At 70.9% G+C, this 83,955-nt stretch carries 53 protein-coding genes and 1 pseudogene; 11 read left to right on the forward strand and 43 right to left on the reverse strand.

Going from position 1 to position 83,955, the window contains the following annotated elements; all coding sequences use genetic code 11:
• The first annotated feature begins 254 nt into the window (after positions 1–254).
• Complete coding sequence (locus ACFU6I_RS16570) at positions 255–1,622, forward strand: dihydrolipoyl dehydrogenase family protein (RefSeq protein ID WP_384366583.1); 1,368 nt, start codon at positions 255–257, stop codon at positions 1,620–1,622.
• Between the two features lie 50 nt (positions 1,623–1,672).
• A pseudogene (locus tag ACFU6I_RS16575) lies at positions 1,673–2,798 on the forward strand (low temperature requirement protein A).
• Positions 2,799–2,941: 143 nt separating this feature from the next.
• Here the strand turns inward: ACFU6I_RS16575 and ACFU6I_RS16580 are convergent.
• The 4 genes from ACFU6I_RS16580 to ACFU6I_RS16595 form a co-directional block, all read right to left on the reverse strand.
• A complete protein-coding gene (locus ACFU6I_RS16580; RefSeq protein ID WP_384366587.1) occupies positions 2,942–3,973 on the reverse strand; it encodes a helix-turn-helix domain-containing protein in 1,032 nt (343 codons plus the stop codon).
• Between the two features lies 1 nt (position 3,974).
• Positions 3,975–4,904 (reverse strand): helix-turn-helix domain-containing protein, encoded by a 930-nt coding sequence (locus tag ACFU6I_RS16585; protein WP_384366590.1) that lies wholly within the window; start codon positions 4,902–4,904, stop codon positions 3,975–3,977.
• Positions 4,905–5,117: 213 nt separating this feature from the next.
• Positions 5,118–6,104, reverse strand: a complete 987-nt coding sequence (locus ACFU6I_RS16590; RefSeq protein WP_384366593.1) for an alpha/beta hydrolase — start codon at positions 6,102–6,104, stop codon at positions 5,118–5,120.
• A gap of 47 nt (positions 6,105–6,151) precedes the next feature.
• A complete protein-coding gene (locus ACFU6I_RS16595) occupies positions 6,152–9,010 on the reverse strand; it encodes an AAA family ATPase (RefSeq protein WP_384366596.1) in 2,859 nt (952 codons plus the stop codon).
• Between the two features lie 245 nt (positions 9,011–9,255).
• On the opposite strand from ACFU6I_RS16595, the gene ACFU6I_RS16600 reads away from it, so the two are divergent.
• Positions 9,256–12,036, forward strand: coding sequence for a helix-turn-helix transcriptional regulator (locus ACFU6I_RS16600; RefSeq protein ID WP_384366599.1), 2,781 nt, complete (start codon positions 9,256–9,258; stop codon positions 12,034–12,036).
• Here the strand turns inward: ACFU6I_RS16600 and ACFU6I_RS16605 are convergent.
• The gene (locus tag ACFU6I_RS16605) at positions 12,030–12,518 is read right to left on the reverse strand and encodes a carboxymuconolactone decarboxylase family protein (RefSeq protein WP_384366602.1); all 489 of its coding nucleotides are present in this window, start codon (positions 12,516–12,518) and stop codon (positions 12,030–12,032) included. The two genes, ACFU6I_RS16600 and ACFU6I_RS16605, sit on opposite strands and share 7 nt — an antisense overlap.
• A 123-nt stretch (positions 12,519–12,641) precedes the next feature.
• Here ACFU6I_RS16605 and ACFU6I_RS16610 point away from each other — a divergent pair, with 123 nt between their 5' ends.
• The 3 genes from ACFU6I_RS16610 to ACFU6I_RS16620 all read left to right on the forward strand — a co-directional run bounded on the left by ACFU6I_RS16610 (position 12,642) and on the right by ACFU6I_RS16620 (position 16,135).
• On the forward strand, positions 12,642–13,625 hold the full coding sequence (locus ACFU6I_RS16610; RefSeq protein WP_384366605.1) for a pirin family protein: 984 nt from the start codon (positions 12,642–12,644) through the stop codon (positions 13,623–13,625).
• Positions 13,626–13,653: 28 nt separating this feature from the next.
• Positions 13,654–13,995, forward strand: coding sequence for a GNAT family N-acetyltransferase (locus ACFU6I_RS16615; protein WP_384366608.1), 342 nt, complete (start codon positions 13,654–13,656; stop codon positions 13,993–13,995).
• A gap of 340 nt (positions 13,996–14,335) precedes the next feature.
• Positions 14,336–16,135 (forward strand): BTAD domain-containing putative transcriptional regulator, encoded by a 1,800-nt coding sequence (locus tag ACFU6I_RS16620; RefSeq protein ID WP_384366611.1) that lies wholly within the window; start codon positions 14,336–14,338, stop codon positions 16,133–16,135.
• Between the two features lie 148 nt (positions 16,136–16,283).
• Here the strand turns inward: ACFU6I_RS16620 and ACFU6I_RS16625 are convergent, their stop codons facing one another.
• The 24 genes from ACFU6I_RS16625 to ACFU6I_RS16740 all read right to left on the reverse strand — a co-directional run bounded on the left by ACFU6I_RS16625 (position 16,284) and on the right by ACFU6I_RS16740 (position 56,611).
• The gene (locus ACFU6I_RS16625; RefSeq protein ID WP_384366614.1) at positions 16,284–17,666 is read right to left on the reverse strand and encodes an alkaline phosphatase family protein; all 1,383 of its coding nucleotides are present in this window, start codon (positions 17,664–17,666) and stop codon (positions 16,284–16,286) included.
• Positions 17,663–18,850 (reverse strand): metabolite traffic protein EboE, encoded by a 1,188-nt coding sequence (eboE, locus tag ACFU6I_RS16630; protein ID WP_384366617.1) that lies wholly within the window; start codon positions 18,848–18,850, stop codon positions 17,663–17,665. Before eboE ends, ACFU6I_RS16625 begins: the two co-directional genes overlap by 4 nt.
• Positions 18,851–18,863: 13 nt before the next feature.
• Positions 18,864–19,754: a TatD family hydrolase gene (locus tag ACFU6I_RS16635; protein WP_384366620.1), complete on the reverse strand. Its 891-nt coding sequence runs from the start codon at positions 19,752–19,754 to the stop codon at positions 18,864–18,866.
• Between the two features lie 27 nt (positions 19,755–19,781).
• Entirely contained in the window at positions 19,782–20,456 is a 675-nt protein-coding gene (locus ACFU6I_RS16640; protein ID WP_384366623.1) for an EboA domain-containing protein, read from the reverse strand.
• A complete protein-coding gene (locus tag ACFU6I_RS16645) occupies positions 20,453–21,376 on the reverse strand; it encodes a sugar phosphate isomerase/epimerase family protein (protein ID WP_384366626.1) in 924 nt (307 codons plus the stop codon). Before ACFU6I_RS16645 ends, ACFU6I_RS16640 begins: the two co-directional genes overlap by 4 nt.
• A complete protein-coding gene (locus ACFU6I_RS16650) occupies positions 21,373–22,266 on the reverse strand; it encodes an SCO3242 family prenyltransferase (protein ID WP_384366629.1) in 894 nt (297 codons plus the stop codon). The genes ACFU6I_RS16645 and ACFU6I_RS16650 overlap by 4 nt, the downstream gene beginning before the upstream one ends.
• Positions 22,263–23,453 (reverse strand): inositol-3-phosphate synthase, encoded by a 1,191-nt coding sequence (locus ACFU6I_RS16655; protein ID WP_384366632.1) that lies wholly within the window; start codon positions 23,451–23,453, stop codon positions 22,263–22,265. Before ACFU6I_RS16655 ends, ACFU6I_RS16650 begins: the two co-directional genes overlap by 4 nt.
• 31 nt (positions 23,454–23,484) lie before the next feature.
• Positions 23,485–24,279: a hypothetical protein gene (locus tag ACFU6I_RS16660; protein ID WP_384366635.1), complete on the reverse strand. Its 795-nt coding sequence runs from the start codon at positions 24,277–24,279 to the stop codon at positions 23,485–23,487.
• 66 nt (positions 24,280–24,345) lie between these two features.
• A complete protein-coding gene (locus ACFU6I_RS16665; protein ID WP_384366638.1) occupies positions 24,346–25,626 on the reverse strand; it encodes an MFS transporter in 1,281 nt (426 codons plus the stop codon).
• Positions 25,623–26,621 (reverse strand): ornithine carbamoyltransferase, encoded by a 999-nt coding sequence (locus ACFU6I_RS16670; protein WP_384366640.1) that lies wholly within the window; start codon positions 26,619–26,621, stop codon positions 25,623–25,625. Before ACFU6I_RS16670 ends, ACFU6I_RS16665 begins: the two co-directional genes overlap by 4 nt.
• Positions 26,622–26,683: 62 nt before the next feature.
• Positions 26,684–37,414 (reverse strand): amino acid adenylation domain-containing protein, encoded by a 10,731-nt coding sequence (locus ACFU6I_RS16675; protein WP_384366643.1) that lies wholly within the window; start codon positions 37,412–37,414, stop codon positions 26,684–26,686.
• Positions 37,411–42,465 (reverse strand): amino acid adenylation domain-containing protein, encoded by a 5,055-nt coding sequence (locus ACFU6I_RS16680; protein WP_384366646.1) that lies wholly within the window; start codon positions 42,463–42,465, stop codon positions 37,411–37,413. The genes ACFU6I_RS16675 and ACFU6I_RS16680 overlap by 4 nt, the downstream gene beginning before the upstream one ends.
• Before the next feature lie 113 nt (positions 42,466–42,578).
• Positions 42,579–42,800 (reverse strand): MbtH family NRPS accessory protein, encoded by a 222-nt coding sequence (locus tag ACFU6I_RS16685; RefSeq protein ID WP_266980505.1) that lies wholly within the window; start codon positions 42,798–42,800, stop codon positions 42,579–42,581.
• Between the two features lie 32 nt (positions 42,801–42,832).
• The gene (gene sbnB / locus ACFU6I_RS16690; RefSeq protein ID WP_384366649.1) at positions 42,833–43,873 is read right to left on the reverse strand and encodes a 2,3-diaminopropionate biosynthesis protein SbnB; all 1,041 of its coding nucleotides are present in this window, start codon (positions 43,871–43,873) and stop codon (positions 42,833–42,835) included.
• Positions 43,867–44,883: a 2,3-diaminopropionate biosynthesis protein SbnA gene (gene sbnA, locus ACFU6I_RS16695; protein ID WP_384366652.1), complete on the reverse strand. Its 1,017-nt coding sequence runs from the start codon at positions 44,881–44,883 to the stop codon at positions 43,867–43,869. The genes sbnB and sbnA overlap by 7 nt, the downstream gene beginning before the upstream one ends.
• 65 nt (positions 44,884–44,948) lie before the next feature.
• Positions 44,949–46,379, reverse strand: coding sequence for a condensation domain-containing protein (locus tag ACFU6I_RS16700; RefSeq protein WP_384366655.1), 1,431 nt, complete (start codon positions 46,377–46,379; stop codon positions 44,949–44,951).
• Between the two features lie 140 nt (positions 46,380–46,519).
• Positions 46,520–48,664: an MMPL family transporter gene (locus ACFU6I_RS16705; protein ID WP_384366658.1), complete on the reverse strand. Its 2,145-nt coding sequence runs from the start codon at positions 48,662–48,664 to the stop codon at positions 46,520–46,522.
• Between the two features lie 64 nt (positions 48,665–48,728).
• Complete coding sequence (locus ACFU6I_RS16710; RefSeq protein WP_384366661.1) at positions 48,729–49,952, reverse strand: FAD-dependent monooxygenase; 1,224 nt, start codon at positions 49,950–49,952, stop codon at positions 48,729–48,731.
• Between the two features lie 17 nt (positions 49,953–49,969).
• Positions 49,970–50,287 carry an acyl carrier protein gene (locus tag ACFU6I_RS16715; RefSeq protein WP_384366664.1) on the reverse strand — a complete coding sequence of 106 codons (318 nt, stop codon included), beginning with the start codon at positions 50,285–50,287 and terminating at the stop codon, positions 49,970–49,972.
• The gene (locus ACFU6I_RS16720) at positions 50,284–52,026 is read right to left on the reverse strand and encodes a fatty acyl-AMP ligase (RefSeq protein ID WP_384366667.1); all 1,743 of its coding nucleotides are present in this window, start codon (positions 52,024–52,026) and stop codon (positions 50,284–50,286) included. The genes ACFU6I_RS16715 and ACFU6I_RS16720 overlap by 4 nt, the downstream gene beginning before the upstream one ends.
• 138 nt (positions 52,027–52,164) lie before the next feature.
• Positions 52,165–52,809, reverse strand: a complete 645-nt coding sequence (locus ACFU6I_RS16725; protein ID WP_327243882.1) for a response regulator transcription factor — start codon at positions 52,807–52,809, stop codon at positions 52,165–52,167.
• Positions 52,773–54,062 carry a sensor histidine kinase gene (locus ACFU6I_RS16730; RefSeq protein ID WP_384366670.1) on the reverse strand — a complete coding sequence of 430 codons (1,290 nt, stop codon included), beginning with the start codon at positions 54,060–54,062 and terminating at the stop codon, positions 52,773–52,775. The genes ACFU6I_RS16725 and ACFU6I_RS16730 overlap by 37 nt, the downstream gene beginning before the upstream one ends.
• Positions 54,063–54,233: 171 nt before the next feature.
• Positions 54,234–55,238, reverse strand: coding sequence for a methyltransferase (locus ACFU6I_RS16735; protein WP_384366673.1), 1,005 nt, complete (start codon positions 55,236–55,238; stop codon positions 54,234–54,236).
• On the reverse strand, positions 55,238–56,611 hold the full coding sequence (locus ACFU6I_RS16740; RefSeq protein WP_384366675.1) for a hypothetical protein: 1,374 nt from the start codon (positions 56,609–56,611) through the stop codon (positions 55,238–55,240). Before ACFU6I_RS16740 ends, ACFU6I_RS16735 begins: the two co-directional genes overlap by 1 nt.
• Before the next feature lie 165 nt (positions 56,612–56,776).
• Here ACFU6I_RS16740 and ACFU6I_RS16745 point away from each other — a divergent pair, with 165 nt between their 5' ends.
• Both ACFU6I_RS16745 and ACFU6I_RS16750 read left to right on the forward strand, forming a co-directional pair.
• The gene (locus ACFU6I_RS16745; RefSeq protein WP_384366678.1) at positions 56,777–57,541 is read left to right on the forward strand and encodes a thioesterase II family protein; all 765 of its coding nucleotides are present in this window, start codon (positions 56,777–56,779) and stop codon (positions 57,539–57,541) included.
• A 75-nt stretch (positions 57,542–57,616) separates the two neighbouring features.
• Complete coding sequence (locus tag ACFU6I_RS16750) at positions 57,617–57,811, forward strand: hypothetical protein (protein ID WP_384366681.1); 195 nt, start codon at positions 57,617–57,619, stop codon at positions 57,809–57,811.
• Between the two features lie 154 nt (positions 57,812–57,965).
• Here ACFU6I_RS16750 and ACFU6I_RS16755 read toward each other — a convergent pair whose 3' ends face one another.
• The 6 genes from ACFU6I_RS16755 to ACFU6I_RS16780 all read right to left on the reverse strand — a co-directional run bounded on the left by ACFU6I_RS16755 (position 57,966) and on the right by ACFU6I_RS16780 (position 69,927).
• Complete coding sequence (locus ACFU6I_RS16755) at positions 57,966–60,935, reverse strand: BTAD domain-containing putative transcriptional regulator (protein ID WP_384366728.1); 2,970 nt, start codon at positions 60,933–60,935, stop codon at positions 57,966–57,968.
• A gap of 370 nt (positions 60,936–61,305) precedes the next feature.
• Positions 61,306–62,490 (reverse strand): cytochrome P450, encoded by a 1,185-nt coding sequence (locus ACFU6I_RS16760; RefSeq protein WP_384366684.1) that lies wholly within the window; start codon positions 62,488–62,490, stop codon positions 61,306–61,308.
• Positions 62,491–62,521: 31 nt separating this feature from the next.
• Entirely contained in the window at positions 62,522–63,895 is a 1,374-nt protein-coding gene (locus ACFU6I_RS16765) for an NAD(P)/FAD-dependent oxidoreductase (protein ID WP_384366686.1), read from the reverse strand.
• Positions 63,885–64,094, reverse strand: a complete 210-nt coding sequence (locus tag ACFU6I_RS16770; protein ID WP_384366689.1) for a ferredoxin — start codon at positions 64,092–64,094, stop codon at positions 63,885–63,887. The genes ACFU6I_RS16765 and ACFU6I_RS16770 overlap by 11 nt, the downstream gene beginning before the upstream one ends.
• A gap of 540 nt (positions 64,095–64,634) precedes the next feature.
• Positions 64,635–65,831, reverse strand: coding sequence for a HupE/UreJ family protein (locus tag ACFU6I_RS16775; RefSeq protein ID WP_384366692.1), 1,197 nt, complete (start codon positions 65,829–65,831; stop codon positions 64,635–64,637).
• Between the two features lie 118 nt (positions 65,832–65,949).
• The gene (locus ACFU6I_RS16780; protein WP_384366695.1) at positions 65,950–69,927 is read right to left on the reverse strand and encodes a metallophosphoesterase; all 3,978 of its coding nucleotides are present in this window, start codon (positions 69,925–69,927) and stop codon (positions 65,950–65,952) included.
• 389 nt (positions 69,928–70,316) lie between these two features.
• Between ACFU6I_RS16780 and mptB the strand changes: the two genes are divergently transcribed.
• Both mptB and ACFU6I_RS16790 read left to right on the forward strand, forming a co-directional pair.
• The gene (gene mptB, locus ACFU6I_RS16785) at positions 70,317–71,783 is read left to right on the forward strand and encodes a polyprenol phosphomannose-dependent alpha 1,6 mannosyltransferase MptB (RefSeq protein WP_384366698.1); all 1,467 of its coding nucleotides are present in this window, start codon (positions 70,317–70,319) and stop codon (positions 71,781–71,783) included.
• 96 nt (positions 71,784–71,879) lie between these two features.
• On the forward strand, positions 71,880–73,217 hold the full coding sequence (locus tag ACFU6I_RS16790; RefSeq protein ID WP_384366701.1) for a glycosyltransferase 87 family protein: 1,338 nt from the start codon (positions 71,880–71,882) through the stop codon (positions 73,215–73,217).
• A 279-nt stretch (positions 73,218–73,496) separates the two neighbouring features.
• On the opposite strand, the gene ACFU6I_RS16795 is transcribed toward ACFU6I_RS16790, so the two are convergent.
• The 3 genes from ACFU6I_RS16795 to ACFU6I_RS16805 all read right to left on the reverse strand — a co-directional run bounded on the left by ACFU6I_RS16795 (position 73,497) and on the right by ACFU6I_RS16805 (position 76,654).
• Entirely contained in the window at positions 73,497–74,825 is a 1,329-nt protein-coding gene (locus tag ACFU6I_RS16795; RefSeq protein WP_384366704.1) for an enolase C-terminal domain-like protein, read from the reverse strand.
• 49 nt (positions 74,826–74,874) lie between these two features.
• Positions 74,875–76,212, reverse strand: coding sequence for a gluconate:H+ symporter (locus ACFU6I_RS16800; protein ID WP_384366707.1), 1,338 nt, complete (start codon positions 76,210–76,212; stop codon positions 74,875–74,877).
• A gap of 115 nt (positions 76,213–76,327) precedes the next feature.
• Positions 76,328–76,654: a hypothetical protein gene (locus ACFU6I_RS16805; protein ID WP_384366710.1), complete on the reverse strand. Its 327-nt coding sequence runs from the start codon at positions 76,652–76,654 to the stop codon at positions 76,328–76,330.
• Positions 76,655–76,760: 106 nt separating this feature from the next.
• On the opposite strand from ACFU6I_RS16805, the gene ACFU6I_RS16810 reads away from it, so the two are divergent.
• A complete protein-coding gene (locus ACFU6I_RS16810) occupies positions 76,761–77,549 on the forward strand; it encodes an IclR family transcriptional regulator (RefSeq protein WP_384366713.1) in 789 nt (262 codons plus the stop codon).
• Between the two features lie 341 nt (positions 77,550–77,890).
• Here the strand turns inward: ACFU6I_RS16810 and ACFU6I_RS16815 are convergent, their stop codons facing one another.
• The 5 genes from ACFU6I_RS16815 to ACFU6I_RS16835 form a co-directional block, all read right to left on the reverse strand.
• Positions 77,891–78,949 carry a VWA domain-containing protein gene (locus tag ACFU6I_RS16815; RefSeq protein ID WP_384366716.1) on the reverse strand — a complete coding sequence of 353 codons (1,059 nt, stop codon included), beginning with the start codon at positions 78,947–78,949 and terminating at the stop codon, positions 77,891–77,893.
• Positions 78,950–79,068: 119 nt separating this feature from the next.
• Positions 79,069–80,805: a CocE/NonD family hydrolase gene (locus ACFU6I_RS16820; protein ID WP_384366719.1), complete on the reverse strand. Its 1,737-nt coding sequence runs from the start codon at positions 80,803–80,805 to the stop codon at positions 79,069–79,071.
• Positions 80,802–81,797, reverse strand: a complete 996-nt coding sequence (locus ACFU6I_RS16825) for an MBL fold metallo-hydrolase (RefSeq protein ID WP_384366722.1) — start codon at positions 81,795–81,797, stop codon at positions 80,802–80,804. Before ACFU6I_RS16825 ends, ACFU6I_RS16820 begins: the two co-directional genes overlap by 4 nt.
• 36 nt (positions 81,798–81,833) lie before the next feature.
• Positions 81,834–82,757, reverse strand: a complete 924-nt coding sequence (locus ACFU6I_RS16830; RefSeq protein WP_384366725.1) for an alpha/beta hydrolase — start codon at positions 82,755–82,757, stop codon at positions 81,834–81,836.
• 4 nt (positions 82,758–82,761) lie between these two features.
• Complete coding sequence (locus tag ACFU6I_RS16835; RefSeq protein WP_384366731.1) at positions 82,762–83,874, reverse strand: FAD-dependent monooxygenase; 1,113 nt, start codon at positions 83,872–83,874, stop codon at positions 82,762–82,764.
• Positions 83,875–83,955 lie beyond the last annotated feature (81 nt).

Raw genomic sequence — 83,955 nt, forward strand, 5'->3', positions numbered from 1 at the left:
TGGGACTTGCTGGTCATGATCCGCCTCCTGCGGTGCCGTGCTGTGCGTACCCGGGCGACGCTAGGCGCCCGGACGGGGCAGGGGTTGCCCGCAAGTGCATGCGGTCATGCCTGCCCGCGCACTGTGTCCGTCCCATGTGCGAGGCGTTCGCTCTCGGTCGAGACCCCGTGCGCTGGCAGGCATGGACGGTTGCGCTGCCGCTCTAGCCTCGGCCGGGCGACCCACCCCCGGTGGGCCGGGGAACGAGGAGAGACGTGAGTACGAACGAGCAGGTGGATGTAGTGGTCGTCGGTCTGGGGCCGGGCGGCGAACACGTCGCGGGCACGCTGGCCGAGGCCGGACTCGACGTGGTGGGGGTCGAGGCGGAACTCGTCGGCGGCGAGTGTCCGTACTGGGCGTGCGTGCCCAGCAAGATGATGATCCGGGCCGGGAATCTGCTCGCCGAGGCGGGCCGGATCCCTGCTCTCGCCGGTGAGGTGGTCGTGACTCCGGACTGGGGCCGCGTCGCCGGACGTATTCGCAACGACGCGACCGACGACTGGAACGACCAGGTGGCGGTCGACCGGCTCGCGGCCAGGGGCGGTCGACTCGTCCGGGGAGCAGGTCGCCTCGCAGGGCCGCGCCGGGTGGCGGTCGGCGATCGCACCTTCGAAGCCGGGCGCGGTGTCGTGCTGGCCACCGGCACGAGGCCCCGGATCCCTCCGGTGCCGGGCCTCGAGGGAACGCCGTACTGGACCAACCGGGATGCCATGGCGGCCAAGGAGCTGCCGGAGTCGATGGTCGTGCTCGGAGGAGGCGCCATCGGCGTCGAACTCGCGCAGGTCTTCGCCCGCTTCACGTGTGTGGTCACGGTGATCGAGGGGCAGGAACGGCTGCTGTCGCAGGAGGAGCCGGAGGCGGGGGATCTGGCGGCGCAGGCTCTGCGGGCGGACGGGGTCACCGTCCTGACAGGCGCTCGGGTGCGGCAGGTCGGCCATGACGGCACGGCGTTCACCGTACGGCTGGAAGGGGGCGGGGAGCCGCTGCGTGCCGAGAGACTGCTGGTCGCCGCCGGGCGTCACGCCGACCTCGCTCCGCTGGCGGTCGACTCGGTGGGGCTCGACCCGACCGCAGGAGTCGTGCACACGGACGGGCAGATGCGGGCCGGGGACGGGCTGTGGGCGGTCGGTGACATCACCGGCCGGGGTGCCTTCACCCACGTGTCGATGTACCAGGCCGAGATCGCGGTTCGGGACATACTCCGCCGGCCCGGTCCCGACGCCGACTACCGGGCGCTGCCCCGTGTCACCTTCACCGACCCGGAGATCGGCGCCGTGGGGCTGACGGAGCGTCAGGCGAGGGAGCAGGGGCTGCGGGTGCGCACCAGCATGCTGCCCCTTTCCTCCTCCACGCGGGGGTGGATACACGGGCCGGGCAATGAGGGCTTCATCAAGCTCGTCGAGGACACCGACCGGGGCGTACTGGTCGGTGCGACGTCGGCGGGACCTGCGGGAGGAGAGGTGCTCTACGGGCTGAACGTGGCCGTCCACGCCGAAATACCCGTCGACCGCCTCCAGCACATGATTTACACGTATCCCACCTTCCACCGGACGGTGGAGGCCGCGCTCGGAGCCCTCCGCTGAACCGCCCACCGATCGCTCGCACCGACCCGGCACCCGGGCGATGGCGCACCATGCCGGGCCGCGACCCCGGCGAGCCGCACAGGTCCGCCACCCCGCTGGAACTCCTCTTCGACCTGTGCTTCGTCATCGCGGTGGCGCAGGCGTCCGGGAGTCTGCACGAGGCGCTGACCGACGGGGAGTACGCCACCGGTGTCCTGCGCTTCGCGCTGATCTTCTTCACCATCTGGTGGGCGTGGATGAACTTCACCTGGTTCGCATCCGCCTACGACCCGGACGACCTCCTGTACCGGCTGACCGTGCTGGTCCAGATCACCGGGTCGCTCGTGCTCGCCGCCGGTGTTCCCAGCGCGTTCGAGAAGGGCGATCTGCGCGTCATCACGGTCGGATACGTCGTGCTGCGCACGGCGCTGGCCGCCCTGTGGCTGCGTGCCGCGTGGTCCGATCCCGCTCGGCGGCCGACCACTCTGCGCTTCGCCGCCGGAGTGTCGCTGCCAGATCGGGTGGGTCGGGCTGCTCGGTCTCCCGGTCTCGGCGCGGCTGCCGGGCATGCTCGTGATGATCGTCGCCGAGGTCTGCGTCCCGGTGTGGGCGCAGTCCGCCGGGATGACCCCATGGCATCCGCGCCACATTGCCGAGCGCTACGAACTCTTCACCCTGATCGTCCTCGGGGAGTCCGTCGCGGCGGCCACCGTCGCCGTCCGGGGCGCCTTCGACCGGCACCAAGGCACCGGTTCGCTGTACGCGGTGGCGGCCGGTGGTCTGTTCATGGCCTACGCCATGTGGTGGCTGTACTTCGCCAGACCCGCGCACACCCTGCTCGCCACGACGCACCGGGCCCACCGCAGGAGATTCATCTGGGCCTACGGCCACTACCTGATCTTCGCTTCGGCGACCGCCGAGGGAGCCGGCCTGGCCGCGTACGCCGATCACGTCACAGGTCGCACGGATGCCTCGCCGTTGGCCGCCGGCGCGGCGGTCACCGTCCCCGCGGCCGTCTTCCTGATCACTGTCTGGGCGGTACACCTGCGGCCCCACCAAAGAACCGTGTCCGAGTGGATTCCGTATCCCGTCGCCGCGGTCGGCATCCTGCTGGCCGCTTGCTCCCCGGCCCCGGCCCTCGCCGCCGGCGCGCTGCTGGCGGCCCTGGTCGTGGTGGTCACGGTGCGGCGCCGGTGAAGAAGCCCGCAGCGGGATCTCACGCTGCGCCAGGACCGAAGGCCTCGAACGCCGCCGGACCAGGCCGCAGCCGTGAAGGGGCGCGGGGTCCGCACCCGGATCGTGGCGCGGGGCCCGCGCTCCCTTCCCCGGGGTCGTACGCCTCAGACCGAACGGGCCCGCTCGGCCGTTCGCCGCTGCTGCGTGCCGGCGGTCGCGCGCCACTGGGTCGGGGACACCCCGTAGGCCCGGCGGAAGGCACGGCTGAAGTGGGCCGGGTTGATGAAACCCCAGCGGGCGGCCACGGCCGAGATCGCCAGGTCGGCCGCGCCGGGACGGGCCAGTTCGGCCCTGCACGCATCGAGTCGCTGTTGGCGTACCCAGCCGCTGACCGTGGTGCCCTGCGCGTGGAAAAGCTTGTGCAGGTAGCGCAGGGAGATGCGGTGCTCGTCGGCGAGCATCCGGGGAGACAGCTCGGGCTCGCCGAGGCGGGACTCGGCCGAGGCCTTGATCCTGTCCAGCACCGTGACCGGCCCCGCCCCGGCCGCGGGCCGCCCGTCCGCGTCCACCAGGTCTTCGGCCAGTGTGGAGAGCAGACCCGTAACGGTGCGCGCGAGTCGCTCGCGTACCTGGGGCGAGGCGGAGCCGATCTCCTGCGCCAGCCCGGACAGCAGCGGCAGAATCAGTTCCGACGGTCGGTCGGCCGTGCCGCCGACGGCCCTCGCGGTGACCCGGCGCATCCCCGCCTCGTCCAGCCTCAGCATCGCGCGGGGAACCATCAGGACACAGGCCCGGTGCGGCTCCGGCAGGACAAGGGTGAACGGTCGGCTCGCGTCGTAGAAGGCCAGGACTCCCGGGTGCAGCTGCGCGGCGCGGCCGTCCTGGGACAGCAGCGCCGAACCCTCCAGCTGGACGCGGGCGAACATGTACGCGCGGCCGTCCCCCGCCGCGCCCTCCGGGGTCCGAAGGACCTTCACGGGGTCCGACTCCTCGGTGGCGACCTGAAGCGATCCCAGCCGGTCCGCCCTGAGGGACGCCTTCCAGGACCGCGGGTCTTCCCGGACGACCAGGTCCAGATCGACGTAGGTCCGCGAAAGGGCCCGCTTCCAGGCCGGGACCCTGTCCGCGGGCCCGACGGTCTCCGTGGACAGGTCCATCGGCGGCACACCGCCCGTCAGCGGCGTTCGGACCGGCATGTCACTCGCCCCCCTCGACGGAGCGTCGGCCCTGCTCGTGTCGCAGCCACTCGGTCGGCGACGTCCCGTATTGCCGGCGAAAGGCGCGTCCGAAATGGGACGTGCTGGTGAATCCCCAGCGGCGGGCGACGCTTCCCACGCCGACGCCCTGCGCGGCGGTGGCCGTCAGCTCCCGGCGGCACTCCTGCATGCGCAGCTCACGGATCCAACGGCTGACCGTCGTACCCTCCCCCTCGAACAGCCGGTGCAGATACCGCACCGAGATGTGATGGGCCCGCGCGACGGCCTCGGGGGTGAGGTCCGGTTCCGCCAGATGCCAGCGGATGAACCGGTGAATACGCAACAGCAGGACGCGGTCGGCGCCGGGCAGACTCGTCGGCTCCGCGCCGAGTTGCTGCGCCGCCGCCGCGGCCAGCAGGTCCACCGCGCTGCCGGCCAGTTGCTCGGCGGCGGACGGGGAGTACGACTCGGACGTGTCCGCCAGGCGCGACATGAACGGCGAGAGCAGGGCCGCCAGCCCGGTCTCCGGGCGCATGGACCTCGCCGTGATCCGTCCGAGGTCCGCCTCCGCCAGGCCCAGAAGGTTTCGCGGCACGCCGAAGATCTTCAACTGGAACCGTTGGGGAAACCGGATACGGAAGGGGCGAATGGTCTCGAAGAACGCGACATCGCCCGGTTGCAGCTCCGTGGCGCGGTCATCCTGCTCGACCTGGGCGACGCCCCTGGTGAGTACGGCGACGAACACCTCGTGGCCGTCGCCACCGGCGATGAAGCGCGGGGCCCGGTGGACCACTCCGGGATCGCACTCGATCGTGCTGATCTGAAGGTCGCCGAGGTGGTCCGTACGCATGGTGGCGTCGTATGTTCCCCCTTCCGCGGAGATGTCCATCCCCACGAGCTGCGCGAGGACGGCGTCTTGCCAGAAGTCCATACTCTCGCTGAGGGGCACGGTGCTCGTGCACAGCACCTGACGCGGGCGTCGCCGCGTCGCGGGGTCATGGACGTGGGCACCGTCTCCCGGGAGGGCACCGAAACTCGTTCGCATACAGGCCAGCGTGCCTTCGCCGGGTGTCGGACGCATCAGTCGGCCGACTGGTCCGGTCCCACCTGCCCCGTCCCGGCCGGGCACAGCGGGCGGCCGCCCTCATCTCAGGTGGCCGCGAAGGAAGAACCCTCCCAGAAGCACGGCCGCCCGCGTGGGCGGGCTGTCGCGCAACGCGGTCAGCGACACGAAGTCGTGGACCGTGCCCAGGAATCTGGCTGAGGTCACCTCGACTCCGGCACGACGTAGCCGGTCCGCGTACCGCTCTCCCTCGTCCCGTGTCACATCGGCCTCCGCCGTGATCACCAGCGCCGGCGGCAGCTCGGCGAGCTCCGCGACGCTCGCACGCACGGGGGACGCGGCCGGCTCGTCCCGCTGCCCGGGAGCGTCGGCGTACTGCCGCCAGTACGAGCGCAGCGCTTCCCGGGTGAGCAGATAGCCCGTGGCGAACTGCCGCTGGGAGGGGCTGTCGCAGCGGGAGTCGGTGAGGGGGTAGTACAGCAGTTGGGCGCGGACCCTCGGGCCGCCGCGCGACTTCGCCATCAGAGTGAGCGCCGTGGCCACGGTGGCGCCGGCGCAGTCCCCGGCGACGGCCAGCCGGTCGGCATCGAGCCCGAGTGCCCCGGCCTGCCGGACCACCCAGGTCATCAGCGCGTAGCACTCCTCGAGGGCCACGGGGTAGCGGGCCTCGGGAGTACGGCTGTACTCGGGGACGACAGCGGCCACGCCCGCGCCCCGCACGAGCTCGCTGACGAGCCGTGCGTGGGTCTGTGCGTCTCCCAGCATCCACCGGCCCCCGTGGACGTAGAGCACGGTGGGAAGCGGGCCGGTGAGGTCCAACGGCCTGAAGATCCAGAAGCCGACCAGGCCGGAGGGCCCCACGGGCGCCACGTGGAAGGTGGCATCCACCTCGAAGTCGTCGACCACGTGGTTCTGAGACTCCCGCAACGCCTGCCGGCCGTCCACCGGTCCCAGCTCATGCAGAAAGGGGGGTGCCGCGGACGCGTCGACGAGCCGCTGCACCAGCGGATCGAGGATCACGGCCGACAGGGGTTCTCCGCCCACTGCCCCCTCGGGGTCCGACTGCATCCGGTTCGCCTCTCGCACGGCCCCTCGGGGTTCTGGTTCGTTGCCCGTCACCTGTCGTACAGGAGGTCCCGCAGTTGATGGCGGCTGCTGACGCCGAGCTTCGGATAGACGTTGTACAGGTGCGAGCCCACGGTACGCGGCGAAAGGAAGAGCCGTTCGCCGATCTCGCGGTTCGACAGTCCGTTCGCGGCCAGCCTCGCGATCTGCTGTTGCTGAGCCGTCAGCTCGGCCAGACGATCGGCCGACGCGGGAGCCTGGGCCACCCCGGTCGCGCGCAGCTCGCCGCGGGCCGACGCGGCAAGGTGCCGGGCGTCCAGCCGGGCCGCGACCTCCAGCACCGCGGTCAGCTGCACTCGGGCCTCCAGGGGCCTTCTGCGCCTGCGCAGCCAGATCGCGTAGTGCAGACGGGCTCGGGCCCGCTCCAGGGGCCACTTCTCCGCCTCCGGATTGACCAGGGCCAGCCGGAAGTGGTGCTCGGGGTCGGCATCCTCGTTCACGAGGGCCGCCGCATGATGCATCAGGAGCGTCATCCGCGTCGTCGGTCGCGCACCCTGGCGTTCCCGTACGTCCCCGAGGATGCGTGCCGCCTCCTGCTGCCGGCCGATGCGCTGCGCGGCAGCGGCCAGTTCGCTGATGGAGCGCGGTGAAAGGAAGGGATCAAGGGGCGAACCGTCCTCCCCGAACAACGCCCGCAAGTGCCGGAAGGCCCGGTCGCCGTCCCCGAGGACCATCGCGGTCAGACCGCACGCCCGCAGCATTCTGGCGTGTGTGGACCGGTTCTCGTCCAGACTGACGGAGCGCCAGTGGGGTCCGGTGAACGGGATGTCCGGCATCGTCTCGCCGCGAAGCGCGCGGAGGGTCACCTCCAGGGCTTCGAGGTCCATGTCGACACGGGTCAACCGGTGGACCGCGGCGGCGGACCGGCCCTCCTCGATCACAGCCTCGGCCTCGGCCCACCGTCCGATGCTCACGAGGGTGTCCACCTCGGCCGCGAGCGTCCATGCGCGCGGCCCCAGCGTTCCCCGCGTGCCACGGAGCGCTCCTGCCTGCCGGTAACTCTCCGCGCAGAGCTCCGACTCGTCGACGTGGTGGGCGACCGAGGCGGTCGCCAGCAGACGGGTCAGCCGGCGCGCACCGTCGAGGGGTTCGGAGGGAGGGGCGGTCAACCGTCGCAGCGCGTCGCTGCCGCCCCGTACGGCAGGATCGATCCCCACCGACACGGCGGCCTCCAGGGAGGCGAGGACCTCGGGCCCGGAGAGCTCGTGGAAGAACCCGTCCTGCTGTGCGCACCGGTCCTTCTCGGCCTGCGCTGCCCGGACCGCGTGGTCGAGCAGTCGTGGCAGTGGCAGCCGGTGTTCGGGCAGCCCGGACCGGCGGGAGATCCCCATGGCGACCGCGGCCAGTGCGAAGGAGGTCGTTGCACGGCTCGGCGGCGTGCGCTGCCACACATCGAGCAGGAGGTCGAAGGCCTCCCGCTGGAACGAGAGCAGTGACAGCGCGCCACTCATGGCGCAGGCCGCGATGCACAGCAGTTCCGGGTCGCGGTTCACCCGGGTGAATCGTTCGTACAGGTCGCGCACCCATTCCGGGTCCCCGACGTCGCTCGCGGCGGCCAGCGCTCCGGCCAGACGCCGAGCCCGGTCGTGGACGCCGGCGCTGAAGCGCGCGGCTTGTTCCAGTGCCTTCGCCGAGGCGAACCAGTCTCCGGTCTGCGCGGCCTGGATGGCGGCTTCCTCCAGGGCCGTGGCCACCGCCTCGTCCGGGCCGATGGCTGCTGCGGCCAGGTGCCAGGCCCGACGTGCGGGGACCTGGCCTCGTGCGGCGGCGAGATCCCGGTGGACCTGCTGCCGCAGCTTCGCGGCGTACCGGTGGAATGCCGCGGTGCGGATCAGCGGGTTGCGGAACGCGAGACGGCCCTCGGCAATGGTGATCAGGTCGGCTTCCTCCGCCCGGACCCAGACGGTGAGGTCGTGGGAGCCCAATGCGGCCATGACGGTGACGAGTTCGTCCTCCTGCGAGGAGGCCGCGGCGTACAGCAGGGCGCGCTGTGTTTCCTCGGGGAGCTCGCCCAGCCGTTCGGCGAACATCTGCTGGATCCGCGCGGTCTGCCGCGGGTCCGCACCGGCCGTTGCCGGCCCGCTTGCGCCGTACGCCGCCCGGCTCAGCTCGACGACCGCCAGAGGGTTCCCCTCCGCCTGTCGGAGCAGGTCCAGCCTGACCCTTCCCTCGGGTGCGCCTGGCTGCGCATCCAGAAGCAGGGCCGACGCCCGCTCCGACAGCGGGCCGAGCGACAGGACGGGAAGATCCGCGGGGACCCCGGCCGGGGGAGCCTCGCCGCGTGCGGTGAACAGCACGGTCACGGCCTGGTTCGTCAGGCGTCGCGTCACGAAGAAGAGAACACGCATGGACGCGCGATCGCAGTCCTGCAGATCGTCCACGGTCAGCAGGACCGGGCATGCCTGCGCGAGGTGCCCCAGGAGTGTCAGGACCGCGGCGCCCAGTGCGCGGATCTCCGGCGGTCCGGCCTCCGGGGCCGGACCGAAAGCGGTGCGCAGCGCCCGCCGCTGGTGCTCCGGCAGAGCGTCGATCGCGCCGAGCACCGGCAGGAGCAGCTGGTGCAGGGTGGAGAACGCCTGCGGCTCCTCGGAGCCCCAGCCCTGCGCCGACAGGACTCGGGTGCGGCGTCGTTCGGCTGTCTCCGCGGCAACCCGGAGCAGCCGGGACTTGCCGGTTCCGGCCTCGCCGAGCAGGAGAAGAGCCTGGGGAAGGCCATCGCGTACATCGAGGGACCGCAGGATCCGGTCGACCTCCGCCTCCCGGCCGATCACCGCTGCGGCCGGCTCGGAGCCGCCGGGGTCGATTTCCTCACCGGCGGCTGCCGCGCCCCTCACGTCGAATTCCGTCATCGCACTCCGCTTCCCCGAACCATGGACGAGATCGCCACGGCCTACCGACTTCACTGGACGAAAGGTCGGCAAGTCTCGCGTCCGACGCCCATGAGTGGATGCTGTCAGAGCGCCGGAAGAGGCGCTTCTGTCATGTGACCAGTCATGCCGGAATCGGACCTGGCAGGATTCCTTCAGAGCGATGAGCAGGAAATTTGCTTCCGCACCGGTTCGGCAGGCGGACGGTTGGACGGACAAGGGAGAGCATGGACTTCGGCACCGACCCGGCACGCACGCGGGAGATCCTGGGCAGGGATCGTGAACTGGCGCGGATCGCGCAACTGATCGACGCCGAGGACGACCGCGGCCCGAAGGTGCTCGTGCTGACCGGCGAGCCGGGAGCGGGCAAGAGCGCCCTGGTGGAATGGGCGGCCTCGCACGCCGTGGCCGGCGGCCGACGCGTGCTCCGGGTACGAGGCAGCGAAGGCGAGAAGGACCTCGGTTTCGCGGGGGTGCACCAGCTGCTGCGCCCGGTACTCTCCGGCGTCGACCGGCTTCCCCCGCGGCAGCGTGATGCCCTGCGCCGCGCATTGGGTTCGGACGACACCGACGAGTCCCAGGCACCCGACCCGCTGTTGATCATGGTCGGCGTGCTGACGCTGCTCTCGGACGCGGCGACGGAACGCCCGTTGCTGATCGCCGTCGACGACGCACAGTGGCTGGACGTCGGCTCGCTGGACGTACTCGCGTTCATCGCCCGGCGCCTCGAAGGCGAACACATCACCCTGCTGCTCGCCGCACGGGATGAAGCGGTGCCGGCGCGCTTCGACCGCGACTTCCCGCATCTGGCCGCAGGCCCTCTGGACCGAGCCGCGGCGGGGCTCCTGCTGGACGCGCAGCCGCATCCGCCACGGGATCGCGTCCGGTCCCGGATTCTCCGGCAGGCGGCCGGGAACCCGCTGGCCCTCATCGAGCTCACACGAGCCTTCGCCAGGGACCTGGACAGCCGCGGAGCCGGCTCGATCGACTCGCTCCCCCTCACCGCCCGGCTGGAGCATCTGTTCGCCGCCGACCTGCCCGCTCTGCCGCACGACACACGCCGGGTCCTGCTCCTGACGGCGGCAGCCGGCAGCGCCGAGCTCTCGGACGTTCTCCACTCCGTGCCCGGCCTGGACGGGCCGGAGGTGTGGGGACCCGCCGAGCGGGCGGGGCTGGTGCGCGTCGAGGGCGGTCACGTGCGTCTGCGTCATCCGCTGGTCCGCTCCGCGATCTACCAGGCCGCTTCGTTCGCCGAGCGCCGCGAGGCCCACCTGGCGCTCGCCGCCGCGCTCGCGCGGGAACCCGATCGCCGTGCCTGGCACCTCGCCGCAGCCGCACTCGGCCCGGACGAACAGGTCGCCGGCGCTCTCGCGGAGAGCGCGGAACGCTCCCGGCGTCGCGGCGGATACGCGGCCGCGGCCACGGCGCTGGAACGCGCCGCGGAACTCACGTCGGAGCCGGATCAGCGTGCCAGACGCCTGCTCGCCGCTGCCGCGTCGGCCATGTATGCCGGGTATCCGCAGTGGGTCGGTGAGATCGCGGCCCGAGTCGGCACCCTGACGGACGACGCCCAGCTCCTCGCCGAGGCTTCCCTGCGCGGCGGGTGGTCCCTGGCCGTGACGCTCCGGCACGACGACTCCCTGGCCTTCCTGCTGCCCGTGGCGGAGTCCATGGCCACACAGGCACCTGCCCTGGCTCTGGACGCGCTGGGAACGGCATCGACCCCGGCGTACAACTCCGGCGCCCCGTTCTACCGGACCGAACTCCAGCGGATCGGCGGCCTCATCACGCCGCCGTCGAACAGGATCGACTGCCTCTGGCCACAGGTGGTCAGCCACCCGTTCACGGACCGGGAGGAGACTCTCAAGAGCCTCACCCACGCAGTGGACACACTGCAGGACGGTTCCCTGACCGACTTCGTCATGCTCGGCGGCACAGCCTGGATCCTGGACGAGACCGACCAGGCCGTGCGTCTGCTCGGCCAGGCCCTGGACCATCTGCGACGGGCCGCGACCGCCGGCACCAACTGCACCGTCGCGCAGGCCCTCGCCCTCGCACTGTTCGAGAGCGGAGCCTGGACCGCGGCCCGATCCGCCGCCGAGGACGCCTTCTGGATGGCGACAGAGGCAGGCGCGGACAACGTCACCGTGGGATCGTCCATCCTGCGGGCCACGCTGCGCGCCGCCCGCGGAGACCACGAGGCCGCGCGTGCGCAGGCCGGTGATGCCGTCCGCGGCATCGACCTGCTCGATTCCCGCAGCCTGTATGTGCGCTACTGCCACGCGCTCGGCATGGCAGCCCTGGCGGAGGGCGATCACAAGGCGGCGTACGAGCACTTCCGGCGCGTGTTCACCCAGGACTTCCACCCTGCACCCGTGCACTATCACGCTTCCCTGTACTACCTGGCCGATCTTGCCGCCGCAGGCGTCCGCGCCGGCCAGGCGGACGATGCCCGCTCCGTGCTCCGGGCCGCAGAGAAGACCCTGGGCACGGCCCGATCCGCCCGCCTGGACGCGATCATGCATCGTGCCTCGGCCCTGCTGAGCGATCCCGAGGACGCGGAGCCCCATTTCCGTGCGGCGCTCGCCGACCCGGCCTGCCCCCGATGGCCTTTCGAGCACGCCCTCGCACAGCTGGACTTCGGCGAGTGGCTGCGGCGGCGCCGACGGGCCGCGGAGGCGCGGACCGTTCTCGGCACCGCCCTCGAGTTCTTCGAACGGCTCGACGCACGCCCCTGGATCGAGCGCACCACGGCCGAACTCCGCGCAACGGGCGTGGCCGTGGCGGATTCCGCAACGCCCGAAGCGGTGGCCGACCTGACGCCGCAGGAGCTGCAGATCGCCCAGCTGGCCGCGGAGGGCCTGACCAACCGGGACATCGGCGCCCGGCTCTATCTGTCTCCGCGTACCATCGGCTTTCATCTGCACAAGATCTTTCCCAAGCTCGGCATCACGGGCCGCACCCAACTGCGCGATGTCCTCAGCCCGGCGCGCCCGCCGGATCACTGAGGGGGGATTCCCCGCACGGGATGCTTGCTCAGGATGGAGACCCGGTTGAAGGCGTTGATGGTGATGGCCACCCAGATCACTGCGGAGATCTCCTCCTCGGTGAGGACCTGGCGTGCCGCGGCGTAGGCTTTCTCCTGCTCGACGGCGTTCGCGGGGGCGGTGGTCGCCTCCGCGAGGGCGAGTGCCGCGCGTTCCCGGGCCGTGAAGAGTTCGGTGTCGCGCCAGGCGGCCAGCACGCCCAGGCGCTGCGTCGTCTCACCGGCGCGCAGCGCGGCCCCGGTGTGCACGCTCAGGCAGTACGCGCAGCCGTTGATCTGCGACACACGGAGGTTGATCAGCTCCACCAGGCTTCGGTCGATTCCCGCCTCGGCCGCGGCCGTGCGGACCGCGTCGGCCGTCCCGACGAGGGCGCGGTAGGCCTTGGGGCTCTGCTTGTCGATGTAGACCCGTCGGCTTGCCAGGTCTGCTGTCGTGTCACTCAACGTGGACTCCTCCGGGGGCCGCTTCCGGCCCGCGCTCCTCTGCCGTGCATGTGCGGGGACATGGACTTAGTATCAGGCATAATAGTTGAAAGTGAAATCATTCTCCGATGAGAGGGGCGTACGGTGAGTGACCTCGAAGTGGACCCGGTCGAACGGCGCCGGGGTGGGGCAGACCACGGCGAGTCTGCCGTGCAGCGTGTCGATGTGCTGTCCGCGCGCGACGTCCCGTTGGGCGGGCCGCGCGCGATGACGGTACGGCGCACGCTGCCGCAGCGGGCGCGGACACTGATCGGAGCCTGGTGTTTCGTCGACCACTACGGCCCCGACGACGTCGCCGACACGGGTGGCATGGACGTGGCTCCTCATCCACACATCGGTCTGCAGACCGTGAGCTGGCTGTTCAGCGGAGAGATCGAGCACCGCGACAGCCTCGGCAGCCACGCGCTCGTCCGGCCCGGCGAACTCAACCTCATGACCAGCGGGTACGGCATCAGCCACTCGGAGGTCTCCACCACCCGCACCACCGTGCTGCACGGCGTCCAGTTGTGGGTGGCCCTGCCCGAAGAACACCGGCACACCGGACGCGACTTCCAGCACTACGTCCCGCGACGGGTCCGGGTGGACGGAGCCGACATCAGGGTGTTCCTGGGGTCGTTGGCGGGTGACACCTCTCCGGTGCCGACCTTCACGCCCCTGCTGGGCGCCGAACTCGTTCTCGACCCGCGCTCGACGACCAACCTCCGCGTGGATCCCGGCTTCGAGCACGGACTGCTCGTCGACGAAGGGACCGTCCGTGTCGACGGAACACTTCTGCAACCGGCCGAGTTGGGATACATCGGCACCGGAGGCGACTCCCTGACTCTGACGAACGAGACGGATCGCCCGGCCCGCGTGGTGCTGTTGGGCGGCACACCGTTCCAGGAGCAGATCGTCATGTGGTGGAACTTCATCGGTCGCAGCCACGAGGACATCGTCGAAGCGCGGGCCGCATGGGAGAACGCCTCCGATCGCTTCGGCAGTGTCGACGGTTACGACGGCGGCCGCCTTCCCGCGCCCGGCCTTCCGAACGCCCGCATCACCCCACGCGAAAATCCTGCACACCACTGAAGTGACGTACGACACCGAAAGGCCCGTCATGACCCAGCACGCATCCGAGCCGACCGTTCAGAGAGTCGACGCCAGGCATCGCTACGAGATTCTGGTCGACGGCAAACGCGCGGGCCTCACCGCCTACCGCGACCGCGACGGACAGCGCGTCTTCTTTCACACCGAGATAGACGACGCCTTCGCAGGCCAGGGCCTGGCCTCCATCCTTGTGGAGCAGGCCCTGACCGACGTACGCGCCTCCGGGAAGCGCATCGTGCCGGTCTGCCCGTACGTGGCGAAGTTCCTCAAGAAGCACGACGAGTTCGCGGACATCACCGACCCGGTGACGCCCGAGGTCCTGGAGTGGCTGGAGACCGCCCTGAAGCGGTGACCTCCCCGGAGCCGGCCCGTGCGTGCACCACTTCGATCGAGCACGTCCGGTTCCCGCTGCCCGTCGGAACGGCGTGACGGATCCTCGGGCCGGCAGACCGCCGTGGTGCCCGTCCTCGGCGAGCATCCGTCACGCCCGCCCGGGCGTCCGTGGTGACGGCGGCCCGGACCGAAGGCTGCGGGCGAGTCGGGAGCGGGCACCGTCGTCGGCCGAGAAGGGCCGTTCCACTCGCCGCCACAGGCCGCGAAATCGAAACGATAATCCGTGAACACCACCCCCTTCTAGCGTCCCCCACAACAGCCGTCGCGCTTCCGCGCGCGGCTCGGAACGGGGGAAACACATGAAGTTCAGCATCCTCGGCCCGGTTGAGGCGTCCGTCGACGGTGCCGACATCCCGCTCGACGGCACCAAACAACGCACGACCCTCGCCGCCCTGCTGTTGGCTCGCGGGCATATGGTCACCGACGACCGGCTCAGCACCCTTCTGTGGGGCTGGGAGCCGCCCGCGACGATGAGCGCGCAGATCTACACGTACATCTCCCGGCTGCGCAAGCGCCTCGGTCCCGGGATCCGGCTGGAACGACGCGGTCCCGGCTACTGGCTGGACATCGGCCCCGCGGGTTTCGACTGGGCGGAGTTCGAGCGGCTGGCCGGCATCGGGACCCGGGCGCTGAGCGGCGGACGGTTCGAGCAGGCCGCCCGGGACCTGCGGGACGCGCTGAGTCTGTGGAGCGCGCCGGCCCTCTCCAACACCACCGACTTCCTCGGTGAGATCGAGCTGCCCCGGCTGGAGGAGGCCTACATGGCCGCCCTGGAGAGCCGCATCGAGGCCGACCTCGCCATGGGCTCGCACGCCGCGCTGATCGCGGAGCTGACGCCGCTGGTGGCCCGCCATCCGCTGCGGGAAGGGCTGCGCGCCCAGCTGATGACCGCCCTCTACCGCAGCGAGCGGCAGGCGGAGGCGCTCGCCGTCTACCGCGCCGGACGGCACACGCTGCGCGAGGAGCTCGGGATCGACCCGGGGCAGGCGCTGCGTACGGTGCACGAAGCGATCCTCACCGGGGACCTGGGCGGGCCCGCCGCGGGAGCCGCCGTCCTGTCGGCGTCGTCCCACAGCTGGAACGGACTCGTGCCCGCGATGCTGCCGTCGGACACCACCGACTTCCACGGGCGCGAGAAACAGCTCGCCGAAGTGACCGCCCTGCTCCGGCCGCACGCGGCGCACCCGCACCGGGCCGTGATCACCGGCATGCCGGGCATCGGGAAGTCGGCGCTCGCCGTGCATGCCGCCCAGCTGAGCCGTGAGCACTTCCCCGACGGACAGCTCTACGTCGACCTGCGCGACGCCCAGGGGCGGGCCAAGGACCCGTATGAGGTGCTGGGCTGGTTCCTGCACGCGCTCGGCACCCCCGAGGGGGATCTGCCGGTCTCGCTGGACGAGCGCAGCCAGCTGTACCGGAGCCGGCTGGCGGGGCGCCGTGTGCTCGTCGTCCTCGACAACACGGAGGACGACCGGCAGACCCGCCCCTTGCTGCCGGGCGGGCAGCTGTGCCGGACCATCATCACCGGGCGCAGTCCGCTGAGCGGTCTGGAGGGCATCCGTCTGGTCCACCTCGGGCTGCCGGACCCGGACGAGGCGACCGGGCTGCTCGCCCGGCTCGTGGGCGCCGACCGGGTGGCGGCGGAGCCGGAGGCGGCGGCCCGGCTGGTCGAGCTCTGCGACCGGCTTCCGCTCGCGCTGCGCATCGCCGCGACCCGGCTGACCGCCAACCCCCGGTGGCGGCTCTCCCGGCTGGTGGCCAGACTCGCATCCGAAGAGCACCGGCTGAGCGAGCTGCGGCTCGGCGGCCACGACCTGCGGGCCTCTCTGCGCCTCGGACATGCCGCGCTCGACGCCGAATCACGCCGGGCGTTCAGGGAGTTGGCACGTGGCTGCGCGGCCGGACTCAGCGCGCGGGAGGCCGCCGAGGTGCTGGGGGTGTGCGAGGAGCGGGCCGAATGGGTTCTCGAGGCGCTGGCCGACGCCCGGCTGATCGAGGTCAGCGGTGTCTGCACCGACGAGCGACTGCACTACCGCTTCCTGTCGCTGGTCCGGCTGTTCGCCCAGGAGCAGCCCGCATCGGAGCCCGCCGCCTCCTAGGGCGTGTGTCGGAAGTCCCGCCTGCCCCTCCCCGCCCCGAGGGCTGTCCCGTAGGGCTTTTCGTCGAACCGCCGTCTGCCGCGCACACGCGGGTGCGGTGCGGACACTTCGCCGACACCCCTGTGGCAGCAGGGGTGTCGGTGACGCGTCAGGACCAGCCGTGCAGGCGCAGGATCAGCCGCTTGACCTCGGTGGCGTGGTAGCGCTGCTGAGCCTCTGCGGGCTCCGAGCACAGCAGCATCGGGGCGTCCCGGTCGTCGTCGGGGAGCCGGCCGTGGCTCCCCCGTACACAGTGCGGATCGATCGGCACGACGGTCATCGGGGCCCGCATGCCCGCCTTCTTGCGCAGCAGCGTCAGCGCCGCCTTGGCCTTGATCATCGGATCGGCCGGGTCGAAGAACAGCTCGGCCGGGTCGTAGCCGGGCTTGCGGTGGATCTCGACGCCCCGGGCGAAGTCGGGGGCGCGGTCGTCGTCCAGCCAGTAGTAGTACGTGAACCAGGCGTCCGGTTCCGCGACCGTCACGAGCTCGCCCGCGTTCGGGTGGTCGATGCCGAAGTCGGCCTGCTGGATGCGGTCGAGGACCGTGTCGACACCCGCGGTGGCCTTGAGCGTGTCCCGTACCCGCGGCAGGTCGGAGGGGTCGGCGACATACACATGGGCGACCTGGTGGTCGGCGACGGCGAAGGCCCGGGAGGTGTGTGGGTCGAGATACTCCATGCCGCGTTGCACATAGACGGAGAGCAGCCCTTCGCGGCGCAGCGCCCGGTTGATGTCGACGGGTCGGCGCACCGGGGCAATCCCGTACTCGCTCAGCGCGATCACGGTGGTGCCGCGGTCCCGCAGGTCGTCCAGGAGCGGTCCGAGCGCGGCGTCCGCCTCCCGGGCCGCACGGACGGCCTGCGGGCTGTCGGGGCCGTAGCGCTGGAGGTCGTAGTCGAGGTGCGGGACATAGATGAAGGTCAGGTCGGGGCTGCGGCGGTCCAGGACGTAGCGGGACGCCTGGGCGATCCAGCTGGTCGAGGCGATTCCGGCGGTCGGGCCCCAGTAGTTGAACAGGGGGAAGTCACCGTGCAGCGCGGTCAGTTCGTCGCGCAGGCCCGCCGGGACGGTGTAGCAGTCGGGCTGCTTGCGGCCGTCGTAGTGGTAGACGGGGCGTGGGGTGAGGACGGTGTCGACCTCGGCGCCCATCGCCCACCACCAGCAGAGGTACGCGGTGGTGTGGTCCGGGTCCTTCTCCCGGGCGGCGTGCCACACCTTTTCGCCGTGGACGAGGGCGTTGTGCTGACGCCACATGAGCACCTCGCCCTGGTCACGGTGGTACCAGCCGTTGGCCACCGCGCCGTGGTCGTTGGGCAGGCTGCCGGTGGTCAGGGACGCCTGGACGGTGGCGGTGACGGCCGGGAAGACCGTGTCCAGCGCGGCGACGAAGCCCTGTTCGCCGATGGCCCGGAGATGGGGCATGTGCGGCAGCAGCCGCGGGGTGAGGCCGACCGTGCACAGCACGGCGACCTTTCTGCGTCGGTCGGTCATGAGTGGTGCTCCTCAGCACTCTTGAGGCCGAGTGCGTTCAGCTCGGCTTTCGTCCATGCCAGTTCGGCGGCTATCCCGTCGACCAGGCCGTCCCGTCCGGCGGGGCGCCGGCCTTCCGGCAGCACGGTCCAGGTGTAGGTCTCCACCTCGACATGGCCGGTGAGCGCCCGCTCCCCCGCGAACAGCGTGCGGAGGGTGGCGCGGAGCTCGGGCCGGGTGCTGCTGAGCGGCGGCGCCGGCTCGGTGTGCAGGGGGATGTGGTAGTGGACCCGCCAGGGCCGGTGGCCGGGCAGTCCACCGTCCTCGGCGAGAGCCTCGTCGAGGTCGTCGCGGCCCAGCACGGATCCGTCGGGCGCCTGCTCCCTGGTCTGGTGCAGGAAGCGGGGTTCGACGAACTCCGCCAGGGCGGACCGGACCGAGGGATCGTGAGGCCGGTCGGCGCACAGGGCGGCGGACGCCTGGAGCTTGACCACCGGGACCTCGTGGACGGCCAGGGCGCGGAGGGCTTCGTCGGGGTCCTCGTGGGCCACGGCGAGGTGGCAGGCGTCGAGGCACACCCCGATCCGCCCGGGATCCGTGGCGGCGAGGGCGGCGGCCGTGTGCCGCACGGTCTCGGTCACACAACCGGGTTCGGGTTCGACGGCGACCCGGATGACGCGGCCGGTGTCGGCCTCGATCTGCTTCAGCCCTGCGGCCAGCAGGTCGAGTTGGCGCAGGGCGGCGTCATGGCGTTCCGTCGGCCAGGGGGTGCGCCAGGCGAAGGGGAGCGTGGAGACGCTGCCGTGGGTGGCGGTGTCGGGAAGCAGGGCGGCGAGGATACGGGCCAGGCGCAGGGTGTGATCGAGTCTGCGCGGGTCGGACCAGTCGGGGGTGTACACGGCGTGCTTGACGACCGGATCGTGGAAGCCGCGGTACGGGAAGCCGTTGAAGGTGACCGTCTCCAGGCCGCGGGCAACCAGGTCGGCGCCGAGGCGGGCAAGGGCGGCCGGGTCGGTGTCGAGTGCGGCGGCGGTGGCGTCGGACAGCCAGAGGCCCAGTCCGAGGGTGGCGGCGCCGAGGCGTTCCCGTACCGGAAGGGCGTACTGGTCGAACTGTGCGGTGATACCCGCCAGATCCTCCGCCGGGTGCACATTGGTGCAGTAGGCGAGATGGACGTCGGTCCCGTCGCGATGGCGCAGTCTCACGGTCCCGGTGCCCTCAGCTGCCGCCCCGGGCAACGGAGTTGCCCGCATACAGGACCGCCGCCGGGGACGTCGGGTTCGCCGGGGCACCGCCGCTCTCCGCGGACCCGGTGGCGTCGACGTCGAGCCGGCCGCTCTGTGCGTAGAAGGCGGTCGGGTTCTGCCACAGGACGCGGTCCACGTCCGCCTCGTCGAAACCGGCGGCGAGCATCGCCTCGCCGGTGGCGCGGGTGAGCAGCGGATCGCTGTGTCCCCAGTCCGCCGCGGAGTTCACCAGCATCCGTTCGGTGCCGTACCGCTGGAGGATCTCGACCATGCGGGAGGGGGTCATCTTGGTGTCGGGGTAGATGGAGAAGCCCATCCAGCACCCGGTTTCGACAACGTGACCGACGGTCAGTTCGTTGAGGTGGTCCAGCACGACGAAGCCCGGGTCGATGCCGGATTCCGCCACGACGGCCAGCGACCGGGCGGTGCCGCCCGCCTTGTCGCGGTGCGGGGTGTGCACGAGTGCGGGCAGCCGGTGCTCGACGGCGAGGGCGAGCTGCGCGGCGAAGGCGTGCTCCTCGGCGGGGGTGACGGTGTCGAAGCCGATCTCACCGACGGCGACGACGCCGTCCTTGGCGAGGAAGCGGGGCAGCAGGTCGAGCACGGGGGTGCAGCGGGGGTCGTTGGCCTCCTTCGGGTTGAGGCCGATGGTGCAGTGGTGCCTGATCCCGTACTGGGCGGCGCGGTAGGGCTCCCAGCCGAGGAGTCCGTCGAAGTAGTCGCTGAAACTCGCCGGGGCGGTACGGGGCTGGCCGAGCCAGAACGCGGGTTCGACCAAGGCGCGGACACCCGCGTCGTACATCGCCCGGTAGTCGTCGGTGGTCCGTGAGGTCATATGGATGTGCGGGTCGAAAATCCGCATGTGCGGGCTCCTGCGAGTAGGGGGTGACTACCGGTCGCGACCGCGGTCCGGGACGAGAAGGACGAGATCGGCCGGCACGGGGCGACCCGCGGCGCGGCGCTCGTCGGCGAACGCCCGGGCCATCCGGGTGAGTTCGACGTCCTTGCGCTCGTGGAGCCCGGCGACGACGGACAGCGGTATCTCGGTGAACAGGCACTTGAGTACGGCGTGGCGCCAGCGGTGCTGATCGAGATGTGCGCGGGCGTACGGGCCTAGTGCGGCGATGATCAGCCGGGTGTCGTTGCTGCGCAGGGCGTCGTCGGTGAGGGAGGCCGCGGCGCCGCCGAGCGGCAGATACGGCAGGGACAGCAGCACCCCGCGCCGTTCGGCGGCATCGCCCTGCGCATACCGGGCGGCGGTCTCGGTGGCGGTGCGGTCGGGGGCGACGGCGAGCAGCAGTGCGGCACGCACGGCGTCCTCGACGGCCCAGCCCGCGCGGTCGGGCAGCGCCCGGTCCGGCAGCGGGATCCGCCCGTAGACGCGGCCGGCCGAGGGGAACCGGGTGTCCAGCGCGGCCGGGTCGGCGGCGACGGCCGCGGTGTCCCGTGCCAGCCGCTCCCGGCGGTCCGCGTCGAGGGCGGCGTCCAGCGCACCGAGCAGGGCCCGGACGGTGCGCTCGTCGTGGACGGCTCCGGTGGGTGTGGTGGTGTCCGAGAGCGTCATGGGCGTACCGCGCCCTTCATGAGTCGGGGTTCGGGGGTGGGGGTGGACACGAGCTCCGGCGGGCGTACGGTGCTCGCGGCGACCGCCGCCTCCCGCAGGAACGCGATGCTGCGGCGCGCCTGAAGAGTCGCTGCGTGGCTGTGCCGGGGCAGTTCCACCGACACCAGGCCGCGGTAGCCCACATCGGCGAGTGCGGCCAGAACCGGCGGGAAGTCGATCTCGCCGTCCCCGAACGGAAGATGCTCGTGCACCGCGCGCCGCATGTCCTCGATCTGGACATGGGCGAGCCGGTCGGCCGAACGGTGCACGCACTCCACGACGGGGTGCGGTTCCAGGCAGCGGCAGTGCCCGATGTCGAGGGTGAGCCGGAATCGGTCGTGCCCGCCCAGCAGGTCCACCAGCCGGCGGTAGTCCTGCAACGTGGCGACCAGCATGCCCGGTTCGGGTTCGAAAGCCAGGTCGACTCCCGCGCGTCCGGCGTGCTCCAGCACGGTGGCGCACCCATGGGCGAGCCGCTTCCACGCCTCGTCGGCCGGGACGTCGTCGGGGGCGGCGCCGCTCCACAGGTGGACGGTGGTGGCGCCGAGAGCGGATGCGATCTCGGTCGCCCTGCGCAGCAGATCGGCGCGGTGGGCGCGGCCCCCGGTGGAGACCAGGGTCGGCTGGTGCTTGCGCATCGGGTCGAGCAGGTACCGGGCGCCGGTCTCGACGACCACGTCGAGACCGGTACGGTCGAGCACCTTCCTGACCCGGGCGGTCCGCGCGGCCACGTCCGGTGCGTACGGGTCGAGGTGGTGGTGGTCGAGGGTCAACGAGACCCCGTCGTAGCCGAGGTCCGCGAGGACCCGCAGGGCGTCGCCGATCCGGTGGTCGCCGAAGCCGTTGGTTCCGTAAGCGAAGCGCAGCGCGGTCCTCGTCATGTCGGCGACACCTTCCGGGCCAGTCGTCGGGCGAGCGGCAGTGCCGCTGCCACCGGCAGGGCCACGGCCGTGGAGCCGGCCGCCGCGGTCAGCGCGGCCTGGAGCGGCATCATGGCGTGGATCCCGGCGCCCACGGCCCGGCGTACGCTCGCGGCAGTCGGGGTGCGGGCGGCGCTGTACTGGGCGAGCCCGCAGGTACTGAGGTAGGCGGCGGCCAGTGTGCGGCTGACCGCCCGGTGTGCCGGTGCGGCCCGGTTGCCGTACGCCACGGCCGCCGCCGTGACCGCCCCGCTCGCGGCGAGCGTCGCGGCGGGAACGGCCCTGCTCGCACCGCTGACTTCGCGCCGGCTGAGCACGGTGACGGCGAAGGTGTGCGCGGCCACGGTGAGGGCCGCCGGGAGTGCGGCCCGGGTGCGTCCGCTGCCCGCGCCGCCGAGGAGCACGTCGAGCCCCCGGGCGGTCGCCATCGCGGCGGGCCCGGCCGGGGTGGACTTCAGGGCGAGGTCGTAAGCCCAGACGACCCCGGCGAGCGATACGGCGGTGGGCAGTGCGGCGCGTCCCCCGCCGAGCGCGGCAAGTCCGATCCCGGCGGCGGTGAGACCGGTGGCGAGGGCAAGGGCCTGTTTGGGCGAGACCTCTCCGGAAGGGATCGGGCGCTCGGGGCGTTCCACGGCGTCGAGGCCGCGGTCGGCGTAGTCGTTGAGCGCCATACCCGCCCAGTAGAGGCAGACGGAGGAGGCGGCAAGCCCCACTGCGCGTGGCCCGCGCCGCACTCCCGCGGCCGCGGCCCCCGCCAGCACATCGCCGGGGACGGTGAGCGCGGCGGGAGCCCGTACCAGCCGGGCGACGGCACCAGCGGAGGGCAGGCGCCGCCTCGCGTACCCGCTCACACCCGCACCGCTGCGGCGGCCCGAGCCCAGTCCACCAGGGCCGTGAACTGTTCCTCCAGGCCGTGGACCGTGGAGCCGACCGGGTCCTTGAAGAAGAAGCCGAGGGCGGGCACAGGCCCGCTCTCCCCGGCGCGGTGGGCGAGAGCCATGAACCGGGCCAGGTCGAGGACGAGCGGCGCCGCGAGCGCCGAGTCGCAGCCCTCCCAGGTGAACTGCATCGTCATCCGCACGTCGAGGAACCCGTCGAAGACGATGTGGTCCCAGGCCGTCTTCCAGTCGCCGAGCGCGGCGATGTCGTGGATGTGCACCCCGCCCTCGACCGGGTGGCCGAGCCCCTCGTCGAGCACGCGCCGCTTGGACTCGACCTTGCTGCGGGCGCGGGAGGGTTCGGCGAGTGCCGCTCCGTCGCCGCCGCCGAGCAGGTTGGTGCCGGACCAGGAGCGCACGGCGAGGGCCCGTCGCGCGAACATCGGCATCAGGGCGGACTTGACGAGGGTCTCCCCCGTCTTGCCGTCGCTGCCCGCGTACGGCAGCCCGGCAGCGACGGCGTACGCGTGGAGTGCCGGCAGCCGCGCCCCCGCCGAGGGTGTGAAGTCGACATACGCGCAGCCGGACTTCAGTGCGGCGTAGGCGTACACCGCGCTGTAGGGCAACGGTGACTCCCCCGCCGCGAGCGCCGCGTCCAGTGCCTCCGTCGAGGCGCAGGCCGGGTCGGGTTCCGCGAGGGGTTCGGTCGTGGCGACGTTGACGACCACGACCCGGTCGAGTCCGGCGCGGCGCCGGAAGGAGTCGATGTCCGCAGCGAGCGTCTCGATCAGCAGGTCCTGCCGCGCGGCACCACCACCGTCGACCGGCCTGATCTCGGCGTCGGCCTCGGCGAGGTCCGCCGCCAGCGGGCCGAGGAGCGCCTGCGGCAGAACTCCCGCGCCCGCCAGCTGCTCGGCCCGCTTGACCAGCGGGGTCTCGTCGATGTCGTGACCGCCGAAGACCAGCCGGCCGAAGTCGGGCAGGCCGAGCTCCGCGAAGGGGGGCAGGGCGGCGACACAGCCGGTCTGCCGGGCCAGTCCGGCCCGGATCGCCGCGGCTCCGACGACCGCGGTCGTCGCCACCGAACCGCGGGCGCCGATGAGCCAGACTCCGGTCCTCTCCTCAGGTGCTGCGGTCGGTTCCGTCTGTGCCGTTCGCATGATTCTGCCTCTCGGAGCGCGGTCGGGTGGGTCAGCTGACGCCCTGCGGGTACGGGAAGGTCTCGAAGGCGGTGTCGCACTCGCCGGGGCTGCGGCCGAGCCACTTCGCGGTCAGCCGGCGGAGCACCTTGGCGTCGAGCGGCGGGTAGATGACGTCGGGCTTCGGCTTGACGATCGACTGGATCTCCCAGGACAGCCCGATCAGCGGGTCGATCACGGCCCAGCGGCGGGAGTCGATGCCGAGGAGCTGCATGGCGCGCAGGTAGCAGTGCCAGGCGTGGAAGCCGACCGGCGGGTTGCCGTTCATGGTGTGGCTGCGCTGGCCCTCGGACAGCCGCGGGTCGTAGAGGACGCCCTGCCCGAAGTCGGCGAACGCCTTGGTGAGACCGGCCAGGTCGGTGTGCGGGTAGTAGCGGTCGATGACGCTCCACTGGGCGTCCGAGAGGACGGTCAGCGCTTCCTTGAGGGGGGTGACGAGCGTGCGGAACCCGCTGGGGTAGGTGCCCGCGCTGCGGTGGGCGAGGTACGCCTGGATGATGGCGACCTCGGGGTCCTCGCCGAGCACCTCGCCGAGCTTCTCGTTGGCGGCGATGACCTCGGGCGTGCGGTGGTACCAGAGTTCCTGGTCGAAGACGTACCAGAACTCGTTGGATCGGGGGTCCCCGTTCATGCCCGGGACGTTCGGGATCTCCGGGTAGTCCGCGGACTTCGGCCGGACGGGGGCGGCGGACGCGGTGGTGGCCGTTCCCACGGTGGCGAGGCCGGCCACCAGGAGGGCCCCGGCGGAGGTGCGGAGGGCCTGACGGCGGTCGATGGGCGGAGTCATGGGAAATTCCCTTTCGCCGGGAGGAGGTTGATGGTCCAGAAACTAGGAAGAGGCGCTATACCGGGCCTATACCGCCGAGTTGTCCTCGCCCGGTGCCGGGTCGGGGTTCCGAAGTGCCGGAGTGACCAGCGCTGTTGTGGCGAGGAGCACCATGCAGCCCGCGATCCCGGCGAGGGTGCCGGTCACCCCGAGCCCGTCGAGCAGGAAGCCGCTGCCGAGCGCGCCGAGCGCGCCGGCGCCGGAGGCGATGAGGGTAAGGACGCTGCTGACGCGCCCCTGCATCTCGTCGGGGGTGACGGACACCTGGTAGACGCCGCCCACCACATTGACGAGTCCGCCCGCGTACGCCATGACGGCGAGGAGGGCACCGATCACGACCGGTGCGCGCACCACGATCAGCAGGGGAATGACGGCGGCCCAGACGGTGATGCTGCCGATGACCACGGTGCGCAGGGGCGCCCGCCGGGTCCACCAGGTCGCGCCGAGTGCGCCGAGCATCCCGCCGATCCCGCCGACGGCGGTGATCGTTCCCAGGAGCGCGGCCGAGCCTCCGCCGTCGCGCACGATGAGGATCACGGCGAGGCTGATGCCCTGGAAGAGCAGATTGGTGGCGGCGATCAGCCCGACCAGCGTGGTGAGGAACCGACGCCGCCAGGTCCAGGTGAACCCTTCGGCGACTTCGACGGCGAGCCGACGACGCGGTTCGGTCTCGCGCGGGCCCTGGAACGGCTTTCCGATCAGCAGGAGCGAGACCAGCGACAGCAGATGGGCCGCGGCCGCGAAGAGGAAGGGTGACCAGCGCGCCACGGTGTACAGCGCCCCGCCGACGGGCTGCCCCAGCAGTCCGGCGGCCCGCCAGCGCGCCTCGTTCTGGGTGAGGGCGACGGGCAGTTGTCCGGGTGGTACGAGGTGGCGTACCGCAGCCCGTTCGGCGAGCTGGTGGAAGACGGCCAGGCTGCCGCCGACGAAGGCGGCGGCCACCAGGTGGCCGAGGTTGATCCGGCCGGTGGCCACCGCGACGGCGACCGATGCGGTGGCCACCAGGGAGCCCAGATCGCAGAGGATCATCAGCCGCCTGCGGTCCCAGCGGTCCACGAGCGCCCCCGCGGGCAGCTGCACCAGCAGATTGGGCAGGAGCGCGGCGAAGCCGACCAGTCCGGCGTCGCTCGCCGATCCGGTGTACCAGAGGACCAGGAAGGGGTATGCGACATGGCAGGCGCGTGCGCCGAGCAGTGTGGCCCCGACGCCGCTCCACAGGAGGACGAAGTCGCGGTTGCGGCGCAGGGGCTGGAGGGGGGCGGAGTCGGCCGTGCCGGTGTCCTCCTGCTCACCCGGCGGAGCCGTCATCCGGCCGTGGCCACGGCCCTGGCTCCCGCGCCGCCCTCCACCGTGAGACCGGACGCCGGGCGGCCGACGGGGCCGGTGCGGCACCATTCGAGGACCGCCATGGCGCTGTGCATCTTGTTCTCGGCCTGCTGGAAGGCGATCGACGCCGGTCCGTCGAGGATCTCGGCGGTGACCTCCTCGCCCCGGTGGGCGGGCAGGTCATGGAGGAACACCGCGTCCGGACTCCCCTTCCACAGCGTGGAGTTCACCTGGAAGGGCGCGAAGACGTCCCGCCAGTCGGGGTCGGGCTTGCTGGTCCCCGTGGTCTGCCACCGGGTGGTGTAGACGGCGTCGAAATCCTTGGGGAGCGCCTCCATGTCGTGCCGCTCCACGACGGTGGATCCGGTGCGTTCCGCGGTGGCGAGGGCGCGGGCGAGGGTCGCGGGGGCGAGTCCGTACCCGGGCGGGGTGCGCAGCTCCAGGGTGATGTTCCTGAACCTCGGGAGGGCGAGCGCCAGGGCCGCCGCGGAGTTGTTCCCCTCGCCGACGTAGAGCACGCGCAGCCCCTCGATCCGCCCGAACCGGCCGAGGAGCGTGGTCAGATCGGTCAGCGCCTGGGTGGGGTGCTCATCGGCGCTCATCGCGTTGACGACGGACATTCCGCCCTGCGACGCCCAGCTGCGCATCTCGGCGGGGTCGGCGGCGGTGCGGGCAACCAGCAGGTCGAGCATGCCGGCGAGGACGCGCCCGGTGTCCTCGGTGGTCTCCCCGGTGTTGGTCTGGAGATCGTTGGGGCCGTACGAGACGATCTGCGCGCCCAGGCGCAGGGCGCCGCTGGAGAACGCGGTACGGGTACGGGTCGAGGTCTTGGCGAAGTAGATGCCGGCCACGAGCCCTGCCAGCGGGCGGTCCCCGCTGGCGCGGCCCGCGGAGAAGTCCGCGCCCCGGGTGACGATCGACGTCAGGTCCTCGTCGGTCAGATCGTCGATGGAGATGAGATGGCGTACGTCGGGCATGGGGTGATCCCTTCTGTCGGTTGTGGCAGGTCCGGGTGAACGGGCGGCCCCGAGGGCCTCGGTCACCACTGGCCGCCGAAGGACGAGGAGTCGCTCCGGTGGGATTCGATGGCCGCGCGGCCGACCTCGCGGCCCGAGTCGCCGTTGGTGAGCACGATCAGCCCGTCGCCGTCCTTGATCCGGGTGAGGCTCATCGCCCAGTAGCCCTCGAACTCGCCGAAGGCGCCGTACTCGATGTCGTCGCCTGTGGCGTCGACGACGGTGGACAGTCCGTACAGGGCGTCCCGATGAGGCGTGAGCATCTGCTGGGCGAGTGGCTGGGTGAGGAGGTCGGCGCCCTGCCCGAGGTGGGCGCGGCGGATCTCGGCGGCGGCCCGGGCGAGATCGCCGGCCGTGGTCCACAGTCCGCCGCCGGCGACCGAGGGGTGGATCGGCAGCCCGGGCGGCACGGGCCGCCCGGACGCGTCGTGGCCGAGGGCCACGGGGCGGCGGGAGCGCGCGTGATGGGCCCAGTCGTAGGCGCTGCGGACCATGCCGAGCGGCTGAAGGACCAGGGTGCGCATCAGTTCGGGGAAGGGGTCGCCGGTGACCTCGGTCATCAGCTGTTCCAGGATCAGGTAGTTGAGCCGGTTCTTGCGGAACACATCCCCCGGTGTGTGCTCGAAGCGGACGGCGGGGGTACGGGCCGGCGGCCGGCCGTGCAGCGCGTCCAGGACGCCGGGCACGGCGTCGCCCGGGAGATAGGGGTCGTAGGCAGGTTCCGGGGCGAGCCCGGACACATTCGCCAGCAGATGACGCACCGTCACGATGCCGCCCTGATAGCCCTTCTCGCCGGGAGTGGGCACGCGCCATCCGGTGAGATAGGTATTGATGTCGGCGTCCAGGTCGATGACCCCCTGGGCGGCCAGCGTCAGTGCGCCGAGTGCGGTGATGTGCTTGCTCACCGACGCCACCTTGAACGGGGTGTCGGGGGTGATCCGGTCCGTGGAACCGGCACCCACCACCCCGTACGCCTCCAGCGCGACCAACTCGCCGTCCCGCAGCACCGCGAGGCTGGCCCCCGGTACGCCGTGCAGCTCCATGGCCTCCGCGACAGCCCCCTTCGGGGCGGGCCGGGTGCGGGGAGCGGATGTGGCCAGTGACGCGGCGAGCTGTTCGATCGTCCCGGCCCGGTAGAGGGCGCGGAGCGTGACGGGCAGCCCGGCCTCACGGACCTCGGCCATCACCCGGAGCACGCTGATGGAGTCGCCGCCCAGGTCGAAGAAGCTGTCGCGGATGCCGACCTTCTCCACATCGAGCACCCGGGACCAGATCTCGGTGAGCTGCCGCTCGACGTCGGTGCGCGGCGCCACGAATGCGCGGTCCGACCAGCCGGAGGAGCGGTCGGGGGCGGGCAGTGCGGCGTGGTCGAGCTTGCCGTTGACGGTGAGCGGGATCCGGGCCATCGGCACGAACGACGACGGGACCATATAGGCGGGCAGCCGCTCCGAGCAGTGCGCGGCCAGCTCGGCGGCGGTCGGGGCGTCCGTCCCGACCGGGACCACGTAGCCGACCAGGCGGCGGTCGCCCTGCTCCGACTGCCGGGCCACCACGACGGCCTCGCGGACCCGCGGGTGCTCGGTCAGCACCGTCTGGATCTCGCCGGGCTCGATGCGATAGCCGCGGATCTTCAGCTGCTCGTCGGCGCGGCCCAGGAACTCCAGGTCCCCGTCCTGCCGCACGCGCGCCAGGTCACCGGTCCGGTACATCCGCGCGCCGGGCGGACCGTACGGGTCGGGCAGGAAGCGTTCGGCGGTCAGCGCCGGGCGGTTCGCGTAGCCGCGGGCGAGGCCCGCGCCGCTGACGTACAGCTCGCCCGGGACCCCGACGGGGGCGAGCCGCCCCTCGCCGTCCAGGACGCGGACCCGGGTGTCGTCCACGGCCCGCCCGAGCGGCACGGCGCCGCCGGCCGCGACATCGTCGGCCGTGACCCGGCGGAAGGTGACGTGGACGGTCGTCTCGGTGGGGCCGTACGCCTGGATCGGCACGGTGCGTTCCAGTCCCTGATGGGCCAGCCATTCAGCGAGATCGGACACGTCCAGGCCGTCCCCGCCGAAGACGACGGTGCGCAGGGCGAGGGCGTCCAGGCGCGCCTTGTCGCCGCCCGCCGCGGCGATCAGCGCGCGGAAGGCCACCGGTGACAGCGAGAGCGTCGTCACCTGCTGCTCGGCGAGCAGGGAGAGCAGTGCCTCGGGGTCACGGGCGACCGCCGGCGGCACGACGGACACCCGGCCGCCGTGCAGCAGCGCGCCCCAGATCTCCCAGACGGAGACATCGAAGGCGTACGAATGCAGCAGCGCCCAGACCTGCGAGGAGTCCAGGTCGATGCGATCGGCCGTGGCCGCGTAGAGCCGCAGCAGATTGCGGTGGGTGAGGGTGACACCCTTGGGCCGCCCCGAACTGCCCGAGGTGTAGATGACGTACAGGGCGTTGTCGGGCCCGGCGAGCGGCTCCGGGTCGGTGGCCGGGCGGCCGGCCAGGGTGTCGGCGTCCGTGTCGATGAGGACGAGTCCGCGCGCCCCTGCCGCCGCCTCGATGTGTGCACTGCGGGTCACGACGAGGGGCCCGCCCGCGTCGCTCAGCATGTAGGCGAGGCGGCCCTTCGGCTGGGTCGGATCGAGGGGCAGATAGGCGGCGCCGGACTTCATGACGCCGAGCAGAGCGGGCAGGAGTTCGATGTCCGGCTCCAGGAGCACGCCGACGACCGACTCGGGGCCCGCGCCGAGGGCGCGCAACTGGTGGGCGAGCCGGTTGGCCCGGGTGTTCACCTCGGCGTAGCTGAGCCGCTCGTCGCCGTACGAGACGGCGATCGCCTCGGGGGTACGGGCTGCCCATGACTCGAAGACCTCGTGCACACAGCCGTCGCCCGCGGCGAGCGTGAGCGGTGCGCCATTCCAGGTGTCGAGCAGCAACTCCCGTTCCCCCGGCGGCAGACAGGTCGCCCGTGCGTCTCCGTCGGAGTCGGCGACCATCGCCTCCAGCACGGCCCGGTACATCCCCGCCAGTCGGTCGGCGTGGTGCCGGGAGAGTGCGTGGGTGTGGGTGCGCAGGGTGAAGTAGCCGGGGGTGGTGGGCACTCCGAGCGCGAATTCGGTGGAGTCGTCGCCCTCACCGGCGTCGGTGTCGACGAGGTCGGTGTCCATCTGGTCGAAGTCCTGGAAGGTGAACAGCACATCGATGAGCCGTTGTCCGTCTCCCGCTTCACGCTGGATGGCGGGCATCGGGTAGCGCCGGTACTGCCATTGCTCGACCTCGCGGTCGAAGGTCTGCCGCACCAGTTCGCGCCAGGTGGCGGCGGTGCGTTCGAAGGGGAAGGGCAGGCTGTTGAGCTGCATGCCGTAGACCCGGTCGGCGCCCTCGAGTTCGGGCCGGGCGCTGTAGACGAGTCCGGTGAAGAAGGTGGGCTCGTCGGTGAGCATGCTCATCACCTTGAGATGGGCGGCGTGCAGCACGCTCTTCAGTGAGACGCCGGCCTCTGCGGCCAGTGCGCGCAGCCCCGGCTCCAGGTCCCGGTGCGGGACATGGATCTGGTAGTCCGCGCGGGGCGCGGTGGTGTCCGCCCAGGCGGCGGGAAGGGTGAACTTGGGGTGACGGGCCACGAGGTCGTGCCAGTAGGCACGGTCGTCGGCTGACTGGAGGGCGCGCTGTTCGGCGGCGATGAAGTCGGCGTACCGGACCGCCGGGGCCTCGACGGGCGCGGGCCTGCTTCCGTCCCGCAGGGTGCGGTAGTTGTCCAGGATCTCCATCACGAGGGAGTGGAAGGTCCAGCCCTCGGTGATGGCGTGGCACTGGGTGAAGGTGAGCCGCCAGCTCCGGTCGGTCTCGAGCAGGGCGCCGATGCGCATGAGGGGTGCGCGGGTGGTGTCGAAGACGGCGGCGCGCTCACTCGCGGTGTACGCCTCCAGTTCCGCCTGCTGCCGTTCGGCGTCCAGCTTCCGCAGATCCCGCACCTCGACGGGGACATCGGCCCGCTCGTGGACGAGCTGCATCGGCACGGAGTAGCCGGAGACCGCGAAGGAGGTGCGCAGCATCTCGTGCCGACTCGTGACCAGCGCCGCCGCGTCACGCAGAGCGTCGGCGTCGAAGGACTGCTCGTCGCGGATCCGGAACAGCGTGATGTTGTGATAGCTGTGCTGCTCCTCGTCGGCCAGCATCTCCACCAGCATCCCGAGCTGCACCTGCGACATCGGATACGCATCCGACACCCCGACAGGCACCCGCTCCCGGTCCGCGGCCGACAACAGCGCGAACCGCTCCACCGGCCGCTCCCGCTCCACCACCCCACGACCACCCACCGACGCCGCCAGCTCGGCAACCGTACGGAACTCGAACACATCCCGCACCGACACATCCACACCCGCCGACCGCAGCGCACCCACCAGCACCACCGCACGGATCGAGTGGCCGCCCAGCTCGAAGAAGTTGTCGTGGACACCGATCCGGTCGGCTTCCAGGACCTGCGACCAGGCGGTCGCCAGCAGCTCTTCGAGGGGGTTGCGGGGTGCGACGTACGCCCGCTCGCCATGGCCGAACGAGGCCTCGTCGGGTGCGGGCAGGGCCCGCCGGTCGACCTTGCCGTTGCGGTTGAGCGGCAGGGCGTCCAGCACGACGAACGCGGCGGGCGTCATATAGGCGGGCAGCCGTGCACCGCAGTGGGCGGCCAGTTCCGCTGTGGCCGGGGCCCGGCCGTCGGCCGGCACGTAGTGGGCGACGAGCCGCGGATCACCGGTCGCCGAACGGTGGGCGACGACGACGCACTCCTGGACGGCCGGGTGTTCGGCCAGGACGACCTGGATCTCGCCGAGCTCCACGCGGTAGCCGCGGATCTTCACCTGCTCGTCGATCCGACCGATGAACTCGACGACGCCTCCCTCGGTCATCCGGGTCAGATCGCCCGTGCGGTAGAGCCGGGCGCCGGGCGGACCGAACGGGTCGGGCACGAAGCGCTCGGCGGTGAGGCCCGGCTGGGCCGCGTATCCGCGCGCCACTCCCGCACCCCCCACGTAGAGCTCTCCCGGCACGCCGACGGGAACGGGGCACAGCGTGGAGTCGAGGACGAAGAGGGTCGCGCCGGGGAGGGCGCTGCCGATCGGCACGGTCTCGGCGCCGCCCGGGCGCTCCACGTCGACGGGGAAGACGGTGCTGCCGACGGAGGCCTCGGTGGGCCCGTACTCGTTGATGAGCCGGCCGGGGCCGAGGAGGCGCAGCCAGTGGTCGGCGCTGCGCCCCGGGAAGGCCTCGCCCGCCACGACGACGACCGAGGCGAGCTCCTTGGCCCGGGTGTCGTCGAGCCGGTGCGCGATGATCTCCAGATGGCCTGGGGTCAGCTTGAGGAAGCTGAAGGGGCCGGCTTCGTGCAGCAGCGGACCGAGGTCCTCGACCGGGAAGTCCTGCGCCAGGATGTGCACGCGGCGGCCGGTGACCAGGGGCGCCCAGAGGTTGGGCACGACCAGGTCGAAGGCGACGGAGGAAAAGAGAGCGGCGCCTCCGGTGCCGCGTGCCGCCAGCGTGTCGGCGGCCCAGCCGATGTGGTTCGAAAGGCCCCGGTGGGTGATCTGCACCCCCTTCGGGACACCGGTGGAGCCCGAGGTGTAGATGACGTACGCCAGCCGGTCGAGGTCTGTGGAGACCTCCGGCCGGGTGGCGGGGCGGCGGTTGATGGAGGCCGACGACTCGGGCCGGTCCAGGACGACCTGGTGACCCTCGAAGGCGTCGGCGAGCCGGTCGCTGTGGGCCGTCGCGGTCACCAGGAGTCGGGCGCCCGCGGCGCCCAGCATCCTGGCGGTACGGGCCGCGGGCTGGCCCGGGTCCAACGGCAGGTAGGCGGCGCCCGCCTTCCATACGGCGAGCAGGGAGACGATCAGCTCCGGACCGCGGTCGAGGAGGACTCCGATCACGGACTCGGGGCCGGCTCCGAGCGCGCGCAGCTCATGGGCGAGCCGGTTGGCCCCGGCATCGGTCTCGGCGTAGGTCAGCCGGTCCTCCCCGTAGGTGACGGCAGTCTCCTCGGGGGTGCGGACCGCCCAGGACTCGAAGAGCTCGGGGACCGTCGCGACAGCGGTCACCGGGGCCGCGGTGGCACTCCATTCCTCGACGAGCAGCTCCCGTTCGCCCTCGGGGAGGAAGGTGTCGCGTGCGTCCCCGTCGGTGTCCGCGACCATCGCTTCGAGCACCGCCCGGTACATCCCGGCGAGGCGGTCGGCGTTCTCCCGCGTCATGACGTGGGTGTGCGACATCAGCACCACGTGGCCGCCCACCGCCAGGGTGGCGAGGGCGAATTCGGTGAGTGAGTCGTCGATGCTCGCCCCGAAGTCCACGAGTTCGGTGTCCACCTGGTGGAAGTCCAGGTAGCTGAAGCGGACATCGAGCAGCCGGGCGCCGTCGCCCTTCTCGCGCTGGATGGCGGGCATCGGGAACCGCCGGTGCGGCCAGAGCTCGACCTCCCGGTCGAAGGTGCGGCGCACCAGTTCGCGCCAGGTGGTGACGGCGGTGCGGTCGTATCCGAACGGCAGGCTGTTGAGGTACATGCCGTAGACCCGGTCGGCGCCCTCCGCCTCGGGCCTGGCGTTGCAGACGAGTCCGGTGAAGAAGGTGGGCTCGTCGGTGAGCATGCTCATCACCTTGAGATGCGCGGCGTGCAGCACGCTCTTCAGTGAGACACCGACCTCGGCGGCCAGCGCGCGCAGCCCGGCGTCGAGGTCCTGGTAGGGAATGCGTACCCGGTAGTTGTCCCGCGGTTTGCCCAGGTCACCGGCCCAGGCGGCCGGGAGGGAGAACGTCGCGTGGCGATCGACGACGTCGTGCCAGTAGGCGCGGTCGTCCGCGGAGGCCAGCGAGCGCTGTTCGGCGGCGATGAAGTCGGCGTACCGGACCGCCGGGGGCTCGACGGGCGCCGGCAGGCTTCCGTCCCGCAGGGTGCGGTAGGTGTCCAGGATCTCCATCACGAGGGAGTGGAAACTCCAGCCCTCCAGGATGGAGTGGCATTCGGTGAGTCCGAACCACCAGCTGCCTTCGTCGATCACATGGGCCGAGATCCGGATCATGGGGGCCTGCGTGGTGTCGAAGACGGCGGCGCGCTCACTCGCGGTGTACGCCTCCAGTTCCGCCTGCTGCCGTTCGGCGTCCAGCTTCCGCAGATCCCGCACCTCGACGGGGACATCGGCCCGCTCGTGGACGAGCTGCATCGGCACGGAGTAGCCGGAGACCGCGAAGGAGGTACGCAGCATCTCGTGCCGGCTCGTGACCAGCGCCGCCGCGTCACGCAGAGCATCGGCGTCGAAGGGCTGCTCGTCGCGGATCCGGAACAGCGTGATGTTGTGATAGCTGTGCTGCTCCTCGTCGGCCAGCATCTCCACCAGCATCCCGAGCTGCACCTGCGACATCGGATACGCATCCGACACCCCGACAGGCACCCGCTCCCGGTCCGCGGCCGACAACAGCGCGAACCGCTCCACCGGCCGCTCCCGCTCCACCACCCCACGACCACCCACCGACGCCGCCAGCTCGGCAACCGTACGGAACTCGAACACATCCCGCACCGACACATCCACACCCGCCGACCGCAGCGCACCCACCAGCACCACCGCACGGATCGAGTCCCCGCCGAGCTCGAAGAAGTTGTCGTGGACACCGATCCGGTCGCCGTCGAGAACCTGCGACCAGGCGGTGGCTATCTGCTCCTCGAGGGGGTTGCGGGGCGCGAGGTACTGCCCGCCGGTGTGAAGGCTGTGCTGCTCGGGTGCGGGCAGGGCGCGCCGGTCCAGCTTGCCGTTCGCGGTGAGCGGCAGGGCGTCCAGCACGACGAACGCGGCGGGGACCATGTAGGAGGGCAGGCGTTCCCCCAGGGCGGCCCTGAGCGCGCCGCCGTCGGGGGCGCGTCCGGCCTCCGGCACGACGTACGCGATCAGCCGTCGGCCCACGGCGTCGTCGTCGCGCACCACCACCGCGGCGTCGCGGACGCCGGGCCGGCCGGCCAGGGCGGCCTGGATCTCGCCGAGTTCGATGCGGTAGCCACGGATCTTCACCTGGTCGTCGATACGGCCCAGGAAGTCCAGGGTGCCGTCCGGATTGCGCCGGGCGAGGTCGCCGCTGCGGTAGAGACGCGCGCCGGGCGGACCGAACGGATCGGGGACGAAACGCTCGGCGGTGAGCGCGGGGCGGCCGAGATAGCCCCGGGTGACGCCGGGACCTCCGACGTGGATCTCGCCCGGCACTCCGGCCGGCACGACCTGCCCGTGGCGGTCCAGGAGGTGGATGGTCAGATCCTCCAGCGGGCGCCCGACCGGGTTGCCACCGGCTGTCAGGTCGTGCTCGGTGATGCGGTGGTACGTCGAGTGGACGGTGGTCTCCGTGATGCCGTACATGTTCAGCAGCTGCGGTCGGTCGAGACCCAGCCGCTCCACCCACGGAGCCAGCTCGGCGAACTCCAGCCGCTCCCCCGCGAACACCACTGCCCTCAAAGCCAGTTGACCGATCCGCGGATCGCCCGACCCCGCGGCGCCGACGAGCGACCGGAAAGCCGAGGGCGTCTGGTTGAGCACCGTCACCCCGTGCCGGACCAGCAGATCGAGGAAATCGTCCGGCGACCGGGCGACGTCGAACGGCACCACCACCAGCCGCCCACCGTGCGCCAGCGCACCCCACAACTCCCACACCGACACATCGAAGGCATAGGAGTGGAACAGCGGCCACACATCGTCGGCGCGGAACGCGTAGTGCCTGCGGGCGATGGCATGCAGCCGCCACACCTGGGTGTGGCTCACACACACACCCTTCGGGCGCCCCGTGGAGCCGGAGGTGTAGATGACATAGGCCAGCGCGTCCGGGCCTGCCGTGCTGGAGGCGGGGTTCGCCTCGGACTCGGCCGCGATCGCGACCGCGTCGTGGTCGAGGACGACGATCCGCCCCGCGTACACGCCGGCGAGCCGCTCGGCGTACTCCGAGGTGGTGACGACGACCGGCGCCCCGGTGTCGCCGAGCACGAACCCCCACCGGTCGACCGGGTGCGAGGGGTCCAACGGCACGTAGGCGGCGCCGGACTTCAGCACGCCGAGCAGGGCGGGGACGAGGTGGCTGCCGCGTCCGAGGCAGACGCCGACCAGATCCTCGGTGCCCACGCCGAGCGCCTTGAGGTGGTGGGCGATCCGGTTGGCGCGGGCGTTGAGTTCCCCGTACGACAGCGCCTCGTCGCCGGCGACGACGGCGACCGCGGCGGGGTTCTCGGCCGCACGGTCCTGGAAGACCTCGTGCATCGGCCGTGCGTCACCGGCCGGCCGCACCGCGGGCGGCGCCACGACGGCGCTCTCCCGCTCGCCGTGGAGCGGCAGCCGGGTGACGGGGCTGTCCGGGGAGGCGACCAGGCCGTCGAGCAGACGCAGGAAGGATGCGGCGAAGCCGTCCATCCACGGCTGGTCGAAGAGCGCGGTGGCGTACTCCAGCTGGCCGCGCAGGTTGCCGCCCGCTGTCTCCTCGATCTGCAGCGCGAGGTCGAACTTCGCGGTGAGCCAGGGGAGTTCGACGACCGAGGTGGCGATTCCGGGCAGGTCGAGCGCGCCGTCCGCCGCCTCGTGCAGGGTGAAGGCGATCTGGAACAGCGGGGTGCGGGAGGTGTCGCGGGCCGGGGCGAGCTCGTCGACCAGGCGCGCGAAGGGCACCTCCTGGTGGTCGAAGGCGCCGAGTACCGTGCTCCGCGCCGCGGCGATCAGCTCGGTGAAAGCCGGTTCGCCCTGCCAGGTTCCGCGCATCACGAGGGAGTTGATCCCGTAGCCGATGACGTTCTGGAGTTCGGGGCGGGTGCGCTCGGAGACGACGGTGCCGACCGCGATGTCGTCGCGTCCGGTATAGCGGGACAGCAGCGCCTGGAACGCGGCGAGCAGCGTCGTGTAGAGGGTGACGCCGTGCTCCTTGGACAGGGCGCGCAGCCCGGCGGCCAGGGGTTCCGGCAGCTCCAGCGGTACGGCAGCGCCCCGCCAGTCCCGCACCGGCGGCCTGGGCCGGGCAGTGGGGAGCTCGGCGGGCGTACTGTCGGCGAGGAGGCCGCGCCAGTAGCCGAGGCGACGGTCGAGCTCGGGACCGGCGATACGGCTCCGCTGCCATGCGGCGAAGTCGGCGTACTGCACGGGCAGTGCGGGCAGCGGTGACGGGCGGCCGGCGGCGAACGCGCCGTAGAGCGCGCCCAGTTCACGCTCGAACACCTGGATGGACCATGCGTCGCAGGCGATGTGGTGGAACACCACGGCCAGCAGGTGGTCGTCCTCCGCGAGCCGGATCAGCCGGGCGCGGACCGGCCACTGGCCCGCCAGATCGAAGGGCGCGGCAGCGGCCTCGGCCGCCAGGTCGGCGGCCTTCTGCTCGCGTGCGGCGGCGGGCAGCGCTCCGAGGTCCGTGACCGGCAGGTCCGGGGTGCCCGACGGGTCGACGACCTGGACGGGTTCGCCGTTCTCCAGGCGGTAGCGGGTGCGCAGGATCTCGTGCCGGGCGACGATCTCGGTGTACGCGGCGTGGAGGGCTCCGAGGTCGAGCGGTCCGCGCAGGCGGCGAAGGACCGGCACCAGGTACTCGGGGCTCTCCGGGTCGAGGCTGCTCAGGAACCAGAGCTGCTGCTGCCCGAAGGAGAGCGGCAGGGTACCTTCGCGGTCGGCGCGCGGAATACCCGCGCGGGGAGCCGCGCGGCGCCCGGCGAGCCGCTGCCGCAGCAATTCCTCGCGGGCCGCCGCCACGGCGGTGGCGGACTTCTCGGTCTCTCCGGCGCTCATATCTCTCGTTCCTCCGCCAGCATCGGGTCCGTCAGCAGTGCGGCGTCGTCGAGCCGCGCGATGTCCGCTCTGAGCTGTGTCTCAACCTCGGCGGCCAGCTCGGCCACCGAGGGCATGTCGAAGACCTTGCGCACCGGCAGGTCGATGTCGAACTGCTCCTGGACCGCGGCCACCAGCCGCAGCGCGAGCAGGGAATTCCCGCCGAGCTCGAAGAAGTTGTCGTGGACCCCGATCCGCTCGGTGTGCAGGATCCGGGCCCAGATGTCGGTGACGGCCTCTTCGGCCTGGCTGCGGGGGGCCACATAGTCCCCGCCCGTGTGGAGGCTCTGCTGCTCCGGTGCGGGCAGGGCCCGTCGGTCCAGCTTGCCGTTCGCGGTCAGCGGCAGGGCGTCCAGCACGACGAAGGCCGCGGGCACCATGTACGACGGCAACCGGTCGGCCAGGGCCGCCCGCAGCTCACCGCCGTCGGCGGAGGCGTCGGGTGCCATGACCACGTAGGCGACCAGCCGGCGGTCGCCCGGCCGGTCCTCCCGTACCACCACCGCCGCGTCGCGGACGGCCGGCCGATCGGCCAGGGCGGCCTGGATCTCGCCGAGTTCGATGCGGTAGCCGCGGATCTTCACCTGGTCGTCGATACGGCCCAGGAAGTCCAGGGTGCCGTCCGGGTTGCGCCGGGCGAGGTCGCCGCTGCGGTAGAAGCGCGCGCCGGGCGGACCGAACGGATCGGGCAGAAAACGCTCCGCGGTGAGTCCCGGCCGCCCCAGGTAGCCACGGGCGACGCCCGGTCCGCCGACATGGATCTCGCCGGTGACGCCGACGGGCACGGTCTGTCCGTGGCGGTCGAGCAGATGGATCCGCAGATCCTCCAGCGGGCGCCCGACCGGGTTGCCACCGGCTGTCAGGTCGTGCTCGGTGATGCGGTGGTACGTCGAGTGGACGGTGGTCTCCGTGATGCCGTACATGTTCAGCAGCTGCGGTCGGTCGAGACCCAGCCGCTCCACCCACGGAGCCAGCTCGGCGAACTCCAGCCGCTCCCCCGCGAACACCACTGCCCTCAGAGCCAGCTGATCGATCCGCGGATCGCCCGACCCCGCCGCGCCGACGAGCGACCGGAAAGCCGAGGGCGTCTGGTTGAGCACCGTCACCCCGTGCCGGACCAGCAGATCGAGGAAATCGTCCGGCGACCGGGCGACGTCGAACGGCACCACCACCAGCCGCCCACCGTGCGCCAGCGCACCCCACAACTCCCACACCGACACATCGAAGGCATAGGAGTGGAACAGCGGCCACACATCGTCCGCGCGGAAGCCGTAGTGCCGGTCCCCGACGGCGAGCAGGCGCCACACCTGAGTGTGGCTCACGCACACACCCTTCGGGCGCCCCGTGGAGCCCGACGTGTAGATGACGTACGCCGTCGAGTCCGGCCCGGCCGGCAGCGGCGCCGGGTTCGACGGCTCCGCGTCCGCCCCACCCCGTTCCTGCGGCGCTTCCTCGTCGAGGACGATCAGGGTCCCGGAGTGGATCCGCCCCAGCCGTTCGGCGAACTCCGAGGTGGTGACCACGAGCGAGGCCGCCGTGTCACCGAGGATGAACTCCCAGCGATCCAGGGGATGCGCCGGGTCCAGCGGAACGTACGCGGCGCCCGACTTCAGTACGCCGAGCAGGGCGGGCACCAGCTCGGGGCCGCGCTCCAGGCACACGCCGACCAGGGCCTCTGGTCCGGCGCCCAGCGCCCTCAGTCGGTGGGCCAGCCGGTTCGCTCGCGCGTTCAGCTCGCCGTACGTCAGCTCGGTTTCACCCGCGACGACGGCCACCGCGCCGGGGGTCGCCGCGGCCCGCTCCTCGAAGACCTCGTGCATCGTCCTGGCCTGCCCGGCGTCGTCCACGGCGGCGGGTGCGACAAGGGCCTGCTCGGCGGCGCCGAGCAACGGAGCCTGCGAGATACGGCCGGACGGGTCGCTCGCCAGGGCGTCGAGAAGCCGTACGAAGCCGGCCGCGAGATTCTCCACCCAGCCCCGCTCGAAGAGCGCCGTGGCGTACTCGATCTGGCAGCGCGCCCCGCCGCCCGGCTCCAGATGGACGAAGAGCGTGAGGTCCGTCTTGGCGGTCCGCCAGCTGTCGCCGAGGAGAGCCAGGTCGCTGTCGCTGAGCGCGGACCCGGTCTGGCCTTCGTCGAGCAGGTCGAAGGCGGCCTGGTAGAGCGGGGTGCGTGAGCGGTCGCGGTCGCCGAAGGCATCCACGAGGCGCTCGAAGGGGAGGTCCTGGTGGGCGAAGGCGGTCAGGACCGTGTCCCGTATCCGCTCCAGCACCGCCGTGAACGTCGGGTCGCCGCCGAGATCGCAGCGGAGCACGAGGTTGTTGAGGAAGCAGCCCGCGACCCCGGCGCTCTCGGGCCTGGTGCGGCCCGAGACCGGTGTGCCGACCGCGATGTCCTCGCTGCCCGTGTACCGGGAGAGCAGGGCGGAGAAGGCGGTGAGCAGGGTCATGAAGGGGGTGGCCCCGTGGTGCTGGCCGAGGGCGAGTGCCTGCTTCGTCACGCCGTGCGGGACATGGAAGCCGACCACCGAGCCGCTGATGTCGCGTTCGGCGGGCCGCGGGCGAGCCGTGGGGAGATCGAGCGGGGCGATTCCGTCGAGGGCCTCGCGCCAGTGGGTGAGCTGTCGTGCGCTCTCCTCGTCGCCGGACTGCTCCCGCTGCCTGACGGCGAAATCCGCGTACTGCAGAGGCAGTTCCGGAAGGTGCTCCGCATCTGGCGTGAGGCAGAGCGCGCGGAGGTCGTTCTCCAGCAGGACCGACGACCAACCGTCCGAGGCGATGTGATGGATGGTCAGGACCAACAGGTCTTCTTCTCCGGGAGTGCGGATCAGCCGGGCCCGCCAGACCGGTCCCTGCTCCAGGTCGAAGCCCTGGGCCAGCTGCGCAGCCAGGTGCGGGGCCGGGCCCTCGGGGCCGGCGTCCAGTGCCTGGAAGTCCACCGCGCTGTGCGCGTCGGCCCGTTGGCGGGGCTCGCCGTGCTCGCTGACGTACCGCGTACGGAGGATCTCGTGCCGGTCCGCCAGGGCGCGCAGCGCCGTGCGGACGGCCTCCGGGGCGGTGGCGGCGGGCAGGCGCAGCAGGACGGGGGTGACCCATTCGGCGCTCGCCGGGTTCATCCGGTCCAGGAACCAGATGCGTTCCTGCGCGAAGGACAGCGGGAGCGGCGCGTCCCGGTCGGCCGCCGTGACCGTGGCCGCGTCGTCGGTCGGGGCGCCGCGGTCGAGCAGCTGGGCCTGTTCGGCCACGGTGGTGGCAGCGAAGAGGTCTCGGAGTTCGATGCGGCGGCCGGTGGCGGCGGTGAGACGGCCGAGCAGCCGGGTCATGTGGAGCGAGGTGCCGCCGAGGCGGAAGAAGTCGTCGTGTGCACCGACGGTGTCCGTGCCGGTGCCGAGCAGTTCGGCCCAGACGCGGGCGACGAGCCGCTCGTCGTCGGTGCGGGGCCCGACCGCCGCCGGCCCGTCGTCGACCGTGCCGGGGTCGGGCAGGGCGCTTCGGTCGACCTTTCCGCTGGCGTTGAGCGGGAAGGCGTCGACCGTCACATAGACGGAGGGGATGAGGGCCTCGGTGAGGCTGCCCCGGAGAAAGGCCCGGAGTTCGGCGGCGGGCACGGGTTCGGCACGGGGGACGACGTACGCGGCCAGGCGCGCGGTGTCGTCGGGGGCCTTGAACGGGGTGACGACCGCACCGCTGAGACCGGGGTGCGCGGCGAGCGCGGCTTCGGCCTCGCCGGGTTCGACACGGGTTCCGTTGATCTTGACCTGGTGGTCCACCCGGCCGACGTACTCCAGCACGCCGTCCGAGCGCCAGCGAGCCCTGTCGCCCGTGCGGTACAGCCGTTCGCCCGCCGCGCCGTAGGGGTCGGGGACGAAACTCGCGGCGGTCGCCCCCGGGCGCCCCAGGTAGCCGCGGGCCACTCCGGGGCCCCCCGCGTACAGTTCGCCCGGCACTCCGACGGGCACCGGTGTCCCGGCCGTGTCGAGCACCAGGACGCGCATGGAGTCGATGGGGCGGCCGATGGGTACGGGGCCCTGCTCCCTGTCCGGGTGGACGGGGTGGGCGGTGACGTCGATGGAGCACTCGGTGGGGCCGTAGGTGTTCCAGATTCCGGTGCGGATGCGGTCGGGCAGCCGTCGGCAGAGGTCCGCGTGCAGGGGCTCTCCCGCGCAGAACAGCAGCCGCAGTTCCGTGCAGTGGGCCCAGCCGTCCTCGTCGGCGAGCAGCCGCAGCACGGAGGGCACCACCTGGAGGACCGAGATGCGCTGTTCGGCCACCGCCCGCAACAGCAGCGCGGGGTCGCGTTCGGCGCCCTCGGGGGCCATGACGACGGTGCCTCCCGCCGTCAGCGGGGCGAAGATCTCCCAGCCCGCGGCGTCGAAGCTCATCGTGGTCTTCTGGAGGATCCGGTCGTCCGGGCCGATACCGTGTCTGCGGACGGTCCAGCCGACGCGGTTCGCGATGCCCGCATGGTCGACGAGGACGCCCTTGGGACGGCCGGTGGATCCCGAGGTGTAGATGACATACGCGGCCGCCGCCGGGGACACGGGTCCCGGCAGGGCGGTCGCGGGCTGCGCGGCGATTCGGTCCCGCTCCTCGTCCAGGCACAGGGCGGCGACGGGCAGGTCGCGGAGGGCGCCCCGGGCGGTGGGCCCGTCGGTGATGACGACACGCGCTGCCGTGTCGTCCAGGACCCACTCCAGGCGGGCACGCGGATGCCCGGGATCCAGCGGTACGTACGCCGCGCCGGCCTTCCAGACGGCGAGGAGCGCCACCACGAGGCCGATGCCGCGCGGCAGGCAGACGGCGACGAGGTCCTCGGGGCCGATACCGCGGTCGCGCAGGGCATGTGCGAGACGGTTGGACCTCCGGTCGAGCTCGGCGTAACCGAGCCGGTCCCGACCGGAGAGCACGGCGAGGGCGTCGGGGGTCCTGGCCGCCTGCAGTTCGAATCGCGCGGGCAACAGCTCCGTACCGGAACGGTCGGTCTCTGACGTCCGCGGCCACATCTGGGATTCCACCCCTGCTCCTCTTCACCTCTGGGCCGGCGCAGCGGGCGAGGGGCCGCCGCATACCCGCCGCGGCCCCTCGCCGTCGCTCCCGCTCCCGCTCCTGCTGCCTGCGTGCGCCGTTGTCAGACGGCGCTGTGCTGCTCTTCCATGCGCCGGCGCAGGCTCAGCGGGCGCATGTCGGTCCAGACCTCCTCGATCCGGGCCAGGCACTCGGCACGGGTGCCGCGAGTCCCCTCCTGGTGCCAGCCGGCGGGGAGTTCCCGGTCGGCGAGCCAGATCGAGTACTGGAGTTCGTCGTTGTGGACGACGAGGTAGGTCCGGTCGTCGCTCTGCTCTTCGGCCATCGGTGGCCTCCTTCTCGTCTGCGGAATCGGGGTCAGCGGCCCGAGGCCTCGGGTACGGCTGCGGGTGCGGCTTCTGCTGCCGTGAGGAAGTCGTCGACGGCGACGCCGAGCTGCTGCTTCTGCGCCTCCTCGTACACCAGCTGGGCGACGGCGAGGTCGAGCACACCGAGGCCGAACGGCGAGACGATGACGGTGCGTTCGGGGTCGCGGCGGAACGACGTGGCACCCCCGACCAGTTCCCCGATCGACGCGTCGATGAAGTCGCGGTTCCCGGAGAGCTGCTGGGCCAGATCCGGGGAGGTCCGCTCGCGGCAGACATGGTCGGCGTCGTCGACGACGTTCTGTGCGTCGAGGAGCGTCTGTGGACGGATGTCCCGCAGCGAGACGTTGAGGACCGTGGAGCCCGGTCGGAAGGCGTCCACCGGCAGATACGGTTCCGCGGAGGTGGTGGCCAGCGAGACGAGCGAGTGCGCGGCCAGTGCCTGCGCCTGCTCGCGCGCCACGGTCACGGTGATGCCCGGGGCCTTCTCCTCGGCCGTGCGGACGAAGGCGGCGGCCCGTACCGGGTCCTGGTCGTACACGGTCGCCTCGGTCAGCGAGGGCAGCCGGGTACTGAGGAAGTGCAGGATCTCCGCGTTGATGACCCCGCAGCCGATGAGCGTGACGCCGGTGGTGCCCGCACCCCCGTCGGGCAGCAGCAGTCCGGCGGCGAGCGCCGCGCCGGCCGCGGTGCGCTTCGCCGAGATCAGCGAGGCCTCGATCACCGCCTGCGGGTGGCCGTTGAGCAGCGAGCTGAGCACGATCACCGCGCTGGCGCGGTCGACGCCCGCCCGGATGTTCCCGGGAAAGGAAGCGATCCATTTCATTCCGGCGGAAGGGTTGTCGCCGCCGATGAATGCGGGCAGTCCGATGATGCGGTTGGCCGGCGCGTCGGGAAAACGGAGAAAGGTGGAGTGCGGTAGTGAGGTGCGTCCCTCGTCATGGAGCCGGTACGCGTTCGCCACCAGGTCGATCAGTTCGGCGGAGCGGCTTTCGAGAATGCCGCTCACCTCGCTCTTGCGGACAATCAGCATTCCTGTGCCACCTGGCCTTCCTTGTCCTTCCAGAGATGGGTGACGTCACCGAAGTTCGCACGCACCCAGTTGTCGGAGTAGATCGTGTCGAGATAGCGGTCGCCGCCGTCGGGGAAGATCAGCACACAGGTGGCGCCGTCCTCGATGGATGGGCTGAGCTTCTCCAGCGCGGCGACGGTCGCCCCGGAGGAGCCGCCGGCCAGGATCGATTCGCGCCGGGACAGCCGTCGGCAACCGGTCACGCACTCCAGGTCCGTGATGTGGACGATCTCGTCCGGTGTGCTGGTGTCCAGCAGGGCGGGACGCACGGAGGCGCCGTGGCCCGGGATCAGCCGGCGCTCGGTGGTGGTCGGCGGACCGAACAGCACACTGCCGACCGCGTCGACCGCGACGACCTTGGTGCCGAGGCCGTGCTCACGGATGTACTCCCCGCAGCCCCGCAGCGTCCCGGTGGTGCTCGCCGCGCAGAACAGGTAGTCGACCCGGCCGTCGAGCGCCTGCGCGATCTCGCGCATCGTCGAACGGTGGGCGCGGGGGTTGAGCGGGTTGGCGTACTGGTTGGGCCAGAAGGAGTGCGGCAGCGCGGCCACGAGTTCCCGTACCCGGCGCAGCCGCATCGGCAGGAACTCGCCGGTGACCGGGTCGGCCTCGGTGACCACCTCGACCTCGGCGTGCAGCGCCTTCAGCACGGCGAGGTTCTGGTCGGTGGTCTTGGCGTCCACGACGCAGACGAAGCGGAGGCCGAAGTAGCCGCAGACCTGGGCCAGCCCGATGGCCAGATTCCCGGAGCTGGACTCGACCACGACCGAACGGCCGGGCTGGATCCCGCCGTTGCGGATCTCCTCCAGGAGCATGCTGATCGCCGAGCGGTCCTTGATGCTGCCGCCCGGGTTGAACCGCTCCATTTTGGCGAATACCCTGCCGCCGAATCCGGGGACGAGCCTTTCCAGTTCCACCAGCGGCGTATTACCTATCGTCGAGAGTATTCCCTTGAGACTTTCTTCTGCCACGATTTACCCTTCGCCACCGCGGATCGTCCGGCATACAAATGATGAAGGCGTGCTCTATAGCCGCTCTATACAGTCCCTGACCCCATGGCCAGCAGCTCCGCGAGATCGGCACGATCCACCAGCGCGATGGCTTCTATTTCCGCTCCGGGATCGTCCGTGGCCCGGTCGAGCAGCCGCGCGTAACGCTGGGCGAACCGCTCGACGGTGCCGGCGTCGAAGAGGTCGGTGTCATAGCTGAAGACCGCGTCGAGCGTGTCTCCGCTCTGCTCGATCCGCAGCATGAGGTCGAACTGCCCCTCCTGCTGCGGGACTCCGATCCGGGCGACGGTCAGCCCTTCGTACGGCCGGGCGTCCCCTTCGCCGTCGGCGCGTACGGGGCCGAGCCGCGGCTCCGTACGGTCCGTGGCGATCAGGGTGACGGCGGTACGGAACGGCGGGGTGCGCCGGTCCGGCGCGGCGGCCAGCAGGGCGCCCGGATGTGCGGCGTGTGCCAGGCCCCGGACGAGCTGCCGCTGGGCGGCCAGGACCGCGTCGCTCATGCGGTCGCCGGGCCGGAAACTCCCGCGTACCGGCACGGTGTTGACGAAGTACCCCACCGCGGCCTCGGTCCGGCGGCCCGCTCCGAGGGCGCCGCGGGTGGACATCGGGCAGCCGACCAGGGCGTCCGGCTGTCCCGAGTGGCGGTACAGCGTGGCCTGGAAGACGCCGAGGAGAAAGGCGAACGGTGTGACGTCGAGTGAGCGTGCGGCCTTCGTCAGCCGCTCGACCGTGCTCGTGGGCAACGGGAGTTCATGGGTGGCCCCGCGGAACCCCTGGGTGGCCGGGCGCGGCCGGTCGGTCGGCAGCTCGGCGGGGAGCGCGCCGACGCGCACCTGGCGCCAGTACGCCGCTCCCCGGGCGCCCCGGGCCGAGGAGAGGAGCCGTCGTTCGGCCGCCACCTGCTCGGCATGGATGTCCGGGCCGGCGCCCGCCGATACGGGGTCCGGGGCGGAGCCGTCGGCGAACTCCCGGTGCAGGGTGAGGAGCTCGCGCAGGATCAGGTGGTGCGAGGCGTAGTCGCTGACGATGTGGTGGGTGGCGATGACCAGCACCGCGTCCTGCGCGTCCCGCCGCAGCAGCGTGACGCGGAACGGCGGCTCCACGTCGATCCGGAAGGCCTCCTGGGCGCACTCCCGGACCAGCGCGTGCAGGTGCGTGTCCGTGGCGTCCGGCAGCTCCCGGACGGTGAGGGCGTCCTGGTCCGGGCTGTCGAGCACGGTGCGGTACGGCTCCCCGCCCGCACCCTCGCCGTCCCCTTCCGCGAATACCGAACGCAGCAGGGGATGCCTGGCCGCGACGGTGCGAACGGCCGCGGAGAGCGCGTCGCTGTCCAGCGGCCCCCGCAGCCGTACCGGCAGCACGATGGTGTAGGCGGCGCTCTCGGGCGCCAGCCGGTGGGCCAGCCACAGCGCCTGCTGGCTCGCCGAGAGGGGCAGGGTCCGATCGGTCGGTGGCATGCTGCGGCTCCCGGTGGGTAGGGCGGCCGCCGCGCCGGTCGGACCGGAGAACGCGAAGGGCCGGAAGGCTGAGCGGAACTGCCCGCCGGAGTCGTCCGGCTGAACAGGCCCCCACCTTCCGGCCCTTGGCTATATCCGGGCTATACGCCACCGCCTCGGCTGCCCGCGGGTACCGCGGCCGGCGTGGGCAGTTCGCCCGCCGCGGGCGGAGCGGTGTCCGTGCCGACGGGTCGGCCCGGCCACCAGAAGGTACGGCCGACGTCCAGGGCCAGGGCCGGGACGAGGACGGACCGCACCAGGAAGGTGTCGATCAGGACACCGACGGCCACGACGATGCCGATCTCGATGAACGCCACCTGCGGGGCCGTGGTGAGAGCGGCGAACGTCGCCGCCAGCACCGCGCCGGCGCTGGTGATGACGCCGCCGGTGGAGGTGAGTCCGCTCAGTACGCCGGCGCGGTGGCCGCGGTGACCGACCTCCTCGCGGATCCGGTGGATGAGGAAGATGTTGTAGTCGACGCCGAGTGCCACCAGGAACAGGAAACCGATCAGCATGACCTGGATGTCCACCGCCGGGAATCCCAGGACGTGCTGGAACAGCTGCCAGCTGATGCCGAGGGCGGCGAAGTAGGACAGCACCACGGTCGCCATCAGCAACAGGGGCGCGACCAGGGCCCGGAGCAGGACGACCAGGATGAGGAAGACCACGGCGAGCACCAGCGGGATCACCACCTTGCGGTCGTGGGCCTGCGCCTCGGTCTTCTCCTGTGCCATCGCGGTGGGGCCCCCGACCTGGGCGTCGGCGCCGGGGACGGCGTGCACGGCGGTGCGGATGCGGTCGACCGTACGGGCCGCCGCCGCACTGTCCGGGCTGTCCTTCAGTACGGCTCGGGTGCTGGAGAGAGTGCCGTCCGTGGACTTCTCCGGTGCGGCGACCTCGGCAACCCCGTCGATGCCCTTCAGCGCGGCGGCGACCGCTGGTGCGGCCCCGGCCTTGCTGATCACCTCGGCGGGCCTGCTCTGGCCGGCCGGGTAGTGGTCGGCGAGGAGTTCCTGGCCGGCGATCGAGCCGGGCTTGCCGACGATGAGGTGCTGGTCGTCGAGACCGGTCTTCAGGCCGAGCGAGCCGAGGGCCAGCACCGTGAGGACCAGGGCGGAACCGATCCACACCAGGCGCGGACGGCGGGAGATCCTGCCGCCGACACGGTCCCACAGGCGGTGGTTGGCGTTCTTCACAGCCACTCCGGCGCGCGGCACATTGGGCCAGAAGACCCAACGTCCGAGGATCACCAGAACGGCCGGGAAGAGCGTGGTCATCGCGGCGAGACCGCAGATGATGGCGATGGCTCCGGCCGGGCCGAGCGTGTAGTTGAAGCCGACGTCCGCCTGCGTCAGGCAGAGCAGCCCGATGCTGACGGTCGCCGCGGACGCGGCGATCGCGGGGACGGCCCTGCGGACCGCGGTCTGCATGGCCTCGTGCCGGTCCTCGTGGACCCGCAGTTCCTCCCGGTAGCGGGCCAGCAGCAGCATCGCGTAGTCGGTGCCGACACCGAACAGCAGAGCTGTCACGACGATCTCGTTGCCGCCGCCGACCGTGAGCCCGAAGCCCTTGGCGAGGAGGTACGAGACGGCCTGCGTGGTGAGGAACGCGACGCCGACGGTGAGCAGGGGCAGCAACCACAGGATGGCGCTGCGGTACGTGATCAGGAGCAGGGCGGCGACGACGAGGACCGTGATGAGGGTCAGCGCGCGACCGGTCGACTCCCGGGCGTCGGCGGCGTCCAGCGAGTTGCCCGCCGGGCCGGTGAGTTTGGCTTCGAGGCCCTCCGGCCGGTCGGCGGTGGCCCGGTCCCGCACCTTCTCCGCGTTGTCCGCGAGTGCGGTGCTGTCCTCCTTGTCGAGGGGCACGAACGCGGTCAGCGCCTTGCCGTCGTCGGACGGCCTGGCCGGCCCGACCTCGCCGGCCGCGAAGCTCGCGAACTCCTTGATGTCGGAGGCGACCTTGGCCTTGTCCTCTGCGGTCAGCCCGCTGTCCCGTACGTAGACGACGATGCCGAGGGAGATCTTGCCGTCGGCGAACCGGTCGGCGAGCCCGGCGACATCGGTGGACTCGGCCCCTCGGGGCAGCTCGATGGTCAGCTCGTCCTTCTCGATCTCCGAGAGCTGTCCGGCGAGGGGCACGGACGCGACGACGATGATCAGCCAGGTGATCAGCGTCAGCCACTTGCCCTTCCTTCCTCCCGGTAATTTCAGGAGCCGGTCGGCCCAGCGGTGCGGTCGTGACATGGGGACTCCTCGTCCAGGGTGTGGGATGTGCGGGGCACGGGTGCGTGGTGCGTGGGGGAGCGGTTCAGGCGGCGGGCTGTTCGGCGAGCGCCGCCTCCGCGTCGTGGCGTTGGATCCAGGAGGTGTCGGCGACGAGCGCCTTCATCTCCTGGCCGGACTGTTTGCGGGCCTGCAGACCGGCCGGGCCGCCGCCCAGGCGCTGCGAGCCACTGTCGCGGCTGCCCAGCTGGACCCGTGCGGTGTGGGCCAGGCGGACCGTCTCGTACCGCCGCAGTGCCGCGGCGATGCCCTGTGGACTCGGGGTCTCCCCCGCATCGGCGACGCAGGCCGCCAGGACGACGGCGTCCTCGATGGCCTGGCTGGCGCCCTGGCCGTGATGCGGAAGCATCGGGTGGGCCGCGTCGCCGAGGAGCGTGGTGCGCGCGGTGCTCCAGCGGGTCAGCGGCTCCCGGTCGCACAGCGTCCAGTGGCCGGCCTCGTCCGCGGCGTCGACCAGCTCCTGCACGGTGGGGTCCCAGCCCTGGAACGCCTTGGCGACCAGGTCCAGCTCGGCCGGCCGGCTCCAGGACTCGCGCCGCTGCACCTCGTCGCTCTCGGGGATCACGGCGACGAAGGACAGCTGCTGCCCCGCGCTCACCGGGGCGGTGAGCATGCGACCGCCGGGACCGGCCCACACGTACATGTCCTGGGCGTCGAGCCGGGGCATCCGGTCCATGGGGACGAGCCCGCGCACCGCGCAGGTCCCGGTCGGCACCAGGAGGTCCTGTCCGCCCGAAACCGCTGCACGCATGAGGGAGTTGACGCCGTCGGCGCCGATCGCGAGATCCGCCCGTGCGGAGGATCCGTCGGCGAAGTGGAGTTCCACGCCGTCGAGGTCCTCGGCGCAGCCGGTGCACCGGCTGTCCAGGCGCAGGGTGTCCGCCGGGAGCCGGGCGGCGAGCAGGGCGTGCAGATCGGCGCGGTGCACGGTGTAGTGCGGGCCGCCGAACTCGGTCTCCCAGGCGTCCCCCATCGTGCGTCGGGTGAGGACCTCTCCGTCGCTCCATCGCCGGACCTCGAGTGCCTCGGGGCGTACGGCCACCTGGTGAAGGGCGTCCGCGAGGCCGAAGCGGTGGAGGATCCGGCTGCCGTTGGGGGCCAGGTGGAGTCCGACACCCACCTCACGGAGTTCGGGGGCCTGTTCGTGGACAGTCACCCGGAATCCCCGGCGGGTCAGGGCCAGCGCGGCGGTCAGTCCGCCGATACCGGCGCCGACGATCGCGATCCTGGGGGCGATGTGCCGTGTCATCGAATCTCTCTGCTCTCTCAGGTACGACCGTTGGTGTCCGCGGTGGCCAGCTGGGCCCGGACGTGGCTGACAAGGGCGTCGACCGTGGGGTGCTCCCACACCAGGGCCGCGTCGAGCTCCAGACCGAAGCGGTCCTCCAGATCGCCGCAGAGGGCGACGGCGTAGACGGAGTCGAGGCCCATCGAGATCAGTGAGGCGTCGGGCGGGATGACCGCCGATGGCCTTTCGAGGTAGTCGGCGACGAGTTCGATGAGCCAGTCACGCGTCGCTTCGGCGTCGAAGTCCGCAGCGTTCACGCCGGCTTCGAAGTCCACCGGGTTCGGGTCGGTCGTCATGCCTGCCTCTCGGTGGCGTACAGCGGGGTGAGCTGGTCGGACAGGTACAGCTCCCGCATCAGTGAGCGCTGGATCTTTCCGCTGGTGGTGCGGCGGACCTGGCCGGGCCTGACCAGCACGACGTGCGGGGCCTTCACGCCGAGGCTGCGGCCCATGGTGTCCTTGACGTGCGCCGCGAGGCCGCTGAGCCGGCCGGGGTCGGTCTGCCCGGCCCGTATCTCCTGGACGACGACGATCTCGTCGCCCTGACCTGCCGGGCCCGGGACGGAGAAGGCGCTGCCGGTCCTGCCCTCGAAGGCCGGGTCGAGTGCGCCGACCTCGCGTTCGATGTCGTGCGGGTAGAGGTTGCGGCCCCGGACGATGAGCATTTCCTTGATCCGGCCGGTGATGAAGAGTTCCCCGTCGAGGAGCGCGCCGAGGTCCCCGGTGCGCAGGAAACCGCCCTCGTCGTCGGTGGTGGTGGCGCGGAAGAGGCGTTCGGTGGCCTCGGGGCGCTGCCAGTAGCCCTGGGTGATGGAGGGGCCCCGCACCCACACCTCGCCGATGTAGCCGTCGGTGAGTTCGTCCAGCGAGCCGGGGTCCACGATCCTTACGTCCATGCCGGCGACCTGCCCGGACCCCGCCAGGGTCACGGAGTCCTCCTCATCCCCGACCGGCACCATGCGGTGCTTCTCCAGGGCGGCCGGGTCGACCCGGCGCAGCACGGGTGCGCGACCGGTCGGGGTTCCGGAGACCAGGAGGGTGGTCTCCGCCAGTCCGTAGGCGGGAGCGAAGGACTCGTAGCGGAATCCGGCGGGGGCGAAGCGCCGGGCGAAGCGCTCCATGGTGGCGGCGTCGACGGGTTCGGCGCCGTTTGCCGCGCACACCCAGCGGGAGAGGTCGAGTCCGGCGATCTGCTCGTCGGTCAGCCGCCGGACGCACAGGTCGTAGGCGAAGTTGGGGGCACAGCTGATCCGGACGTCGTACCGGTCGATCAACTGGAGCCACATGTAGGGCCGCTTGAGGAAGGAGGTGGCGGTCATGAGGACCGTGGTGGTGCCGAGGTAGAGCGGGGAGAGCACGGTCAGGATCAGACCCATGTCGTGGAACATCGGGACCCAGCCGCAGAAGCGCATGTCCGCGTCCCAGCCGAGCGCCTCGGTGAGTTCCCCGATGTTGTGCGCGATGTTGGCGTGGCTGACGATCACTCCGCGCGGATCACTTGTCGATCCGGAGGTGTACTGCAGGAACGCCACGTCGTCGGGACCGACACCCGGATCGGTCCAGTTCTCGGCCGGGGCGAGGTCGCCCTCGTCCGTCACGGCGTATTCCAGTGCGGGAGTTCCGGGCAGGTCCAGCCAGGCCTGGACGTCGGGCAGGCTGACGCTGTCGGTCAGCACCACGGATGCCGCGCAGTCGACGGCGATCCGGGCGGTCCGCTCGGCCTGGTGGGCATGGCCGCCCGGTACCGGGACGACGACCGGGGCGAGCCCCGCGTACAGACAGGCGACGAAGGACTTCACCAGATCGAGGCCCTGCGGGTGCAGCAGCAGTACGCGGTCGCCGCGGCGGCAACGGGACTGGAGCCAGGCCGCGGTGGAGCGGGCGGCACGGTCCAGGCCGGCGTAGTCCAGCCGCTCGGGCGCGTGGTCCTGGGCAGCCCCGCGGAAGAACAGCACGGCGTCCCGGTCGGGAAGCTCGTCGGCGTGGCGCCGCAGCCTGCCGACCATTCCTTCGAATTCTGGCGATCCGGCTCGCATGATTCTGACACTCCCTGTCGGACCGACCGGCCCATTCATTTGGTTTCTCTGATTTCTCTGATTTCCCCGAATGAGGTCATGACTCATCGGGCGCAGCATGCCCGCGGGGGCTATACGGCGCCTATACAGCGAGAGTTGTCAGGAATTCAGATACGCGAGGACGGCGAGAACGCGGCGATTGTCGTCGTCGGACGGTACGAGGTCGAGTTTCGTGAAGACATTCGATGTGTGCTTGGTGACGACCTTCTCGCTGACACCGAGCCGCCCGGCGATGGCGGCGTTGGAGCGGCCCTCCGCCACCAGTCCGAGAACTTCCCGTTCCCGTGCGGTGAGCCGGCCCAGGGGGGCGTCGGAGGCGTTGCCCGCCAGGAGCTTCGCCACCACATCGGGGTCCATCGCGCTGCCGCCCGCGGCCACCCGGCGTACGCAGTCGATGAACTGGCGGCTGTCGAAGACGCGGTCCTTGAGCAGATAGCCGACCCCGCCCGAACCGTCCGCCAGCAGCTCACGGGCGTAGAGCTGTTCCACGTACTGCGAGAGCACGAGCACCGGGAGACCCGGGATCCGGCTGCGCGCCTCGATCGCTGCGCGCAGGCCCTCGTCGGTGAAGGTGGGCGGGAGCCGTACGTCGACGAGCGCGATGTCCGGCCGGTGTTCGATCAGGGCGTCCAGGAGGGCGGGTCCGGTGTCCACGGCGGCGGCGATCTCGAATCCATGGGCGGTCAGGAGGCGCACGAGCCCTTCCCTCAGGAGGAAGAGGTCTTCGGCGAGAACAATGCGCACGGGATCTCCATCGTCGCCATCGTCGGTCCGCCCTGGGGGCTGTTCACGGCAAGTATGCCGTCGAATGCGGCAATGCGGCTCTCAATTCCGCGCAGCCCCGTTCCCGCCGATGCCGCGGCGCCACCCACCCCGTCGTCGGTCATGCTGATGCGCAGGGCGTCCCGGTCGTGTCTGATGTCGATCCATACCCTTCCGGCCTTCGCGTGTTTCGCCACATTCGTGAGCAGTTCACTGACGGCGAAGTACGCGGCGGACTCGACGGGGGCGTCCAGCCGGCCGGGCAGGTCGACCACCACATCGACGGGGAGCGGACTGTCCAGAGCCAGGGCCCGCACGGCGTCTCCCAGACCCCGGTCGGAGAGGACCGGTGGATGGATTCCCCGTACGAGGTCGCGGAGTTCGCTCAGAGCCTTGGAGGACGAGTCCCTGGTCTCCATCAACAGGGCGCGCGCCGCCTCGGGGTTGGAGTCCAGGAGCTGTTCGACGGCGTCGAGGTTCATGCCCATCGCGACGAGCCTGGCCTGCGCCCCGTCGTGGAGGTCGCGCTCGATCCTGCGGAGCTCCGCCGCCTGGCTGTCGACGACGGCGCCCCGGGTGCGGGTCAAATGACCGACCCGTGCGGCGAGTTCGGCGCTCGGGCGGGGCCCGAGGAGGGTGCGGGTGAAGCGGCCGTGGGCCGTGACCAGCTTGGGTCCTGCCCACAGTCCCAGCCCGATGAACACCATGCCGACGAGGGGCATCAGCCAGGTGCGCAGACCGGTCTCGCCGTGCACATGGATCAGTCCTGCGTAGTGGTCGTCGTATCCGGCGGACACGAGGTCGTCCCAGACGAACGGGAAGACCAGGCCCTCCAGTCCGTAGACGAGCAGCGCCGCCGGCATGAGGGCGAGGACGGTGCCGACGACGGGGTCGGCGATCGTCCACAGCATGTCCCGCCAGGTGGCGGGGTCGGAGAGGAGTTGCCTGCAGCGTCGCCACCGGCCGAGGAAGCCGGGCTCCCGCGGCAGCGGTTCACGGTACGGCTCCGTGATCCGGACCCCCGACCAGGCGTGGGCCAGCCTCCGGGACCGGTTCGCCAGCTTCCTCACAGCGGCCACGACCAGCGGCAGGAGCAGGACGCCCACACCGAGGCCGAGATAGACCAGGGAGATCACCATCAGGACGAACAGGGCGAGCTGAGGCACCTTCTGTGCCGCCAGGGCCAGTCCCCGCAGTGGCGGCTGCCAGAGCTTGGGCGGTGCGGGTGTCGTCATCCGGGCCTCCTCGGTTCGGAACCTCTTGGTCCCTGCAGGCATCAGTCTGTCCTGCGACCGCTCCGGGAACATTGGGCCTGTCCCCCTTTTCCAGGGGGGACCTAGGTCCCCCCTGGACGAATGCCTGGTCGAAGGCCCTGCGCGAGGACCGGGCCGGGGGTGAGCCAGGTGTCAGCGGGGGACGGCTTCGATGAGCGCCGCCCTGGCTCCCCGGTGGATGTCGGCGGTGTCGAAACCGCCCCGGTCCAGCAGGGCACGCCACTTCGACTCGGTACGCTCCCGACCGCCGAGCAGCACCAGCATGTGCAGGTCGAGCAGCGCGGCCGGATGCCGGGAGCCGTCGTCGGGCACGACCTGTTCCAGGATGAGGAGCCGGCCCTGTCCGCCCATGGCGCGGCGGCAGGACTCCAGGATCCGTATCGCGCTCTCGTCGTCCCAGTCGTGCAGGATCTGGGCCAGGACATAGACGTCTCCGCCTGCGGGTACCTCGTCGAAGAAGCTGCCGCCGACGCAGTCCGCGCGGCCGTCGAGTCCGGCGTCGGCCAGGGCCTGCCGTGCCTCGTCGAGGACGTGCGGGAGGTCGAAGACGACGCCCTTCAAGCGGTCGTTGCCGCGCAGCAGGTCCGTGAGCAGGGTGCCGTTGCCGCCGCCGACGTCGACGACACTGCCGACCGCGCTCCAGTCCCATTCCAGGAGCGGCAGGAGGCGCAGGGTCACCAGACCCGCCTGTCCCTCGTTGAAGGTGCGGGCGGCCTCCGGATGGGCGGCGAGCCACTCGAAGTACGGACTGCCGTGGACCTCGTCGAAGCCGGGCCGTCCGGTGCGCAGCGCGTGGGTCGCGGCTCCCCAGGCCTCGTACGCCTCGCCGGCCATCAGGTTGGAGAGATGGGAGAGGGATCCGGGGGTGTCGGTACGGAGGAGGGCGCCCATGGGTGTCAGCCCGAAGGTGCCGGGCTGCTCCTCGGTCAGGATGCCCTCGGCCGCGAGGACGCGGAGGAACCGGTGCAGGGCGTCGGGGTCCGCGCCGGTCCCGGCGGCGAGTTCGGCGATGCGCTGCGAGCGGTCACCGAGCAGGTCCGGTATGCCGAGTTCACAGACGGCGTGGATGGCCCGGGAGACGATGTACCCCATGATCTTCTGGCGCAGCTCATGGTTGTGGCGCTGTGCGTCGTCCATCAGTTGACTCCTTCTTCGCACGTGGTGTCCTCGGGGGCATCGGTTCCGGCCTCGTCGCGCAGGCGCGGGAAGAGCGGTACCTGCGCGGCGGTCTTCAGATAGGAGGCGCCGCTCGTGCCACCCGTGCCGGGCACATCGCCGATGATTTTCAGCGTGAGCCCCCAGTGGTTGCGCTTCATCGCCCCCCACGCCTTGTCCAGCCGCTCCATGGCCTCGGCCACCTGTGCCGCGCGGTCGGTCGGCAGGCTCGCGGCGCGCGAGGCGAACGTGGCGTCCAGGCCGGGTCCTTCGACCACCACGGCCGGGAACTTCTTGCCCGTCGGCATCGGCTGCCCGGGCACGCAGAAGGCCTCCACCTGCCGGTACCAGCGTGACTGGATGGCGCTCCTGCCGTCCGTGTAGGCGCGGATGACGGCGAACGAGTCGATCGGCATACCGGTCAGGACGCGGTACAGGATGGGCGTGGCCTCGATCCGGGTGGCCCCGTCGGCGAGCAGTTCGAGGACGGCCGGCACGTTCCCGAGCTCCAGCGCCGCTGCCGCCGCCTCCACGTCGCGGGCGACCTGCTGGTAGATGCCCTCGAAGATCTGGATGCTGCGGATGAACATCAGCTCGTCGTGCAGCCGGGTGGTGGGGATCAGCGTGAGCTCCACCGCCTTCCGGTGGAGCACGGGGAAGCTTTCGGCCGTCGACTGGGCGGCCTTGCTCGCGACGGCGGCCAGGGTGTCGGCGGCGCTCTGTCCGGCCAGCGCCGTACGCAGCTGCGCCAGGTCCTCCGACTCGGCCGCCGCGCGCGGAAGATAGTCCGCGATCCGGGTGAGCGTCCGGGCGGCGGCCCGGGTACGGGCATAGGCGCGCACGTCGTCGGGCGCGGCCGCCAGCACCTCCGCCTCGATGGCCACGAGGTCGGCGACGGCCACCGCGGTGAAGCCGTCGATGGCCTCGACCCGGCGTCCGGGACCTGCCTGCTCGACGAGCGAGTCGAAGACAGCGGTCCCGATGTACGAGTCGTAGTCGCCGTCCGTCCGGTCGTACGTCATCGGCAGCCAGTCCGCGAGCAGCCGCTCCTCCCCGTACGCCGGGGCGCTCGCGGTGAGCTTCTCGCCGACGGTACGCAGCTCGGCGAGCAGGTCGTCGTCGGCGTGATTGCGCCCTACGGCCCGGTAGTGGGCGAGCACTTCGGCGTACGGAAACGCCTGCGTCGGAGCCTTCGACCACTGTGCGAGTGCCTGGCGAGCGGCCTCCGCCGAGCGTTCGGCCGGCCTGGCCCGTTCGACGGCCAGGCTCACCCCGCCGACGCCGCTGTGTCCCGGCCAGACGGTCTCCCCGGGGGCTGCCTGACCACCGCTGCGATCTTCTGTTGTGGATCCCACGGATTACCCCATATTCCCTGGATGCGGACGGGCCGCCCGCAGCTGCTCATCAGTCGGGTCTCGGGGCGAAGCATTCCGGGCGTGGCTATATTTCTTCGATATGCAGGGGGTGACGGCCTGCGGCTCGAGGATTTCACTATGATTCGGCGCCGGAGGGGATTTCTTATGGGCATTACCACGGAAAGAAGTGACGGGCTCTGGTTCCGACGGCTGCGGGGCACGGCCGAACCGGCCCTGCGACTGGCGTGTTTCCCGCACGCCGGGGGCACCGCGAGCATGTTCCGGGGCTGGCGGCGGCTGCTGCCACCGGACGTCGAGCTGCTCGCCGCCCGCTACCCGGGCCGGCAGGACCGGATCGCCGAACCGGTCGTCGAGTCGATGGATGAACTCGCGGAGCGGATCACCGGGGCGCTGCTCGGCCTCCTCGACCGTCCGCTCGCACTCTTCGGGCACAGCATGGGATCCGCGGTGGCATACGCCGTCGCGGCCAAGCTGTCGGCGGAGCACGGGGTGAATCCCGCGCTCCTCATCGTCTCGGGCCGGCCGGCGCCGCACCGCGTGGAACCGACGACCGTGCACCATGAGGGGGACGAGGCGATCATCGAGTCGCTCCGGCGGCTGGGCAGTACGCAACTGGACGTCTTCGACGACCCGGACCTCAGGGAGCTGCTGATGCCGGCCCTGAGAGCGGACTACCGGGTCCTGGAGACGGGCAGGCCGCGCCACCCGGTGGCACTCGGCACCCCGATCGTGGCCTGCGCGGGCATCAGCGATCCGCGATGCGGCCTCGACGGACTGAGATCCTGGGAGGAACTCACCACCTCGTCGTTCACCCATCGCGTTTTCCCCGGCGATCATTTCTATCTGGAACCGTACGAGGCGGACCTCGTCGACTATTTTTCCAAGCATTTGAGGGCGGTTCGAAATTGAACCGATATCGCTTCAAAAATAGGACCCCCTAGCGTTACTCCTGTCGCACCCGAAAAGCCTGACGAGGAGTTGGAAATGCTCGCCACCAAGACGGTTCCCGCCACCATCGGAGCCCTGTGCACCGCCGCGCTCCTGCTGGCCGGCATGGCAGCCGCCGTGACCACGGGCCCGGCCGCACCGGACGGCTTCCGGTTCGCCGCCGAGCAGCCGTGGAGCACCCCCGTCGAGGGAGGCGGCGCCACGACACAGGACGAGCAGCCCTGGTCGTAACCGCTCGCACAAGCCCGCCGGCCCGGCCCGCGCCCCCGTCGCGGACCGGGCCGGCGTTCGTCCGCGCGCGGGCAGGCGGGTCCGCACCCGCCCGCACGGGCAGCACGGGCACACACGGCTCACATGCCGGGTTCCCCGGCCCGCGCCCTCCCCGTCAGTTGTCGAGCAGCCGGGCGAGTTCGGCGACCGGTACGGGGCTGCCGGGGCCCACGGTCCGTGCCGCGTCGCCGAGGCGGCCGACGCGGCGCTGCCAGGCGTCGGCGCCGAGGTCCATGAAGACCGCCTGCGCCCGGTCGAGCATCCCCGCGCCCTCCCCGTCCCCCCGCGCGACGAGGATGACACCGAGATCCGCCCTGATCCTGGCCTGGAGGAATCGGTCGGCCAGCTCCTCGGCCACGCGCAGCGCGTCCTGGAGGCAGCTCTGCGCGTCGTCGAGCATTTCCTGCCGCCACAGCGCCTCCCCGAGCCCCCGCAGCGCATACACTTCGCCGACGGTGTCGCCTTCGACGCGGGACAGCCCCAGTGCGGTGCGGCAGTGCTCCGCCGCTCTGGCGGGTTCGCCGTTACGCATCTGAGCCTCGGCCAGCCGGTAGGTGTTCTGCGCCTCCCCCCTGAGGAATCCGGCCGCACGGCTCATCGAGACGGCCTCGGCGCTCAGGATGATGCCCTCGCTCACCCGCCCACGCTCCAGTTCGATCTGCGCCATCAGGCCGAGTACGTAGCTCTCGGACATCAGGTCACCGACCTTCCTGAAGCCGCGCAGCGCCTCCTCGGCATGGCGCAGGGCCGGCCCCAACTCGCCCCGGAACCGCCCGCACAGAGCCAGATTCCGTCGTACGAGCGCGAGCCCGTGCTCCTCGCCCTGTTCGTCGAACAGCTGCTGGGCGGGGTTCAGCCAGGCCTCCGCCGCCGCGTACCTGCTCTGGTAGATCTCCAGGGAGCCGAGGGACTGGAGCATCGCCGCCTCACCGATGCGGTCGCCGGTGCGGCGGGCGGCCTCCAGGGCGTTCCTGGCGCAGGTGCGCCAGTCCTCCAGGTAGTTGTGGGTGGAGAACAGGGTGCTGCTGCTCATCGTCAGGTCCCAGGCCTGCGCGGAGCGGTCGGTGCGCGACGCCTGCTCGACGACCGCGACGATCGCGGCGCGCTCGGACTCGAACCAGGCCATCGGGTCGGCAAGCAGGTCGTCCGCCATCTCCTCGGGCAGGGACAGGCGCGGCGCGGGCCCGTGGATGATGGTGTAGTCGCCGCCGTGCGCCCGCCGGTGTGCGGCGTCGGCAAGTGACAGCCAGGCGCCGAAGGCCCGGTCGAGGGCGGCGTCGCGTTCCTCCTCGGTCTCCTCGGCCTGCGCGCACTCCCAGCCGAACAGCCGCAGCAGGTCCTGGAAGCGGTAGCGGATGGCCCCGTCCGTGTCCCCGGTGACGACCTCCAGCAGCTGGGCGTCGACGAGTTGCTCGATGAGCGTCTCGGCGGTCGCCGGATCGGTGTCGAGGACGGCGGCGCCCACCCAGGAGGTGAAGTCGGGTACGGCGAGCAGGCCGAGGCGCCGGTACATCCGGGCGGCGGCCGGCGGCAGCGCCCGGTAGCTGAGCCGGAATCCGGCGCGTACCCCCTGGTCGCCCTGGCTGAGTTCGTCCAGCCGCAGCCGCTGGTCGGAGAGCCGGTTGACGAGGGTCCGCACCGACCAGTGCGGCTTGGCGGCCAGCCGGGCGCCCGCGATACGCAGGGCGAGCGGCAGCCGGTCGCAGAGCCGGCTGAGAAGTTCGGCGCCTGCCGGGTCGGCGGCGATCCGCTCCTCGCCCGCGACCTTCCGGAGCAGCCGGATGGCCTCGTCCCGGTTCATGACGTTGAGCCCGATGCGGCGTACGGCGTAGTCGCCGGTCAGCCCGTCGAGCGCGTCCCGCCCGGTGATCAGCACACAGCATCGGCCGTTTCCCGGCATCAGCAGGCGGACCTGCTGATACGAGGCGGCGTTGTCGAGCACGATCAGGACCCGTCTGCTGCCCAGGACGCTGCGGTACAGGGCGGCGCGTTCGTTCGGGTCGGTCGGGACCTGCGGGCCGGGCACCCCGAGCGCCCGCAGAAAGCGGTCGAGGACGGCGCTGGCCGCCGTGGGGTCGTCATGCTCGTCGTACCCGCGCAGATCCGCGAAGAGCTGCCCGTCGGGGAACTGCTCGGCGACCTGGTGGGCCCAGTGCACGGCGAGTGCCGTCTTGCCCACCCCGCTCACCCCGGAGATGGCACCCACGGCGAGGGGCGCGTGGCCCCGCCGCTCGTCGAGCAGCCCGTCGAGCAGGGCGAGCTGCGCCACCCGCCCGGTGAAGGCCGCTCCCCCGGCGGGAAGCTGCGCAGGTAAGGAGACGGTCGGCGCGGCGATATGGCGCACGGTCAACTCGGGTGCGTCCCGCAGTACCTGGTCGTGCAGCTCCTGGAGTGCCGGGCCCGGCTCGATCCCCAGCTCCTCGACGAGCAGCTGGCGTGCCTCGCGGAACACCTCGAGCGCTTCGGCCCGGCGCCCCGACCGGTAGTGGGCGAGGATCAGATGGGCGCGCGCCTGTTCGCGCAGCGGGTGCTCCTTGACCAGCCCGGCCAGCTCCCCGATGAGCGAGCGGTGCTGGCCCAGTTGCAGACGTAGCCCGGCCAGCTCCTCGTACGCGTCGAGGCGGAGTTCATCGAGCGTCGCCGCACCCTCCTCGGCACCGTTGATGCCGTCGAGCGCGGGCCCGCGCCACAGGTTCAACGCACTCTCCAGCACGGCTCCGGCCTCCGCGGCCTGCCCACGCCGGATCAACTCCCTCCCCCGCCGCACCTCTTCCTCGAACTCCACCGAGTCGACGACATGGTCGCCGGTCGCCAGGATGTAGCCGGGATGTGCCGTGACGATGAGATCGTCCACATGCGCCTCGGACTCGAACGTCTTGCGCAGACCCGAGACACAGATCGCGATCTGGTTCCTCGACGTCGACGGTGGACTCCCCTGCCAGACCGCCTTGATGAGACTGTCCACCGAGACGACGCGGTCGGGGGACAGCAAGAGCATGGCCAGTACGGTCCGCTGCCGTGCTCCCCCCACCGAGATTGTGCGTTCGCCTGCGTTGACGACCAATTGCCCCAGGATTCTGAACACCAACTGCTGCGACAAAAAACTCCCCCGTCCCCCGTCCCCACGGATCAGTCTGACCGCATGCAATCAGACTGGCCACAAAAGAAGACCAAAAAGATCACAGAATCGTCGCGACCATGGAGGTTGCGTGGGCAATCATGTCAATCGGGAAGGGGTCTGGCGATGCGGGAAGGGAACCGATCCGGACAGTTTTCATCGACCCGGGAGTAACTTCATCCGGCGGGCAACACCGCGGCAAAGAGACCGAGATCTGGAGCCGAAGACTCCGTTACGACCGTGCACGGTCCGGCCGCCGGACGTCTCCCCGGCCCCGGTCGGCTCCCGAGCTCGTCGCACCCGCGGCAGGCACCTCATATGCCGCCACACAGCCGAGTCATAGGTGGACGGGCAGGTGACGGGGTCCGCGAAGCATGGCGTTCTGCCGGTAGGGGGGCGGGTCCTGGACCAGGCGGGCCGTGCCGAGGTGGGGGATCAGCGCGCCGAGCGCGGCCTGGGCTTCGAGGCGGGCGAGGGGTGCGCCGTAGCACAGGTGGATGCCACTGCCGAAGCCGAAGTGCTCGCTGTCCGGGCGGGTGGGGTCGAACCGGTCGGGCTCGTGGAACCGCATGGGGTCGCGGTTGCCCGAGGCCAGCACCAGTACGACGGACGTGCCTTTGGGGATCGTGGTGCCGGCGACCTCGATGTCGGCGAGAGGGATCCTCTCGCGCATGTGGACCGGGGGTTCGTAGCGCAGCAGTTCCTCCACCGCTCGCGGCAGCAGGTCGGGGTCGCGACGCAGGTGGTCGAGATGCTCGGGCTGACGCAGCAGGGTGAGCACCCCGTTGGTGATCAGGTTGACCGTGGTCTCGTGCCCTGCGATGAACAACAGAATGGTGGTTTCCGCGAGTTCCTCCTGGGTGAGCCGCAGGGCCGGATCCGGCTCGTTGACGAAGGCGGAGAGCATGTCGTCGCTCGGGTGGCCACGGCGCTGCTCGGCGAGGTCGACCAGGTACCGGCCCATCTCGATCCGTGCCTGGTTGCCCGCCTGGTCCCGTTCGGTGGTGTCTTCCTCGGGCCCGATGTCGGCCATTGCGACCACAGCTTCGGTCCAAGCCTGGAACAACGGCTCGTCCTCGCGCGGCACACCGAGCAGGCGGCAGATCACGGTGACGGGCAGCGGGTAGGCGAAATCGTCGACGATGTCGATCTGCCGGCCCGCCTGGAAGGGTTCCGTCAGTTCCTTGGTGAGCCGGGCGATCTCGCCACGCATGGCATCGACCCGGCCCGGGCTGTGCGGCGGTCCGAACGGCCGCATGGCCAGGGTGCGCAACCTGTGGTGCTCGGGGTCGTCGAGCCGCAGGAACGGCGGCGTGCGTGTCTCCTCACCACGGGTGCGGGGATCGGCACTCATCCGAGGGTCGTGGAGCAGAGCGGCGATCTCGTGGTAGGTGCCGATCAGATAGCTGCCGTCCGCCTGCCGCACCACGGGACCCGCCTCGCGGAGTTCCACGTACAGCGGGTAGGGGTCGGGGCGGTTCTCGTAGTCGGTGATCCGTGCCAGCAAGCTGTCGGAGTCCATGGTGGATCCTCGTGGTTGGCGGGACGTCGGGTCAGCCGGTCGGCTGCACCACGGTCAGTCGGCGATCGGGCAGGTGACCGGTGAGCGCCACGGTGGGGCCGTGGGACAGCCCCTTCGGATCCGGTACGTCGGACGGAATCGGGACGTCGGCCGCGATCGCACGGTCCGCCGCACCGGGCGGGGGTGGGAACGGGGCCGCGGTCTCGATCAGGTGCCGGTAGTAGTCGAGCGACTTGGCCATGTCGACGGTGACCGCGGCGGTGACCCGCCCCTGGTAGCCGTAGACCATCGCCAGACGGCGCGCCTCCAGAGATCCTTGGGCGATGACCACGTGGTCGGAGTAGGTCGGCACGCCCACGGACTTGATGTTGAGCCCGAACTGGGTCGACCAGAACACCGGGATGGCCAGGTGCGGGCGCCGCAGTGGCCCCGGATTGACCATGTTGTGGGCGGCCACCTCCGCCTGCGCGACCGCGTTGCCCCAGTGCTCCAGCGAGAGCATCTGATAGCCGAACAGCGGGTGCGGGAAGCGGGAGACATCGCCGGCCACGAAGATGTCGTCGGTGACGATGCCGTACATGTTGAAGGCACGGCACCCGGCGTCACAGGCGATACCGCGAGGGCCCGCCGCCAGCCCGGACTCCGCCAGCCACTCGACGTTGCGAACCGCCCCCAACGCCACGACGCACACGTCCGCGTCGACACGGCTGCCGTCGGACAGGTCCGCACCGATGAACCGGCCGTTCCCGTCCCCGCGCAGCGCGGTGACCGTCACCCCGCAGCGCAGATCGACGCCGTGGTTGCGCTGCATGACGGCCGCAAGCTTCGACAGCGTCCCGCCCAGCGCGCCCACCAGGGGTGCGGGACCGCGTTCGGCGACCGTGACGTCCAGTCCTCGTTCCCGGCAGGCCGAGGCGATCTCCGAGCCGGTGAAGCCGCCGCCGATCACCAGCACCCGGCCCGGCCCGGCGGCCAGTCGCTCGGCCAGCCCCCCGGCCTCGTCACGGGTGCGCAAGGTGAACACCCCGTCCAGGGATGCCTCCTCCGGGTTGGGCCAGGGCCGTGCCCGGGTCCCGGTGGCGATCAGCAGCCGGTCGAACGGCAGCGACTCGCCGTCGGCCAGCATCAACCGCTTCTCGAGAGGGTCCAGGCCGGTGGCACGTACTCCCAGCCGCCAGTCGGCGTCCGGATCCCGGCGCATCGGCAGCCCCGTGGTCTCCGCCGGCACCTTGCCGAGCAGCACCTGCTTGGACAGCGGTGGCCGGTCGTACGGCGGACAGGGCTCATCCCCCACCACGGTCAGTGAGCCGCTGAAGCCTTCCTCGCGCAGCGTTTCCGCGGCCCTCAACCCGGCCAGCGACGCGCCGACGATGACGATGCGGCCGTCCCGCAGATCACCGGGCACCGGCGCTCACCTCCTCGCCGACGAGGATGGCCTGGACCGGGCACGCCGCCGCGGCCTGACGCACACGCCCGGCCTGGTCGTCCGGCGCGGCCGAGGTGTACAGCAACCCCTCTTCACCGTGCAGTTCGAACACCTCCGGCGCGAGGAAGACGCATTGCGCATAGCCCTCGCAGCGCGTGAGGTCCACAACGATCTGCATGGCTGGTCACTCCCTGAGTCGTACCGGCGTCCCCTCCCCTTTCTACGCCGGTATCGCACCGGACGCCCTTCACGACCGGACCGCCTGCGCGGAAGCGGTCCGCACCACCGCCCCGGGGCGCCGCCACGTGGGTGACGGCGCCGTCCGACCTCGACGGAGTCGATCGACACCCGGCTGTTCGTGGATGTGGAGACCTGCGAGCACGTGGACGTGCTGCCCGGCAGCATCGCGGACGGGCTCATGGCCTGGCTGCGCGATCGTCCCGTACGGAGAGCGTCCGCCGGCAGGTCGAGGAACTGCTCGACCCGTTGGACCAGTGGCGTGACGTGAGCGGCCCTCATCGATGAGGGCGCGTTGCCGAGGAGCTGTTCGGGTGGTCCGCCGAGGACGTCGTCGGCCAGTCCGTGACCACGCTCATGCGTGAGGTCGCCGCTGACGACGGATGGCGCCAAGAAGGGTCCTCGAAGACGACCGGGCGCCGCATCCACTCCGTCCCGTGCTTCCGCTCAAAAGCGCGTCCCGCGCCTCCCGCCCACTCGGTCACACCGCGTCGACCACCCGGCCCCAGAACCAGTACAGACTGACGATCACGATGGGCGCGGCCATCGCTGGCAGGGCCCAGCGGTGTGCGGGAGTCCGGCGAAGGAGGAGCAGCAGCGGGAACACCACGGCGATGATGCCCAATTGCACGGCCTCGATGCCGGTGTTGAAGCTCAGCAGCGACAACAGCAGTTCCCAGGAAGGGCTCTCGTCGATGCCGAGCGCGCCGGCGAAGCCCAGACCGTGGACGAGGCCGAACAGGAACACGGCCGGCAGCCGCCAGCGCCCGGCCCCCTCACGGTCGCGCAGGGCGACGTTGGCCAGCGCCACGACGGCGATGGAGGCGGCGATGACGGGCTCCACGACCGATCCCGGCACGTTCACGACGCCCGTCGCCGCCAGGAGGAACGTGACGCTGTGCGCGGCCGTGAAAGCGGTCGCCGCGAGAACGATGTCGCGCAGGCCGCGGGCGCCGATGAGCAGCGACAGCAGGAAGAGGATGTGGTCCGGGCCGAACAGCAGGTGCTCGGTGCCGAGCAGGAAGAACTCCACGATCTGGTGCGACTCGTGGTGTCCGCCGGTCTCCAGGGTCGGCTCGGCGGCGGACAGGACCTGGGAACCCCTCTGTCCGTCGATGTCGTAGTGGACGATCGTCTCGGCGCTGTGGACGAAGCTCTCGGTGTCGGGGAACAGGGCGCTGGAGATCGTGTAGGTGCCGTCTGTGCCGCCCGCGCAGGTGTAGGCCAGGGTGAGGACGGCGAACGGCCGGTTGCCGCGGGTGCGGATGTCCACGTCGTCGGCGCGGCGGGGTGTGCAGACCTTGCCGTCGTGGGTGACGGCGAAGCGTCCCGTGACGTACTCGGTCACCGCGCCGGCATGGGTGTGGAGCTGGTGCAGCTGCTCTGCGCGGTCCTTCGCCTCGTATGCCTCGGCGTAGAGCCAGGCCGACTTCATGAGCAGGTCGTATTCGAGGTCCAGGGTCGCCTCGACACGGGCTCCGGTGGACTCCACCTCGACGTACGCGGTTGAGGTCATGTCGTGCGCGGCGGCGGGGGGCGGATGGGCGAGGCCGGCGGCGAGCACGGCCACCAGGGCCGCGACGGTGGTGAGGAGCGCGGCGGACAGTCGCCGCGGCGGGAGCCGGGGCAGCCAGGAGGAGGGCGGGAGCGTCGGAGTGGGCAAGGGGGCGGGACGCATGGAGGTCTCGGTTCTCGTTGTCGAGGGGGCGAACGGCGGCGAGCCCGTCGTCCCGGACCGGTCGGGTCCGGGACGACGGGCGTGGGTGCCGGACAGGCGCTACCGGCGCGTCAACCGGTCACCGCCGGTCGGTGGGCGACGTGAACCAGGGGTACGCGGGTGTGTCCGCGCCCCAGACGCCGGGCCGGCCGTTGGCGTCCTTGGTCACGAACGCACTCGGCTCGGAGGCGGTCACGCCGCCGCCGGTGGAGCGCGCCGTGACGAACCACGCGTGGGTCGTGCCGGGCTTGAGTCCCTTCCAGGTCACCGAGGCCGTCTCACCGGAGTCGACCGTGGTCTTCCCGATGACGCTCACGGGGTCGTAGAGCGCCAGCGAGTCGGTCTTGAAGGTCGTCTTGCGGCTGCTGAGGTCGATCGGCAGCACCATGTTGTCCTCGGTGCCGTCGTAGCGGTGGTTCGTGTCGTACTCGGTGGCACCGAACTCGTCGAGCAGCGGCGAGTAGGTGTCCACGGTCAACTCGGAGCGATCGACGTCGAACTGGAGCATCCGGAAGAAGCTCGCGCCGAACTGGAGCCTGTCGTCGGGCTTGTAGCCGCCGATCTCGGTGAGCCCGAGCCGGTCCGCGGACACCGTGTAGAACTGGTAGTCCGCGAGCAGTTCGACGACGCCGTGTGCGACCTCGCCGACCTTGGGCTTCACGTTGGTGCCGACGCCGTGCTCGTGACCGGCGAGGATCAGGAACACGTTCGGGTTGTCCTGGACCACCTTCTTGTACAGCATCGAGCCGTCGGGAGCGGAGAACGGGGCGCCGCGTCCGCTCGGGCTGCTGCTCGGCGCGAGGTAGTCGTGCGAGAGCAGGATGCCGTTGCGGTCGGGGAAGCGCTTGAAGACCGAGTCGGCCCATTCGGCCTCCTCGCGCGTCACGCCGTAGGAGAGGCCGACCACGACGAAGTCGAGGCCGCCGGCGGAGAACAGGTCGTAGTGGTTCTGGTTGTCGCCCTCGCGCCACGGGCCGCCGTACTCGGCGTGCTTCCAGCCCTTGGAGAGCGCCTGGTAGCGCTCGGGCCCGTAGTACTGGTTGTAGATCGCGCCCGGCCCGTTCTCGGTGCCCGACTGGTTGTCGTGGTTGCCCGCGATCACACCGTTGGGCACACCTGCGTCGTCCAGGATCTTCTGCTGCTTCGAGGACAGCTCCAGCTCGCCGGTGACCTGGCGCTGCATGGCCTCGTCGGCGGGCTTGCGGATGTTGTTCTCGATGATGTCGCCGGTGTGGGCGACGTACGCGATCTTGCGCTTGTCCTTGTTGTCGGCGATCCAGCGCGACACGTCGCCGTAGGCCTTCTCCCAGACCGCGCGCTCCTCGGGTGTCTCCTGCTCCACCGCCCCCTCGGAGAGGTACTGCGTGTCGGTGTAGTGGACGATCGAGAAGTCGTACGAGTCGGGGTCGGCGAACCCGTTCGGGTCACCGGCGTCGATGTCGTCGGCGAACGGATCCTCGCCGGTCACCATGGCGTGGACCTGCTGCCTGTCGACGTACTTCCGGTCGACGACGGCGGTCAGGACGGTGTCGCCCTCGGCGACGCCGCGGGCGCTGGTCAGGACGTCCCACTTCGACGTCGCGGTGTTCCACACACGCAACGCGGCGAGCCGCTCGGGGTCGATGACACCCTCCCAGCGCAGCACCGGGGCGTCGACGTGGCCCTTCACCTGGACGTCGAACCGCTGGAACGTGACGTCCTCGGCGGCCGGCGCCTCGAGCGTCCTGCCGTCGGCGGGGGCGAGGCCTTCGGCCTTCACCTTCTTCTCGCCCTTGACCTCGAGCGTGGTGGGAACGGACGCGGCCGTGCCCTGGAACACCTGGTTCGGGGTGAGGATCTCGGCCTCGGAGAACGTGGCGCTCACCTCGCCGCCGTCGGGCTCGGCCACCTTCGCCGACAGCTTGACGCTGCTGCCCGCGTCGTTCGTCCCGGACTTCGGGGTGAGGTCGGCGGGGACGTCCGGGATGCCGGCGGAGGTGAACGTCACCTTGCGGGTGCCGCTGTTGCCGATGCCGTCGGTGCCGGACACCGTCAGGGTGTGCTCGCCGGCGGACAGGCCCGGCCCCACCGGGGCACCGAGCTGGACCGGCTTGCCGTCCAGCTTGACGTCCGGGCCGTTCACCACGCCGGAGAGGTCCTCGAGCCGGACGTCGAGGACGACCGAGGCGGTGATCCTCTGAGCGGCGGCGGGGACGCTGGCCGCCACCCGCGGGGCGGAGTTGTCGGTGACCAGGACCCGGGTCGCGGTGCTGCCGGTCTTCGACGTCGCGGCCAGGGTGTGCTTGCCGTCGTCGAGCTTCGTGGTGTCGAGGTCTGCGCGCAGGCCCTGGGCCGGGCCCTCGACGAAGAACTCGAGGTCGATCTCGGTCAGCGGGTTGACGTTGTCGCCGCAGTTGCCGTCACCGAGGCTGTACGAGCCCTTGAGCATCCGGCCGGCTGCGGTGCCGTTCGCCGGGGTGAGGGTGATGCCGGAGACGGCGAAGTCGTCGTGGTTGTCGCCGCACGACGTCGGATAGGTGCCGGCGACGAAGTCGATCGTGTTCCAGCCGGGGACGAGCCACTCGTTGGGGAACGTCAGGTCGACGTGCCGGCTGACGAAGTCGCTGTCGATCACGTGCTTCTGACCGTTCACCAGAATGTGGTTCTGGTAGCGGGCCTCGATCGAGTTGCTGCCCACGGTGAAGCCGAGGGTCGCGTTGCCGGAGCCGAGGGTGTCGGAGACGTGCACGGCCGGGGCGTCGATCGTGTAGTGCAGTTCCACCTCGCGCAGGCGGGTGTCGTTGTTGCCGCACGTGCCGTCGCCCATGGCGTAGGAGTCCGCGATGTCGCGGCCGGTGACGGTGCCGCCGTCGAAAGCGAGTGCGAGACGCGAGATGTCGAAGTCGTCGCGGTTGTTGCCGCAGCTCTCCTTGTACGGGCTGGTGACCACCGTGACGGTGTTGTCACCGGGCACCAGGAATCGCGCCGGAATCGCGATGTCGACCCGCTGGCTCACCCAGGTGCCGCCCATGTCGATGCGCTTGCCATTGACCAGCAGGTAGTTGTCGTACCGGTCGTCGATCGAGTCCGACCCGACGTCGAAGGAGAAGGTCGCCGCGCCGTTGCCGAGGTGCGCATCGGTGACGGGCGCGTCGCCGTCCACGGTCAGCGACTCGACGGCGCCCTCGGCACCCGCCGGGAGGTTCGTGAACACCGACTGCCGGCCGGCCACCAGCGTGCCGTCCTTGGGCAGCAACCCGGGGGCTCCCGCCGGGGCGTTGTTCACCGTCACGGTGTTCTTGACGGTCCTGCCCGCGGCGGAAGTCGCGGTGAGCGTGTGCACACCGTTGGCGAGCTTCGCGGTGTCCAGGTCTGCTGTGAGGCCGGTGGTGCCCTGCGGGTCGCCCAGGACGAAGAAGCTGAGTGCGGCCTTCGTCAGCAGCGAGGGGTTGGAACCGCAGCTGCCGTCGCCGAAGGAGTACGTGTACTCGTTCTCCTCACCGTCCGCGACCTCGCCGAGCAGGTCAAGGCCGATGTCGGAGAGCACGAAATCGTCGTAGTTGGTGCCGCACGAGCTGTCGACCGTGCCGGCGAAGAACTCGATCTTGTTCTCGCCCTTGACGAGGTGCTGGTTCGGGATCTCGATCGTGCCCCGCTCGTTGACGAGGTCGCCGATGTCCGCCCGGTACTCGCCGTTGACCAGCACGTAGTTGTGGTAGCGGGCCTCGGTCGAGTTCGACCCGACATCGAAACTGAGCCGGGACACCCCGACCGTCCGCTCGCCGTCGACGGTCTTCCCGTCGACCGCGAGCCGCGTCACGGAGTCACCGGCCGGCGTGGGCGTGCCCGCGACCTTCTGCGTGCCTTCCAGATATGCACCGTCGCCGGGAGTGAGGGTCGGCAGGCTCGTGGACTCCGCCGTCCCGCTCTGCCCCGGTGTGCGCTGCTCCGAACCGGTTTCGGCGTACGCCGCCGTCAGGTTGCCGCCCACGAGGAGCAGCGCGGTGAGAGCCGCCCCCGCGAGTCTTCGTCCACCTGATCTGCCGGCCGGCCGTTCTCGCCGCTCTGTGGGCCGCATCAGCAGCCGTCCTTCCTGTTCGCCACAAGGTGAAGGGCACGCCGTGACGATGTACGACATGCCCGTGGCGAATCCTCGGCAGCGCAGGTGAATGGAGTTACATCACCCGTAAACAACCAGTGGAAGGATTGTCGGTGGCCTGGGTTCTGAGTCGCTTTCAGTGTCAGTGCCAGAGCCACGGCGGGCCGCCGCAGCCGAGATCGCGAAGAGCTGTCGCGACGGACGCGAGCGACTCCGCCCTTTCCGTGACGGTCCGTCCGAGCTCACGCGTGGGATCGGACTGCCCCCGTCACGGGCCCGACCGCGGACAACAGGCCGACATCCCGAGTTCGCCTTCTCTTTCACGGGTGCTGGTTCGGCGATCCGGGGAGGGACCTAGTTTCGGCCGAATGAGAGCGGTGAGGAGCACGGTCCGGGAATGGACGCTGCGGGGCATGTGGGGTTCCGTGCTGCTCTCGGCGGGCGCGTGGGGCGCCGGCGCGTTGCCGCAGGGCGTGCGGGACGGGGTGTGGGGAGCACCGGGCCCGCTCGTCACAGCGGTGGGTGCGACGGCAGCGTATGCCGGACTCGGGCTGCTGGTGTGGGCCTGGTGGCAGTTGGGCACGCTCTTGCGGGCCGGTGCGGTGATGAGCCGGAGGCAGCAGTGGAGCACGCTGGGATGCTGGGCGTTGCCTCTGCTGCCCGCGCCGTTGCTGTTCAGCGCTGACGTCTACAGCTACATGGCCCAGGGTGCGCTGGCCCTGCGCGGCTGGAACGTCTACGAGGTCGGCCCGACGGCACTGGGCGGCCCGCTCGCCGCCAATGTCCCGGAGCTGTGGCGGGACGCACCGGCCCCGTACGGGCCGGTGTCCGTGCTGACGAGCGAAGCCGTGGTATCGGTGACCGGGGAGCATCGTGTGGTCGCCGCGGTCGTGGGGCTCCGGCTGGTGGCGCTCGCCGGGCTGGCCCTGCTGGCGTGGTCGGTGCAGCGGCTGGCGGTACGGACGGGTGCCGGCGGTGGAGGGGTCTGGTGGGCGGCGCCGCTCAATCCGTTGATGTTGGCGCATGTGGTGGGCGGTGCGCACAACGAGGCACTGATGGTCGGCCTGATGATGGCCGGTTTCGTGGCCTTCCGCTCCGGGCGATGGGGGCTGGGCACGGCGGTGCTGATGGCGGCCGTGCTGGTGAAGGCCCCGGCCGCGGTGGCATTGGGGTGTGCCGCGATGGTGGCGGTGGCCGCGCAGTCAGGGTGGTGGCGGCGATGCGGTCGTGCTCTGGGGATCGCCCTGGTGGCCGGCGGAACGCTGTGGCTGGGTGTGACCCTGTGCGGGCAGGGGTGGGGGTGGCTGCGGACCATGCGTACGCCGGCCGAGGTGTACACGCTGCTGTCGGTGAGCACGGACGTGGGCAGAGTGCTGGAGTGGACCGCGGCCACGGTGGGATGGAACGCCGCGCCGGGGGCGGTGACCGCGGCACGCACGGTCGGGACGCTGGTGGGGCTGGGCGCGGTGGTGTTCTGCCTATGGCGTGCTCCCCGCTGTGGGGCGGAACGCGCTGCGGCAATGGGGCTGCTGGCCCTGGTGATGTGCGCTCCCGCGGTGCAGGTGTGGTACCTGCTGTGGGGCGGGGTGCCGCTCGCTGTGGTGGCGTGGCGCACTCTGGCGGATGCCCGGGCGAAGGGGGCGGTGGTCGCTCTGCTCCTGCTGGTACTGCCCGCGGGCCGGGGGCCCACCTGGACCTATGCGGTCGCAGCCGTCATCGGGGGGTCGTTGACCATTTCGGTTCTGGCATGGACGGCTCTGCGGAGTCGGGAGCAGGCAGCCCTCGCCATGACCGGAGCCGCCGAGACAGGCCGGTTCCCGGCGCCTTCACCCTGATGGTGACGTGAACGCGGCACCCCTGCCGGCAGAGGTGCTCCGGCCGGGACTTCCCGGGCATTCGCCCGCGATCGAGCGACGTTGGAGGGCACAACCATGACAACCGCCGTGGACGACAACGCCGTTCCGCCACGGGGCCGGGAACCTCAGGACCCACAGCTTCGGTGGCCACCACTGCCGGCGGTGCGGACCGCACTGGCCCACCGGGCGGCCTGGGTGCTGGCCGTGAGTTCCCTGGTGATGCTGCTGCTGGTATGGATCCCCGCCTGCACCCGTTCCGGCATGGTGGACCTGCGGGTCTACCGCACCGGTTCCACCCATCTGCTCTCCGGCGACCTGTACGCCTTCCGGCTCCACCTGCCCGGCCCCGACATCTTCCCTCTGCCCTTCACCTACCCCCCGTTCGCCGCTGCCCTCTTCCTTCCCCTCTCCGCGCTCCCGTTCCCGCCGGCGGCGGCCGCCTGGACGGCGGCCTCGCTCCTGGCCCTGGTCGCCTTCGTTCACGGCAGCCTGCGCCTGGCCGCCCCGGACACACCACCCGAGCAGCACCGGCAGCGGGTACTGCTGTGGAGCGCCGCCCTGATGTGGATCGAACCGGTCACCACCACACTCGCCTTCGGACAGATCAATCTGCTGCTCGCGGCCCTGATCGTCCTCGCCGTCCAGCAGCGCGCGGCAGCCGCGGCGGGATTCGGTGTCGGAATCGCCGCCGCGATCAAGCTGACCCCGGCGGTCACCGGTCTCTACTTCCTCATCCGCAGGCGCTGGACAGCTGCCGCGTGGTCGGCCGTGGCGTTCTTCGCCGCGGCGGCGACCGGATGGTGGCTGGCACCAGGGCCCTCCCGCGACTTCTGGCTCCATGCGATGGGCGATGCCGCACGCGTCGGCCCCGTCGGGTCCGGGCTCAACCAGTCGTTGCGTGGGGCGCTTTCGCGCTCGCTCGGCCACGATGTGGGCATGTCCGCCCCATGGTGGACGGCGACCGCTCTGGTGGGCGTGCTGGCACTCCTCGCCGGAGTGCGCAGCGCACAGCGGTCCGACCGGCTCGGCTGCCTCCTCGCGGTGCAGGTGTTCGGCCTCCTGGCCAGCCCCATCTCGTGGTCCCACCACTGGGTCTGGGCCATCCCGGCCCTGTTCTGGCTCCTCCACACCCCGCACCGCACCCGTTGGCGCGCAGCCGCTCAGGCCGCCTGGGTGACGACGCTGACCTGCCATCTCGCTTTCTGGCTGGTACAACTCCATCCCCGGATCTTCTCGTTCGACTACTCATGGCCCCTCGCTGTGCTCGGCTGGGCCTACCCCGTGTGCGCGCTGCTCACCCTCGTGGCTCTGACCGCTGCATCCGCTCCCTCCCCGGCTCCCCTGCACGCCGGGGAAGCCGGCAGCCCGCTGTCACTTCTCCGGGTGCTGACTGCCAGGTGGCCACGTCCATGAGAACGGACGGCAGACCTTCACGACCTGGGGAGGGGCCGGAGCGCAACGAGGACTCGAACGCTGCGTGAGTTTCGACCGAGCGGCGGCCGCCGAGATCCGGCAGTCGGTGCGCCGACCACCCAAGGGCTGTCCATGCCGGAAGCCACGAGCTTCCGGCTGACCTGTCCGGTCAGGGCACCAGGGCGTGTGTCGGAAGTCCCGCCTGGCACGCGACGCCTGGCACGCACGCTCGCTGCGTTGCCGGGCGTCACGAGCCGGTGAACCTTTCCGGTCGCAGCACTAACGCACCAGGCAGGGGCGCTTGGCGTCGAACCTCCAGCCAGGCACGAGGTACTTCATGCCGGCAGCGTCGTCCCGCGCCCCCAGTGCCTCTTTCCGATAGAGCTCGTGGGCCGCGAGGAGGCGGTCCATGTCGAGTTCGATGCCCAGGCCGGGGGCGTCGGGGACGGCGATCTCGCCGTCGACGATCCGTGGCGGGGTGACGGTGAGCCGCTCCAGGCCCTCCTGCCAGATCCAGTGCGTGTCCAGGGCGTTGTACTCGCCCGGGGCCGCGGCGCCACAGTGCGTGATCATGGCGAGCGAGATGTCGAAGTGATTGTTGGAGTGGCAGCCCCAGGTCAGGCCCATCGCGTTGCACAGCTGCGCCACGCGCACCGAGCCCTGCATCGTCCAGAAGTGCGGGTCGGCCAGCGGGATGGAGACCGATTGCAGGGCCAGGGCGTGGGCCAGCTGTCGCCAGTCGGTGGCGATCATGTTGGTCGCCGTCGGAAGGCCCGTGGCGCGGCGGAACTCGGCGAGGATCTCGCGTCCGGAGTAGCCACCCTCCGCCCCGCAGGGATCCTCGGCGTAGGCGAGCGTGCCCACCAGCGGCGAGCACAGCTCGACCGCCTCGCGCAGCGACCACGCGCCGTTCGGGTCCAGGGTGATCCGCGCCCCGGGGAAGCGGTCCTTGAGCGCGCGTACGGCCTCGACCTCCTCGGCGCCCGCCAGAACTCCGCCCTTGAGCTTGAAGTCCCGGAAGCCGTACAGGTCGTAGGCCGCCTCGGCCTGACGGACGATCGACTCGGGGGTGAGCGCCTCCTCGTGCCGGAGGCGGTACCAGTCGATGTCCGAGTCGGGCTCGCGGACGTAATCCAGGTCGGTGCGGTCGGGGTCGCCGACGTAGAAGAGATAGCCCAGCACCCGTACGGAGTCCCGCTGCCGGCCGTCGCCGAGCAGGGCCGCGACCGGCACCTCGAGGTGCTGGCCGAGCAGGTCGAGCAGCGCCGATTCGACGGCCGTGACGGCGTGGACGGTGGTCCGCAGGTCGAAGGTCTGGGCGCCTCGTCCGCCCGAGTCGCAGTCCGCGAAGCGGTTCCCGATCTCACGCAGGACGCGCTTGTAGTCGCCCACCTTCGCGCCGACGACCAGGGACTCGGCGTCCCGCAGCGTCCGAGTGATCTTCTCGCCGCCGGGCACCTCCCCCAGTCCCGTACGGCCGTCGGAATCCCTGAGGACGACGACGTTGCGGGTGAAGTAGGGACCGTGGGCGCCGGAGAGGTTCAGCTCCATGCAGTCGCGGCCGGCGACGGGGTAGACGGCACAGTGGGTGATGGTCGGCTGACTCATGCTTGTCGGTTCCTTGGGTAGGGGCGAGGCGGGACTGTGATCAGGGGCTTCAGAGACTGAGGAAGTCGAGGACCCACTCTCCCGCCAGGACGCCGCCCAGGCCGAGGACCGCGAGCACCGTCGTATAGCTGGTACGGACCTTGATCGCCTCGATGACCGAGAGGTTGAAGTACTCCTTGAACAACCAGAATCCCGGGTCGTTGACATGGGAGAAGGCGATCGACCCGCACGAGACGGCGAGCACCATCATCTCGGGGTGGGCCCCGCTGCCCGCCAGGAGCGGCAGCACCACGCCGGAGGCCGTGACGACGGCGACCGTCGCCGAACCGAGCGCGACGCGGAGGATGACCGCGATGAGCCACGCCAGGATGATCGGCGAGATCGACCAGCTCTCCGTGGCGTCCTTGATGTAGTCGGAGATCCCGCCTTCGACGAGGACGTTCTTGAAGGCGCCGCCCGCGCCGATCACCAGGAGGATCATCGCCATCGCCTGGGCCGCCGAGGAGCAGGAGGCGCTGACGTCCGCCAGGCTGCGGCCGATCCGCGGTCCGAACGCCCAGACCGCCAGGAGGAAGGTCAGAAGGAGCGCGATCGGCGCCGAGCCGACGAAGGCAACCACGTGCAGGAACGAGTTCTCGCCGGACGTGACCATGTCGGTCACGGCCGCGCCGGCGATCAGCACCACCGGGAAGAGGGCCACGAACAGCGACCAGCCCATGCCGGGCATCTCCTCGTCGGTGAACTCGCGCTCACTGACCAGGCCCTTGGGTATGGAGGGGTTCATCGCCCTGACGAACGGCAGGCGCGGCCACACGAGCGCGACGAGCGCACCGGCCGGTACGGCGATGAAGAGGCCGTAGAAGAGGGTGTGGCCGACGGAGGCGTGGAAGGTCGCGGCCACGGCGGTGGGGCCGGGGTGCGGCGGCAGGAAGCTGTGCATCGTGGACAGAGCGATCGACATCGGCAGGCCCACCCACAGCAGGTTCGCCCCGGTGACCCTGACCAGTGTGAACGCGATGGGCACGATGATGATGAAGGCGACCTCGTAGAACATGGTCACGCCGATGAGCATGGACGTCACCACCATGGCCACCTGGACCCAGCGGGGGCCGAAGGCGTCGAGGAGTTTGCCGGCTATGCGCTGTGCGGCGCCGGAGTCCCCCATGATGCGGCCGACCATGGCGCCGAGCCCGATGGTGAGCATCGTGTCCCCGACCTGACCCCCGATGCCCTCCGAGAGGACGTCCGGGATGTCGACCACCGGAATCCCCCGGACCAGAGCGACGCCGACGGCGACGAGCAGGAGCGCGGCGAAGCCGTTGAGCTTCAGTCGGGTCATGAGGAGCAGCAGAACCAGAACGCTGATCCCGACTACAAGGAGTGGCATGTCAGTTCCCCTTTGAACTGTCGAACTGTCGAACCGCTGACCTGCCGGCGGCTCCTCGTCTGAGCCGGTGGCAAGGGCGGTGGGTGAAGGGGGTGCGGCAGGTGGCGGGGCGGCGTCAGGCGGCGCGTCGGCGCACGGCTCCGACCGGGTTCAGCCCGTCGTCGCGGAGCTTCTCCGGGCCGGCGAGGTCAGCCGGGCCGGGGTCGGTGAGCGGGGTGCGGACGGGGCCGACCGACAGACCGCGCGACCGGGCCGCGGCCTCGACCGGAGAGACCGTGGCCCCGACAACCGCGCGGCAATCGCCCTCGTCCAGCGCGCTGAACTCCCCGGTTCCGCAAGCCGGGAACACCGCGCCAGGTGCGGTGAACAGCTGGGCCGTCGGATACGTCCTGTACGACTCCAGGTCGAGGCCGCCGTCGTCCCTGAGGCTCGCCCGTTCCATGAATCACATCCCCATATGCAGATGACGTACATGTATGGGAACGGAGGTTAGGTGGGTGACCGGGACGCGGTCAATGGGTGCGCCGACGCGGATTTAGGATGAGGCCATGCCGGAAAGCAGCGGGGTCCGCGGGGTGAAGTCGGCGGCCCGGACCGTCGCACTGCTCGAACTGCTCGCCGCACGGGGCGACCGGCCCGCACGCCTGGACGAACTCGCCGAGGAGCTCTGCGTCCCGCGCAGCAGCATGTACCAGCTGCTTCAGACCCTCGTCGACTGCGACTGGGTGCGCTCCGACACGACCGGCTCTCTCTACGGCATCGGCATCCGCGCCCTGCACACGGGCACGAACTACCTGGACAGCGACCCGCACGTACGCACGGCCCGCCCCTATCTCGACGAGGCTTCGGACGCGCTGGGCGAGACGATCCACCTGGCACGGCTCGACGGACCGAACGTCATCTACCTCGCCACGCGCGAGTCCCACGAGTACCTGCGCACCATCAGCCGGGTCGGCCGCCGGATCCCGGCCCACGCCGGAGCCCTCGGCAAGGCTCTGCTCGCCGAGCGCCCCGACGACCAACTCCCGCTCGACGAAGGCCCTTTGGCGGCCCTCACGGAGAACACCCACACCGAACGCGCCGCGCTGCTCGCCGACCTCGCCGAAGTGCGGAAGCGCGGCTACTCCGTCGAGCACGAGGAGACAGTGCCCGGCATCGCGGGCTTCGGCTTCGCTTTGAGATACGACACACCGGCCACCGACGCCATCAGCTGCTCGGTGCCGGTGGCACGACTCAGCGAGGAGCACGGGGCCCGGATCGTCGCGGTCATGCGGGAGATACGGACGAAGATCGAGAGTGTCCCCACGCCCGCCTCAGGCGCTCCTGACTGGCGCTGACCCCCGCGACGCCCTTGGCGGACCTCTTCTCCCTGAGGGCTGCCCCGTAATCCCTGGCGAGACAGCCCTCAGGGTTCGGAACGCAGTGGTAGTTCGCCGACCACTTGAATCCGCCTTCGGGGCGTGACACTTCGGCCTCGACGGCGGCCATTGACTGCGGGACAACCCTCGGGCACGTGGCACCTTCCGGGCATGAATGGGCAAGTTCGCAATAACACTGCGCACCTCACCGCAGGACGCGGCACGGGAGGCGCTGATCATTTTCCACCGGAAGATCGGTACTCTGCGGGCCACCTGTACCGCGACTTCCGGTATACCCGACTGAACTCTTTTCTTGAATTTCAGAGCATGATGAGCAGACGCGTCTTCGGCTTGAGCTTTCTGTTCACCGAACGACTCTGCACGTACACCTCCAACTTGGGATTGTTCCCCGCCTTCACGGAGACGGTCCCCTGGATACCCGTACCGAACAGAAGGCTGCGCGCCGCGGCGCCCGTATAGGCTCGATCGGTGTCCTTCTCGACCACGATGACTTCCTTGTTCGGCTGAACCTGAGCCCTGGCGCCCAATTGGTAGTAACACGAACCGCGTTCGTACGTCACGCCCGGATGCGAATCGACGAAGGGGCGAATCTCGACCTCCTTGTCGACTTTCAGGAGCCGATACCTGCCGGCCGGAATCGGTTCGAGGTTCGCCCGCACCTCGTCGACCGATATGTCCTGGCCGACGGCGAACAGGTTCTTCGTGCCGCGCACGCCCTGCTCACGGCCCCGGAGGAAGCTGGTGGCGGCAGCGCGCACGGTGCCGATCGCCTCCTCGACGCCCTCCTGTGAATCCGCATCCCAGATGGCGATGTTTCCGGCCGGGAAACCGTAGTTCTGGGCGGTGCGCTTCGCCAGGGAGTTCGGAACGAGGATCGCGGACGTCCAGTGGCCCGGAAGCCCGCCCATCTTCGCCGCGATCCTGTCGAGCCAGGGGCCGAGGATGGCCATATCGCCGTCGTGCCGCCGGTCGCCGCCGGAGGCGTTCTCCTCGCCGTCCGTCACCACGATCTGGAGGAAGCTGTGCTCGCCGTATTCCTCCCAGATATGGCCCAGGTCGTCCAGGGACTTCAGAGAAGCCTCGATGAGGGCCGTAGCACCGTTGTTGACTTTGTACAGACCTCGCATGGACGGCAGATGCTTCACGTCCATGTCCCAGACCAGGTTCTCCACCTTGTGGTCGAAGGAGTAGAGGCTGATCCGGGTCTCATGGCCGAGACTGTCCGACTCGGCCTTCAGACCCGCTACGAACTCATCCACGACGCGGATGAGCTGCCCCTGGTGCTGACGCATGGAACCCGAACAGTCCACTACCAGCGCGACGTGATTCACCTTGTGCTGGATCTTGTTGGCGGACACGTTTCTGCTCCTTTTCCGCGGCTCCCCGAGTGATGCTTGAACTCTATGGGGAGGCACTGACAACGGCGTTTGACGCACAATCACCTGGCGACCGTGCGGGATCCGTTGCGCGCAGAGCCCTACCGTGTCGCGTCCGTTGCCGTGGATGTCGTGAACGGCAGCACGAGCCGGGAGGGGTGTGCGGCGTCGCGGTAGATCTTGTGGGTGACGGGGCGGCCCACCGGCAGGTGGAAGGCGTCCGGCGGCAGCAGCGCGTTGTGCGCGTCGACCAGCGGCTCGTCGTTCGACAGCTCCGCCACCAGGCGGTGACCTGGCTTGAATGTGGCTGCGAACGGGTAGAGCCGCAACACGTATTCCTCGATCCTCCCGGGCTCCACCGGCACCGCGCGGGTGTGCGGGTGGTACGGGTTGCCCTCGGTGGTGCGCTCCTCGTCGAGCTCGCGGTGGGAGGCTTTGAGGCAACCGGTGGTGATCAGCTGCCGACCGCCGCCGGGACCCTCGTCCCACAGGCGCAGGATGAAGTTGGTGTCGTCCTGGTCGATCTCCGCGAACAGGTGCGCCGCACCGGTGCCGATCAGTTCGGTGGGCTCCTCGAACGGCTCGGTGCTCCAACTCAGCACCTCCACCTTGTCGGTGACGGTGAGCGGTGCCTGGTAGAAGCCGTCGGGGGCCGCGTGCTCGGCGCCCATGGGCTCGGGCTCGAAGGAGAGCTTGCGCCGCGGGCGCAGGTGGAGCGACTTGTACTCGGCCTCCTTCGGCGGCCACTGCGCTGCGGTGACCACCTCGCGCGAGCCCTCCACGAAGACGCTCACGGCCGGCTCGTCCATGATCCCGTTGTCGATGCCCTTGAGCCAGTAGTCGTACCAGCGGAACATCTTGTCGTGCTCTTCGATCCAGGGACGCGACTGCATCGGCGGGTAGGAGCCGATGTCCAGCTTCTTGGGGCCCTTCAGGACGTCGAACAACTCGATGTGGCCGTCCACGGTCCAGCCGCGCCCCTGGTCGATCTGCAGGTAGACCGGGATGTCGATGTTCTCGGCCAGCGTGATCGGGTTGCGCTCCTCGTACCAGTCGCCGTCGAGGGGGTTCATCACGATGTCGAACCAGAACTCGCGGTTCTTCGGGTACTTGAGCACATGGACGAGGTTCGGCCAGGCCGCCACGTCCGGGTCCTTCAGCCGCTCCTCGACGAGCTTGTTCAGCTCCTCGCGGGAGTGGACCTCCTGCATGCGGGACCTGACGTCGGTGTGCGCGATGCCGGAGTCACCGCCGCGGCCCTCGCGGGCGGCGCGCGGCATGAACCACATGATGCCGCCGTGGTAGGTGGTCTCGTAGAAGTCGTAGTGGCCGCCGCTGACGAAGATCGCCTTGAGGTGCGGTGGCCGCTCGGCGGCGGCGAGCACCTGCATGGAGCCGAAGTAGGAGATGCCGATCATGCCGACGTTGCCGTCACACCACGGTTGCGCGGCGACCCACTCGACGAGGTCGTACAGGTCCTGCCCCTGGGGAACGCCGCCGAAGTTGTAGTTGCCGATCATGACACCGCCGGAATCACCGGTTCCGCGCATGTCGCCGATGACGTGGACGTACCCCTCCTTGACGACGCGCGCGATGTCACCGGCCTCGATGCAGCCGTCCCACATCGGACTGGGCCGGCGCTGCGGCGGCGTGGTGAGGGCGAGGGCCTGCAGTTCCTTGCCGTAGGCGCTCATCGCGATCAGGGCCGGCCGCGGTGTTTCGTCCTGACCGTGGTAGGCGTCCACGGCGAGTTCGACGCCGTCCCGCATCGGCACCCGGAGGTCCTTGCGGACGGCGATGGCCTGCTCACCGGCCCGGATCGTCTGAAAGTCAGTCATGAGTGCGAAGCTCCTCTGGGGGTCTGGGGGTCGTCCCCCGGGACAGTGCGGTACGAGTTCTGGTCGAGGTGCGTGCGGTAGCCGTGCATCGAGGTGAAGAACGGCGACGGCTCGAGCGCGGGGTCGCCGGTGTAGCCGAGCTCCTCGGCGACGCGGGCGAACGGCGAGTACGGAGAATCCGTCTCCTGCAGGCCGGCCTGCAGGCAGCCGCAGGCGGCCGCGGTGACCCGGCCCTCGACGGCGAGGCTCTGGGCAATGGCTTCCTGGGCCTGCGCGCCGTTCAGCTCGACTCCGTACGCCGTGCCGCCGGCGCGGCGGTAGGGGTGTCCGAGGTACAGGTGCTGCGGACGGATCTCGTCACGCAGGTACTCCAGGCTGGTGCGGTAGGCGACCGGGTCCAGGTAGCCGGGGAAGCCGTTGGCCGCCCCGTGGACCTGAACGGCGTCGCCGACGAACACCGAGCGCCGGCCCTCGACGACGTACGCGACCGATCCGGGCGTGTGACCCGGAATCGAGTGCACCGAGACGGTGACGTCGCCGCCGAGGGAGATGGTCTCGCCGCCCTTGACGAGCATGGAGGGCTCCATCTCGCCTGAGACGACGGCATGCGCCGCGGCCGTCACCTTCGCCTCGCCCTCGGGGTCACCCAGGTACCGGCCCCGTCCCGCGAGATACTCCTCCACGTGGGCCCGTCGCGAGCGGAGCATCGGTGCGTCGGCCTCGTGGATCACCACCCGTGCGCGCCGGCCGGTGAGCTCCCACAGTGCATGCGCCCCGCCGACGTGGTCGATGTGACCGTGGGTCAGCAGGATCCAGCGCACGTCCTGGATGCGGCGCCCGATCGCCTCGAGCGCGGGAAGCATCCCTTCGGCAGGCGAGGAGGCGATCCCGGTGTCGACGATGGCCGGCTCGGGTGCGTCGATGAAGAAGCTGTAGAGACCGAACCGGCCCCACGGCGAGACCAGGGGATGGACGTTGACTGCGTGCGTCATGGCTTTCTTTCCGAACTCGTACGTGGGTCGGGCAGGTCAGCGCCGGCTGAGGAAGTCGCGCGTCTGGGCGAAGACCCTGTGGTACTCCGGGATCCAGGAGAAGTGCTGGACGAATCCGTGGCCCGCACCCTCGTACCGGCTCACCGTCGCCTCCACGCCGGCCTCCCGCAGCCGCCGGCCGTAGAGCTCGCCCTCGTCGCGCAGCGGGTCGTGCTGGGCGGTGACGATGAGGGCCGGCGGCAGCCCGGTGAGGTCCGCCCGCTTGATCGGCGAGACGAGAGGGTCCGCCGGATCGGCGCCGCTGTCGATGTAGAACGCGTTGAAGGGTTTCAGCCCTGCCGTCTCCAGGCCGAAGCCCACGGCGTTCTCCCGTAGCGAGGCATAGCGGTCGACGTCGAAGTCGAGGTCGAGCGAGGGGTAGTAGAGGACCTGGTGCGTGATCCGGTCGAAGCCGTCGTCGTGCGCCCTGGCCGCGACCGCCGCGACGAAGGTGCCGCCGGAACTGTCGCCGGCGATGGCGAGGGTCGTGCCGTCCCAGGCGAGGCTCGCACCTTCCTCGGCAGCCCAGCGCACGACCGCGTAGCAGTCGTCGAGACCGGCCGGAAAGGCGGCCTCGGGCGCCAGGCGGTAGCCGACGGAGACGACCTTGAGACCGGTCTCCACGGCCAGCGAGCGCGCGACATGGTCGTGCGTCTCCAGGCTGCCGAGGAAGAACGCGCCACCGTGGAAGTAGACCAGCACGCCGTAGTCGTCGGCCTCGACCGGCGTGTGGATACGCACCGGTACCTCGCCCGACGCCGTCCGCACGGTCACGTCCTCGACCGCGTGGAGCGGCAGGCGCTCGTCGAGGGGAGCGACGTGCGCCTCGTCCACGGCGCGCATGGCGACCGGGTCGAGGGGACCCTCGGGCGGCGCGGGCAGGTCGGCGAGAACCTTGGCGATCTCAGGATGCAGCGGCATGACGTCACTCCTGCGGGGCAGCGGTTGCGGGCTTCTGACCGGGGAAGACGTCATCGATCTCTTCCTCGGTCCACCCCTGACGCGAGATGCGCTGCAGCTCGTCGGTCACCGGCTTGCGGGTGGTCTGGTACAGAGCCAGCGCCTCCTTCAGGGAGTCCGCCTGCCGCAGGGCGTCGGCGAGCGCTCCGGCGTCCTCGATGGCCGAGTTCGCGCCCTGACCCTGGTGGTGCAGCATCGAGTGGGCCGCGTCGCCCACGAGGACGACGGAGTCCGAGTGCCATGTGTCGACCGGGTCGATGTCGTAGACCGCGCGGATGCTCACGGTGTTCATGTCGAGGTCGCGCGTGATGTTCACGAGACGCTCGTCGAAGCCGTCCACCGTCGCCAGGAGGTCGTCCTTGGTGACCTGCGGTGCCCAGGTGCTGTCCGGGCACAGGGCGGTGATGTCGAACGACACCTGATTGCGGTGGCGCAGCGGCAGCAGGTAGATCTTCGTGCCCCGGCCGATGTACATCCGGAGGTTGTCGTCGACGACCATCCCGTGGGCGTCGTCGGCGGGGATCACCGTGCGGTAGGCGTGCTCACCCGAGAACACCGGGCCCTTGTCGCTGAACAGCTGTCGGCGCACCACCGACTTGATGCCGTCGGCACCGACGACCAGGTCGGCCTCGACGGTTTCGCCGCCCGCGAAGGTGAGGACGGAGCGGTCGCCCCTGTCCTGGATGGTCTCCAGCTGGTGGCCGAGGTGCACCATGCCCTCGGGGAGCACGCCCAGGAGAGCGTCGATGAAGTCCCCGCGGTGGATCAGGTGGGTCCTGGTCTCCTCGGCGAAGTCGTGGGTCCCCGGCCACGTCTCCTTCATGATCGGGTCACCGGTGGCGTTGAGGATTTCGAAGTAGTCGCTCGGCGAGCTCACCTTCGCGATCGCGTCGAGGATTCCCCACTGGCGGAACCGGTTCATGGTGGAAGGACGCAGACCGATGCCGGCGCCGACCTCCCGGATCCGGCTCGCCTGCTCGTAGACGTCGACGTCGGCGCCGAGCAGGCTCAGTGCCTTGGCCGCCGCCGCGCCGCCGTACCCCGCGCCGACGATGGCGACTTTCAGAGCCTCCGGCAGTAGGGATCACTTGAGACGTCGGGTGGTCGGGCGGCCGTCCCAGCGGTATTGCGGTGTCGCCCGCCGGATGAGCATGCGGAG

Origin of the sequence: Streptomyces sp. NPDC057486 (assembly GCF_042802415.1) — a bacterium.
Taxonomy (GTDB): Bacteria; Actinomycetota; Actinomycetes; order Streptomycetales; family Streptomycetaceae; genus Streptomyces; species Streptomyces yanii.

Bases quoted from the DNA above. Each gene is read 5' to 3' on its own strand.
- ACFU6I_RS16580 (WP_384366587.1), bottom strand. From the start codon at position 3,973: ATGCCGGTCCGAACGCCGCTGACGGGCGGTGTGCCGCCGATGGACCTG.
- ACFU6I_RS16585 (WP_384366590.1), bottom strand. From the start codon at position 4,904: ATGGACTTCTGGCAAGACGCCGTCCTCGCGCAGCTCGTGGGGATGGAC.
- ACFU6I_RS16590 (WP_384366593.1), bottom strand. From the start codon at position 6,104: ATGCAGTCGGACCCCGAGGGGGCAGTGGGCGGAGAACCCCTGTCGGCC.
- ACFU6I_RS16595 (WP_384366596.1), bottom strand. From the start codon at position 9,010: ATGACGGAATTCGACGTGAGGGGCGCGGCAGCCGCCGGTGAGGAAATC.
- ACFU6I_RS16600 (WP_384366599.1), top strand. From the start codon at position 9,256: ATGGACTTCGGCACCGACCCGGCACGCACGCGGGAGATCCTGGGCAGG.
- ACFU6I_RS16615 (WP_384366608.1), top strand. From the start codon at position 13,654: ATGACCCAGCACGCATCCGAGCCGACCGTTCAGAGAGTCGACGCCAGG.
- ACFU6I_RS16620 (WP_384366611.1), top strand. From the start codon at position 14,336: ATGAAGTTCAGCATCCTCGGCCCGGTTGAGGCGTCCGTCGACGGTGCC.
- ACFU6I_RS16625 (WP_384366614.1), bottom strand. From the start codon at position 17,666: ATGACCGACCGACGCAGAAAGGTCGCCGTGCTGTGCACGGTCGGCCTC.
- ACFU6I_RS16635 (WP_384366620.1), bottom strand. From the start codon at position 19,754: ATGCGGATTTTCGACCCGCACATCCATATGACCTCACGGACCACCGAC.
- ACFU6I_RS16640 (WP_384366623.1), bottom strand. From the start codon at position 20,456: ATGACGCTCTCGGACACCACCACACCCACCGGAGCCGTCCACGACGAG.
- ACFU6I_RS16645 (WP_384366626.1), bottom strand. From the start codon at position 21,376: ATGACGAGGACCGCGCTGCGCTTCGCTTACGGAACCAACGGCTTCGGC.
- ACFU6I_RS16655 (WP_384366632.1), bottom strand. From the start codon at position 23,453: ATGCGAACGGCACAGACGGAACCGACCGCAGCACCTGAGGAGAGGACC.
- ACFU6I_RS16660 (WP_384366635.1), bottom strand. From the start codon at position 24,279: ATGACTCCGCCCATCGACCGCCGTCAGGCCCTCCGCACCTCCGCCGGG.
- ACFU6I_RS16665 (WP_384366638.1), bottom strand. From the start codon at position 25,626: ATGACGGCTCCGCCGGGTGAGCAGGAGGACACCGGCACGGCCGACTCC.
- ACFU6I_RS16670 (WP_384366640.1), bottom strand. From the start codon at position 26,621: ATGCCCGACGTACGCCATCTCATCTCCATCGACGATCTGACCGACGAG.
- ACFU6I_RS16675 (WP_384366643.1), bottom strand. From the start codon at position 37,414: ATGAGCGCCGGAGAGACCGAGAAGTCCGCCACCGCCGTGGCGGCGGCC.
- ACFU6I_RS16685 (WP_266980505.1), bottom strand. From the start codon at position 42,800: ATGGCCGAAGAGCAGAGCGACGACCGGACCTACCTCGTCGTCCACAAC.
- sbnB (WP_384366649.1), bottom strand. From the start codon at position 43,873: ATGCTGATTGTCCGCAAGAGCGAGGTGAGCGGCATTCTCGAAAGCCGC.
- ACFU6I_RS16700 (WP_384366655.1), bottom strand. From the start codon at position 46,379: ATGCCACCGACCGATCGGACCCTGCCCCTCTCGGCGAGCCAGCAGGCG.
- ACFU6I_RS16705 (WP_384366658.1), bottom strand. From the start codon at position 48,664: ATGTCACGACCGCACCGCTGGGCCGACCGGCTCCTGAAATTACCGGGA.
- ACFU6I_RS16710 (WP_384366661.1), bottom strand. From the start codon at position 49,952: ATGACACGGCACATCGCCCCCAGGATCGCGATCGTCGGCGCCGGTATC.
- ACFU6I_RS16715 (WP_384366664.1), bottom strand. From the start codon at position 50,287: ATGACGACCGACCCGAACCCGGTGGACTTCGAAGCCGGCGTGAACGCT.
- ACFU6I_RS16720 (WP_384366667.1), bottom strand. From the start codon at position 52,026: ATGCGAGCCGGATCGCCAGAATTCGAAGGAATGGTCGGCAGGCTGCGG.
- ACFU6I_RS16730 (WP_384366670.1), bottom strand. From the start codon at position 54,062: ATGACGACACCCGCACCGCCCAAGCTCTGGCAGCCGCCACTGCGGGGA.
- ACFU6I_RS16735 (WP_384366673.1), bottom strand. From the start codon at position 55,238: ATGGACGACGCACAGCGCCACAACCATGAGCTGCGCCAGAAGATCATG.
- ACFU6I_RS16745 (WP_384366678.1), top strand. From the start codon at position 56,777: ATGGGCATTACCACGGAAAGAAGTGACGGGCTCTGGTTCCGACGGCTG.
- ACFU6I_RS16750 (WP_384366681.1), top strand. From the start codon at position 57,617: ATGCTCGCCACCAAGACGGTTCCCGCCACCATCGGAGCCCTGTGCACC.
- ACFU6I_RS16760 (WP_384366684.1), bottom strand. From the start codon at position 62,490: ATGGACTCCGACAGCTTGCTGGCACGGATCACCGACTACGAGAACCGC.
- ACFU6I_RS16770 (WP_384366689.1), bottom strand. From the start codon at position 64,094: ATGCAGATCGTTGTGGACCTCACGCGCTGCGAGGGCTATGCGCAATGC.
- ACFU6I_RS16775 (WP_384366692.1), bottom strand. From the start codon at position 65,831: ATGCGTCCCGCCCCCTTGCCCACTCCGACGCTCCCGCCCTCCTCCTGG.
- ACFU6I_RS16780 (WP_384366695.1), bottom strand. From the start codon at position 69,927: ATGCGGCCCACAGAGCGGCGAGAACGGCCGGCCGGCAGATCAGGTGGA.
- mptB (WP_384366698.1), top strand. From the start codon at position 70,317: ATGAGAGCGGTGAGGAGCACGGTCCGGGAATGGACGCTGCGGGGCATG.
- ACFU6I_RS16790 (WP_384366701.1), top strand. From the start codon at position 71,880: ATGACAACCGCCGTGGACGACAACGCCGTTCCGCCACGGGGCCGGGAA.
- ACFU6I_RS16795 (WP_384366704.1), bottom strand. From the start codon at position 74,825: ATGAGTCAGCCGACCATCACCCACTGTGCCGTCTACCCCGTCGCCGGC.
- ACFU6I_RS16800 (WP_384366707.1), bottom strand. From the start codon at position 76,212: ATGCCACTCCTTGTAGTCGGGATCAGCGTTCTGGTTCTGCTGCTCCTC.
- ACFU6I_RS16805 (WP_384366710.1), bottom strand. From the start codon at position 76,654: ATGGAACGGGCGAGCCTCAGGGACGACGGCGGCCTCGACCTGGAGTCG.
- ACFU6I_RS16810 (WP_384366713.1), top strand. From the start codon at position 76,761: ATGCCGGAAAGCAGCGGGGTCCGCGGGGTGAAGTCGGCGGCCCGGACC.
- ACFU6I_RS16820 (WP_384366719.1), bottom strand. From the start codon at position 80,805: ATGACTGACTTTCAGACGATCCGGGCCGGTGAGCAGGCCATCGCCGTC.
- ACFU6I_RS16825 (WP_384366722.1), bottom strand. From the start codon at position 81,797: ATGACGCACGCAGTCAACGTCCATCCCCTGGTCTCGCCGTGGGGCCGG.
- ACFU6I_RS16830 (WP_384366725.1), bottom strand. From the start codon at position 82,757: ATGCCGCTGCATCCTGAGATCGCCAAGGTTCTCGCCGACCTGCCCGCG.